At 25.5% G+C, this 115343-nt stretch carries 125 protein-coding genes, 8 tRNA genes, 2 pseudogenes, 1 riboswitch and 1 other annotated feature (2 of these 137 running past the window's edge); of the genes and pseudogenes, 47 read left to right on the top strand and 88 right to left on the bottom strand.

The annotated features are described in order from the left end of the window. The 5 genes from hisS to AAHM98_RS02635 all read right to left on the bottom strand — a co-directional run. Window positions 1-728 carry the 5' portion of a histidine--tRNA ligase gene (hisS, locus tag AAHM98_RS02655; protein WP_342276934.1) on the bottom strand. The gene continues 541 nt to the left of window position 1, outside the view, so the window shows 728 of its 1269 coding nt (coding positions 1-728); it begins with the start codon at window positions 726-728; the stop codon falls past the left edge of the window. A 281-nt stretch (window positions 729-1009) separates the two neighbouring features. Next, on the bottom strand, window positions 1010-3265 hold the full coding sequence (locus AAHM98_RS02650; protein ID WP_342276933.1) for a RelA/SpoT family protein: 2256 nt from the start codon (window positions 3263-3265) through the stop codon (window positions 1010-1012). 10 nt (window positions 3266-3275) lie between these two features. Continuing rightward, on the bottom strand, window positions 3276-3797 hold the full coding sequence (locus tag AAHM98_RS02645) for an adenine phosphoribosyltransferase (RefSeq protein WP_342276932.1): 522 nt from the start codon (window positions 3795-3797) through the stop codon (window positions 3276-3278). A 9-nt stretch (window positions 3798-3806) separates the two neighbouring features. Beyond that, window positions 3807-6761, bottom strand: a complete 2955-nt coding sequence (gene secDF / locus AAHM98_RS02640) for a protein translocase subunit SecDF (RefSeq protein WP_342276931.1) — start codon at window positions 6759-6761, stop codon at window positions 3807-3809. 134 nt (window positions 6762-6895) lie between these two features. Further along, on the bottom strand, window positions 6896-7102 hold the full coding sequence (locus AAHM98_RS02635; protein ID WP_342276930.1) for a Holliday junction DNA helicase RuvB C-terminal domain-containing protein: 207 nt from the start codon (window positions 7100-7102) through the stop codon (window positions 6896-6898). A 434-nt stretch (window positions 7103-7536) separates the two neighbouring features. Here AAHM98_RS02635 and AAHM98_RS02630 point away from each other — a divergent pair, with 434 nt between their 5' ends. The 11 genes from AAHM98_RS02630 to AAHM98_RS02580 all read left to right on the top strand — a co-directional run bounded on the left by AAHM98_RS02630 (window position 7537) and on the right by AAHM98_RS02580 (window position 11839). Continuing rightward, window positions 7537-8025: a hypothetical protein gene (locus tag AAHM98_RS02630; RefSeq protein WP_342275762.1), complete on the top strand. Its 489-nt coding sequence runs from the start codon at window positions 7537-7539 to the stop codon at window positions 8023-8025. A gap of 126 nt (window positions 8026-8151) precedes the next feature. Next, window positions 8152-8325: a hypothetical protein gene (locus tag AAHM98_RS02625; protein WP_342275760.1), complete on the top strand. Its 174-nt coding sequence runs from the start codon at window positions 8152-8154 to the stop codon at window positions 8323-8325. 13 nt (window positions 8326-8338) lie between these two features. Further along, window positions 8339-8545, top strand: coding sequence for a hypothetical protein (locus tag AAHM98_RS02620; protein WP_342276929.1), 207 nt, complete (start codon window positions 8339-8341; stop codon window positions 8543-8545). 14 nt (window positions 8546-8559) lie between these two features. Next, on the top strand, window positions 8560-8745 hold the full coding sequence (locus AAHM98_RS02615; protein ID WP_342275906.1) for a hypothetical protein: 186 nt from the start codon (window positions 8560-8562) through the stop codon (window positions 8743-8745). 2 nt (window positions 8746-8747) lie between these two features. After that, a complete protein-coding gene (locus AAHM98_RS02610) occupies window positions 8748-8906 on the top strand; it encodes a hypothetical protein (RefSeq protein ID WP_342275895.1) in 159 nt (52 codons plus the stop codon). Then, complete coding sequence (locus tag AAHM98_RS02605; RefSeq protein ID WP_342276928.1) at window positions 8893-9555, top strand: PD-(D/E)XK nuclease family protein; 663 nt, start codon at window positions 8893-8895, stop codon at window positions 9553-9555. Before AAHM98_RS02610 ends, AAHM98_RS02605 begins: the two co-directional genes overlap by 14 nt. After that, the gene (locus tag AAHM98_RS02600) at window positions 9533-10330 is read left to right on the top strand and encodes a recombinase RecT (protein WP_342276927.1); all 798 of its coding nucleotides are present in this window, start codon (window positions 9533-9535) and stop codon (window positions 10328-10330) included. Before AAHM98_RS02605 ends, AAHM98_RS02600 begins: the two co-directional genes overlap by 23 nt. Next, window positions 10323-10859, top strand: a complete 537-nt coding sequence (locus AAHM98_RS02595; protein WP_342276926.1) for a hypothetical protein — start codon at window positions 10323-10325, stop codon at window positions 10857-10859. Before AAHM98_RS02600 ends, AAHM98_RS02595 begins: the two co-directional genes overlap by 8 nt. Beyond that, the gene (locus AAHM98_RS02590) at window positions 10859-11065 is read left to right on the top strand and encodes a hypothetical protein (protein WP_342276925.1); all 207 of its coding nucleotides are present in this window, start codon (window positions 10859-10861) and stop codon (window positions 11063-11065) included. The genes AAHM98_RS02595 and AAHM98_RS02590 overlap by 1 nt, the downstream gene beginning before the upstream one ends. A 3-nt stretch (window positions 11066-11068) precedes the next feature. Further along, window positions 11069-11275: a hypothetical protein gene (locus AAHM98_RS02585; protein WP_342276924.1), complete on the top strand. Its 207-nt coding sequence runs from the start codon at window positions 11069-11071 to the stop codon at window positions 11273-11275. Between the two features lie 132 nt (window positions 11276-11407). After that, window positions 11408-11839 carry a hypothetical protein gene (locus AAHM98_RS02580; RefSeq protein ID WP_342276923.1) on the top strand — a complete coding sequence of 144 codons (432 nt, stop codon included), beginning with the start codon at window positions 11408-11410 and terminating at the stop codon, window positions 11837-11839. An 891-nt stretch (window positions 11840-12730) separates the two neighbouring features. Here the strand turns inward: AAHM98_RS02580 and AAHM98_RS02575 are convergent. From AAHM98_RS02575 to AAHM98_RS02520, 12 genes are all read right to left on the bottom strand, one after another. Next, on the bottom strand, window positions 12731-15688 hold the full coding sequence (locus AAHM98_RS02575) for a hypothetical protein (protein WP_342276922.1): 2958 nt from the start codon (window positions 15686-15688) through the stop codon (window positions 12731-12733). Then, entirely contained in the window at window positions 15642-16997 is a 1356-nt protein-coding gene (locus AAHM98_RS02570) for a hypothetical protein (RefSeq protein ID WP_342275751.1), read from the bottom strand. Before AAHM98_RS02570 ends, AAHM98_RS02575 begins: the two co-directional genes overlap by 47 nt. A gap of 1 nt (window position 16998) precedes the next feature. Further along, a complete protein-coding gene (locus tag AAHM98_RS02565) occupies window positions 16999-18471 on the bottom strand; it encodes a hypothetical protein (RefSeq protein WP_342276921.1) in 1473 nt (490 codons plus the stop codon). 4 nt (window positions 18472-18475) lie between these two features. After that, window positions 18476-20131 carry a hypothetical protein gene (locus AAHM98_RS02560; protein ID WP_342276920.1) on the bottom strand — a complete coding sequence of 552 codons (1656 nt, stop codon included), beginning with the start codon at window positions 20129-20131 and terminating at the stop codon, window positions 18476-18478. Between the two features lie 41 nt (window positions 20132-20172). Beyond that, a complete protein-coding gene (locus AAHM98_RS02555; protein WP_342275916.1) occupies window positions 20173-20514 on the bottom strand; it encodes a hypothetical protein in 342 nt (113 codons plus the stop codon). A gap of 6 nt (window positions 20515-20520) precedes the next feature. After that, window positions 20521-21036 carry a hypothetical protein gene (locus tag AAHM98_RS02550; RefSeq protein WP_342276919.1) on the bottom strand — a complete coding sequence of 172 codons (516 nt, stop codon included), beginning with the start codon at window positions 21034-21036 and terminating at the stop codon, window positions 20521-20523. A gap of 8 nt (window positions 21037-21044) precedes the next feature. Further along, the gene (locus AAHM98_RS02545; protein ID WP_342275746.1) at window positions 21045-21962 is read right to left on the bottom strand and encodes a hypothetical protein; all 918 of its coding nucleotides are present in this window, start codon (window positions 21960-21962) and stop codon (window positions 21045-21047) included. After that, window positions 21962-22804 carry a hypothetical protein gene (locus AAHM98_RS02540; protein WP_342275924.1) on the bottom strand — a complete coding sequence of 281 codons (843 nt, stop codon included), beginning with the start codon at window positions 22802-22804 and terminating at the stop codon, window positions 21962-21964. The genes AAHM98_RS02545 and AAHM98_RS02540 overlap by 1 nt, the downstream gene beginning before the upstream one ends. After that, window positions 22770-23060 (bottom strand): hypothetical protein, encoded by a 291-nt coding sequence (locus tag AAHM98_RS02535; protein ID WP_342275923.1) that lies wholly within the window; start codon window positions 23058-23060, stop codon window positions 22770-22772. The genes AAHM98_RS02540 and AAHM98_RS02535 overlap by 35 nt, the downstream gene beginning before the upstream one ends. Window positions 23061-23063: 3 nt before the next feature. Continuing rightward, on the bottom strand, window positions 23064-24383 hold the full coding sequence (locus AAHM98_RS02530) for a hypothetical protein (RefSeq protein ID WP_342276918.1): 1320 nt from the start codon (window positions 24381-24383) through the stop codon (window positions 23064-23066). Window positions 24384-24395: 12 nt separating this feature from the next. Then, on the bottom strand, window positions 24396-24920 hold the full coding sequence (locus AAHM98_RS02525) for a hypothetical protein (protein WP_342275991.1): 525 nt from the start codon (window positions 24918-24920) through the stop codon (window positions 24396-24398). 121 nt (window positions 24921-25041) lie between these two features. After that, window positions 25042-25425: a hypothetical protein gene (locus AAHM98_RS02520; RefSeq protein WP_342275810.1), complete on the bottom strand. Its 384-nt coding sequence runs from the start codon at window positions 25423-25425 to the stop codon at window positions 25042-25044. Window positions 25426-25520: 95 nt separating this feature from the next. On the opposite strand from AAHM98_RS02520, the gene AAHM98_RS02515 reads away from it, so the two are divergent. Then, complete coding sequence (locus tag AAHM98_RS02515; RefSeq protein WP_342275992.1) at window positions 25521-26696, top strand: Mbov_0401 family ICE element transposase-like protein; 1176 nt, start codon at window positions 25521-25523, stop codon at window positions 26694-26696. A 176-nt stretch (window positions 26697-26872) separates the two neighbouring features. On the opposite strand, the gene AAHM98_RS02510 is transcribed toward AAHM98_RS02515, so the two are convergent. The 13 genes and pseudogenes from AAHM98_RS02510 to AAHM98_RS02450 all read right to left on the bottom strand — a co-directional run bounded on the left by AAHM98_RS02510 (window position 26873) and on the right by AAHM98_RS02450 (window position 35860). Beyond that, the gene (locus AAHM98_RS02510) at window positions 26873-27031 is read right to left on the bottom strand and encodes a hypothetical protein (protein ID WP_342276917.1); all 159 of its coding nucleotides are present in this window, start codon (window positions 27029-27031) and stop codon (window positions 26873-26875) included. Window positions 27032-27052: 21 nt separating this feature from the next. Continuing rightward, entirely contained in the window at window positions 27053-27457 is a 405-nt protein-coding gene (locus tag AAHM98_RS02505) for an AAA family ATPase (protein ID WP_342276916.1), read from the bottom strand. Window positions 27458-27528: 71 nt separating this feature from the next. After that, window positions 27529-28014 carry a hypothetical protein gene (locus AAHM98_RS02500; RefSeq protein WP_342276915.1) on the bottom strand — a complete coding sequence of 162 codons (486 nt, stop codon included), beginning with the start codon at window positions 28012-28014 and terminating at the stop codon, window positions 27529-27531. Between the two features lie 63 nt (window positions 28015-28077). After that, window positions 28078-28824, bottom strand: coding sequence for a YebC/PmpR family DNA-binding transcriptional regulator (locus tag AAHM98_RS02495; protein ID WP_342276914.1), 747 nt, complete (start codon window positions 28822-28824; stop codon window positions 28078-28080). Beyond that, window positions 28809-29552, bottom strand: a complete 744-nt coding sequence (gene nadE / locus AAHM98_RS02490; protein WP_342276913.1) for an NAD(+) synthase — start codon at window positions 29550-29552, stop codon at window positions 28809-28811. Before nadE ends, AAHM98_RS02495 begins: the two co-directional genes overlap by 16 nt. A 31-nt stretch (window positions 29553-29583) precedes the next feature. Next, window positions 29584-30864, bottom strand: coding sequence for a GTPase ObgE (gene obgE, locus AAHM98_RS02485; protein WP_342276912.1), 1281 nt, complete (start codon window positions 30862-30864; stop codon window positions 29584-29586). A gap of 107 nt (window positions 30865-30971) precedes the next feature. Beyond that, entirely contained in the window at window positions 30972-32135 is a 1164-nt protein-coding gene (gene coaBC / locus AAHM98_RS02480) for a bifunctional phosphopantothenoylcysteine decarboxylase/phosphopantothenate--cysteine ligase CoaBC (protein ID WP_342276911.1), read from the bottom strand. Window positions 32136-32249: 114 nt separating this feature from the next. Further along, window positions 32250-32537, bottom strand: coding sequence for a 50S ribosomal protein L27 (gene rpmA / locus AAHM98_RS02475; protein ID WP_308149912.1), 288 nt, complete (start codon window positions 32535-32537; stop codon window positions 32250-32252). Window positions 32538-32539: 2 nt separating this feature from the next. Further along, window positions 32540-32851: a ribosomal-processing cysteine protease Prp gene (locus AAHM98_RS02470; protein WP_342276910.1), complete on the bottom strand. Its 312-nt coding sequence runs from the start codon at window positions 32849-32851 to the stop codon at window positions 32540-32542. A gap of 296 nt (window positions 32852-33147) precedes the next feature. Further along, a pseudogene (rplU, locus tag AAHM98_RS09000) lies at window positions 33148-33438 on the bottom strand (50S ribosomal protein L21); the annotation flags it as partial. A 12-nt stretch (window positions 33439-33450) separates the two neighbouring features. Further along, window positions 33451-33524, bottom strand: a sequence feature (ribosomal protein L21 leader region). Window positions 33525-33610: 86 nt separating this feature from the next. Then, complete coding sequence (locus AAHM98_RS02460; protein ID WP_342276908.1) at window positions 33611-33904, bottom strand: hypothetical protein; 294 nt, start codon at window positions 33902-33904, stop codon at window positions 33611-33613. 22 nt (window positions 33905-33926) lie between these two features. Further along, on the bottom strand, window positions 33927-35156 hold the full coding sequence (locus tag AAHM98_RS02455) for an ABC transporter ATP-binding protein (RefSeq protein ID WP_342276907.1): 1230 nt from the start codon (window positions 35154-35156) through the stop codon (window positions 33927-33929). Between the two features lie 245 nt (window positions 35157-35401). Beyond that, entirely contained in the window at window positions 35402-35860 is a 459-nt protein-coding gene (locus AAHM98_RS02450) for a DxFTY motif-containing membrane protein (RefSeq protein WP_342276906.1), read from the bottom strand. A gap of 315 nt (window positions 35861-36175) precedes the next feature. On the opposite strand from AAHM98_RS02450, the gene AAHM98_RS02445 reads away from it, so the two are divergent. Both AAHM98_RS02445 and AAHM98_RS02440 read left to right on the top strand, forming a co-directional pair. Further along, window positions 36176-36403: a hypothetical protein gene (locus AAHM98_RS02445; protein WP_342276905.1), complete on the top strand. Its 228-nt coding sequence runs from the start codon at window positions 36176-36178 to the stop codon at window positions 36401-36403. Next, window positions 36403-36582, top strand: coding sequence for a hypothetical protein (locus tag AAHM98_RS02440; RefSeq protein WP_342276904.1), 180 nt, complete (start codon window positions 36403-36405; stop codon window positions 36580-36582). The genes AAHM98_RS02445 and AAHM98_RS02440 overlap by 1 nt, the downstream gene beginning before the upstream one ends. A gap of 96 nt (window positions 36583-36678) precedes the next feature. Here AAHM98_RS02440 and AAHM98_RS02435 read toward each other — a convergent pair. The 6 genes from AAHM98_RS02435 to AAHM98_RS02410 form a co-directional block, all read right to left on the bottom strand. Beyond that, window positions 36679-36753: transfer RNA gene (locus AAHM98_RS02435), tRNA-Gly, on the bottom strand. An 86-nt stretch (window positions 36754-36839) separates the two neighbouring features. Next, entirely contained in the window at window positions 36840-37304 is a 465-nt protein-coding gene (locus tag AAHM98_RS02430) for a hypothetical protein (protein WP_342276903.1), read from the bottom strand. 166 nt (window positions 37305-37470) lie between these two features. Then, window positions 37471-37926 (bottom strand): hypothetical protein, encoded by a 456-nt coding sequence (locus AAHM98_RS02425; RefSeq protein ID WP_342276902.1) that lies wholly within the window; start codon window positions 37924-37926, stop codon window positions 37471-37473. After that, on the bottom strand, window positions 37863-38543 hold the full coding sequence (locus AAHM98_RS02420; RefSeq protein WP_342276901.1) for a hypothetical protein: 681 nt from the start codon (window positions 38541-38543) through the stop codon (window positions 37863-37865). The genes AAHM98_RS02425 and AAHM98_RS02420 overlap by 64 nt, the downstream gene beginning before the upstream one ends. A gap of 104 nt (window positions 38544-38647) precedes the next feature. Then, window positions 38648-38794 (bottom strand): MetS family NSS transporter small subunit, encoded by a 147-nt coding sequence (locus AAHM98_RS02415; RefSeq protein WP_342276900.1) that lies wholly within the window; start codon window positions 38792-38794, stop codon window positions 38648-38650. 4 nt (window positions 38795-38798) lie between these two features. Next, window positions 38799-40322 (bottom strand): sodium-dependent transporter, encoded by a 1524-nt coding sequence (locus AAHM98_RS02410; RefSeq protein ID WP_342276899.1) that lies wholly within the window; start codon window positions 40320-40322, stop codon window positions 38799-38801. A gap of 178 nt (window positions 40323-40500) precedes the next feature. Between AAHM98_RS02410 and AAHM98_RS02405 the strand changes: the two genes are divergently transcribed. Together AAHM98_RS02405 and AAHM98_RS02400 are read left to right on the top strand one after the other, a co-directional pair. After that, window positions 40501-40791, top strand: coding sequence for a hypothetical protein (locus AAHM98_RS02405; RefSeq protein WP_342276898.1), 291 nt, complete (start codon window positions 40501-40503; stop codon window positions 40789-40791). 59 nt (window positions 40792-40850) lie between these two features. Beyond that, window positions 40851-41231, top strand: coding sequence for a hypothetical protein (locus AAHM98_RS02400; RefSeq protein WP_342276897.1), 381 nt, complete (start codon window positions 40851-40853; stop codon window positions 41229-41231). A gap of 98 nt (window positions 41232-41329) precedes the next feature. Here the strand turns inward: AAHM98_RS02400 and AAHM98_RS02395 are convergent. The 10 genes from AAHM98_RS02395 to AAHM98_RS02350 all read right to left on the bottom strand — a co-directional run bounded on the left by AAHM98_RS02395 (window position 41330) and on the right by AAHM98_RS02350 (window position 47085). Beyond that, a tRNA-Leu gene (locus AAHM98_RS02395) sits at window positions 41330-41411 on the bottom strand. A gap of 62 nt (window positions 41412-41473) precedes the next feature. Beyond that, a tRNA-Leu gene (locus tag AAHM98_RS02390) sits at window positions 41474-41561 on the bottom strand. A gap of 9 nt (window positions 41562-41570) precedes the next feature. Continuing rightward, window positions 41571-41645, bottom strand: a tRNA-Lys gene (locus tag AAHM98_RS02385). A gap of 16 nt (window positions 41646-41661) precedes the next feature. Beyond that, window positions 41662-41735 (bottom strand) — tRNA-Gln (locus AAHM98_RS02380). Window positions 41736-41744: 9 nt separating this feature from the next. Further along, window positions 41745-41829 (bottom strand) — tRNA-Tyr (locus AAHM98_RS02375). Between the two features lie 22 nt (window positions 41830-41851). Then, window positions 41852-41928: transfer RNA gene (locus AAHM98_RS02370), tRNA-Thr, on the bottom strand. Window positions 41929-41935: 7 nt separating this feature from the next. Continuing rightward, a tRNA-Val gene (locus tag AAHM98_RS02365) sits at window positions 41936-42011 on the bottom strand. A 307-nt stretch (window positions 42012-42318) separates the two neighbouring features. Then, complete coding sequence (locus AAHM98_RS02360; protein ID WP_342276896.1) at window positions 42319-43998, bottom strand: hypothetical protein; 1680 nt, start codon at window positions 43996-43998, stop codon at window positions 42319-42321. A 73-nt stretch (window positions 43999-44071) separates the two neighbouring features. Next, window positions 44072-44980 (bottom strand): ABC transporter ATP-binding protein, encoded by a 909-nt coding sequence (locus AAHM98_RS02355; protein WP_342276895.1) that lies wholly within the window; start codon window positions 44978-44980, stop codon window positions 44072-44074. A 458-nt stretch (window positions 44981-45438) separates the two neighbouring features. Next, window positions 45439-47085 carry a hypothetical protein gene (locus tag AAHM98_RS02350; protein WP_342276894.1) on the bottom strand — a complete coding sequence of 549 codons (1647 nt, stop codon included), beginning with the start codon at window positions 47083-47085 and terminating at the stop codon, window positions 45439-45441. 173 nt (window positions 47086-47258) lie between these two features. Here AAHM98_RS02350 and AAHM98_RS02345 point away from each other — a divergent pair, with 173 nt between their 5' ends. Continuing rightward, complete coding sequence (locus AAHM98_RS02345; RefSeq protein ID WP_342276893.1) at window positions 47259-47576, top strand: hypothetical protein; 318 nt, start codon at window positions 47259-47261, stop codon at window positions 47574-47576. Window positions 47577-47622: 46 nt separating this feature from the next. Beyond that, complete coding sequence (locus AAHM98_RS02340; protein WP_342276892.1) at window positions 47623-48240, top strand: isochorismatase family cysteine hydrolase; 618 nt, start codon at window positions 47623-47625, stop codon at window positions 48238-48240. A gap of 52 nt (window positions 48241-48292) precedes the next feature. On the opposite strand, the gene AAHM98_RS02335 is transcribed toward AAHM98_RS02340, so the two are convergent. From AAHM98_RS02335 to AAHM98_RS02315, 5 genes are all read right to left on the bottom strand, one after another. After that, a complete protein-coding gene (locus AAHM98_RS02335; protein ID WP_342276891.1) occupies window positions 48293-49612 on the bottom strand; it encodes a glucose-6-phosphate isomerase in 1320 nt (439 codons plus the stop codon). A 197-nt stretch (window positions 49613-49809) separates the two neighbouring features. After that, on the bottom strand, window positions 49810-50187 hold the full coding sequence (locus AAHM98_RS02330) for a S1 RNA-binding domain-containing protein (protein ID WP_342276890.1): 378 nt from the start codon (window positions 50185-50187) through the stop codon (window positions 49810-49812). 239 nt (window positions 50188-50426) lie between these two features. Further along, window positions 50427-50996 (bottom strand): 5-formyltetrahydrofolate cyclo-ligase, encoded by a 570-nt coding sequence (locus AAHM98_RS02325; RefSeq protein ID WP_342276889.1) that lies wholly within the window; start codon window positions 50994-50996, stop codon window positions 50427-50429. Between the two features lie 20 nt (window positions 50997-51016). Then, complete coding sequence (locus tag AAHM98_RS02320) at window positions 51017-51445, bottom strand: iron-sulfur cluster assembly scaffold protein (protein ID WP_342276888.1); 429 nt, start codon at window positions 51443-51445, stop codon at window positions 51017-51019. Further along, the gene (locus AAHM98_RS02315) at window positions 51432-52712 is read right to left on the bottom strand and encodes an aminotransferase class V-fold PLP-dependent enzyme (protein ID WP_342276887.1); all 1281 of its coding nucleotides are present in this window, start codon (window positions 52710-52712) and stop codon (window positions 51432-51434) included. The genes AAHM98_RS02320 and AAHM98_RS02315 overlap by 14 nt, the downstream gene beginning before the upstream one ends. Before the next feature lie 259 nt (window positions 52713-52971). On the opposite strand from AAHM98_RS02315, the gene AAHM98_RS02310 reads away from it, so the two are divergent. The 7 genes from AAHM98_RS02310 to AAHM98_RS02280 all read left to right on the top strand — a co-directional run bounded on the left by AAHM98_RS02310 (window position 52972) and on the right by AAHM98_RS02280 (window position 60302). Next, window positions 52972-54987 (top strand): hypothetical protein, encoded by a 2016-nt coding sequence (locus AAHM98_RS02310; protein WP_342276886.1) that lies wholly within the window; start codon window positions 52972-52974, stop codon window positions 54985-54987. Window positions 54988-54999: 12 nt separating this feature from the next. Beyond that, window positions 55000-56730, top strand: coding sequence for a hypothetical protein (locus tag AAHM98_RS02305; RefSeq protein WP_342276885.1), 1731 nt, complete (start codon window positions 55000-55002; stop codon window positions 56728-56730). A 105-nt stretch (window positions 56731-56835) separates the two neighbouring features. Beyond that, a complete protein-coding gene (locus AAHM98_RS02300; RefSeq protein ID WP_342276884.1) occupies window positions 56836-57255 on the top strand; it encodes an HIT family protein in 420 nt (139 codons plus the stop codon). A gap of 17 nt (window positions 57256-57272) precedes the next feature. Then, window positions 57273-57635 carry a hypothetical protein gene (locus tag AAHM98_RS02295; protein WP_342276883.1) on the top strand — a complete coding sequence of 121 codons (363 nt, stop codon included), beginning with the start codon at window positions 57273-57275 and terminating at the stop codon, window positions 57633-57635. Between the two features lie 118 nt (window positions 57636-57753). Continuing rightward, complete coding sequence (locus AAHM98_RS02290) at window positions 57754-58794, top strand: hypothetical protein (protein WP_342276882.1); 1041 nt, start codon at window positions 57754-57756, stop codon at window positions 58792-58794. A 576-nt stretch (window positions 58795-59370) separates the two neighbouring features. Beyond that, the gene (locus tag AAHM98_RS02285) at window positions 59371-59667 is read left to right on the top strand and encodes a hypothetical protein (protein ID WP_342276881.1); all 297 of its coding nucleotides are present in this window, start codon (window positions 59371-59373) and stop codon (window positions 59665-59667) included. Then, the gene (locus AAHM98_RS02280) at window positions 59601-60302 is read left to right on the top strand and encodes a rolling circle replication-associated protein (protein WP_425289602.1); all 702 of its coding nucleotides are present in this window, start codon (window positions 59601-59603) and stop codon (window positions 60300-60302) included. The genes AAHM98_RS02285 and AAHM98_RS02280 overlap by 67 nt, the downstream gene beginning before the upstream one ends. A 610-nt stretch (window positions 60303-60912) precedes the next feature. Here the strand turns inward: AAHM98_RS02280 and AAHM98_RS02275 are convergent. After that, the gene (locus tag AAHM98_RS02275) at window positions 60913-61494 is read right to left on the bottom strand and encodes a UPF0236 family transposase-like protein (RefSeq protein WP_342276879.1); all 582 of its coding nucleotides are present in this window, start codon (window positions 61492-61494) and stop codon (window positions 60913-60915) included. Beyond that, window positions 61485-62018, bottom strand: coding sequence for a UPF0236 family transposase-like protein (locus AAHM98_RS02270; protein WP_342276878.1), 534 nt, complete (start codon window positions 62016-62018; stop codon window positions 61485-61487). The genes AAHM98_RS02275 and AAHM98_RS02270 overlap by 10 nt, the downstream gene beginning before the upstream one ends. A gap of 73 nt (window positions 62019-62091) precedes the next feature. On the opposite strand from AAHM98_RS02270, the gene AAHM98_RS02265 reads away from it, so the two are divergent. The 3 genes from AAHM98_RS02265 to AAHM98_RS02255 all read left to right on the top strand — a co-directional run bounded on the left by AAHM98_RS02265 (window position 62092) and on the right by AAHM98_RS02255 (window position 64414). Next, window positions 62092-63798: a hypothetical protein gene (locus AAHM98_RS02265; RefSeq protein ID WP_342276877.1), complete on the top strand. Its 1707-nt coding sequence runs from the start codon at window positions 62092-62094 to the stop codon at window positions 63796-63798. 149 nt (window positions 63799-63947) lie between these two features. Further along, complete coding sequence (locus tag AAHM98_RS02260; protein ID WP_342275825.1) at window positions 63948-64115, top strand: hypothetical protein; 168 nt, start codon at window positions 63948-63950, stop codon at window positions 64113-64115. Window positions 64116-64132: 17 nt separating this feature from the next. Beyond that, on the top strand, window positions 64133-64414 hold the full coding sequence (locus tag AAHM98_RS02255; RefSeq protein ID WP_342275826.1) for a hypothetical protein: 282 nt from the start codon (window positions 64133-64135) through the stop codon (window positions 64412-64414). Here AAHM98_RS02255 and AAHM98_RS02250 read toward each other — a convergent pair whose 3' ends face one another. The 14 genes from AAHM98_RS02250 to AAHM98_RS02185 form a co-directional block, all read right to left on the bottom strand. Next, window positions 64415-66433 (bottom strand): hypothetical protein, encoded by a 2019-nt coding sequence (locus AAHM98_RS02250; RefSeq protein ID WP_342276876.1) that lies wholly within the window; start codon window positions 66431-66433, stop codon window positions 64415-64417. After that, entirely contained in the window at window positions 66381-67616 is a 1236-nt protein-coding gene (locus AAHM98_RS02245; RefSeq protein ID WP_342276875.1) for a hypothetical protein, read from the bottom strand. The genes AAHM98_RS02250 and AAHM98_RS02245 overlap by 53 nt, the downstream gene beginning before the upstream one ends. A gap of 14 nt (window positions 67617-67630) precedes the next feature. Next, entirely contained in the window at window positions 67631-67759 is a 129-nt protein-coding gene (locus AAHM98_RS02240; RefSeq protein ID WP_342276874.1) for a hypothetical protein, read from the bottom strand. Between the two features lie 4 nt (window positions 67760-67763). Further along, entirely contained in the window at window positions 67764-70025 is a 2262-nt protein-coding gene (locus tag AAHM98_RS02235) for a hypothetical protein (protein ID WP_342276873.1), read from the bottom strand. 1 nt (window position 70026) lies between these two features. Beyond that, entirely contained in the window at window positions 70027-71724 is a 1698-nt protein-coding gene (locus tag AAHM98_RS02230; RefSeq protein ID WP_342276872.1) for a hypothetical protein, read from the bottom strand. 14 nt (window positions 71725-71738) lie between these two features. Then, window positions 71739-72926, bottom strand: a complete 1188-nt coding sequence (locus tag AAHM98_RS02225; protein ID WP_342276871.1) for a hypothetical protein — start codon at window positions 72924-72926, stop codon at window positions 71739-71741. A gap of 15 nt (window positions 72927-72941) precedes the next feature. Further along, window positions 72942-73325, bottom strand: coding sequence for a hypothetical protein (locus AAHM98_RS02220; RefSeq protein WP_342275836.1), 384 nt, complete (start codon window positions 73323-73325; stop codon window positions 72942-72944). Beyond that, complete coding sequence (locus AAHM98_RS02215; protein WP_342275837.1) at window positions 73325-73582, bottom strand: hypothetical protein; 258 nt, start codon at window positions 73580-73582, stop codon at window positions 73325-73327. Before AAHM98_RS02215 ends, AAHM98_RS02220 begins: the two co-directional genes overlap by 1 nt. Window positions 73583-73584: 2 nt before the next feature. Next, on the bottom strand, window positions 73585-73797 hold the full coding sequence (locus AAHM98_RS02210) for a hypothetical protein (protein ID WP_342275838.1): 213 nt from the start codon (window positions 73795-73797) through the stop codon (window positions 73585-73587). Between the two features lie 18 nt (window positions 73798-73815). Further along, a complete protein-coding gene (locus AAHM98_RS02205) occupies window positions 73816-74628 on the bottom strand; it encodes a hypothetical protein (RefSeq protein WP_342276870.1) in 813 nt (270 codons plus the stop codon). A gap of 13 nt (window positions 74629-74641) precedes the next feature. Continuing rightward, window positions 74642-74878: a hypothetical protein gene (locus AAHM98_RS02200; RefSeq protein ID WP_342276697.1), complete on the bottom strand. Its 237-nt coding sequence runs from the start codon at window positions 74876-74878 to the stop codon at window positions 74642-74644. Window positions 74879-74880: 2 nt separating this feature from the next. Next, entirely contained in the window at window positions 74881-75174 is a 294-nt protein-coding gene (locus AAHM98_RS02195) for a hypothetical protein (protein WP_342275841.1), read from the bottom strand. 4 nt (window positions 75175-75178) lie between these two features. Further along, entirely contained in the window at window positions 75179-75601 is a 423-nt protein-coding gene (locus AAHM98_RS02190; protein ID WP_342276869.1) for a hypothetical protein, read from the bottom strand. 155 nt (window positions 75602-75756) lie between these two features. After that, window positions 75757-76266, bottom strand: coding sequence for a hypothetical protein (locus tag AAHM98_RS02185; RefSeq protein WP_342275842.1), 510 nt, complete (start codon window positions 76264-76266; stop codon window positions 75757-75759). 721 nt (window positions 76267-76987) lie between these two features. On the opposite strand from AAHM98_RS02185, the gene AAHM98_RS02180 reads away from it, so the two are divergent. From AAHM98_RS02180 to AAHM98_RS02170, 3 genes are all read left to right on the top strand, one after another. Beyond that, window positions 76988-77269: a hypothetical protein gene (locus AAHM98_RS02180; RefSeq protein ID WP_342276868.1), complete on the top strand. Its 282-nt coding sequence runs from the start codon at window positions 76988-76990 to the stop codon at window positions 77267-77269. A gap of 2 nt (window positions 77270-77271) precedes the next feature. Continuing rightward, a complete protein-coding gene (locus tag AAHM98_RS02175; RefSeq protein WP_342276750.1) occupies window positions 77272-77472 on the top strand; it encodes a hypothetical protein in 201 nt (66 codons plus the stop codon). A 103-nt stretch (window positions 77473-77575) separates the two neighbouring features. Beyond that, window positions 77576-77704: a hypothetical protein gene (locus AAHM98_RS02170; RefSeq protein WP_342276867.1), complete on the top strand. Its 129-nt coding sequence runs from the start codon at window positions 77576-77578 to the stop codon at window positions 77702-77704. Window positions 77705-77843: 139 nt separating this feature from the next. On the opposite strand, the gene AAHM98_RS02165 is transcribed toward AAHM98_RS02170, so the two are convergent. Then, on the bottom strand, window positions 77844-77969 hold the full coding sequence (locus AAHM98_RS02165; RefSeq protein WP_342276866.1) for a hypothetical protein: 126 nt from the start codon (window positions 77967-77969) through the stop codon (window positions 77844-77846). Between AAHM98_RS02165 and AAHM98_RS02160 the strand changes: the two genes are divergently transcribed. The 11 genes from AAHM98_RS02160 to AAHM98_RS02110 all read left to right on the top strand — a co-directional run bounded on the left by AAHM98_RS02160 (window position 77950) and on the right by AAHM98_RS02110 (window position 82967). Continuing rightward, window positions 77950-78429 carry a hypothetical protein gene (locus AAHM98_RS02160; protein ID WP_342276865.1) on the top strand — a complete coding sequence of 160 codons (480 nt, stop codon included), beginning with the start codon at window positions 77950-77952 and terminating at the stop codon, window positions 78427-78429. The genes AAHM98_RS02165 and AAHM98_RS02160 overlap by 20 nt on opposite strands. 1 nt (window position 78430) lies before the next feature. Continuing rightward, on the top strand, window positions 78431-78556 hold the full coding sequence (locus AAHM98_RS02155; RefSeq protein WP_342276864.1) for a hypothetical protein: 126 nt from the start codon (window positions 78431-78433) through the stop codon (window positions 78554-78556). Continuing rightward, the gene (locus AAHM98_RS02150) at window positions 78556-78789 is read left to right on the top strand and encodes a hypothetical protein (protein ID WP_342276747.1); all 234 of its coding nucleotides are present in this window, start codon (window positions 78556-78558) and stop codon (window positions 78787-78789) included. The genes AAHM98_RS02155 and AAHM98_RS02150 overlap by 1 nt, the downstream gene beginning before the upstream one ends. A 1-nt stretch (window position 78790) precedes the next feature. After that, window positions 78791-79000: a hypothetical protein gene (locus AAHM98_RS02145; RefSeq protein WP_342276863.1), complete on the top strand. Its 210-nt coding sequence runs from the start codon at window positions 78791-78793 to the stop codon at window positions 78998-79000. 21 nt (window positions 79001-79021) lie between these two features. Beyond that, the gene (locus AAHM98_RS02140; protein WP_342276008.1) at window positions 79022-79276 is read left to right on the top strand and encodes a hypothetical protein; all 255 of its coding nucleotides are present in this window, start codon (window positions 79022-79024) and stop codon (window positions 79274-79276) included. 11 nt (window positions 79277-79287) lie between these two features. Further along, window positions 79288-79575, top strand: a complete 288-nt coding sequence (locus AAHM98_RS02135; protein ID WP_342276744.1) for a hypothetical protein — start codon at window positions 79288-79290, stop codon at window positions 79573-79575. Window positions 79576-79577: 2 nt separating this feature from the next. Further along, a complete protein-coding gene (locus tag AAHM98_RS02130) occupies window positions 79578-79778 on the top strand; it encodes a hypothetical protein (RefSeq protein WP_342276862.1) in 201 nt (66 codons plus the stop codon). Between the two features lie 204 nt (window positions 79779-79982). Next, a complete protein-coding gene (locus AAHM98_RS02125) occupies window positions 79983-81032 on the top strand; it encodes a hypothetical protein (protein WP_342276861.1) in 1050 nt (349 codons plus the stop codon). A 12-nt stretch (window positions 81033-81044) separates the two neighbouring features. Then, entirely contained in the window at window positions 81045-81869 is an 825-nt protein-coding gene (locus tag AAHM98_RS02120) for a hypothetical protein (protein ID WP_342276860.1), read from the top strand. A 310-nt stretch (window positions 81870-82179) separates the two neighbouring features. Then, window positions 82180-82473, top strand: a complete 294-nt coding sequence (locus AAHM98_RS02115) for a hypothetical protein (protein ID WP_342276859.1) — start codon at window positions 82180-82182, stop codon at window positions 82471-82473. Next, window positions 82470-82967 (top strand): retron system putative HNH endonuclease, encoded by a 498-nt coding sequence (locus tag AAHM98_RS02110; protein WP_342277246.1) that lies wholly within the window; start codon window positions 82470-82472, stop codon window positions 82965-82967. The genes AAHM98_RS02115 and AAHM98_RS02110 overlap by 4 nt, the downstream gene beginning before the upstream one ends. Before the next feature lie 208 nt (window positions 82968-83175). Here the strand turns inward: AAHM98_RS02110 and AAHM98_RS02105 are convergent, their stop codons facing one another. The 9 genes from AAHM98_RS02105 to AAHM98_RS02065 all read right to left on the bottom strand — a co-directional run bounded on the left by AAHM98_RS02105 (window position 83176) and on the right by AAHM98_RS02065 (window position 96776). Beyond that, complete coding sequence (locus tag AAHM98_RS02105) at window positions 83176-84141, bottom strand: 3'-5' exoribonuclease YhaM family protein (protein WP_342276858.1); 966 nt, start codon at window positions 84139-84141, stop codon at window positions 83176-83178. A 13-nt stretch (window positions 84142-84154) separates the two neighbouring features. After that, on the bottom strand, window positions 84155-85837 hold the full coding sequence (locus tag AAHM98_RS02100) for a phospho-sugar mutase (protein WP_342276857.1): 1683 nt from the start codon (window positions 85835-85837) through the stop codon (window positions 84155-84157). A gap of 179 nt (window positions 85838-86016) precedes the next feature. Continuing rightward, complete coding sequence (locus AAHM98_RS02095; RefSeq protein WP_342276856.1) at window positions 86017-87519, bottom strand: hypothetical protein; 1503 nt, start codon at window positions 87517-87519, stop codon at window positions 86017-86019. A gap of 873 nt (window positions 87520-88392) precedes the next feature. Continuing rightward, complete coding sequence (locus AAHM98_RS02090) at window positions 88393-89832, bottom strand: NADP-dependent glyceraldehyde-3-phosphate dehydrogenase (protein ID WP_342276855.1); 1440 nt, start codon at window positions 89830-89832, stop codon at window positions 88393-88395. Window positions 89833-89969: 137 nt separating this feature from the next. Continuing rightward, on the bottom strand, window positions 89970-90923 hold the full coding sequence (locus AAHM98_RS02085; RefSeq protein ID WP_342276854.1) for a hypothetical protein: 954 nt from the start codon (window positions 90921-90923) through the stop codon (window positions 89970-89972). Window positions 90924-91008: 85 nt separating this feature from the next. After that, window positions 91009-93492: a DNA topoisomerase IV subunit A gene (parC, locus tag AAHM98_RS02080; RefSeq protein ID WP_425289601.1), complete on the bottom strand. Its 2484-nt coding sequence runs from the start codon at window positions 93490-93492 to the stop codon at window positions 91009-91011. 56 nt (window positions 93493-93548) lie between these two features. Beyond that, the gene (gene parE, locus AAHM98_RS02075; protein ID WP_342276852.1) at window positions 93549-95471 is read right to left on the bottom strand and encodes a DNA topoisomerase IV subunit B; all 1923 of its coding nucleotides are present in this window, start codon (window positions 95469-95471) and stop codon (window positions 93549-93551) included. Between the two features lie 149 nt (window positions 95472-95620). Next, window positions 95621-96205, bottom strand: coding sequence for a guanylate kinase (gene gmk, locus AAHM98_RS02070; protein ID WP_342276851.1), 585 nt, complete (start codon window positions 96203-96205; stop codon window positions 95621-95623). A gap of 7 nt (window positions 96206-96212) precedes the next feature. Then, on the bottom strand, window positions 96213-96776 hold the full coding sequence (locus tag AAHM98_RS02065; protein ID WP_342276850.1) for an RsmD family RNA methyltransferase: 564 nt from the start codon (window positions 96774-96776) through the stop codon (window positions 96213-96215). A 107-nt stretch (window positions 96777-96883) separates the two neighbouring features. Between AAHM98_RS02065 and def the strand changes: the two genes are divergently transcribed. After that, window positions 96884-97474, top strand: coding sequence for a peptide deformylase (gene def, locus AAHM98_RS02060; RefSeq protein WP_342276849.1), 591 nt, complete (start codon window positions 96884-96886; stop codon window positions 97472-97474). A 165-nt stretch (window positions 97475-97639) separates the two neighbouring features. Beyond that, window positions 97640-99355 (top strand): ribonuclease J, encoded by a 1716-nt coding sequence (locus tag AAHM98_RS02055; RefSeq protein WP_342276848.1) that lies wholly within the window; start codon window positions 97640-97642, stop codon window positions 99353-99355. Window positions 99356-99427: 72 nt separating this feature from the next. Here the strand turns inward: AAHM98_RS02055 and AAHM98_RS02050 are convergent, their stop codons facing one another. Continuing rightward, window positions 99428-99613 (bottom strand): hypothetical protein, encoded by a 186-nt coding sequence (locus AAHM98_RS02050; RefSeq protein ID WP_342276847.1) that lies wholly within the window; start codon window positions 99611-99613, stop codon window positions 99428-99430. Window positions 99614-99863: 250 nt separating this feature from the next. Between AAHM98_RS02050 and AAHM98_RS02045 the strand changes: the two are divergent. Next, window positions 99864-100549: pseudogene (locus AAHM98_RS02045) on the top strand (DNA methyltransferase). Between the two features lie 200 nt (window positions 100550-100749). Here the strand turns inward: AAHM98_RS02045 and AAHM98_RS02040 are convergent. From AAHM98_RS02040 to AAHM98_RS01995, 10 genes are all read right to left on the bottom strand, one after another. Continuing rightward, window positions 100750-104286 (bottom strand): ABC transporter permease, encoded by a 3537-nt coding sequence (locus AAHM98_RS02040; protein WP_342276845.1) that lies wholly within the window; start codon window positions 104284-104286, stop codon window positions 100750-100752. 108 nt (window positions 104287-104394) lie between these two features. After that, window positions 104395-105099, bottom strand: coding sequence for a ribonuclease III (gene rnc, locus AAHM98_RS02035; protein ID WP_342276844.1), 705 nt, complete (start codon window positions 105097-105099; stop codon window positions 104395-104397). 20 nt (window positions 105100-105119) lie between these two features. Then, window positions 105120-106151, bottom strand: coding sequence for a phosphate acyltransferase PlsX (gene plsX, locus AAHM98_RS02030; protein ID WP_342276843.1), 1032 nt, complete (start codon window positions 106149-106151; stop codon window positions 105120-105122). A gap of 339 nt (window positions 106152-106490) precedes the next feature. Then, window positions 106491-107540: an energy-coupled thiamine transporter ThiT gene (locus AAHM98_RS02025; RefSeq protein WP_342276842.1), complete on the bottom strand. Its 1050-nt coding sequence runs from the start codon at window positions 107538-107540 to the stop codon at window positions 106491-106493. Window positions 107541-107604: 64 nt separating this feature from the next. Next, window positions 107605-107693, bottom strand: a riboswitch (TPP riboswitch). 263 nt (window positions 107694-107956) lie between these two features. Next, window positions 107957-108415, bottom strand: coding sequence for a hypothetical protein (locus AAHM98_RS02020; RefSeq protein WP_342276841.1), 459 nt, complete (start codon window positions 108413-108415; stop codon window positions 107957-107959). 59 nt (window positions 108416-108474) lie between these two features. Next, complete coding sequence (locus tag AAHM98_RS02015) at window positions 108475-108723, bottom strand: hypothetical protein (RefSeq protein WP_342276840.1); 249 nt, start codon at window positions 108721-108723, stop codon at window positions 108475-108477. A gap of 507 nt (window positions 108724-109230) precedes the next feature. After that, window positions 109231-110295 carry a hypothetical protein gene (locus AAHM98_RS02010; RefSeq protein ID WP_342276839.1) on the bottom strand — a complete coding sequence of 355 codons (1065 nt, stop codon included), beginning with the start codon at window positions 110293-110295 and terminating at the stop codon, window positions 109231-109233. 53 nt (window positions 110296-110348) lie between these two features. Continuing rightward, complete coding sequence (locus AAHM98_RS02005) at window positions 110349-111464, bottom strand: DUF2130 domain-containing protein (protein WP_342276838.1); 1116 nt, start codon at window positions 111462-111464, stop codon at window positions 110349-110351. Between the two features lie 109 nt (window positions 111465-111573). Next, on the bottom strand, window positions 111574-112350 hold the full coding sequence (locus AAHM98_RS02000; RefSeq protein WP_342276837.1) for a hypothetical protein: 777 nt from the start codon (window positions 112348-112350) through the stop codon (window positions 111574-111576). Beyond that, window positions 112301-113107, bottom strand: a complete 807-nt coding sequence (locus tag AAHM98_RS01995) for an ABC transporter ATP-binding protein (RefSeq protein WP_342276836.1) — start codon at window positions 113105-113107, stop codon at window positions 112301-112303. The genes AAHM98_RS02000 and AAHM98_RS01995 overlap by 50 nt, the downstream gene beginning before the upstream one ends. A gap of 146 nt (window positions 113108-113253) precedes the next feature. On the opposite strand from AAHM98_RS01995, the gene alsS reads away from it, so the two are divergent. Then, complete coding sequence (gene alsS / locus AAHM98_RS01990; RefSeq protein WP_425289591.1) at window positions 113254-114939, top strand: acetolactate synthase AlsS; 1686 nt, start codon at window positions 113254-113256, stop codon at window positions 114937-114939. Window positions 114940-114958: 19 nt separating this feature from the next. Next, window positions 114959-115343 carry the 5' portion of an acetolactate decarboxylase gene (gene budA, locus AAHM98_RS01985; RefSeq protein WP_342276834.1) on the top strand. It continues 338 nt past the right edge of the window, so the window shows 385 of its 723 coding nt (coding positions 1-385); it begins with the start codon at window positions 114959-114961; its stop codon lies beyond the right edge, outside the window.

Raw genomic sequence — 115343 nt, 5'->3', positions numbered from 1 at the left:
TGTTTTGTTAAAGTTTCAGTAATTAGGGCAAAATTTACTTGTTCAATTGGTGATAAAATTTCAGTAATTTTAGGAATATCTAATGATAATTTATGACAAGTTTTGCAGTCAAGAACCCGAATTGGATTTGTAAGAGTTCGCATTTGACAGTTTTCACAAAATTGGGATTTTTTACTTATTAAGTGTTCTTTTAAAATAACTTGATATTTATTTTTAGTTTCATCAGAACCAAAATAATTAATGTTTAGACTTAAATTAGAAATTTCTAAATCTTCCATCATATTAATAGCCATCATTATTACTTCAACATCACTTAGGGGGTGATTAGTACCTATAGTTTCAATTCCAAATTGGTTGAATTCACGTTGCCGTCCTTTTTGTGGTCGTTCATAACGAAACATAGAACCATAATAAAAATATTTTAAAGTTTGTTTGGGTTTGTATAGTTTATTTTCAATTACCGCACGTACCAAACCAGCAGTTCCTTCTGGACGTAATGCTAAAGTTCTATCACCTTTATCATTAAATTGATAAATTTCTTTTTGGATAATATCGGTTGTAACACCGACTGCTCGTAAAAATAACTGAGCATCTTCAAAAGTGGGGGTAATGAATTCTTGATAATTATACTTAGCAGCACAAGTTTGTAAAATATTAATAATGTTACGGTATACAATTATGTCTTGTTCATAAAGATCACGTGTACCACGTGGTTTTTGGATTGTCATTGTTTTCCTCTCCCTTTTATTATTTAACTAAATCAATTTTAAAAATAAAAAATTCCTAAAATTATAGGAACGTTTTGTGAACGCGGTGCCATCCTAATTTACTTTTTGTAGAAACAAAAAATACTCTCAATTATCTTAAATCTTTAGTTGTTTGTTAATAATATTAACAAGCAGTTTAATTGTCTTTAGTATTAATAAACCAGTATTTTCACCAACCATACTGTCTCTGAAAGTTTTGTTAATACACTTTTTTAAACGCGTAAAAATATTATACTAAAATATTACATAATTATTCTATTTATTGTAATAATATCAGGAATCTTTTTAATTGATGAAATGATTTGTTGTAATCGTTCAATATTAGAAACTTTAATTAAAATTTTTAATGTTCCTGTACGATTAATTATTAATTTATTATTAGCTTCAATACTTTGAATTTGAGCTTTTAAGTAACCTAAAATATTTAAAATATCAGTCATTAATGCTGGGCGATCTAAGTATTGAATTAGAATACTTGAGTTATAAGTTCTATTATTAGTTACTAGTAAATTTCAAATTGTTTCAATGACACGTTCTTTTCGTTCAGGTAAACTAACATTAGGACAAATAACACGATGTACTTTAATTCCTTGTCCTTTAGTAATATAACCAGCAATTGGTTCATCAGGAATTGGTAAACAACAGTGGGCTAACGATGTTTTAATGTTAGGAGCATTTTCAATTAAAATATCATTATTACTGTTTAAATTCATTTCTGAATATTTTTTAATTTTTAGTTCTTGAAAAGTTAATGAATCAGTATATAAAATATTAGTAACTGCTTGCTCAGTGGTATAAGCACCATTAGCAACATCTAAGCAAAAATCTTCATATGTTTTATATTTTAACGATCTAATTCGTGACATGATAATACTACGTTTGGCAATTTTTCATCGAACATGGTTTTCAATAATATAGTTTTCCATCTTCTCTTTTGCTTTTTTAATTTTTTCTTTATTTTCTAAATCTTTAAGTTTGATTTCTTGATTTAACAATTCTTCTTGTTTATTCAAATATTTTTTGATTTTATGTTGGGCAAAATTAGTTTTAACAATACTTAATCAGTCACGATTAGGGTGGGCAGTTTTTGAAGTTTTGATTTCAACAATATCACCAGATTTTAAAACAGTATTAATTGATGAATAAGTACCATTAATTCGCGCTCCTACTGTTGTATCACCAATTTCAGTATGAACTTTGTAGGCAAAATCTAAAATAGTAGCGCCTAATGGTAATGTTATAACATTACCATTAGGTGTTAAAACATAAATTAAATCGCTAAAAATGTCTTGTTTAATTTCTTTTTCTAAATTACTATATTTTGCATTATCTTCTTCAACGACATTATCATCAACAAACTGATTCATAGCATTTAAGTTTAAAATTTCTTGGAAAATATTTAGTTTTTCATCAATTTCAGCTTGACGTTTTTTGGGGTTTTTTGCTTCACCATCTTTATATCGTCAATGAGAAGCTGCCCCTGCTTCGGCAAAATCTTCCATTTCATCAGTTCGAATTTGTAGTTCATAAATTTCATTATCAAAGACAACTGAAGTATGCAAAGATTGATACATATTATTTTTGGGAGTAGCAATATAGTCTTTAAATCTTCCTGGGACAGGAGTAAAACTTTGATGAATATAACCTAAAATTGCATAACAACTATCAAGCGTATTAGTAATAACTCTAATTGCTAAAATATCATGAATATCATCAAAATCTTTTCCAAAATAATACATTTTACGGTAAATAGAATATAAGTTTTTACTACGACCATAAATTTTAAAAATTAATTTTTTATGCTGTGATAAAGTTTTACTTAATTCTTGAATGATAGCATTGACTAAATTTTCACGTTTTTCACGATCAATATTAATTAAATTATCAATTTTTGTGTATTCTTTAGGATTAAGAACAGCAAATGAACGGTCTTCTAATTCTGATTGTAATTGACGCATTCCTAAACGATGGGCAATAGAAGCATAAACTTCTAGTGTTTCTTTAGCAATGATTTGTTGTTTTTCTTTACTTAAAAAATTAATTGTTCTGATATTATGCAATCTATCTGCCATTTTAATAATAATAACACGAATGTCATGAGCTAAACTTAAATATAATTTACGTAAATAATTAGCTTTAATTTCTTTTCGTTTTTCTTTAGCAAAATGGCTAACTTTTGTTACTGCTAATACTAAATCAGCAACTTCTAGTCCAAAATCAATTGCTAACTCTTCAAATGTCGTTGGTGTATCTTCTAAAATATCATGTAAAAATCCAGCTTCGATTGAAGCAATATCTAAATGTCAAAGAACTAAATTATATGCTGTTGATAATACATGATAAACATAGGGGTCACCGTTTTTACGAAATTGTCCCTTATGTTTTTTAAGTGCATATTCATAAGCAACAGTAATTTTTTCAATTTGTTTTTCATCTTTAATAAATGTTTTAGCTTCCACTAACAGTTGATTAAAGTCTTTACAAGTCAAATTATCCATTAATTTCCTCTTAAAATTTAAGTATTTCTAATAGTGGAACATTATTGAAATGATGTTTATTTTCAAACTCTGATAATGAAATTAAACTAGCAATTCCTACTACTTGGGCTTGCGTTTTTTTAGTTAATTCAATACAAGCGTTAATGGTCCCTGCAGTAGCAATCAGGTCATCAATAACTACTACTCTATCATCTTTAGTAAGTGCATCTTGATGAATCTGTAATATTGTACTACCATATTCTAAATCATACTCTACTTCATAAGTTTTACTAGGTAGTTTTCCTTTTTTTCGTGCCAATACCAATTTGATGCCTAATTTATAGGCAACGCCAGCACCAAAAATAAAACCTCTAGCCTCGGGAGCAACAATAGCAGTTGCTTTTTGTTCACTAATGAACTTGGCAAAAATATCAATTGTGCTTTGAAATGCTGCTGGATTAGTTAATATCGGATTAATATCTTTAAACTGAATGCCCTTAATAGGAAAGTCAGGAATATTTACAATAATATTTTGCAATTGGTCTTTTGTCATTTATTTCACCTATTCATTTATACCTTCAACAACATATTCATCTGGTCCAACAAAATGTTTTTTAATTTTATTCAAACGTTTTTTATAACGAGATACTCTTCATCGTTCGAAATAACTTCACGTTCATGGAGCAATAAAATAAGAAGCAATTAAACTCACTAGTGAGCCTACTAGCATTGATAGTGCCATAATCCAGAAACTAGGAATAATCAGTATTATTACTACTGATGATAATAATATAATTCCATTAATTATTAATGTTCTTGGTAATGATTTTTGCACACTTTCATTAGAAATAGCAATAATCTCTTCTTTTGTTAAAACTTTAGTTTGATTATTATTAAGTTTTATTTCACGAATGTTATCAAAGATAACCATCACGCTCATAACTATTAACATCATAACTCCTAATAATACTCCCACAATTGTTGTTGAAATAGCAATATGAACTAAACTAATTATAGCAAGTGTCATAATTAAACCGAAGATAATAGCTAAAATTAATGGTAGCACATACGTTAATTGGAATCTAATAATAATATAAATCAGGATGATAACAAATGATAAAGAAATAGCAATAATCATATTGATTAATAAGTCAGCACCTGATTTGGATACAACTTGGTCAGGTTTAGACCAACTAACTGATGAGTTACTAGTTCATTTAGAATTAGAAGTAATAGATCCTAAAAATTTAATAAAATCATCTTTTTGTTGGCTATTAATATTTATATTTGTTTCAATATTAACGTTAAATTTATATCTAATTCCACCTGCTAACAATGTATAGTTAATGTTTTTAAAGTATTTATCAAATTGCGTACTTTTTTTAATTTCTGGTCTAATTTCATTAATAGTATCTTCAGCAGTCTTAACAACACTATAATCAATACTTGTTGAAGAACCACTAACAGTAGCTAGACCAATAAAATCAGTTCTGCTATCAAAACCAGAAGCAAAGTTAGCACCAATAACACTATAAGTAACACCAGAAGCAATGACAAGAACAGCAGATCCAGAAAGGATTCATTTACTTGATTTACTAAAAATACTAGAATTAGTTATTTTAAATTTATTAATAAATTTTTTAAATTTTGAATTTATTGGTGCAAAATCTTTATTTTTTGATTTTTTATTAGTATCATTTTTTACCTTATCATCACTAGTAACTTCTTTTTCGCTAATCTTAGCATTTAAGACAATATTATTTTTTCGATAAATATTTGTTCCTAGGATTTTTGATTTATCTTCTAATCAATTTTTACTTATCATTCCTCATAAAAGTAATCGTAATAATAATATACCAAAGACAATAACTCCAAAAGTGGCAATTGAAGTCATAATAACAAAACCTTTAATGGCTCTTGTTCCAAATCAGAAAATAACTAAACTAACAATTAGAATAATAATACTATTATCTAATGATGATGATAATGTTTTTTTATTTACCGCTTTAAAGGCAGTAGTTAGAGTTTTACCTTCACCATGTTCTTTTTTAAAACGTTCTAATAAATTAATAACAGAATCAACTAATAATGCAAATCCAACAATTAAAGCCAATAAACTTTCAGGAGCAAAAATACCACTAATAAAAGTAAAACTGACAATAGTGAATAATAAAAATGAAGCAAGCGTTATTAAAACTATAATCCCTAATAAACGATAATAGAAAATTATTAACACCATTAAAGTAATAATAGTTACTAATAAAACTATTATAATTACTTCTAATGAATCAGCGCCTAAAGAAGGGGCAACTGGTGAATTACCAATTAAAGTAAAACTATTTTCTGATAATCCTGATGATAGAACATTTTGAAACTGTTCAGCACTTTCTAAGTTAAGACCAGTAACTTCATCACCAGCAGCAATCAAGGAATCACTACTTGGTTTAATTGCTCCTACTCAATATGGTGTATAACGATAATCAATAACATCTTGGTTTAAAATATTAGAAATATCATCTAGACGTACTAAATTATAAATATAGGGTAATCATGCATTCATAGGTGATATTTTTTTACTAGCTTCACTAGCTGATGGATCAAAACGATCTTGTGGATCATATGTATTAGTATCAACATTAGTATCAACTGAAAGAATATTAGTACTATCTACGGTATCAGCATATTTTCAAGCAATACCAAAACCGCCATTTTTACTAATATCAAGTAAATGACTATTTTTTTTTGCTAATTGTAAAACACTAGCGCCATTACCAAGTCCGGGTGTATTAGAATCTAATAGAGAAATTAAACCAGTACGTTCTTTAACATCTTTTACTGGGTCAAGTCTATCTATAAATCTAGCAAGTAAATTAATACCTTCAACACTATTACGAACATAGTCTAATAATTGTCCAATATCTGAATAAATATAAAAAGTTGAATCTTTTTGGGCTGTTAAATCGGTTAGAATTTCTTTATCTTTAACAATAAAATGAAGCTCTGGACGATGTGAAGCTTGATTATTTTGAACGATAATCTTACTAAAAACATCGCTTAATTTTAATCTTTTATCGCGAGCTGATCATGTTTTAGCTTTATCATCGTATTTTGTTGCTAATAAATCATTGCCTGCTTTGTCCATAAGATAAAAATAACCACTACGTGCAGCATTATGAACAAATGCTTCAACCGAAACACCAGCATCTTTGCTTAAAGATAATTTATAATTTTTACCGTTACCATTAGTAATGCTTTCAATGTTAACATTACTTGTTCCTAATGGATCAACTCGATTTTTTAATAAATTAACAACATCTTTTTGTGTACCTTTACCATTATATTGAACTTGCGTTTCATAGCCACCAGCAAATTCAATACTTAATTTACTATTATTTTCAATGTAAGTAGTGCTGAAAATAACTGAGATGGTAATTGCTGAAACAAAAATTAGTAAACTGAAAATTCTTAGAAAAAAGGCAAGGTTTTTAGTTTTTCTTGCTTTAGAAGAAGTGTTCATATGTTCCTTCACTCCTAAATTAATTTATTTTTTTGTATAAGATAAAATTTCATTATACATTAATAATCACTATATAATAATACCAATAAAAAGAGCAAAACACAATTGTTTATATATCAATAAAACAAAAATAATTATTTAAATACTTTTTGATTATTGATAATATAGTTTTTACCTATCTTTGTAATTTTACGACCTTGTGTTGTTTTACAAATTAAACCATGCTGAATTAATAATGGTTCATAATGAATTTCAACGTTTTTTACTTCTTCATTTAAAGTGGCCGTATAAAAAATAGGTATAGATTTAATAAAAATATAAATGAGAGATAATACTCTCATTTTTAATTGTTAAATTAAATAAACTCTCGTAGTTAGTTAAATTGTGAGTACTTTATGTAAATACTACTACATGAGTATAAAAGAGTAATTTATTAATTTTTATTGAATTGTTATTGTATGTATTTGTCTATTAATTGAAGTCTCTATATTGAGTTAGTAAAGAATTTTTCAAGATTATGTAATAACCATAAACCCTGTTCTTTAATTATTTTTAAATTATTACACATAAAGGGGGTTATATATTACATACATACCTTATCAATTATATATTAACATAAATTAAATAATTAGTATATATATATTTATTTTTTTTTAGGCTTTATCACCTACAGTGATAAAGAGCCTATTTATAAGATTTTTTTAAAAAAGAAAATAAAAAAACAGCAACTGCTTACTAAAAGTAGCAGTGCTGAATAAAAAGAAAGGTTTTTAAAATGATAATAGAATTTTCACAAGAGCAAATTATTAAAGAAACTGATAATGGTGCAATAATAATTGAATTTGGAGAATATAAAATATCAATTTCTAAATGTTTTATTAAAAAAAATTCTTTTAATATTGATGAAACACGAATATATTGAGTTTTTAAAGATAATATAAAAAAAGAATTAAATGGTGTGCAATTAAAAGAATTATTAAAACAATATATTCAAATTGAAGATTTAAAAGAAAAACCAATAATAAATAATAAAATTATTGAAAAATTAATTACTTTTGAATTTTATAAAAAATATAATGGTTATTATATTGGACAAATAAAAAATGAAGAATGTTTTAAATATAATATTACCTGAGAAAAAGATAGAAAAAGTTTTAAAATAAATAATCCATATAATCATAATGATTTAGTAATAAATTATATAGTAACATCATTAAAAGATTTAGTAACTCATAATAATAAAATATTTTATTTAAAATATTAAGAAAGGAATTAATATAAATGCTTAATTGAAATATTATTACTCATAACTGTGATATTTGTTATAAAAAATCTTCATTTGCTAATAGAACATGTAATAACTGTTTTTATAAATTAATAGGTAAAAATAATGAAATGTAAATTACATAATAAAAAATATATTTGAATTAGTGAAATAGATAATTCTTATTATTGTAATAAATGTATTAATAATATGATTGAAGAAGATATATATTTAACAAGTGATAACTATGATAGTTTATATAACTATTATATTAATGAATTACAATTAGAAAATTTTTAAAGGAGAAAAGATAATGAATCAATTAGAATTACAAAATGCAAGAAAATTAATAGATAAATTTGAAGAATTACAAGAAGAATTTAATAGTAAATATGAAGAATTTGAAATTGAAATTGATAATGATGGTGATTTAAAAATTATGAAAGATTATTTTTCATATGAAAAAATAAATAAATTAGAACAAGTAATTATTCATTATAAAAAAATTATTAAAGGTTAAAGGAGAAAAATAATATGCAATATAATTATTTATTAAAATATAAAGTAAATTATACTAATAAAAGAAAACAAAAAATATTTTCTACAATTGAAAATGCTATTAATTTTCATAAAAATTATAAACATCATATATTAGAAAATGCTTATATTGAACATTATGAAATATTAGTAATGGAATTAGATATTAAAGGAGTTGAATAATAATGCCAGCACATAAGAAAAATCAAGAAGATTTAATTATTAAACAAATTCATATTTGAGTTAATAAAACTGATTATTATAAATTAAAAATAATTTGTGTAGAAAAAGATATTACAATTAATAAATTTGTAAGGAATTTAATTAAAAATGCAATTGAATAATAATTTAATTTTTAAAAAAGATACACATCAATATTTTATTAAAAATAAAGAATTAATTTCAGTTTCTAAAATTATTCAATATTATTTATATGAAGATAAAAATCCTTATGAAAATATACCTTTTGATAGATTAGAAAATGCTAGATTAAGAGGAGAAACTGTTCATAAAGTAGCAGAATTATATTTTAAAAATATAAATATTAATAATATAAAAGATAAATTATTAAATAATATTCAACATTTATTTAATAAAAATTATTTACAATATTGTGAAAATTTATTAAATAATTTACAAGAATTTAAAGTAAATACTAAATATATATGTGAACAAGTATTTACTTATGATATTGTTGCTGGAACACCTGATTTAATTTATGAAGAAAATAATTTATATACAATAATTGATTTTAAAACATTATCAAATATGTATAAAGAAAATAAAGAAAAATCAATATTACAATTAACTGCTTATTATTGAATATTAAAAAATAATGGTTTTAATTTATCAAATATACATTATATTTATTGAATTCAAAAAGATAAAGTAGAAAAAATATTAGTAGAAATAACTAAAGAAAAATTACATGAATGAGAAATGGCAATTGCACTTTGAAAGGAAGATAAACATGGCAAATTTAACTTTACCTAAAAATATAAATAAATCAAAAATACAACAATTTACTAACTATTATGAATTAACAAAATTAAATGATAAAAAATTATCTACTTTAAATCCACAATCAGTGATTAATACTTTAGCAACTATATTTGAATTAGATCTTTCAAATAATCCAATTAAAAAAGAAATTGCTTTAATTCCTTATGGAAATGAATTACAAGTACAAATTCAAGAAGATGGTTTTTTAACTTTATTACAACGTTCAAATTGTGTTATTGATTTTCAACGAGAAATTATTACTGATAAACATATTTTTAATAAAGAAACTCAACGTTGAGAATTAGAACCTAGTAAAATATTTGAAAATAAAATAATAATTGGTTATTATGGTATGATTTTGATTAAAAATTATTTAGATAAACCAATTAGATTTATTAAAGGTATGACTAAACAAGAATGTGAAGAACATAGAAAAAAATATAGTAAAGCAAATGGTAATAGTCCATGAAATACTAGTTTTAATGCTATGGCACTTAAAACAGTTATTAAAGCAATTATTAGAGATATTAATAAAGACCCTAGTATTAAATTAGAAAATCAAAATATTGTTGATAGAGCAATGCAAATTGATCAAGCAATAGTATTAGATAATGAAAATATAATGTATGTTGATAATCCAAATAATGATAATAAAGAAATTAAATTAAAAGAAATTGAAGAATCAAAAGAAGAAATAAATATTAATTATGAACAAATACAAAATAATATTGATAATTTAGATAAGGTAGTATTTAGTAATGAATAATTATTTACTTTCAATAGATCCAAGTATGAAAAATACTGGGTTTACATTATGAGAAAATAAAATACCAATATTAATAACTAGTCTTAATTTTTCTAAAAAAGATTATCATTATTTTACTGATTTTATTAATATGGTTTTTCTACAATGTCAAACTAATAATTTAGGTGTAATTGATGATAAAACAGATTATAGTTTATATTTAGTAATTGAACGTGGTATTTTTAATCCAAAATTTGGTCGTGGTAAAGAAACTTTAGACCATTTACGTGGTTTTATTGCTGGACAATTTAATAAATTATTAACAAAAGATATGTTAATTAGTAGTAGTGAATGAAGAAAATGATATTTAAAAGAATTAAGATATGATGAAGATGATTTATTTAAAGATAAAAAATGAAATAAAGAAAAATCATTATATATAGTTAGAGATTTAATTAGACAACAAAATTGAAATATAACAATATTAAATCATGATGAAGCAGAAAGTTTATTAATTGGTTGATATTATTTGAATAAGGAAGTTAAATAATGCAAAAACCAAAACAAGAAAAAGTATTATTAAAATGTATTGTTAAAGATTGTAATAAAAAAGTATTAATTAAATTACAATCTACAGATTTAGAAAATACTTTTCTTCAATTTTTTAAAATGTGTAAAAAACATCAATTAGATTTTAATAATAAAGTAAAAGAAATAAAAGAATATTATGAAAAGAAAATTAAAAATAAGGAGTAAATAATGACTAAACGTGAATTTTTAATTAAATGAAAAATAGATAAAGGAGTAGATATTAAATTACATTATGTTGGTAAAGCTAATTTAGTTTTAAAACATGAATATGAAGATGAATATGATGAAGAAAAATTTGATTTTGTAAAAAATGATATTGATAATTATATTGAATTATTAAATGATTATAAAAATATTGAATGAGATAATAATTAAATTATCTATATTTAATATAGAAAATATGATATAATTAGTATAAAGATAAGTATTGCTCAATTCTACTTATCTTTTTTGTTTTTATGAGTTATAATTAAATAATAATAAAGTTATTATAGAATTGAGCGCTATATGATTAATAATAGTATAAAAAATAAATTAATAATATATAAATGAAGTATTTATATTGCTAATATTCATTATATTGATAGTAACAAATGAAAACCACGTCCTATTATAGTTTTATATATTATAGGGAATAATGCAATAATAATACCATTGACAACTAAAATCGAAAAAGAACATTGAAGTGATGTTAAATTTTTATTAAATAAAAAAGAAAATCGTGCTAAATTAAATAATATTCAAAGAATACATATAAATAAAATAATAAAGCCTGCACTTGAATATAATGAAAATAGTTATAAATATGCTAGACTTTCAGAAGATTTAAGAAAAGAAATAGAAGAAAAATTTAAAAAATTATTTTTTACTGAAAATAATATAAATTTAATAAATGACAATAATGTTGATAATTACTTAATTGAAAAATATTCTATATAAAAAAACACTTAATTAAAAATAAGTGTTTTTTAATTAAAATATATAGACCATATCTAGATACAAATATGGATATTGCTTTCGCTACGCTAGTTATATAAATATTAGTGATGTTATATATATGAAAGACCATCATTATATAGAGCAACAGTACGTGTATTATGAGGTTCAACATGCTTGTCCACAAAATGAAAAACAAATAATATTTATTCTATGTAATTTTTGAATTAACATAGTATCTAATTAACTAGTATGTTTAAATATTAACATATATAAAAAATATATACCATATCATGCTAAAGATTAAAAAAAAGTTACCAATTAAGGTAACTTTTTAATTAGGTGCCAACCTAATAATATAACAGTGAAATTATATACTTATCTTTCTCTTATAACCCTTGATAAGTATTATAATAAATTATACATTAATATTTAAGATTGTGGGGTTATAACTTTTTAATTTTATTAATCGTGTTAAAAAAGTTATCATAATTTATGGTAATTTTTTTTGTTAATGACGAAAATAAAGGGGTAATATCAAATTTAGGATCTATTTCAAATAATAAATTATTATTTTCTAACTTTATTCTTATTCAATTTTGTTTAATTTTTTTACTTTTAAGAAAAAAATAACCTAAACTTTTATCTGGATTTTTTATTAAATCAAAATTTAATTCATTTATCAATATATTAAATTTTATATGTTTTAATCCTTTTTTGTAAATAATAGAAATTCATTTTTTATTTTTTTTATTAAATTTAATTTTGGTATTATTATCTATTTGATAATAAACTATATTTTTTTTTTAATAAAATATAAAAATTTCTTCATGTATAACTTCCTCCTTTTTTAAAACACTTAGTGTTTATTTTTTATTATAACAAAAAATAAATTTATCTGGGATTTAATACTATTTTAGATATTGTCAATGTATAATTTTCTAATTGTCTTATTATTCACTGTTCTTTATAATCTTCTGGTAGTGGTGCTTGATAATATTCATGAAAAGTAGCATATAAATAAATTGGAAATAATTGCACTTTAAAGTTTAATCTACTATTATCTAAATTTTTAAATCCTAAATATGTAGTCGTATTATCGCTAATACTATATTTATTTAGATTTGGGTTTGGTTCGTTACTAGCAGTTATTGTTGTTATGGAAATATTTTCTAATAAATTATATAATTGATTAGTATTATTAACCTTTTTACTAATAGTTGCTAATCCAAAATATTCTTCATAATTTCCTGCTTGATAAGGATGTATTATATTACTTATTTTAATATCAAATGTTTTATTCTCACTATAATACTGTAATTCTTTTAAACTATATGAAAACATTTCTGTATTATTCTTTAAAATAAATTTTTCTGTTGTATTTAAAAAGTCTGCTTTTTTACTTTTATATTCATTTGTTTTATAATTTCAAGAAATATAAATATCAATACTTTTGTAATATCTTTGTAAGTCTTCAAAATTCTTTATTAATAATGTAGGGTCTAATTTAGATTGAATATCTAAATCAATTTCTAAGGGTTTAATTTTTGGTGCTACATAATCATTTCAATTATAAGGTGAATATTGTAACTTATTATCATTACCTATACTAAATAAACTTTCTAATGGTAAATCCATTTTTATAGTTGGATTACTTGGAATAATAACTATTTGTTTTGCTATATTTTGTGGACTTGGTGGTAAGATATTTGCTGGATAACTAAATGTAGTTTCTTCAGTTTCTTTATATTCATCATGATTTAATTTATATAAAGTAGTTCAATTAAAAGCATTACTAGTTAATGCTCCTTTATTTTTATATCTAAATTGTGCTATTGAAAGTTCATTATAATCACCTTGATAAGTAAATGGATTATCACTATAAAATGTATGTCTTTCTTCACCTTGATGTAATGATTGAGTTACAATTGTATCAATAATGTATGCATAATTAGAACCATCACTAACACCATTACTTGTTGGATTTCATTGCATTTCTGTGTCTAAGTTAGTTAATGGACTTGCTATATCTAAAAATTCAGTATCTTCTGCTAAAATATAAACTTTATTATTTTTCTTTTGTGATAAATCAACTGTACTTATTTGTTCTTTTGTTTTTAATTTATGACCAGTTTTAGGGTCTCATGGATATACTGATATTCTATCAGTTAATTTCATAGTCATAGCAGTTGTAGAAACATTAGCACCTAATAATTTACCAATAGCAAAAGCATTTTCATTAGCAAAAGCATTTAATGGAATTAAACCACCATTACCAATAATATTTTCTAAATTATTTGTAAAAAATGCTGACATGAAACCATTAAAATATAACATTTTTTTATATTGTTGATTATTTTGATTAATAATAAAACCAATTGGAATACCTAAACTTAAAACATTTAATAATTTACCAATTAATGGTATATCACTTAAAGCAAAAGGTAATCATTGTACACTATCATAAGGCATTTGTATTAAACTACTAAATACTACTGAATTAAAATTTAATATAGCACTCATATATTTTTGACTTATTTTTGAATAATCTACAGTTGGTGAACCAATAATTAAATTAGTATCTGGGTCTTTATATTTAAAATTACTAGACATATCTACATTATAATTACCAGAGATATTATTAATATTTCATTCACTATCTCAAAAGAATTTAGCTTCTCCAATTGCTGTACCATTACTATTAGTTGCTTTTGTTTTATCAAATGCTAACATACCTTTAAAATCTTTTGTAACAAATAAATTTGCTTGTAAATTTAAACTAGTTGATAATCATTCTTTTCAATTTTTAAAATTAAGATATCCAGTAGGTTTTACATCCATTAAATTATAAAATGTAGTTTCTGGATGACTATTAGTAGTTATTTTATCATTAATACCTGCTAATAAACCACCATTATTTTTAACTGATGTACTTGAATGGTCATTATTACCAGCAATAAATAATCTTCTTGAAGCAAATACTTTTTGTTCAAATATTTCATTATTATTAATTTGATTAGGTGCTTGACCTTGTATTATAGGTCTACCATAATAATAACAACTAGATAATAATTCTAAACCATAAGATTGTCTATGACTATATCTAACTCCAATATCACGCATTAAAGTACGATTTAACGTTACTAAACTATTTTGAATAGTAGGGAAAGCATAACCACTACCTGGACTTGCATATTGTACATAATCAAGCGTATTTTGACCACTTGCTACTGCTCTATCATTAACTGAACTAAAAGTTAATACCTGCATACTAAATTCACCATTATAAGGACTATAATAATTAGTTACATTTGAAATATATAATAATTGTCTATCTTGATTTTTACCAGTATTACCACCAATATTTTCATTTTTATCATTAAATACACAAAAAAATTGTAAATAATCATCTACTGTAATTTGTTCTTCAAACATAACTAATATATATTGTCTTGTTGTAGAAATTGTTTTAAATAATTGATTATTAGGTAAACCACCAAAATCTACACCACTTGTATCATCAATTAAATAAGCATTTCAATAATCACCAATTTTATATTGTTTAGTATAATATTGGTCTTGTCCAGTAGTTTTATGAGTAGTTGGGTCTGTTATACCTTTATTTTTTTGATAGATTTTAGTACTATTTTTTCAAATACATACAACTGGAGTATTACCAGAAAGTATTAATTCATATTGACCAAAATCACTAATTTTACTATTAATAGGTTTATAACCAGTTTCAGTTAAAGGTATTGCTCCATTATTAATTATAAATGGAAATATTTTTCAATGACTTAAACGTTTAATTATTGCTTGTTGTCTCTTTAGATTTAGATGTGCGTGTTTCATTAATTGAATTCGTTGATGATTGCTCATTTTCACTATCTCCTAATTCTTTATTTAATTTTTTATTTTCTGTAATAATATTTTCAAATTTATTTTCTGCCATAAGTTGGTCAATATTATCATATTCACCAATTGCTTCACTTACTGTCATAGTACCATTATTTAATCTTGAATTAATAATTTGGTCTTGTACTATTTGGTCAGTCATTGCTATAGGTATAAATTTAAATGAATAAGGTCTTTCACCAATACCATTTCATAAATTTTCACTAATAAGAAGTAAATCAAATATACGATAAAAATAAGCACTATAAAATGCTATTTTAATTTCTGTTGTTTCCATATCAAATTTATTATTAAACATACTTTGTGTTTTATTAGTATAAACATCATTACCATGTTCATCATAATCATAACCAGAACCATTAAATATTGCTTTAGCAGTACCATTATAATCTAATCAATATTCACTAAATTTTGGGTCACCTTGTATAATTTGCATACTACCATTACCATTTTTATCATATCCAGCACTACCAACATTAACTATCATATCTTTTTTAGGATTTTCAATAATATTACCATTTTCTTGCATTTCTTTAACTGTTTCATTATCTAATACAGCAAATAAAGTAGTAACATTAAATTCTCTTTCTAATCTTTTTTTCTTAATAACTTGATTTAAATCTCATATTAAATCTCATACTGCTGTACAATCTGGATATGCATTTAAAGTAGTTGTATTACCATATAAATTAATAATTGGTAAATTAGTTATTTCAAAAATAGGAATATAATTAAATGGATTTTTAATTTCATAAGTATTTAATGGTGTTATATTTGGTTTTAATTTAGTTCTTGTAGAACCTAAAATAATATCTTTATTATTATCTTTATATGTTTCATATTTAACTTTTCCATTTTGTATTGTTACTCAAGTTAAAGTAGCACTATCTGCTTGTTCATTAATAAAATAAAATTCTGCTGATTGTTCTTGTTCATTATATTTAGCAACTCTACCACAAAAACTATTAGGTAATATTTTAAGGGATTTACTATTATCTTCATTAACTATAATCATAATAAATACTTTACCCATTAGTGAATTTTGTAAACCAAATTTATAAAATTTTTCTAATCATTTATCTTTTAAATTCATTTCATTAAGATAATCTAATATTTCTTTTTTACTTGAATTAAATAAAAATCCTTTACCTAATCATAATTTAGTTGATTTTTGAGCAATAATCATTGGTATATCAATATATCAATCTTTTTTATCACAACTTAAATATTCCATTGTATTTATCATATTAATCACCACCAAAATTATTTTTATTAATTAATAATTTATTATTAATACCATTAATTAATCATTTCATTTCATGCATTAATGCATACATATCACTATCTCAAGTATCATCATGTAAATCTAACATTTTCGGAGTATTATTATTAGTATCTAATTTCTTTTTATCTAATCATTGCATTAAACTATATTGTCTTTTAGTTTCTGGACATCTTTCTCAATTAAAACTAATAATATTTTTAAGCATACAAATTGTTGTAAAATCAATTCTATCATTTAAATATAAAGTTGATTTATCTACTGCTATAAATTTTAATCATGTTATATTACGTTTTTTAACTCAACTTTTTAAAACATCAATAAATACTAACCCACCATTACCATAATCAACATAACAAGTAAAACCAAATAACATTGCTATATAACGTTTACTTTCATTAATATAATAATTAATAATATCATTTGCTAAAGTATCAGTATCTTTATATTGCATAGTAACATTACTATGATAAAATTCACTTTCTTTATGTGCTCTTCTACCATTATCATTTTCACCAATAAATCATAATGAAGCAGATGTAGGATGACCACTTGGACTTGTTGCCATACCTATATCTAAACCACCAGTTAATCTTTGTACTTGAAAATCTAATTTAGTATTAACTTTATCTAAATATCTAGCAAAAATAGCACCTTGTAAAATACTTGGTACACCATAATATCAACTTTGTGCTTTAATTGGATCTAATACTTTTAATTCTTCTAAATCATTAATCATATCTAATGTAAGATTATGAGCATTTACTTTTCAATTACTATAATGAAATAATTTAAAAATATTATTATCAAATATTGATTTAATTTGTTCATTTTTTTCTTTCATTATTTCTAAATTAAAAGGTACAATTTTATTCATATATTCAATATAATATTGATAAATATTATCTGGATTACAACTTTTTATTTTTATTCTTTTTTTAGCATTACCTAATGCAAATGTTATTGCTTGAAATTCTTGTTGACTAAATTCATTTGCTTCTTCACATCATTCAATTGCTAAATCAAAACCTTTTATTTCACTACGAGAAAGACCTTTTAAAGGTATTCTATCATTTGAATTACTATATACACCCATTACCCTAATAAATGATTTAAAACCTTTAAAACGAAAGTCTGCTTGCTTATTAGGGTATTTTAAAGTAAAGTCTTTATAATCATTCAATCCAATTATTATTAAAGCATTATATATTTCTTTTACTAAATCATTAATATCTTTATTTAATTTTCTAAATGCATAAATAGCAATTGATTTTTGTACTTTAATTGATATAACTATTAATATTGCTAATTCTTCTGCTATACTATATGTTTTACTAGAATATCTACTACCACTAAGATTATATTCACTATGAGTAAAATCACTTTTATTTAATAATCAATAACTAATTTCATTTAAATAAGTAAATTCTTTATTCATAATATTATTCCTGTAATTCTTCTAGTAAATATAAACCAGATGAATTATATAAATCAATTATAGTAACACAAACAATTTTTCTTTCTCGTGTACCAACTGGAATACTATTTAAATAAATTGCACCAGTAATTCCATAATTTCCTTTAACACTTCCAAAAAGATGACATATTTTTGGAGTAAGTGGTACTTGGTCTGGTAATAATTGTGGTGTAAATATAATTTCTAATTTTGGAGCATAACTATAATAAGGTTCAAGATTACTTACATTATTATAAGTTAATTTATATTTTTTATTAGGTTTTAATTCATATTCTATTTGTGTGTTATTTTTTATTAATTTTCCTACTTTTTTTCATTTTGGAATTCTCGGAGTAGGATTTGGATTATTTTTAAATTCAATATCTCAATAATTTTCTTCTATTTCATTAGTTTCTAAACTACTTGATTTAAGTTTTAAAGGTTTAGTTCTTTTATTTAATTCATTAATAGCACCAGTAATAGTTTTATCAGTAGTTTGTAAATTATCATCTTTAATATTTTGTTTTAAAACTATAATATTCATATTATTAGTTACTTCAGTATGAAGTTGACTAATTTTTAATTCTACTGATTTTATATCATTATTATGATTTTCAATACTTTCTTTTTTATCTAATAAATTATTAGTTTCTTCTTTTTTATAATAATCAGTTAAATCTGGTGGTTCACTACCACCAGTAGCACTAATAATATTATCTTTAATAGTTATATTAGTACCTGCAATTAATTTATCTTGTTTTAATAATAATTTATCATCTGCATATTTTTTTGGAATTAAAGTTCCATTTAAATAACTTGAGTAATCTTCTGTAAACGGATTAAAATTTTTATAAGCAACTCATTTATATATAAAATTAGGTACTAAAGTATGTTTTAAAATTTCAATAGCATTTTTTTTATCATCAAGGTCATCAAAATAAATTACTTTATCACTAACATCACTATTAACTATATGAGTTTCTTTATCATATTTAATATTAATAGTTTTTTTTGGACTTTTAAATTCAGGTACTGTAGTACTTGTATTAATACCTCTAGTATCAATATTAACAACTGGTCTTAACATATTTTGTGTATTAGTAATAGTAATTTTAGTTCTAATATCTAATGATTTTATATTAGTATATGGTATATATGCATTTAATGGACTATCTTCTCCACAATTTGAAATAAATTTATTAAAATAATTATTTTTTTGTGGTTCTATTCCTTTTAAATTAAAACCTTTAATATTTGGATATTCTTTAATTTTTCTTAAATAATTAAATACTTCGGGTGGGATAAAATAAGGGTCATCTGGATTAGTTTCACTATAAGTTAATCCACCTTGACTAATTGAACCTTGACCACGTAAATAATCTACATCTTTAGTTAATAAAAATCTAACATAATTAGTAGTTGCTGTTTGAACATTATCTGTAAAATCTGTTGGTGTTATTTCTGGTCATTTTTTACTAATAGTAAAACCACTTAAATAATCAATATTACTACTAGCTACAGATATTGCAAATCAAATTTCATTATCTGGAGTAGTTACTTTATCAAATAATAATTCATTAAAATATTTTGATAATTTAAATTCTTCAACTGTAATAAATAATATTGGGTCTTTAATTGCCATAATTTACTCCTTAATGTAAAAATAAAGGGTATTTAAACCCTTTAAATTTTAATTTTAGTTGCTTTCTTTTTATCTTTTTCTGATAATTCTTTCTTTTTAGATTTTTGTGCTATTACAAAATTATCAATTTGTTCTTGTTCTACATTAAAACTATCAAGTAATTTAGCAGTTGATGTAGTTTCTAATTGTAATTGAGAATTAATTTGTTTAATATTTGCTTTAATAAATTCTAATTCTTTATTATTTTTTAATTCTTTTGCTAAATTTGATTGTTTTGATTTTTTAATAAATTTTGATAATAATAGTAAAACAATAGTCACAATTACTCCACTAGTAACTGCTCCTCCTATAATTCCACTTAATAAATATACTGTTAAATTCATTTTTTATTACACCTTTTCTATTTGAATTTTATTTGAATGATTTTTACATAAAATACATTCTTTTTTATGTTTTTTAATTTGTTGATATTGATAAATTAAATAAGGACTTGTAATAATAATTGGAATTGTTATTAATCCATATTTAATTAATTTTCCATAATTACCTAATTTAGTAATAACATTTACTCCTATATGACTAAACATTGGAAATAAAGTTAATACCAAATGGTCAGGTCAAGTAAAATTATATTGAGTTGTATAACTTCCAATTCCCATTTCTATTGGTATTTTAGGTAGTAATCATGGTGTTATTGTAAAAAATAATGTTATTAATATACCAATAATATGACTAGTTATTTTTAAAATATTAGATATTAATATTTTGATTTTATCTATATGAGTACTATTTTTATTAAATCAAATTTTATTTAATTTTTTATATTCTTTATTATCTTTTGATATTGGATTAATAGTATTTCATATACCAATTGGTTTAATAGGTTTTGTTAAATCTATATCCATATAATCACCTACTTTCATGTTTTATATTTACTTTTATTTTTATAAATAGAAATACCTATATTTTTAGTAGTACTACTTGTTTTATGAAAATTTAAATATTCTTTTCTTTCTACTCTTCATGCTCTACTACCTAATTCAGTTTTTGGTAAAGTTTTAAATTCTTTAAGTTTAAAAAATCCACGTTCTAATCTATTAATAAATGCAGTTGTTTTTAATACATTAATATTAGTTGATTTAAGCACATTATAGCGTTGTTTACCTTTACTAATACCTTTCTCTTCTTTAAGTTGTTTCTTAACATATTTACGTATTTGTGAAGGTAAAAAACCCCTTAAAAAATATCTTCAAAATATTGTTCCAGCACCACTACCATTTTTACCTTTTTGAACTTTCATTAATTCTCAAGTCTCTTCATTTACATTAGGATAAGTATATGGACCATATCAACGTTTATTTTTATATGTATCAGATTGTATTAAAACTTGTAATAATCCTAATTTAAGTGATTTATTAGATTTATAAAATAAACCTTTTTTTAATCATGAACTAGATAATATTACTCAACCTTTATCATCTTTATTATCAGTTTCTTTTACATCTTTATTATTTAAATCTTTAGTATCTTTAGTTTTATTATCTTTAAATAAATTATTAACTTTTTTAATTGGATTAACAAATAATTTATCTAATTCAGTTTTTAAAATAGTTAATTCATTAGGTTTTAAAATAGATAATAATTTTTTAGCAATATTAGGATTAAAAACTGAATAAGGTTGATTTAATTCTTCAATAGAAACATTTTCACTATCTAACACTGATTTTAATCCATTATCTTTACTATAATTTTTTAATAAACTAACAATTAATACTCGAATATCATCACTAGCTAATGCAGAATATATTAATCTAATAATTAAAGGTAACATTATAAAGTAAATAAACTATTACTACGTTGAATATTAGGGTCATAATCATTAATAGTATCTCTTGTTTCATAGTTATCTCAATCAAAATTATTATCATCTGATATTATTGGTTGAGTTTCATTATCAATAAATGAAGTTTCTTGCATTTCTCTATCATGATTTGTTTTCATTGGTAATAAATTATGTATAATTTCACTAGCACCCGCTATTATTGTAGGAATAGCATAAGCATTATTAAAATCATTATTAATACCCATTGCTACACCACTACTAATTAAACACCCACCAGTACCCATATTTGCTATTTTTCTTATTGGTTCAAATCTATTAGGTATTAATTCAGTAATTCCACTAATAAGATTTGAAATACCATAAGCATTTAATGAAATATAAGTATCTCAATCCATTAAATTATTAGAATTATTATTAAATAAATTATCTGGAAATGGATTAACAGTTGTTGATGTTGTACTTGTAGTAGTTATAGGAGATATAGTACTTGTTATTGGATTAATTGTTGTACTAGGTTCTATTGGTGTAATAACAGTATTTAAAAACTTACTATAATTTGCTAAACTAATTGTTCCTAAACCTAATAATATTTTTTTACTACTATTAATAAATTTAGTTTTAGAAGAAGGTCTTTGATTTAAATTTCATATATCTAAACCTAATTTTTTACCAAATAATAAAGAATTAATTGAGCCTAATATTGGATTACCTATTAATTGTCCATAATAAGCACTGGTTCCAATCATTGCTAAAATTGGACTTATACCTGTTCTTATTAATTTTATTAAAGTATAGTTACTCAATGGTATAGTTTCAGCATGTTGTGGCATGTTTATTTTCTCCTTTTAATAATTTAGTAGATTTTTTAATTTGAATTAATACTTTACCTTTTAAATTAACATTATCTCCAACACATACAGCAAAATTATCATGTACATTACTTACTCTTATATAATTTGGATTTAATGTTGGAAATTCATAAAGTAATATTGCTAATATATCTTGTGAACTATTTAAATCTTCTGGTTTTGGGGAATTTATAATAATATGTGATTTATCATTAAAATATTTATATATAAATTCCATAATTTAAGCCTTAGTAAATGTTAATTTAACTGTTCCATAATATTCTTTATTATCACCAGTCATAGTTGCACTTGTATTAGTAATATTAGTATATGTTGCTTTTTTAGGTTCAAATCCAACATTACCTATTTTTACTATTGCTATATCTAATTCATCACTAGTAGGATTATCACTAGCAATAGTAATTTTTCCTAAATCTTTATAATAAATTATATTTTGTAAATCTAAAATATTCATATTATCATAATCTGTTGATTGATAAGTAGCATTAACATTAGTTGGGTCTGTTTTATAATTTTTTGCTCTTGCTGTTTTAATTTCATCAATTGTTGGCATTTTTTCTTGAATAATATACATTAAATCTGGTCTAATTGCACTTGGTAATGCATATAATGCTTTCCCAATAATACGAATATTATCTGTTGCATTATCTAATTTATTTCTTACTTTAGTAAATGAAATAGGCATACCTCACATATATCTGTTATAAACTACACCAAATAAATCTAATAAATTATAATCTTTTTCTAAATGCATACCAGAAACTGTATCATGAATAAAATCTTGTTCTAAATAAAAACTTTCATAAAATTCCATACCCATAATTTGATTTGTATATCTTTTACCAGTTGCTAAAGTATTTGCAGCAATTTGACCATAATTTAATAATGTAAATGCTTTTGCCAAATTAAAACTACTATCAATACCACAAGCACCAGTTAAATCTGCTTTATTAATACCAACCGTAATATCATCTACTTTTTTAATTAATTTATTATTTCTTTCTCCAATTATATAATAAGCATTTAATGCTTGTTCTTTAGTCATATTATTTAAATTTAAAGGTAATACTAATGATTTAGCAATTGCATAATCTTTGGTACCTTGTAAAAATATTAATTCAAAATTTTCTCTTAAATTTCTCATAAATGAACTTGTTCAATTTGAAACAATTTGAGTTGCTACATTTGCTGGTGAAGTCATAAATCTTTCAATATCAAATTCTGGAATATTAAAATCAATTGTTAATTCTTTATCAATAATTAATGTTGTTGTTTTAACTGTTCCTTTTTGTCTTTTAGTACCAGTAAATTCATCTCATGTTGAACCTCATAATACACGAACTGTTGCTCTATATATTGCCATTGCGACACCACTAATATTTGCTATTTGGTCAGCAGTAACAGTATTTCTCATAAATAAAGTACTTATTTCAGCAGTTAATTCACCACGAACTTGTGCTTCAAGTACACTTAAAACAGCATTTTCAGTAGGTGTATTACCACCAATAATAAATGCTTTAGGTATTTGTGGAATTGCCATTTTATCCTCTTTCTATTTAATAGATTTAAGTGCATTTCCTCTTGCTAAATTTACAAGTTTTTCTAATTCGTTAGGGTCAGTAATACCTGTAGTTTTTGCTTTTTCATTTAATTTTCTTTCTAATTCTTCTGGATTAATACTATTTGTATGTAAATCTAAAAGAGTTTTAGGATTAAAATCATTTGTATTAGGTTTATTTTCTTGTTTAAAAGATTCTGATATTTTATCAATAAGAAATTCTTTATAATCTTCATTTATTTTATTAAATGCTTCTTGTTTAGATAAAGATTTATAATTATCAGTACTCATTAAATTTTTAATTAAATTTACTTTTTTAGTATCTTTAATATTAGAAAATAATTGTTGCTCTTCATAACTATTAATTTTAGTTTCATATTCTTTTAATTTAGTTTGTTGTTCTTGTAGTTTTGGATTTAAGATTTTATTTTCCATAAATTCTTCATGTTCTTTAACTAATCTTTGTAAATTTTCTGGTTTAGAATAATCTACTTTATCATCTCATTTAAAATTTTCCATTTTAAACTCCTTATTAATAATAATTCCTATTATTAGGCAAATAGTCACGCCATGTTTCATAATAATTATATCATTTTTACCCTTTAAAATAAAGAAAAAATCTATATTAAATATAGATTTTCTAATTATTATTTTCAATTTTTCTTGGTTCAGTAATATTAATAATTATATTACTATTATTTGTTTCTACATCTTGATTATCTATTAAATCATCAAACATATCTCTATGATTTGTTCTTAAATATAATCATTCATATTGTGCAACTTTAGTTACATTTTTTAATCGTGCAATGCCTATTTTAAGGCATGCTTTATCATATTCGTTAATAAAATCTTTTTGTCATTTTGTCGGTCTTCTTCGGCAATCAAATATGTATTTATTATCAACCTTTAAAATATAATTTAATTCTTGTTTAGTACATTTTTTAAGATTATCTTTATTTGTTCTTAAATATTCTTGTATTTTTTCTTTATAATTACCTAATTCTTTTCTTTGTTTTGGCATATTATTCACCTTTTATCCTTATGTATATTATAACATTTACTATTATTCTTATATATAATCATTTTAGATTAATAATTAAGAAAGGAATTAATATTATGACTTTAATTAATAATGAATATGATTATGATAGTTTAGATATTAAATATACAAATTTAAAAATAAAAGAATATGAACAAGATTTATTAAATTATGATTATAATTATTTTAAAACTTATGATAAAAATAAATATAAATATATACAAAGAAGACAAAAATTAATTATTAATCCTTTTGGAAAATCTTATCTTCCATTAAGAATATATAAAAATTTAGAAACTAATGAAAATATATGTCCAGTAAAAAATTTTATTAAAATTCTAAAATATAAAAATTGTACTAATCGTTTATTAAATTTTATATTAAAACAAATACATAAAGGTAAAAGACAATGTGATATTAAAGATATGTTACCCGATTGTCCTATTTCAAATCAAACTATTAGTAATATAATAAAAAATAGTAAATTTACTATTCAACCTTTAAAAGAAAAAATTAAAGTATTAGATAATCAAAAACTTCATATTGATATTGATGATTGTTATGAATTTTTAAGAAATGATTATGGAATAATAGAAAAACATTGTATTAAAATTTTTAATCTTTATACTCATAAAATTAATATTAGTAAAAATAGAAATAAATTATTAAATAAAACAACAGCATTTTTATTATATAAAAATGATGATAATATGTCACAAGATAAAGTATATAATTTTGTTTTTGAAACTATTAATAATAATTATGATATTAAAATAAATAGTTTAAAAGATTTAGAATCTCAAAATCTTAATTTAATAATTGCAGGTGATGGTGCATTATCAATAAGAGCAATGGCTAAATTATTAGGTGGTTATTATATATTAGATAAATTTCATGCTTTTAGTTATCTTTGAAAATCATTTGTTGGTAAAAGGGGAAAGAAAAAAGAATCTACTGATTGAACTAAGTATATAGATTCATCTGCTTCTTTTAAAAACGGTAATTATAATCAATTTATTAATATTTTAGAAAATAATGTTGATGAAAAAACATTTAATTATTTTAAAAATAATACTCAAGGTATTATTAATCAAGGAGCAGATTGAAATATTGGTTGTTATGCTGAAAGTACTGTTTTTCATTTAGTAAAGTCATTAAAAGGAAATGGTGCAAAAGCATATAATTCTAAAACATTTATTAATATGTTAAATGCAAGAGTAGCATATCTTAATAAACAAAATATTAGTTTTTAGTTAATATAAAATTAAATAAATATTTACCTAAATAGTTAGGAATTTTTAGATTAAAATAGTAAAATTAAAGTGATATTATTGTTTACAAGAATGATAATATATGGTATAATTACACTAACAATTAAAGATATATTTCTCTCATTGAAAGTATCTATACGTATATTTTATTCGCCCCTTTAAGGTTGACTTATAGTTTCAATGCTTAAACTTTTATTGATATTAGTTTTATTAAGGAGTAACAAATAAGTTAATTGGGTAATATTTAAGCCTAATGGATAAATTTGTAAAAAATATAAGATATTTAAAATATTATTTTCATTTAATTCCAAATTCATAGCTAAACAATAACTATATATTTACTTAATATTATTAATAATAATGCGGGGAATATTACGAAAATGATGAGCAATAATAGTAATAACTTCATTTGTTATTTTTCAATCTAAATGGTTTATATTTTCAGTAATAATAGTTTTAATATCTTCAAAATCATAACTTGTTAATTGTAAAACATTGGGAATGCGACTAATTAAAGCTTTTGTTAACATAGCAACTTTATTAGTCGCACCAATAAAGGTAAAAGGTGGTAAATTAATTTTAACAATCTTATTGTTATAATCTTTACCAATCATAATATTAATAAAATTGCCTTCTAATGCTGAGTAAAGAACTTCTAGTATTTCATAGTTAACAACGTGAATTTCATCAATAAAAACAATGTCATACGGTTTAATATTAGCTAAAATACTAAAAGTAACCATTATTTAAATCTCTAATGGCAATCGTAATAATTTCTTCAATTGATAATTCTCAATTAATGTTTTGTAAAATATTAATTATTAATGCTAGTTTTTTCAAAACCTAATTTTAAAAGTGTATCAAAAACAAGAACTGATTTTTGATAATGAATGTCATCATTACTAACCACTGCTAACTGACTACTAAAATAAGTAATAACATTAGTGGCAATTTTGGTGATTATGCCTTTGCATTGCTGCAATACTTTGTTATTTTGATTAGTAATAGCTAATTTAATAGTAGCAATTGGTAGTTGATTTAATAATTTAAGTGCAGTTTTAGTTCCGACACTTCGGACATTAAACAAATCAATGAAAAATATTTTTATCTCTCTTGACAAAAAAGCAAAATGTTGTTCAAACATTGGTTTTTGATAAAAATAAACATAAATTTTAATTTTAGTGTTAACTGGTAATGTCTGTAAATTAACCCCTGTTAAAAGATAACCACGATTATTACATTCAAAAACAATATTATTTGTTAAAATCTCTTTAACAACACCAATCATATATTCATCCATTAGTTTTTACCTCCTTAGTGTTCTTCTCTAATAATTACAACTAAGAATAATAAAAACCTTTTTTTATTTTTGAAAATTATGCTCAATATCCAAAACATCATCGTCATCTTCAATGGCATCAAATAAATTCATTAACACTTTCTCTTGTTGCTTATCATCAATAGTAACAAAATCACTAGGAATATTTCTAATATCATTAGTAATAAATTCATTAATACCATTTTTTTCTAAAGCACTAGTTGATACTGCTAATTGTTGTGGTTTTAAAGTAATAAGAATAACATTATCATTTTTTTCAATATTAAAAATTTCAAGGTCAATTACCATCTCTAAAATTTCATCGGTAGTTAAGACACTATTGAATTCAATAACTCCTGTCGTTTGAAATAAATATTGAACAGCATTGAACTGACCACCCGCTTTATTAAAATAACTACGAATGTTACTTGCCGTACGATTTTTATTATCAGTTAAACAGTGAACAATAATTGCTACATTACTAGGACCAAATCCTTCATAAGTAATAGCATCATAATGGGTTGTTTCATTTTTGTTAGTGGCTTTATTAATAGCACGATTAATATTATCTTTGGGCATATTAATTCTTCGTGCTTTTTCTAATAATAATTTTAAACGCGGATTACTTTCAACTTTTTCTCCACTTAGTTTAACAGCAACATAAATTTCACGCGATAATTTTTGAAATACTTTACCACGTTTATTATCTTGAGCATCTTTACGATGTTTAATATTGGCATATTGTGAATGTCCGGCCATAATTTCATTCCTTCGTATTATTTTCGATTTCATTTAGGAGCTTGTGGTAATGGTACACGTTTGTGCTCGCTGTTTTTGTGCATTGTTTCAATTCTAGTAATAACATCATTGGGAATTCCTGTTTTATTACCAAGTAAATATTGATCTAGTTGCTGATATTTAAATTGCATTTCTGATTCATCAGTTTGTCCTGGAAAAAGACTTGCTGTGGGTTTTCGGGCAATAATCTCTGGTATAACACCTAATAATTTAGCACTATTAATAACATCTTGTTTTAGGAGATGAATAATTGGCAGTAAATCAACACCACCATCACCATATTTAGTAAAGTAACCAATATGTCGTTCATCAGCATTATCAGTTCCCACAACTAAGTAGTTTTCATTTTGTCCTAGTGCATACAATGTTGTCATTCGTAATCTAGCTTTAATATTACCTAATACTAATTGTGATTTTTCAGAATTTAATGAACTGTTGATGGTTGTTTTAAAAGTATTAAAGGTTGATGTTAAATCAACAATTTGACTTCTTAAATCGTGAGTACTAACTAATTTCTGCGCATATTCAACATCAATTGGGTCTGATTGGCATGGTAAAATCACACACAAGTGGTTGTTTGGGAATGCTTCTTTCATTAATAATGCCACAACAGCAGAATCAATACCCCCACTTAGGCCAACAATGAGTCCTTTAGAATTAGTTTTTGTTACTTGGGTTTGTAAAAATTTAACAATTACTTTTAAATATTCTGTTAATACCATTTTTTTCACCTCTCTGTTTAATATTATAATCCTATTCTCAAATAAATTCATAACCATAAATTACAACGTGATGGTCTTTTTCAATCCCTTGTTTTCGTAATTCATCATAGACACCAAGGTCTTGGAGTTTAATTTTAAATAATAAAATGTTTTGATAAGTGTTTAAAGGATTTTTTTGATAAATAGTTTCAATAGTTTTACCAGTAATATTTCAACGGTTAGTTGCACTACGATTAATAATTATTTCTGGTGTTTCTGCTTTATTAATATATTCGTAAACAATGTGTTCATCATTAATATCTTCACGGTTAGCTTGGTAATGCTGTTCTTTTTTAACAGCGTCAAAAATAGTTTGAATTAATGGTTCTAGATTAGTTCTTTTCATAGCAGAAATAGCAAAAATTGGTAACTTAATTTGGATTTGTAATTTTTCTAAGTTTGCTTGCGAATTTGGTAAATCAATTTTATTTGCAATAATAATTTGTGGTTTTTTTTCTAAATTTTTATTATATGTAGCAAGTTCATTCATAATCAATTCATAGTTTAAAAAGTGGTCTTGGGTTTCATCGCTAATATCAATCATATGAACTAATACTTGACAACGTTCAATGTGACGAAGAAACTGTAAACCTAAACCCTTCCCTAAACTAGCACCAGCAATTAATCCTGGTAAGTCAGCCATGACAAAGTTTTCGTTTTTATCAACTTTAACAACACCGAGATGAGGATTAAGAGTAGTAAAGGGATAATCAGCAACAGTAGGTTTTGAAGCAGAAATCGCTCCTAACAGCGTTGACTTACCAGCGTTAGGTAATCCAACTAATCCCGCATTAGCTAAAAGTTTTAGTTCACAAATAATTTCAAATTGTTGGCCAGGTGTTCCCTTTTCTGAAATTTTGGGAACACGGTTAGTTGCAGAAGCAAAACGAGCATTACCACGACCACCAACACCACCAGCAGCAATAATAATTTCTTGCTTGTCTTCAATAATATCACCAAGGATATTCTGAGTTTTAATATCCCTGACAAGTGTTCCTAATGGTACTTTGACATAAGTATTATGTCCTCTTCGACCATGCATATCTTTGGGAGCACCATTAACACCTGCTTCGGCAGTAATTTCTTGACTTTTTCGTAAGTCTAGTAAGGTATTCATACCTGAGTCACCAACAAAGATAATGTTACCACCACGACCACCATCGCCTCCTGATGGACCACCTTTGGAAACATAAAGTTCACGACGGAAGGCAACGACACCATCACCGCCCTTACCTGCTTTTATTTTTAATTTGGTTACATCAATAAAACGCATTTGTTTACTCCTTTTAAATATTTATCTAAGTTTTATTATAGGCATGTTTTGAATATTTTTAAACTATTTATTGTAATTGAATAATTATTTTTAATATAATAGGAGATTTATTTTCCTTGACCAATAATATTCACTATTTTACTAGCAACATCAATTTTACTACCTTGTAATTTATGATTTTGATTTTTAAACATAAAGTTAACTTCTGTTTCATCATTACCCATAACTTTAATGTTATTAATAACCATTCCGTCACATTTTTTAGTTTTCATTTTTGTTAATCCTGAGGCCATATCATTATCATCTTGAACAGCAAAACCAACTAAAGTTTGTGTTGTTTTTATACTACCTAAATGTTTTAAAACATCAATATTAGGTACTAATGATAATGTTATATTTTTATCTTTGGTTTTGTTAATTTTATTTGATATATATGCAGCACTTTGATAATCATTAAGTGCTGCAACACAAAGTATAATATGAGCATCATGAAAGTGAATTGTCATTGCTTGTAACATTTTTTCATTAGTATTAGCATTAATAACTGTTAAATTAGGGTGACTTTCAATCTTAACATCAAGGTCACCAACGATTGCTACTACTTTAGCATTACTTTTTAAATAAGCAGTAACTAAAGCATTACCCATTTTTCCAGACGAATTATTAGTAAGATACCGAATAGGATCAAGATAAGCTCTGGTACGGCCATAATTAATTAAAATAGTTTTATTAGTTAAATCAAGAGCAATTTTAAAATGATTATTAATTATCTCAAAAGCTTCGACAGGTTCTTTTAGTCTACCATCACCAGTAATTTTACAAGCTAACATTCCCATATCAGGATTAATAATAGTAATACCTTTCATTAGAGATAAGGATTGATAATTGTTTTGAAACCCTTGATTGTGATACATATAATGATTCATAGCAGGGAAAATAATTTTAGCTGCTGGACTTGCTAAAAAAGTTGCTAAAGCTAAACTATCAGCAATGGCCAATGTTGCCTTACTAATAAAACTCATGGTTGCTGGATAAACAACAATTAAGTCAGTCTTTAACGCTAAATTTGTATGATTGATAATATCTGCTTTCTCATAAAGTATTTTTTCGAACATTTCACTATGATAAATAAAATCTATTTTTGGTAAAAACAATAAACTACTTTTTGTACAAATTACATCAACAAAAAAATTTGCTTGTAATTTATGTAATAATTGGACAGCCTTAGGGGCAGCAATACTGCCGGTAATAATTAATGTAATATGTTTCACATCAGTTAGCTCCTATCATTATTATGTTTTAATTTAATTAATTTCCTTTTATAAAAAATAAAACCTATCTTCAAACATGAATATTGAAAATAGGCTTAACATTGGATAATGAATTTAGATTTTATTAACTATAACAGAAACACGAGTTTTGTTTTTTTTGAATGTTGTGTACTTAACTATTCCTGGTTTTAAAGCAAATAATGTATCATCACCACCACGACCAACATTTTCGCCAGGGTGAATTTTAGTTCCACGTTGACGATAAATGATTGTTCCTTCTTTTAGACTTTGACCATCACTAATTTTAGCGCCTAAACGTTTAGAATGAGAATCACGTCCATTACGAGTTGATCCTACTCCCTTTTTTGAAGCAAATAATTGTAAATTTAATTGATAACGCATACTTACACCTCCTTAATTTTTAGATATTGCGTATACTGAGCACTAATGGTTTTTAATTGTCATAACATAGTTTTTAACATTACTTGGTTATCATTAGTACTAATGATAACTTTAATTTTTACGAAACCTGATTTATTGTTAATAACTTTGATTGTTTTCTTTTCCATTTGATCTAGAGCATTTAATGTTCCAATCACAATTGCTGAGACAGCTGCACAAACAATATCAGTCCCTAATTGTAAAAAGTTAGCATGACCAGTAATAGTAACTTCATCAATGTTATTATTTTGATAATTACAAGTAACTTTAACCATAATTAATTATTACCACCTAATAATTATTTTTTAGTTGATTTTTCATCATCTTCGCTAATAACTTTAACAGTCATATTTTTATGATCAAAAATAGTTTTTACATTACCTTCACTAATAACAGTTTTTGTATTGTCATCTTCAGGAACTAATTCTACTTTAGTGGCTTTTTTAACAGCAGGTTTTTTAACTGGTGGTTTTGGTTCTTTAGTGATACTAACAGTTGTTTTTACTTCTTCTTCATCTTTAATTGTAGGAGTTGTTGTTGGTGGTTCAACTACACTTTTACCATTAATTAAAATATCAGTAATTAATACTTTTGTATATGGTTGACGGTGCCCATACATTGTTTTAGAATTTTTCTTTGGTTTATATTTGAAAACTCTAATTTTTTTTTCTTTATCTTGCTTTAAGATTTCGCCATGAACTTCAGCACCTTCTAAAAAAGGTTGACCAAAGTTTTGACCAATCATTAATACTTTATCAAAAATAACTTTATCTTTTGTTTTGCCAATAATTTTTTCAACAAAAATTTCTTGACCTGAGGTAACATTAATTTGTTTTCCTCCTGTTTGAATAACTACAAACATTTCTTTCTTACACCTCCAGTTTAGACTCGCCTTATAGGTGGAGCTTATCACTTAATTTACCTAAAGCAGAGCGGTTGAAACTGCATAAACAGTCTTAAATATTATAAATTATTTATTTTGAAAAACAATATAAATTTCATATTTGTTATTATTTTTAATAAAAAAGTTCAAACTATACTTGTCATTTTAAATTACGAGAAGCAATAGTCATATAAAAGCCAATTAAAACAAAACTAACACCTAAATCAATTCCAACTTCAGTGGTAAAGCTGAATTTGCCAACTCATGCATCCATAAACGGATTAACACAATAATGAAATGGAGAAATGTAAACAATATATTTTAAAACATCACTATTTTCAATTAACGTCATTGAAACAATTCCACCAGTTAAAAATGCAATTGGAAAATAAATAATATTAGCAATCGAGATATAAGCAGCTTGTGTTCTTAATAAAGCTGCCATCATCATTCCTAAACCAATAGCATTAACAAATATTAATAATAATTCATGGTAATGATGTTCATAATTGAACTGGGGTTGAAGTAATAACTCAACCAAACTTACTGCCAAAAAAGATTCCTGTTCATAATAAAGTTCATAAAAATGCTAATACTGAGAAAATAATTCCCAAAGTAATAATTACTCCTACAAACAAACTAGGATGGATATTGGTTGCACCTATTCGTTTCATCAACACCGAACTTTTGAATTCAATAATAGTTTGTGGAACAAAGAAAATACCAATGGAAATAATTTGCATAACTGAAATTCCAACAACTAATTTTTGTAATGCTTCTTGACCAACACCTTCAAAGGCAAAACCTTGCAAGAATAAAGTTAAGATTGGATATATGAAAATAAAGAATGGAACAAAGAATCCACGAATAAAATACTTAGCAATTAATTCTAATAATGATGTATGTTTGTTCATAGTGGTTTTTGTAACTAAGGATTGTGCATTTTTAATAGTTGCTTTTTTACTATCAATCTCAACTTGTTGTTGTTTTTTATATTTTCATAATTGATCATGCATATATTTTTCAACGCAACCATGAATTTTAATAATATCTTGTACTGTAGTCTCTTCAATGATTTCACCTTCATTCATGAAAATAACACGTGTACAAAACCGTTCAATTTCGCTCATGTTATGTGAAACTAGAAGCATAGCAACATTTTTTTCAACAATATTAGTTTGGAGAAATTCAAAGATTTCTTCTCGAACTTCAATATCCAATCCTGTTGATACTTCATCAAGAATCACAAGATCTGGTTGATGGATAACACTTAATAAAATGTTAAGTCGTTGTTGTTGGCCACCTGATAAACTTTGTACCATCTTGTTAGTAAGGTGCAAAATTTGATAATTACTTAACATTTTGTTTAATTGTTCTTTAGTAATTTCAATATTAAAAGTTTGTAAATAATATTTAATCATATCCATAACTGTTATACCGTGAGGATAACGTGAATCTTGGAATTGGATTCCAATGACAACTTTATTTTTTTTGATAACACTACCAGAAGTCGGTTTTCTTATCCCACCAATGATTTCACTAATCGTTGATTTACCACTACCATTAGCACCAATTAAGGCGATTCTTTCACCAGGGTAAATATCTAAACTAAAGTTTTTAACAGTAGTCTTACTGCCATACTTTTTACTAACATTACTAATTGTCACTAATTTTTCATTTTTTATTGATTGCGACATGTTTTCTCCTTTTCTTGGATCAAAATGGTTAATTTTAATATTTTAAAAATAGATTGATTACTACTATAAATCCAGGTTATAATGCTAATTAATTGTTGCTTTATTATTTTCATTTTATTTACTCTTTCATTGTAATTATTGCAACTAACGGATTATTATTAAAATAAGTTATTAATTGTTATCATAATACATTTCCAAGTTTACAAGATAAAAGTTGATTTAGACATGAATTAGGTAAGTTTAATTTAGATTTTAGGATATTTTTTAATTTGTGTTTTTCTAATAACTAGCACTAAAACAATACTAGTTAATAAAATACCAATGACAGCTCCAGCAATGGAAATAATAAAACGGATTAACAACTGGTCAGGCGTTAAAAAATAACCTGATATATACAACATTCCTAAGACAAAGGCGAAAGGAATAGCATAAGTAAATTGATCAATTTGATGTAACTTCATTTTATATGCAATTAAAGTAGTGATAAAAGTAAATACAATTAAACTGATAGTTAAAACAATCATCAATCACAGTGGTTCTTTAAACGTAAAAGTAAAATCAGTACCTGTTAAAAAGAATAAAGCTAAAGCTGGTAGTAATACTTGGATTACTAAATATCCAACGCTTACTAAAAATTTAGTACGAAGAAAGTCATTTTCATTATTATTAAACTCCACTTCATTATTACTAATAATATTTTCCATTACTACCTCATTTTAATTTTTACATTATCATAATAAGTATTTTAGCATTTTTAATATCAATTTCAAAGTAAAATTTTTCTAACCAAATAAAAAAGATATACTACTAGCAAAGACGATATAATTTAATTAATTTAAATTAAAAATTTACTTGATTTTACTTGGAATTTATAATAAATAAGCTACAATTATAGTATAAGAAGTTTTAGTAAACTTTTTTTCAGAAAAAATTCAATATGGTGTTTAATCTCTATTTAAATTTTTACATTTAAAATAGGGGTTTTTTGTTCTAATAAACCATTTCAAGGAGTGAAAAATATGCAATCATGCTTCTATAAAGATGAAATTATCTACTTTGCAACAAAATTAGAAAAATGAGCAAATGTAGAAAATAAAACATATTTTATTAAATTTCAAGATACAATATTAAGACTAACAGACATTATCAATACTTATGACTTAAAAAATATTGCTGAAATAAAGATTTACAAATTCTTAGCAAATGCTTTTAATAGCAGAATTTTAAAAGAGGTAGGTGTAAAATAATGAAAATGAATTTAGATAATTCATCAGAAGAATTAAAATTATATTTAAGTGCTATTGGCAATGATAATAGTTTCCAGTTACAAACTATTAATTTATTCCCTAACATTAAAGACATTAATGACTTAGACAATTCATACCCAGAAGCAACAAACCAACCTATTGCTCAAATGGTTAAATAATTTTTTACTTTTTTAGTTATATTATAATATAACTAAAAAAGTCATATAAAAACAAAAAAAGCGTATTAATTTACGACTTTGTTTTTTTATATAAAATGGAGCGGGTGATGGGAATCGAACCCACTTTTTCTGCTTGGAAGGCAGAAGTAATAGCCAGTATACGACACCCGCGGTTATTAACCAAGATCATTTATATCATAGACTTTCAATTAAAGTCAATAACTTTTAATAAAAAAATTAATAAATTTATAAAAATTTTATTTTTTACTACTATCAATAATAATATCTTTTACTTGTTTATTTTCTAAAAATAACAAACCACTATTGAAAAAATAAACAGAAATAACAAAAATCATAGAACCAATGACAAACAAATGAGCAACTAATCAAATCACTCAAAATTTATTAATATTTAAACCAAAAACGAACAATAAACAAATAACAGCAATGACTAATGCTACACCTAAGAAAACTAATAAAATCTTTTTTTTATTAGTTACCCACACTGGCATAATAAAAATAAATAAAATGATACTAGTAATTGGTCAAATCATGACTTTAATTGAAGTATTCATAATTTTACTTATAATAGAATCATTTGATTTAGGGTAAAAATTATTAGTCATAAACATTAATCATACTAAAAATAAAAATAATGATGCTACTGTTAATGTAATTTTACTAATCAACAATGTTCTTTTTAATTTAATTTGTTTTTCCATATTTTACACCACTATATTCTTAATTATACTAATTATACTAAATATTTGAACCTTTACAGCAAAAATATAATTGAAAAAAGAGTAAGGACAAATCTAAACTTTGCTTACTCTTTTAACTTCTTAATCAAATAAACTATACACTATCTAGACATCAAGATTTTTATAATTAATTCTTTTTATAAACACTACCTGTAAATTCTGTTGCACTAGTACCTACATATAAAGCACCCTTTAAAGTAGCATTGCTACTTATGTTATCTGTTATTCCTGATATTTCAGTAAAAGTATTAGGTAGTGTTAGTTTATAAACTTTGCTAATTGTTGTAAGATAAATAGTATTCTTAAAAACAACAACACTATTAATTTTTTGATTATTTAATGACTTATTAGACATAATAGTAAAAACTGCCGTTCCATTGGACATATAGACACCTTTATTAGTTCCTACATAAACTGTCCCATCATCTGCAACATCAATACTAAATAATCTCTCAGATATTCCTGCCATTTTAGTAAAAACTGCCGTTCCATTGGACATATAGACACCTTTATTAGTTCCTACATAAACTGTCCCATCATCTGCAACATCAATACTAAATAATCTCTCAGATATTCCTGCCATTTTAGTAAAAACTGCCGTTCCATCCGTTGAAACATACACTGTATTGCTACTAATAGCATAAACTTTACCATTGGTATTGTTTGTAGCCATTTTGATAATAGTTTCATTAATGCCATCCATATAGCAACAAAAGCAGAAGTACCATTACTCTTATAAACCTTCCCAACATCAACTGCAGGCTTAGCAGCAGTATAGACAGTATTATTAGAACTGTCCGTTGTCATGGTAGTAATAGCACCAACTGTTCCTACTATGTTACTAAAATTAGCAGCATCAACATTAACGCTTAAGTGAGGAGTAGTACCCTGTCAATTTTTATCTGCAACATCAGCTGTAATCTCAACCCACACTTTGCCAACAGTTTGTTTAGTACTAGCAATATCAATACCACCCCTGCCAACAACAAAATACTTAATTTTATAATTAACTAACGGTTTACTGAACTCAGCAGCCATAACAATTTGTGAATCTAAAGCGCTAAAGTCATTTGTACTATTAAAATTTAATTTTAAACCTGTTAATGCTGTTAGTTTTGAAAAATCATTTTTAGCAACACGATTACTAGGATTACTGCCCCCACCACAAGCAACAACACTAGTTAATGGAACAATTGTCAATGCTAAAACACCTTATACTTTTAATAATTTTTTCATTTTTTACCCTCCATAAATAACATTATCAGTTCATTATTAATTATATAATTTTCACTAATAAAATGTTATTAAAAACAAATAAGGGATAGACAAACTAATCTTTTAATTTTATTTGCTTTATCATGATTTTTAAAATCCATAATAATAAAGAAAATAAAACCACCAATGGTGATAATTAAACTAATGACCATTAAGATAATAGCACCAATATCCATATTACTAACCTCTTTCACTTTTAGTTTTACGAGCAACTATTTTTTTAAATGTTTCATGAATAGCTTTATGATATGTTAAAGCAAATGTTAACGCTAAAGTTAAACCAATACCTAATGTTACACCAATTACCCCATAAAAAAATGGACTACTAATAGTGTTAATAATAAAATCATAAATTCCCGTACCAATATTCACTAATATTAAAATTGGTGCAACAATTAAAATTACTATTGTATACCCTTTATTTCATTTAATTCAGGAATTTTCATTATTTTCTTGTTTTAAACTATCATATAAATTTCAACCCCAAGGACTAATACCAACTAATAAGATAAAACCAATAATTAATAACCAAATTTGCGCAACTCAAATTCCTAAACCGTCAAATAGAAATGGTGATTTATTAAAAGTAAACAATACTGATATTAGCATTGCACCTAATAACGACAATAATGCTAAGGCTTTTTTGCGCTGTAAATGGATTTCATATTCTAAACCATTAACCATTGATTCTACTTGACCAATGAGCGATGACATACCAACAAAAAAGAGGGTAACAAAAAAGAGAATGGCTAAGACATTACCCAACACTGCGACTTGACTATTAATAATACCAAATAGTTGTGGTATTACTTGAAAAATTAAGGCTGGTCCAGCATGAAAAATATTATCAAGATTAGTTTCACCTTTATTATAAGCAATAGCACCCATGGCATTAAAAACAATCATTGCTGTTAAAATTCCAATAACAGTTGTCCCGAATGCCACAACAAAAGCCTGATTAGTACTATCTTGTTTTTGGGGAGCATGGGCAGCATAAATATAAATCGTTCCAGTACAAGTTGATAACATAAAGAATGCTTGACCAAACGCATCTTTCCAAACACTAGGAGTTAATAAATCTTTACCGTCCAAATTGAACATTACATTTAAACCTAATTTAGCACCTGATAAGGTACTAGTGTAAATAACTAATACAATAATCATTAAAAAGAGGAAAGGAATAAAAACTTTATTAGCTTTCTCAATCTCTTTTTCGACACCACCTAGTAAAATAATTCATACCCCTAATGTAGCTAATAATACCATTCAGTTTAATGAACCAAGAGCAGCGAAACTAGTAGGACTGCTGCTACTGGTAACTTGTAAAATATCATGATAAAAATATGAATCATGATTTAAGTTATTAGTAAAACTAATACCAATATTGATTAAGGTTCAACTAACTAAAACACTATAATAAGTACTTAGTAAAATTACTGTTGCTGAATGTAATCAAGCAAAAAAAGCACCTTTTTTGTTAAAGAATTCAATATGATTTTTGCGATATTTATTACCAATCGTTATTTCAATAAATAAAACAGGAATGGCACAAATAACCATACAAATTATAAAGGGAATAAGAAAAGCACCATGGTGGTTATACATTTGGGTTGGAAAACCTCAAATTCCACCTAAACCGACAGCAGAACCCATTACTGATAGTAAAAATCCTAATTTAGAAATATTTAAACGTTGCTTTTTCATCTAATCACCACACCTTACTTATAGTTACTAACTATAACGAAAATGATTTCTAAATGCTAGATTTATCTTTATTGACATTCTACCAATGAATATATAGTTTCAAATAAGTGTAAAATTTAATAATAAATTCAAAAATGATTATAATATTATTTATATTAGAGGAAGAGAGGGTTTTTCTATGAAGTTATTAACATGTTTAGCAGTAGCAACAACATTAAGTTTAAATGTTGTTGCTTGTGATAGTGATAGTTCAACAGAACCACCAAACCAAGAATATAAACTCACTAATTTGAATAAACAAATTTCTTTATCAGTTCGCTTGTCAGACACAATAAGTTTAGTTGCTGATAATGATAACAATGGTTTTATTTTTGATAGTACTAAACCAGCTGATTCACAATTTGTTAATACTCAGTTAAAAACTGAAAACATTTTATCGTTTATCAGATACAACAGGAATCTTTGTTAATACAAATAATTTAAGTTATTATTTTGATATTAATGGAGGTTTTACTCAATTTCAACAAATTGGAGATATGCTATTTTTTTGATACTACTAAAACAGGAAGTGAACAATTAGTTGATTTAAAAATTACTTCTTTTCATGCTTTACGATTATCAAATACGACAGCAATTATTTATGGTAAGGACGGATCTTATTTTTTTAATAATCAAAAAATTAATAAAATAAATTTATCAGTTAATGGTACTTATGATATGTCATCTGAAACTGCTTGTTTACTATCAGATAATAATAGCAAATGCATATTTACTTGATGTATAACTAATACTTCTGATTTAAAGTTAATTAGTTTAAATAAAAAAAGTAGAGGATTTTATAGTCTTTCTAGTACAACCGGAGTTTTTATTGATTTTAGTAATAATGGTTATTTATTTAAATATAAATAGTAATTTAATCTATAATAATAAAAAAAGTACTCATAATGAATACTTTTTTTATTATATATAAATGTACATTCTTGTCAGAAAAATATTTTAATACCTAATGGTGCCCGGAGCGGGACTCGAACCCGCATGATTTCTCGGTAGATTTTGAGTCTACTGCGTCTGCCATTTCGCCATCTGGGCAAAATTATTTAATAGCTTATAAAAAATGAGGAATAGTTCCTCGTCATTAATTAATATATAAATGGTGCCCAGAGCGAGACTCGAACTCGCACAACCGTTAAAAGTTATCAGATCTTAAGCCTGACGTGTCTGCCATTTCACCACCTGGGCTTTTGTTTATGGTGTCCCCGGCGAGGATCGAACTTGCGACACCTCGGTTAAAAGCCGAGTGCTCTACCGCTGAGCTACGAGGACAAATGTTTAGTTATAATGGCTGAGGCGGCTGGATTTGAACCAACGATGACGGCGTCAAAGGCCGTTGCCTTACCGCTTGGCTACGCCCCAAGGTAAATATGGTGAAGGGGGAGGGAGTCGAACCCCCGAACTCGAAGAGATCTGGTTTACAGCCAGGTGCAGTTGGCCACTTTGCTACCCCTCCATATTAATGGGTTTTTATAAAATGGTGCTGATGACAGGAATCGAACCTGCAACCTACGGTTTACAAAACCGTTGCTCTGCCGGATTGAGCCACATCAGCAGGTAAATGGTGGAGTATGACGGGCTCGAACCGCCGACCTATTGCTTGTAAGGCAATTGCTCTCCCAACTGAGCTAATACTCCATTTAATTTAGTGTTATTTAGAATGTTCTATTCTTAAAAACCTTAATTATTATAATAGATATTTTTCAGATTTACAATTAAATTTGCAACATATTCTAAAATAATTTAATATTTTTTAAATATAAAGAAAAAAAACAGAAAAAACATAGTTTTAGAGTTAATTTTAATTGTAACAGTTAATATTAAACTAGGAACTGATAGTAAAAATGGTTTATTTCTTATAAAAGATAGCAATGGCTGAATACTTTGTGCTTTATAATTTTGAATATTAATAATATTTGATAATTAATATTCATTTTTTTAACTCCTAACTAATATTTTTTTTCAAAAACATTAAATAAGATGAGAAAAATAAAATAGTTGAAATCACAATATAAACATAAATAGTTACTGAAATATTTTGAAAATATTCAATTTCATTAGTATTTATTTTATTATTAAGTAAAGTTAGTTTAAAATCATGATAACTAAACAAATTATTTTTTTGACTATCAAAGTCAATACTAGAAGAAGGATAAATTTCAAATCAAAAATCCCCATAATAACCCATAAAATAAGATCATAATTGATTTCAGTGTTCAATTATATTAATTTTATTTAACATTTGATATGTATTAACAGAAGCAATGTATTGTTTATAATTCTTATTAAAAATAAGATCATTATTAGTAATATTATTGTAAGTTTGAACTTGATTATAAATATAATCTTCAACTGTTCTAATTACATAATATACAGGATTATAAAACATTTTATCAAATTCATCTCGAAAATCAAAATTATAGTCATGATCTGAAAAAAATATATCTTTAATTTTATTACTATCCAATTTTTCTTTAGCTTGGCCCTTGATATGAATAAAAGTTTTACTAATATCAACATCATAAGTTAATAATGTTGATGCTTTACTTTTTTGAACTAGCATAAATGTATTAATACCATTACATTCATTACCATAGTCATTTATTATACTTAATAAATCTTGAAAAATTTTATTATTATTTAAATTTGATTTTAAAAAATTTAAATCCTTAAAATAACTATTAAAAGTAATTTGTATTATTATAGTTTGATTTTGATATTTTACTGGCCTTCATAGTGTTGCATTACCTTCAAATGTTTTAACGACAGGACTTTTATCAATAAGTCCTAAATCTTTAAAAAAATCAATTCTTTTTTCAATAACTGCTGTTGAATTAACATTATTTAATTCAAAAGAATCTAATTTAGAATAAAAATTAAAAATGGAACTAGTTAAATCAGGATATTTAATTAAATTTTTTTTTAAATTTTCCCTAAATAAAATTGAATTTTTAATTTGTCTGACACTACCTGATGCATTATTTTTAAAACTAAGGATAATATTATCAGTTTTTACCTTAGTTAATGAATAAGGTAAACCACCCAATAAAAATAGACTACAAAAAATAATAAAAATTAAAAAAACACTTTGTGAACGTATAAACGCTAATAACGTAACCACACCAACAGTTACTAAAATACTAAATAAAAAAGAAAAAACAAATAATTTCAAAACAGTAGTAACATAAAAATTTAAATAATGAATATTATCAAAAGTAAAACTACTAATACCTCCTACTACTACTAACATTAGGACATTAAGTAAAATAAAGAGAAAATTCATAAAAAAGAGAGAAATATATTGTGTTAGAATAATAGTTTTTCGTGAATATGGTTTGGTAAGTAATAGTAAAAAAGAACTATCTTCAATTTGAATTCCAAATATCTTTATAGCATTCATTAAAACAAAAATAAATAAAATAATACTATAGAAAATCATAATATAATATTGGAAAATAACTATAAAACTTTCTAGTGACAACTTTAAAGAAAATAAAACTAAAGGAATTAATAAAGAAAGTAATAATGAAAATGAAAATAAAAATATTGTAACAAAAGAATGATTAATTTTAAATAAAATTAATTGAAAAAATTTAATTCAACTGCATTTAGCTTTACTATTCATTAACTTCACCTTTGTATTCCATGAATTTTTAATTTTTTGATTGCTAAATATTCATTACCTCATGCCAACCTTCCTAAGTTAAAAATGATTTTAAATGTGCCAAATCAAAGTCTTTTTTATAAAGAGTTTGTATAAAAATTTTATTTTTAAACAATATAAAATTAAGATTATTAATACTTGCTTCACTTTCTAAAAGCACTAAAAGTTCACTATTATTTTCATCAAATTTAAATTTATAATTATATTTTTTTAATATTTCTATAGTCATAGCAACATTACTGGTTACTAGAATTCAAATTTTATCAATAAGAAAATTCGTTACTGAACCATCATAAAGTAATTTTCCCAATTGCATAATAGTACAACTATCAACAATATCTTTAATTTCATTAATCATATGAGTAGTTAAAAGTATAGTTTTTCCTTCTGATTTTAATGTTTCTAAAATATCATTGAAATATTTTCGTGATTCAGAATCTAAGTTAGCACCTGGTTCATCTAAAATTATTAAATCTGGATTATGAATTAATGCTTGAATTATCATAATCCGATTTTTCATTCCTGAAGAAAAAGAATTTAATTTTTTATTACGATGTTCTCATAAATTAAACATTGTTAAATATTTTTTTATATTATGTTCTAAACTTTCATATTTAATACTTGTTGCTTGCCCTAATTTTTTTAAAAAAATATAGGCTGTTAAATCTTGAGGAAAATTTTCTAAGTTTAAAGAAAAACCTAAACTGGATTTTGATTTTGCTGACCCTGCTTTATAATTATTAATTGTAATAATACCACTATAGTTACTACTAGGTATGGCGCCAATAATTGATTTTAATAACACAGATTTACCACTTCCTGATTGACCGACTAAAGCGTGAATTGTTCCTCTGTAAACTTTAAAGTTAATGTCGATAATATTAAAGTTTTTAAACTTAATATTATATTTTTGAACATTAATAACAATATTGTTATTATCCATTTTTTCCAACTCCTAACTAATATTTTTCCAAAAACATTAAATAAGATAAATGAATTTACAATCATAATCTGAAAAAAATATATCTTTAATAAGGACATCGGTTAACTAAGGTGAATATTTTGTTTGTTAATCTCTAACAAACAATGATTCAACAACATTTTCAATCGTGCTATTATTCTGATTGAAAGATTTAAACACTCACTTATAACTGATTACTTTTAAAACTTAATAAAGTATTTAAATGAATTAACTTAATACTATTTTTAAAATTATTTTTGATAATACCACTAACATTAGCCTATCATAAATCATTTTAAATAAGAGTAAAGGAAAAATTGCCAAATTTACTACTTTCTAATTCAACTTATTAAACTACATCTAATACTACAGTTGCATCTTCACTAATATCTCCTTTGTACTTTAAAATAATAAAATACATTGTAAATACAATAAAACTTTTAGTTTCAAATAGTGCTATCTGCTTTCTTTATTATTCAATTGTTAAATGTTATATAATTTCCTTTATCTTTTTTACCACCGAAAATGAAACGAAATCCATCAATACTAATATTTATATAACTATATCATTCTGAAGGGTTTTTATTTACTTTAAATGTAGCATCATCTATTTTAGTAACAAATTCACTATTTGTAAGAGTTGCAACAGGATTGTAACAACCATTTAAATAAATTCTAAATGGCGTATTATTAATAATTGCTGTTTCTGATATTGCTTTTGCTTTTATTTTCGCATTAAAATATTCACTAACATCGTATAAATTTTTATTTTGTTGTACATAAGTTTCAAAATCTTTTTTATCCATATACATAACTAAATTTTGGTTATTATTAATAATATTAAATGGTGTTTTAAGTCAACTATCTATAGAAAAAGTATTTCCTAAAGCATTAGACATAAATTTTACTCATTGTGTTTTTGTTTCATCTGCACGAATATTAATAAAATTTAATTTAATACTTTTTAAAGTTAAACCAGAAATGTTTCAATCATTTAATTCAATTTTCCCAAAAGCATTAATGTTTTCTTTATTAGTTCTGATACTTTTTTTTGATGCTTCATTTAAATCTGGGCTATTAATTCAATCGTCTAATTTTTTATCAAAATTTTTCATTATTCGTTTTCCAAAATAATCTTCTAAATATTTTACTGATTCATTTTTTGACAATTTAAACGCATTATAAAATTTATTAGCTTCATGATAAATACGATAATTAGGAATGATTGAATCGGAAGTTATTTTTGTAGTAACATTATCTACAAAAATAGCATTTTGAAGATTTAAATGGTTATTTGGTAAATATCCTAGAATTTTTTCTTTTGCATTTTTAATTCTTTCTTCATTGCTAATATCTTTATTTTTGGTTAAATTAATTTCAATTAATTTAGTTTGTAATTTTTCTTTAATTTTCAATGAAGACACCTCAATTACTCCACTTATATTTGCATCTGTGTTTGCAAAATATGAAATATAATTTTGATTGAAATCTTTTTTTTGTTCTTTATTTTCTGCATCTTTATATGATACTTCTAAACTTAAATCCATTCTAATTTTATATCAATAAGTTATATCGTATTTACCCGGACTATAATCACTAATACCAAAATCAACATCTTCTTTTGCTCATTTAAAAGGAACTTTAAAAAATTTTGTATTGTTATTAACAATCTTTAAAATATTATTGGTTGATATTCCATTAAATAATAATCTTAAATCACTATCTGCTAATAATTTAGGCAAAACATTATTAGTAACCAAACTCTGTATTCTTTCGGTAAAAGAACTAACAAAATCAGTATCCTTAATTACTGTTTCTTTATCAGAAGGCATGTTTTTTAGTATTTTATAATACTCAGTGCCTTGTGCAAATTGACCTTCAAAAAATAAATTTTTTCCATCATTTATTAAATTTCCAAATTCTTCATTAATTTTATTTTGTACTTTAATTAATAAATCTTTTATATCAACTCCATCATCATCTGGTGGATTTACAGGTCCACTTGCACCCCCACCACAAGCAACAACACTAGTTACTGGAACAATTGTCAATGTTAAAACACTTAATATTTTTAATAACCTTTTCATCTTAAAACCCCCTATTTTCGCTGTATTCTCTACTTTTTTAAGTTTAACTAAAAATAAGTAAAAAACAAAGAATATACTATAATGCATTCTATGAGAGTAAGATTTTTTAACTTATATTATCCTTAATGATGATATAATTAAACAGTATTAAAAAATAAATTAGGTGATAAAAAATGAAAACTAAAACATGATGACATAAACTACCAACTGATGAAAAAATAATTATGATTTTATTTGGTGCTGGATTTACCTTTTTAGTTTTAGGCTTAATTATGTTATTAAGTATTAGAATTAATCTTATTGAGAATGGTTTTAATTTCATTTATTTAAATGGCGTTATTAATACTCTTATTTATAATCGTGTTGGAGGGTTAACAACTAATATCTTTTTTTTAAAAGTTGGAACTATATTTACAATTTTCCTAATGCCAATTTGTACTTCTTGTAGTATAATTTGATTTATGATTAAAAGATTAATTTTAAAAAAATAAATTTTAATATCTAACATTAAACTAAACAATTGAGGTGTATATAATAATGAGTAATATCGAAAAAAAATTTGCTGACATCATTGATAAAACAAAAAATCTAAAATTAAAAGATTTACAAGGTCATAATATTATTTTTGTTGTTGATATGGTTAACGGTTTTGCCAAAACAGGAGCCTTGTCTTCACCCAATATTAATAGCATTATTAAACCCATTAAACAATTATTAGAAAAAGCACTAATTAATAAAACTAAAGTCATTGCTTTTAATGATTCACATAATGAACACAGTCCTGAGTTTAATACTTTTCCTAACCATTGCTTAGAAGACACAGAAGAATCACAATTAGTAGACGAATTGCAATTTCCTGACATTAAAATTATTAAAAAGAATAGTACCAACGGTTTCTTTGCTTTTGATTTTAAACCTAACTTACAATGGGATAATATTATTATTGTTGGTTGTTGCACTGATATTTGTGTCTATCAACTAGCTATTAGTTGTAAAACATGATTTAATCAACACAATAAAGCAGTTAATATTATTGTTCCGATGACTATGTCTCATACTTTTGAACGTGATGAGCACCCAGCACATATCTTAAATCAATACTCATGATATTCAATGATTAAAAACGGAATTAATGTTGTAAAAGATATTATTTAAAATTTAACAAAATAAAAACCACCATGGTTCATATTGGTGGCTTTTTATTATATTATTTACCTAGTAAACTGAACATTTTCTTTTTGTATACTTCAACCCCTGGTTGATTAAAAGGGTCAATTACTAATAACATGGCACTAACAGCACATGCTTTCATAAAAAAGAAACTAGCATATCCGAACATCTCAGCATCCATTTTCTCCCATTCTAATAGAATGTTTGGTGTTTTACCAAGGCTTTGATCACTATGCGCTTCAATCGTTCCTTGCAAAGCAATATTATTAATTTCATGAAGACTATATTTAGTTAAATAATTTAATTGGTCTTGGTCTTCTTTATCCATAGCAATTTTTAAATTTTGATTGGGTTTCTTAATTTTAATTACTGTTTCAAAAAACATTTTTGAACCTTCTTGAATAAATTGTCCCATTGAATGTAAATCAGTAGAAAAAATGACACTAGCAGGGAATAGACCTTTACCTTCTTTACCTTCTGATTCACCAAATAATTGTTTTCATCATTCACAAAACATTTGCATTTGTGCTTCATAACTAACAAGAATTTCAACAGCTTTATTATTAGTCTTGTAAAGATGATAACGTACTGCAGCATATAAGTAAGCAGCATTAACATCAATCTTATCATTTTTACATTCTCGGTTAGCTAATTTAGCACCATTAATAATTGCTTGACAGTCAATACCTGCTGCTACCATCATAGGAAACATTCCTACGGGTGTTAATACAGAATAGCGACCACCAATATTATCAGGAATAACGAACGTTTGATAACCTTCTTCTTGGGCTAAATCATGTAATACACCTCTGGATTTATCAGTAGTTGCGACAATTCTGCTAGCAATTTCTGCTTTAGTTTTCTTTTGCTTAATTAATAACTCCTTTAATAAACGAAAAGCAATCGCTGGTTCAGTTGTTGTTCCTGATTTAGAAATAACATTAATAGCAAATTCTTTATCTTTTAAGTACTCAATAACTTGTTGGACATAAGTTGAACTCATAGTATTACCCAGGTAAATGATTTTTACACCTTTTACTTTATCAATTTTGGGAAATAATCCTTGAATCATATCAAGTCCAGCCCGTGTTCCTAAATATGAACCACCAATTCCAATTACAACAAGGATTTGTACTTCTTCTTGTAATTTTGTTGCTAATGCTTTCATACGTTTTCATGATTCTTTAAATACTAAATCAGTATCATATTGAAAAGGCATATTGATTCATCCTAATCAACCATCCTCATTTTTAGCGTTTGCTTCTAAGTTATTATGAATCGTTGATATTCGTTCTTGATAATTTTTCATCAAATTATTAATATTTAAATTAGTATAATCTAAAATAGTTTTTATCATTATGTCGATTTCTCCTTTTTATGTTTTTAAAATTTAATAAAAATATTATTATTCGCCCCTCCTTTGATAATAATTATTTATTCAATACTTTTAATTACTATCATTATAATATCCTTATACTAAAAATATAATCCTAAAAATGATAGATTGCAATAAATTATTTAATTTTAACTATAAAAAGCAAAAACAGCAACTATTTAGTTGCTGTCATCTTTTCTGAATCAGTTGTCGACATTGTCTCTTACTGGTGCAAAACCTGAACCGTTTTCATCAATTGCTGATGTTGATTTCTTTTCTACTAAATTTAATTTCATAGTGCTTAAACTAAATTGTTTTTTATTGTGATCAATTTCTGTAATTTCAGCTTGTACTGGCGTCTTAAGTGTGAAATAATCAGTAACATTTTTAACAAATTTAGGTGTAATACGACTAATGTGGATTAATCCTGAGTATCCACTTGGACATGTACAGAATACACCATAAGGTCTAAACCCACTTGGAATTACAGTAATAATATCTCCAACTTTTAATTCTTGGATTTTTACTTCAGCGTCGTTTTTAATAATTGTACTCATAATAAGTTAATTCCTCTTTCTTTGTATAAATTAATAATACTAAGAATATTATATCATTATATTTTATCTTAAAGTTAAAAATAAACATTTTACACTAAATTAATTATCATTTTTAAAACAGCTTATTGCTAACTTAATTTTTATTATTACAGTAAAATTATCAAAAATCATTGATTTTACTCGTTTTTAGTTAATATAATAAACTTAAAAATGTTTTTATATGACATTTTACTGTAATTTTAATTAGTAAAAATAAAATCTAAGGGAATATCTCAACTATCATATTCAATGGCAAAAGGAATTTTTTGCATAGCAAATGCCATACCTATTTTTTGGCATTTAATATTTTTTTTAGTTAAAAAACTATCATAATATCCTTTGCCATGACCAATACGATAGTAGTTAACATCAAAAGCAATCATTGGAATTAACATACAATCAATATTAGTCGGTTTAACTTTAAGGCAAGTTGGTAATGGTTGGGCAATATTAAAACTATTATCAATAGTAACTTCATCTCAATTATTTATTAAATAAAATTCTAATTCATTATCATTCATTCTTGGTAAACAAACTTGTTTAGCATGCCTTCATAGTAACTCAATCAGTTCTTTGGTAGCCACTTCATAAGGTAAAGCATTATAAAGAGCAAACATATGATTTTGTTTAAAGTAGTGTGACTGTTCAAAATTTTTACAAATAATTTTACTTCAATTTTGAATATTATTTTTACTATTATTCTGTAATAATTGATAATAATATTTTCTTAAAACTGATTTGTTTGTAACTTCAGGGACATTCATTTTCATTATTAACAACTCCTTCCTTATTACTGTAATAATTTACTAATACCCTCAATACCTAGTAATGCACATTTAATGCGATTACGTTGTCTTGGAACATTAGTGAAAGCAACTAAATCTTTAATAACATTAGCATCAAATGGTTGTGAATTTAACATTGCTTGATAATTACTAATAATATTTCTAATATCACTAATGGGTTTATTAGCAATTAAATTGCAAAAAATATCAACTGCTGCTGTAGAAATTGCACAACCAACACCAACAAAACGAGCAATAACTACTATTTTATTTTCAATCAAAACTTGAACATAAAAATCGTCAACACAAGATTTACTTGCTTGATGATAGGTTAAACAATTAGCATTATCAATTAAACCTTTATTTGTCGGTTTACTATAATGACTTACTATTAATTTACGAAAATAATCTTGATTATCATTAAAAGAATTCATTTAAAAAATCGCCACCTTCATTAATACCTTTTTTTAAGGCTAATATTAAAGCATCAACATCTGCTTTAGTATTATAAATATAAAAACTAACACGAACTGTTGCTTCCACATTAACTGTTTCTGGTAATAACTTAGCACAAAAAGTACCACTTCGCACACAAATATTTTGTGTTCCCAAATAATTGGAAACATCTTGAGCAAATACCTTTTTAATATTAAAAATCAAATTCCCACTTTTAATATCTTTATTATAAATTTCAATCTTATTACCAATATGTTTTCTTAATTGTTTCACAGCATAGTTTTTTAAATTTATCTCATGGTTATAAATATTCTTAATACCGATATTTAATATGTATGTAATAGCAGAACGTAATCCAAACACACCAGCAAGATTTTGAGTACCACCTTCAAATCGATAAGGACTGTCTAATAAATTATAAGTACCATCTTTATAAATTCGACCATTCATACCACCACCTAATAACAATGGTTGTAGCATATTTAATCATTGTTTTTTCCCCCATCAAACACCAATCCCAGTTGGTCCAAAAATTTTATGTCCAGAAAAAGCAAAAAAATCAATACTTCAACTTTTAACATCTGTTTCAATATGACCAACAGCTTGGGCACCATCTACTACTACTAAAATATTTTTAAATACTCATTTATCATCTTTAAGGTTAGTAATACCATAATCTTTAATAGACTTTGTTAATTGTTGAGTGTTATTAACTGCTGCTAATGAATTATTAACATTAGCAAATGCTACAACTCTAGTCTTAGGTGTTAATATTTTTTTTAAATTTTCAACAGTAATAATGCCATCACTAGTAGTTTCAATAAACTTAATTTTGATATTTTTACTTTCTACTAAACGATAAAATGGCAACAACAGTGAACTATGTTCTAAACTAGAAAGTACAACCTCATCTCCTTTCTGTAAATAAGGTTCTAAACCAAAAACTATTTGATTATAAGCAAAAGTAGCAGAAGGACAAAATACTACTTCATCACTATCACTATTAATAAATTGGGCAACTATTTTTCTCGTATCCTCAAATATTTCATTACCTTCTTCTGCTAATGGGTAATCTTGGCTATGTGTATTAATACAATATTTTTCATAATACTCTTGGATAGCATCTATCACAACTTGTGGTTTTAAAGATGTTGCTGAAGTATCTAAATACGTTAAATTAGGATTTTTTTTAAAAAAGGGAAAATCCAATTTAATATTATTAAAATCATTGTTTTTATTTGACATTGTTTTTTCTCCTATAAATTATAACTACTATTAAATTATACACTTAATTAACTGCTAATTAAATGAAAAATAAACTTCAAGATATTATTTTAAACTTATTATTTTTTAAAAATGATATTAAAATATTTCGATGGTTGAATTAGAAATCATAATAAATAAAATGCAAAAAACTATTCGAAATTTAAAATTTTATGTTAAGATATCTTAGTAAAATAAAAATAAATTCATATTTTTTCTATGAATAAAAGGAGTGAATATAGTGCGCAATATTCTTGCTTTAGTTGCAGCTTTCACATTATCTACGACATCAACTATGTCGGTATTAGCTTGTAATCCAACGTCTGACCGTGGAACAACCAATGTTTTTGACTGAAATCAAGCACTTAAGGCTGCTGGTAGTGCTGGAGAAACTACTAATGATTTTTTTAACTTTCTTAACAGTCAAGGAGGACAATCTTGAGGTAAGGATTTATATAGTACAATTAATCAACATATTAACCTTTCAATTTTGAAAAATAATAATAAATATAAATCTGATTATGATGCTGCTTTAATTACAGTTAACTCACAAATAGACAATAAAATTGCTTCCTTAAAAGCAAAATTTGGTCGTGGTTGAGAAAAACAATGAAAGAAAATTTTATCAGGTTATAACAATAGCGTTGAACAATACAAAGATGATCAACTAAAAGCTATTGCTACTAAAATTATTAATAATAGTTATGTTAGCCAAAACTATGGAGATTATGAATACTATACAACAAGTCAAATATATCCTATGTTAAGAGATATTTTTGAGGACATTAAAACGGGTAAATTTAACACTGTTCAAGCATATATTGATGGTAAAGGAACTTATTCAAACACTGTTTGAATTGTTATCAATGCAAATAATCCTGTTGGAACTGCTGATACCCTAACAGCAACAATAAAAGATGCAATAACATTAAACTACGATTGAAATGCAGTTACTGTTAGCAATGCCGTTGCTAAAACAGTTGGTGACGCTAAAAATGGCGAACATATATCAAGTACATATAATACTGTTAATGGATTACTGAGTGACAACCAAGCAAAAATCGCTCAAATAATAATGACAGCTCAAGAACCAATTTGAGCTCGTCAAATTGTTGTTCCTTTTAATGCCACTGCCAAAGATAATGCATTAAAAGTAGCTATTAAACCAGAACAATTTTCTGACAATAATCCCAAAATTAATGCAATAGTAAATGATATTAAAAATTTAGGTTTTGACCAAACCTTTACTAATCAAGGTACCACAGCTGCAGGAACAACTGATACAACTGGTGACTTGGGATTAGTGAATATTAACAGTGCAACTAAGGACAATGCTCCTTTTTACTATTACCTATATCGTTATGTCACTAGTGCACAAGGCATTGGCAAGAATGTTACTGGTAATATTCAACAAGATAATCTATATAAATACGATGGTAGTGGTGGCTTAACTACCCTGTTACCATTTATTGATCATACTAACAATGATAAAAAAAATGTAACTAGTCAATACAATGACTTAATTTATATGGACGATACAAAAAGTTCTACTAGTATACTACCTGAACCTACAAAGAATAATGGACCTGGTGTTGGTATCTTTATTGATACTGCTGGTATTCACTTTATTCAAACACCTGGTATTACTTACCAACAGGCAGCTTCTACTAAATCAACATATGATATTATTCAAGAGTTTAATAAGAAAAAACAAAATCCACAAGATTTAAAATGAGATGATGTTTCTCCACTTGCTGACCGTCCAGGTGGCTTAAGCAATAGTCCTTATCTTGACTATTTACAAACAGCATTTTTATTACAAAAAAATAAAGGTCTTGACACAACAATTGATTTAAACAAAGCTTTAGGTGACTTTACTGCAACCAGCACTGACCTTGGAAGTCCTAATTGATGAGATTACAATTTATTCTTTGATAATAACGCTAGTTTAATTCATTGAAATATTAGTGACCTAACAGGTTCAACTCCATCACTTGATAATACAACAATTGATGCATTTGCTAAGAGTTTACAAACATGATTTACTAATGTGAAAAATAGCCGTTGAGATAATAAACAAGCACTATACGTTAACGGTCACTTCCAAAATGATGTTAAAACACTTAATACATCTTGGGATGCATTTGGTATTAATGCACCAACTGCTCGTCTAAATGAAAATATTTCTGATTATCTAACTAAAGTTGGAAAACAAACTTTATGATGATATGATCCAAATATTATTACAAATAATTAGGGAGGTAAAAAAATGAAAAACAAGAAAAAAATCATTCCATTAATAGCTTCCGTTACACTTCTCGCAGGACCTGTATTACTAGTAACTGCTTGTGATAATGAACGTGATATGAATAGCCTACCAAATGGTAAAATTCCTGATAATTACAAAAATCGGATTTTATTTAATTTCTTAGGAGTAAACTTTACTAAAACCGTTGGTGAACAATTTAAAGATGCCTACGCGTCAGGAATTGACTTAATTTTAAATGATGTCGAAGGAATAATTGCTCAACAAAAATTCTATGATTTTTTTCATAATACCCTAAGTCCTACAGTTTATACAGAAGATGAACTTGGTGCTGATGGCAAGGTAATAAAAGAAGGTACTGCTAATCAAGCTTTTGATAAAATCAAAGATGAACTTGGTTTAAGTCTTTTAACTCAAGCATATTTACAAGGTATAAAAAGTGGTACATCATTAGATGAAACTACGAACTTTACAAATAATCTTGCATTATTCCAAACTGACTCTTGACATCGTGGAGGTACTGGCAGTTTAGATTATAGTCAAGACGAATTTTATAAAAAAGATAATACTGAAACTGGGTTAAAAAATGATCCTAATGAAGTATTTGCTAATGCTAATCTTTATAAAGATTATGGAACTGATAAAAATGAAGCATTTATGAAACAACTTGCTGACATTGTTAAACATCCAGATGATAATACCACTAATGTTCTGCTTCCATTACAACAAAATACACAAAACTATATTGGCGATGCCGGAGTTAATCCTGATACACTACCAAAAGCTTTAGATACAACAGTTGCAGATTACCAAACAAATTTAAAACGTTTCCAATGATCATTACGCTTCCGTTATGAACAATATTATAAATACATGATTTTACCTAAACTAAATGAAAAATTATTTACTATGTCCTATCTTTTAAATAATCTTTTCATACCTAATCAAAAAGATGATAGTAAAAATCCAATTATTGAAACAACTACTAATAATACATATATTGACCAACTACAAAATATTAATGATTATAAAACTTCTAACTATCGTTTAATTTGAAACTTTCAAACCAACAAGGCAAATGCAATTACTATAGAAAATGATTGAAATAAGCCTATTAATACATGAAAAAGTATTGCTACAACTAATGGAGCAGAATTAAACCGTGATTTTTTTAATAGACTAAAAAGTGGTACTTCTGATTCTATCAACCAAATTGATAATATTTTTGGTGCTAATGGTTATACAACAACAGCTGCTGGTCAAGCTGCCAAACCTGTAGCAGATGCTGCAAAAGCAGGATGAGTAACAATTAAAGATGGTACCCACTATGAATTAACTAATGATACTATTGCCAACTTTACTTATACAGCACCAATCTATTTTTTAAATGTACTACAAAAATTAGACTTTAGTTGTATTTTAAATGATAAAAATAAAAAAAAATGAATTCCTAAAACTAGTGGTTTAATTCAAGATTGAAATAACCATAAGAATCCAAGTAAAGACACAGATTTTTCAAAATATATTTATGGTGGAACTGGTAGCAACATCACTCAAGACCAAAAATTTGGCATTTTCTGACAAATGTTATATTTCCTTGCTGATGGGGATGCAAATAAAGACAATGCAACAAACAACTTTAAATTATCAGCACAAAATTTATTTCCTACATATATCCCTAAAGGTAATATTTATGAAAAAGGATTCTGAGACAAAGTTAAACAGTATTACTAATAATTAACCACACACATAATTAAAAAACATATACTAGGTATGTGTTTTTTAATTATAAAATAAATTTTAAGTTATAATGTATAAAGTAGGAAGAGATGATAATATATGCCAAATTCACAATGTATTTTTTGTACAATTAGTAAAAATTCAGAAAACTTAGTTTATGAAGACAAACATACCATAGCATTCATGGATATCAAACCCGTCACCCTAGGTCATACCTTAGTCATTCCTAAGCAACATTTTGCAACCTTCCTTGACGCAACTCCGGAAATTGTTGGTTTTGTTAATAGTACTACCCATAAAATAGCAATGCAACTACAAACACTAATTCCTGAAATTAAAGGTTTTAATATCTTAACTAACAACGGCAGTGAAGCATATCAAGAAGTCTTCCACTACCATGTACATATAATACCGAAATACAATAAAGAAAAAGGTTTAATATTAACTCACACTACAGAAGATGTTAAGATAGAAAATATTAAGACTATTAAACAATCATTAAAAACAAAATTCATGTAATTAAGGAGGAAAATGAAATGAAAAATATAAAGCTATTAACTTTACCAAAAATCTTAATGCTAATTGGTTCAATATGAATCATTATCTTTAGTTTACTATACGCAACTAAAGTCACAACTTATAATTTTTATGGATGAAAAGAAAATGGTGCCACATTAATTCTCCTTGGTATTATGTACATTATTATCCCTTTCTCAGTTAAACCAGGTTTATGATCAAAACTATGAGCATTAGTAATTGCCTTCATTTCTATATTAATTGTGATTGGATTATTTGTTGGAACTGGTGTTGATTACAAAGCAGTTTGAACTTATATTAATGCCTTACCACACATTATCATGGCACTAGGTGCTATCTTATGAATCTTCAATAGCAAATAACAAATTAATAGTAAAATCTTTATAATTTTATTTTAAAGCAACAAATTCAGAAAACAAAATAGGAAAATTTTTGAGTGAAAGGTATTTGATATTACTTATGAAAAAAATATTGAAATTTTTGTTATCGTTAACTAGCATTACTATTGTTAGTGCTAATAGTCTAATTACTGTTGCCTGTGGTGGTGGAACATCTTGAACGATATATGACATATACAAAGATTACTTCTATAAGTATCCAAGGATATATAAAAGTAATCCCTACTATGCTTTTATTACTGACTACGCTAATAAAACTAAACTTCCTGCTAGTGTTGCTTCAATGCAGGAATTTGATGACCTGCAGACTAACCCAACGTGAAATACATTCTCACAATTAGAAACGGATTTAACAACTACCAAGCTAAGCAATACAGTTACGATTAATGTTAACTGGAATAACTTATATAGTAAGGCAGGGCTTGACTCACTATCAATTGGTAAAGCTGATAACTTACAATTAAAATTTTACAATACCATTGCTAAAGTATATCAAAAAACTAATATCCTCCGTTTACTACAAAAAGTTAGACTTGCTCCCACTGGTGATGAGAATGTTATTGCTTATAATGCTTATGATGCATATAATCTAGAACAAACACAAACTTATGATAAAGATTTTGCTAATCAAAATAAAATCAATAAACAATATAATGGCAACTATTGAAACTCTAATCATTTAAATTGTGTCAGTATTCATGAGTATGGGCATGCTTTAAGTAACTATATTACTGTTTCTCCTGAATATCGTCATCTTTTCAATACCACTCCTGAACCAACAACAACATCTAACCAAAACATGCTAAGCAAACCACGTGCCTATTCTGATCTTACACAAGTCTTAATGAATTATTTGGACACTAAAATAACCATTACTGCAACTAGTGATTTTGATAAATGTGTTAAGAACTTTCTCTTTCCATTAATTGTTGTCAACAGTGGTTATAGCAGGGTTAGTTTCTCTACTCGTAACCTTAACAAACGTAATGAATTCTTTGCCGAAGCCTTTAATTTATGATTAGGAACTGATAGTGATAAACGTACTTGAAAGTGAGAATTATTAAACGACTTCTTTATGAACTATCTGCCGATATTTGCTAGATTAAAAAACCCTGTCCAATAAACTGTGTAAATTTCTAAAACAATATATCTGAGAGGGTCACTCCTAGGTTAAATAAAACTTAGTGAGGAGACCTCTTTTTATGAGACAATATAGTAAAGAAGAAAAATTAAAAATAATAAATAAATATAAGAGTGGAGAGTTGGAGTATCAGCCACTAAATTAAGTAGAAAAAATAAAGTTAGTGGAAAAATCATTTATATATGGCTAAATAAATGAAAACAAACTCTAGCAGAGAATATTATGTTATTATTAAACTTAACTAGCCGATGCCTTTATACCAAAACCAGAACTAAAAAAAATCTAAAATCAGAAGAAAATCAAAACATTAAAATTAAACCCTCTTATTCTAAACCTTATCTTTATCAGTGTTATCAAATTATTAAAACAAAAGGTATTTGAAACACCAGAAATTAGGGTATAATTAGTTCAATTAAGTATCATTTTTCACCGCGAAGTTTATTTTAAGGTTAAATTTGATATTTTTTTTATTTTTTTATGATATGATTATTAAAGATTTGTATTAGTTTATAAATCATTTAATTTTATTAAAAAATTCTTGTCCGGGATGTTTTATAAATGAATATTTCATATAATTTTTATGTTAAAAAGATTTTTTATGCTTGTTATGTTAAGAATGTTGTTTTGCCAATTGATGTTTTGAATAATAAACGTAATGAGAATGGTATTAAGAATGTGGGTAATGATAGTAAGTTAAGACATAATAATGTTCGTACTAAGTCTAAATTAATTCAAAAAGCATTACATAATTTTTATGATGCTAAGGTTTTAAGTTTTTTAACTTTGACTTATCAGCGAATGAAACTGATATTAGAAAAGCAAAACATGATATTTCTATATTCTTTAAACGTTTAAAGCGTTGATGAAATGACCCTAAGCGTGCTAAATATATGGGTGAATTGAAGTATTTTTATGTTTATGAGTATCAAAAGCGTGGAGCAGTACATTTTCATATAGTTTTTAATCGTAAAATACCTTATAGTATGATATTTCAGTGATGACAATATGCTCAAAAATCGGGTATTAAATTAATTGTTGTTAAAAAAGGTACTAATGAATTTGTTGTTAAGTATTTAAGTAAGTATGTAACAAAAGTGCAAGAGAATATTAAGTCTTTAAATCAAAAAGATGTTGGTGTTCAGGCGTATTCTTTTAGTCGTAATTGTAAAAATCCGATTATAGTTCGTGGTGTTAAAAATTTACTTTTACAAGATTTAGTTAAAGCGTGTGAAAAGGCAAAAGAGTTTTATTTGTTTAAAACTAAGAAAAGTGAACAAGGTGTTACTTATTTAATTGGTGGAAGTTATGATTATAATGTTACTGATGATTATTTTAGAGATTTTCAGCAATATGTAAGTTTAGAAAGTTTACGGTTTAGGTATTGATTGAAAAATAAATTTAATAGAAATGAAATTTTAGATTTTCTATATAAAGTTTTTGATAAAAGTAAAATTGTAAAAGTATTTTTTGCAAAAATACTTTTACATTAATTAAAATTTAATTTTGTTGTTTTTAATATTTTCATTTTTGATTATTTAATTTTTATTATTTGTATTTTTTTGTATTTTTGTTATACTTTAATTGTGCAGATACTGTTGTTGTTCGGACAAGGAATAATGGTGTCTGCTATTTTATTATTAATTTGTTGAAATTTTTATTTATTATGTTATTATAATATTGTAAGTAAATATTTTTTAAAACTAGTTTTTAAATAGTATTTAGCTTATTTGAATTGGTAATACAATTCCTTGTCCGGGATAGTTAAATACTTCATTTAAAAACTTTTTTTATTAGATTATTTTTTATTTATAGTTTAATTACTTATTGTTTGCCAATTCTTTTATTAATTTTTTATTAAAATTTTTGGGAGTGTAACAAAAATCCGGAATTAATTATTCAATATTGTCTGATTATCATTTGAGACGAGAAATAATTAAGAATTTTTATGCAATTGTAATTTAATAATACTCTTAATTATAAATAATTACAACTAAAATACATATTCTAATTATTTTCAATAGTTTAGTATATTCAAAGACACAAAAAATACTTACTAAACAGACATTTAATAAGTTTTCAAGATTTAATTTAAAAATTAGATTATGGTTTTAAATTTATTTCTTGACATTTAAAGATAATCATTTGCTTATATGTTTCAATATTATAAGTGCGATTACCAAGCATTGACTTTAAAATATGTCAAACATTACTTTCAGCAAAACAACCAATATTTTCTTTACAAGATTGATTAGTAATGCCTTGTTTATTATTAAGAAAGTATTTTTTCTTTAGTTTTTTATGTTTTAAGGTTTTAAGATAATCCAGTAATTTATCATATTCACCATTTTCAATAAAATTTCTACAAGTATTATATTCTTGATAATACTTGCCTTTATTACCGGCAATAATGCCAAGATATAGTACTTTAATTAAATGAAATTTATCTAAAATAAATTTAGCATTAAGATATTCAGCAGTTTTTTTAATTCAACCAGCACTATCACCACAAATGATTACTTGTGCTTGGTCAAAATTTTCAAAAAATTGTTTTCCTTGTTCTAAAATAAAGTCAGCGGTTTTCTCAGCACCAAGCACGGTTTTATTAGGTCTTATAATGACACTTGCTCTTTTATTAACTAATGTATGATTAATATTATCTGTATAAAATACTACTAATCGCATGGAATATTTATTAATTTTACGCTTGTATTCTCAAAATTTTCGATGACCATCATCAAAATACTAATATAAATAGGTTGGTTTGGTTCTAGTTTAATTTTACTAATATTTTGTATGACAATTACATATTTCTTAAATATACGACAAATAGTCATACGATTAACATTTGCTTGTAACATGGTATGACAAATATCTTTGTATCTTTTTCCATCAGCAAAATATGCAATAGCATTTTGTTCGATATCTTCTCCAATTCTCTTATATTTAGGTAATTCTAGTTTTTCATCAACTAGACAAACATATACTAATTGGTTTGATTCTGTGTTATAATATTTGTAAATACGTCGTTTATAAATTACTACACCATATATTGTGTTTCTTTTTCTTTTTTCAAAATCAACAACCATATATTTGCTTTTATCTCGTGTTTTAAATAATTTTAGGTCTATTTTTTCTCATCTTTTTTTGATATATTCTAAATTTAATTGATTAATTTTTTGGTATTGTTCTCGATAATTTCAAGACATTGTATGTCTCCATTCTATTTAATGTTTGATACATTAAAATTTTAATTTATAAGTAAAGGTTTGTGAATAAAATATGACACTTATTAGTAGTTATGCACAATTAAATAAAAAATATGACCTTAATTTTAGTGATAATAATTATGGTTTTAATTGAGATATTTTTAAAGAATTTGTTGGTGAACAATGAGCAGAATTTTTTACTACCAATTGTTTTTATCGTTTTGTACCAACTGCACGTTTAACAAGAAAAACATGAAATTGTTTAGCGTTTGACTTATTTGTGTGCTGTAATTTTAGTGATAGTTCTGTACAAGAAGTAAGACGTTATGAAAATACTCATAATGAAACAACCATTGGTTCTTTAATGGATGTTTGTCAATATTTAGAAGATAAGTATGATATTCACTTAGGAGTTAATAATCCACATGGTATTAAATGAAAAATCACTAAGGATGGTGGTTGTATTATCTTTCCTAATAATCAACAAATAGATTTTATTGGTTATTCTAATGGTAATAAAATTTTTGGTAAAGCCGTTGGTGGTTCTAGTTATTTATGTTCAAGAACAGATGAAATTATTATGGCAGAAGAAAAAGAAACTTTAAGTGAAAAACAATTAACTCAACGTTATGAACGTTTAAAATTATCAATGTTTCGTAGTAATCGTATTAAAGTATCTAATGAACCAATTCAAGACTGAAGTTGAACATTTACTGATAGAAATATATTTAGTCCAACTTATGGTAAAAAAATTACTCGTTATTTTTATAAAAATCACTTTATTGCTTTTACTTGTAATCCCTATGATAAATACCACCCCTTTTATTTGCTCTATTGCACACCCTATTTGCCATTAAATGATAAAGTTATAGATACCCTTAAAAAAATTGGTAAGGTCTACTATGAAGATACGGAAGCGTTTAGTGGGCTTGGATTATTTATTTTAAGATTTACTTTATTTCCATTTTGAAATAAATTAGAACCAGTAACACAAAAATTAATTTTAGAATTAAAAAAGAAAAATCCTGATGAATTTAATACTGTTTATTATGGATTTGAATATTTAGATAGTGATGCAACTGTTTTTCCATTTCTAAAAGCAATAAAATATTGACAACCATATAATTTACAAGAATTCTATAACAAAGAAAAAGATACTTATAAATTTGATTTTTATAGTGTTGGTGTTGATTGAGCAACAGGTTCCAAAGACCATACTGTACTTATGGTAACTGGTTTTAAAGAATATAATAATAGTGGTTATTATGACCCTTATATTATTTGTGAATTAGTAGTTACTCCAAATGATTTTATCAATGAAAATGAAAAGATTAATGCTTATGTTGATGAAATTTGCGGATTACTTGATAATTTTGAAAATTTTGACCAAGCAATTTACTATTATGATGATAAAGCAAAAACCGCTATTGATTGAATAAGTCAAAAATTAGCAGATGAACATAATATCTTAATTATGAGTCAAGTTGCAATTAAACATGCTTCCAGTCTTAATCAAGAAGCAGGATTAACTGACCGTTGTGTATGAATGCGTAATATTATGAGTTATGGTAATTTTTATGCTAATCAAAATGATTTATTAAAAACTACACAATGTTTAGAAGAATTACGCTATGACCAAATCAAAACTAACATTCCTGATAAAACTATGTACCAAGACCCTTATGATGCTTTGTTTTATGCGCTATATCCATACAAAAACATAATTAGGGGTAAAAATAATGGTTCTACTAAAATAAGTGTTTTTTCTTATGCCATATAACCAACGAAAACAATAATAGTAATAGTAAAGTTCACAAAAAATTAACGCCTTGTATTTGGCGTTAATTTAACGTTTAAAGCATATTTGCAAAAAATACAAAAATTAAGTACAATCTAGTAGTAAAATTAAGAAAAAAGGAATAATTTATTATGAAAAAAATTATGACAATGATTTTGTACTTTGCATCTATACCATCTTTTTCCATAAGTACTTATCGATGTGCGTTAACAGGACATACTATTCAATGCAATGATGGTACTTGAACTAATAGTCATGGTAAAGGTGCATGTTCATGTCATGGTGGAATAAAACATTAAATAAGGAGAAGTAAAGAATGAAAACATGAATAAAAACAAATTTAAGTAAAATAACATTAGCATTAGCACTAACTGGTGCAACAACTGGAACAATTGGATTAATCATGGGGTGTGTGTTTACCCATAATATGGAAAATTCCTATTTAGAACCAAATGGAGAAATTGTATTAGGAACAACAACTATTTGATGAAATAAATGGGATAGTCCGAATGAAACTGAATTATATTTTGCTAAAGTTAAATATCATGATGAAGATGTAAAATGAGATGGTACTTATACAGATAATTATTTTAAATAATTATATTTCTAAATTTATATAAGAAATGTTTTCGTTGTATTTATCAAATAAATTAATACTACTTAAACTTATTTCTTGTTTATCTGTTATTAAAATTAAATCATAATTTCCCGCACCAAATATACCACTAATTTCAATCCTATTTAAGTTAGTAATCGAATTTTCAATTTGTAATTCAAATTCACTATTATTATCAATTTTTAAAATTTCTTTATAGAATTCTAATTTAGAAAATAATTGAGATTTATTTGAACCATATAAATTTAAAGCATTTTTGATTTTATTTTTATCAATAATTGCTTTTGTAAAGTATTTTCCATATTCACCATTTGCTAATGTTCAATCAGCAGGAATTAATGAAGGTATATTATTGCTTTCTAATTCATTTGTAATTGATAATCAATTAAATTGGTTATCATCTAGTTTAAATAATTCATTTTGACTAATATCATTATTTTTTAGTTTAATATTATTTATATCTGTAAAATCAAAATATTTAGATTTTAATATAACTTTTATATCTTTATACTCTCAAATTTTATTTTTATTTTGATGTATTGGTTTTGATTTTAATTCGAAATAATAGGGTAATAAAATTTTATTATCATCGTTTAAACCCTTATTAATTGCTAATGACGAATAAATATATTTTGATAACATGATAAATACTTGTTTAAATATTTGCATTTGTGGTAAATTTATATAATTTGGATAATCTAATTCTCATTGTTTAAATAAATTACTAATTACTTCATCAGGTTTTTGTCCTTCAAATTTTGCACGTAATTTTGCAATATCATTTTTAGGTTTACCAGTTTTATCATTATATGTTGCACCTTCAAAATTTCTATTATAGTTATATGTATAACTTAACATATCTAATAATAGTTGTTGTAAACTATCAATAGTTGGTGCATCTTTTATTTCTAGTTCAACATCTCTAAATATAGCATTAGTAGAAATATGTTCGCTTTCATTATCTGTTATACGTCAACTTCATATTTCTTTATCGTTTAATTGTTTTTCACCATTTAATGGTCAAATACCGGGACTATTAGTAAAATCATGACCTAATCAAACGTTAGTTACTCTTGCATTATTAATAACTTCTTTTCTTGTTTCTTTGCCACTCCCAATAGCAATTAAATCTAAAACTGACTTTTCTTGTCCAATAAATTGTTTTGCTCAATTTCATGGTAATATTTGTTCACTAAATCATTGTTCTAATATTCTAACTTTTGGTTGAGTTTCAATAGGCATTGATAATAGCGGAAATGCTATCTTATCTTTAACAAATAACTTAGGGTATACTTCCATATTATCAACTTCACCAAGTACCTTTATATTGCCAAAGAGCATGCTTCTAGGTGCTTTAATTTTTAAACCAATAACTTTTGTATCTTTATCTAATGGTTTATGTAATTTAATAATGATTGGATAACCATCTCTTGTTTTAAAATCTTTAATTTTTATTATAGTAATACTTTTCGTACTTCTTAATTTTGGATTTTGATAAGGTTGTGAATAACTATTAATAATATATAAATTATCAATATTATTTTCAGTTAAAGTTTCATTTATACTAACAGCATATAACTTAAATTTATTTAATAAATCTATTTCTTGAAAGATTAAATTTTTAATATCAGTCATACTATATTCAATGGCATTATCATTAATATTAGTACTTGCTCTTTGGTTTAATTGCATATTAAAGTCTGATGTTTCAACAGCATTAGTAGTTAATACTTTTTCAATATCAATAAAACCAATCTTAATAGTATTAGGTGAAAATTTTAAAGTATTGTTTGTACTATCTTTAAATAAACGTTCAATTTCATAAATATAGATTGTTCTTTTTTTAAATTTATCGTATATTCTATTAATATCAGGGTCACTAGTATTACCCATAAGATTTGAAAAATCATTTGGTATATTATCTATTAAATAATCATTTTCTGCTTGATTAATTTTCGTTTGTTTTTGTGGAAACTTGGTTTGTGGTTTGTTGTTGTCCATTGTCATTTTCTCCTACTAATTGGTTATTTACTGGATTAAATAAATTTAATTTAACAGTTAAATTTTCAATTGCTTGTTCATCATTAATTTCAAATATTTTACTATCTAATAAATCTTTATCAATACGTACTAATAATTGAATAAATTTAAGAGTATCAATATTAAATTGTCATAGTTTTTGCTCAATATAATTAACTGTTGAAATATTTACTGCTGTACTTTCAGGAACTGATTGTTGTGCTGACTTCTTTTGACTTGGTATATGTAAACCACAACGCTTAGATATTTCATTAATTAATCAATCATAAACATCACTTAATGTTTTACCTTTAAAATTACCTTGAATAATAGTTACTAAACCATTAGGAGCATCATTAGGACTTTTATCAGTAAATAAATAGTTTTTAGCAATTAATTTTTTTATAGCATCATCAATTAATTGTTGATTATTACCATAAATATTATTAAAAACAAATTTAGGTGAGTTTAAAATGACATCTAAAATGATTTGTTCAAAGAAAATATCTAATGCTTTAATTTTATCCATTACTTTATTACAATCAGGTTCTTCATTAGCACGATTACGCATAATTGCTATTGGTATATAATTAATGTTTAATACTTGTTCTTGTTCTAAGTTAGGGTTGTTATTATATGTTTTAAAATCTAATATAAATTGTTTTTTATTATCACTAATACTATAAATTTCACGATTAATTGTTACTTGTTCATTATTAAGAGTATAAATTTCAAATAATCTTACTGTTTGAGCATTTTTTTGATAATTCTCATAAAAAATAGTACATTGAATTAATTTACCAGTAATATCATAATTTCTTTGTTGTATATCTACTAATTGAAAATATAGATTATCATTAGCAATATAAATTAAATATCCACTGATTCCCAATTTACTTAATTTAAAAATAGAATTTCAATTTTTACGATAGTATTCTTGATTAATTAAATATTGTTTAATTTTGTCATTATTAATTTCTAATGGTGCATTATATAAATTAGCATTATTTTCTGCTACAAAATCAGTAAAATGAGTTTCATGATTAAAACTATTAAATCCAAAAAAATCTAGTATGGAAGCATGTATTGTTTTTTCTTTACTTAAACTAAATAACTTTATATTATCATTTTCAGTTAGTTTTTCTTTTCTTTTAAATATTTTCATAATGATTTACCTTTCTAAAATATTTGATTAATTTTTAATATGATTTTTACAATAATAAATATAACTAGACCTGCTGTTGCTGTTGCTGATGATAATACTATTCCAATTAAACCTAAAATAATTTTTATAATTTTAAAAAACATAATATTATTCTTGTAATTCTTCTAATTTTAAAATATTTCCATAAATAATACCACCAGCGTTGTTAATTCTAATAAAATTATTACTAACTTCTAATTTAAACAACTCAATTCTATTTTTAACTAAACTTCAATTTCGTACATAACTATCTATTGTATATATACAATCATTCTTGTTTGATACTAGTTTATCAAATTCTTTAGTTATAGAATAAGAAATAGGTTGCGTATCTCCGTATCACATATAAGTAACTCTATATTTTTTACCCACAATAAAATCATATAAAATTCTATCTTTAGTTTGTCTTGTTCCTACTTCTTTTCATTTTGGACATGGACAAGGTGTTGGTGGTATTGGTGGAGTTATTGGTAATATTTGTTCACTATAATTTTTAGTATTTGTATTTTCTGCTTCTTCTAATGAAAGCAAAAAACCAGTTTGATAATTATATTTTTTTAAATAAATCATTGCTGATGTAACACCTAAATCAACATAATTAGTTACTACCTTTTGATTATTTTCTGCTTGAAATGTACTATCTAATATAGCAGGTGCGCCTCTTCACATAAAAATTAAATATTTACTACTTCCATTACTTTTAAGATATGCTCATGAATAAGCAACTCTATATAAAGTATTTAATTTAAAATTATATTCAATATTTTCATTACTAATAGTACCAACTGATTTTCATTTAATAAAATTTAATTTATTAATTTTTTCATCAATAAATTTTTTAACAAATTTAGTAGGTGGAATATCTAATTCTCCGGTAAATTGTCCATTTCCTAATTCATTATATTGTAAAACTTTATAAGTAGTATCTTCTTTAATTAAAGTTAATTTATCTTGTTTTTTATCTATATTAGATTTATTTTCATTAATACCACCACTAATTGTTTTATTAGTAGTTTGTAAATTTTCGTCATTAATATTTTGTTTTTTATCTAATAAATTATTTGTTTCTTGTTTAGTATAATAATTATCATTATTATTAGTTTCTGTTATAAGTTCAGTTGGAGTACCAGAACCTTGATATTGATATATTTTTTCAATCATTGCACCAGTATTAGGTGTATATTGTGGGTGATTATAACCAAATGAAGTAAACTGTTTATTATTTGTATCAAAAGCTATTGTTACGCCTTTTTCCAATCTTTTTGTACCTAATTCATCTACATAAAAAATGGAATCTAAAGTAAATATACCCTTAGCAATATCTTCATCTAGAACAGATAAAAATACTTTAGTAGTTCTTCTAAAATTAACTAAATTACCAATATCATAATTGTAATTAATTACTCAACTTATTACATATCATTTTTTTAATTCTATATTTTCATTTTTTACTTTTTTTCATAACGGACTTGTTTCAATATTAAATCAATTATTTTTAATACTTTCAATTTCTTTATTTGCTAACTTAATATTATTTTCATTACTAGTAATACGTTTTTGTTGTTTAGCAGAAAAATCAGCAGTTGCAGCATGGGTAAAATCATTCTCCTGTGGATTATTTTGTAATGCTTCTGGTGGTAATGTACCAATTTCACTTGGTCAATTTAAAACCATTGTTTCAGTTTCGGAGTCATATTCAGTTGCTACATAACTTTTATTAACAAGTTTAGTAACTGCTCCACGAAATACTTCATGTTCATTTTTGCTTATAACATCATCATATAATTTCATTTGTTTAGTTAATATAAAATCATGATTATCTTTGTCACCACTAATTCTTTTTTTGTTTTCATTATCAATTAATTCATCTACTTGATTTCTGGTATAAAATGCTTCTAAATCAATTTTATCAACAGCAATTTCTTGTTCATCATAACTCATTAGTATTTCTTTTAATTGCGTTAATTGAGATAGAATTTTCATTCTACTTGGTGCTAAATCTCACACATTAATTGTTGGAATACTACTAGCACTAAATTGTGTACCATTATTAAATTGAATATTAGCATAAACATTAAATTCAATTGGAGTACGATTAAATACTCAATGTTCCACCATTACATAAACCATATCTCTTAATGTTTCTTGAATTAATTTATCTTTAAAACTATCAAAAGGAAATTTATATAAAATAAAATTAAGATAAGCATTAATATCATTTTGTGCGCGAATAGCAAATGTAGTAAATCATTCATTAGCGTTTGGTCATGTATTTACATATTGTTGTGGAGTGTCATCAATTGTTCCAGTTAATGGATATCACTTATTATAATTTTCTAAACTAATACCAGTTCAAAGTTCTTTTATCATGTTATCATTCCTTAAAAAATGCTTTTTTATAATGTTTAGTACGTTTTTTAGTTTTTCTATGTGCTATATGTATAATTTCTTTTTGTAATTTTTTCTTACCTTTTTCAACCACTTGACTATAAGCAAATTTTTCTAAATGATGTAATAAACCAGTACCAAACAACGTATAAACTCCAAATTTTAAACTAACACTTTTAAAAGATTTAGTAACATTTTCCATCGGATTATTAATAAAATTAATAACTTTATGATAAGTTCTTACTATTCTTAATATTTCGCGATGTACCTTAAAAGCATCTCTTATAATCTGTTGAACAACTGGTGGAGCAAATGCAATTGTTTTTAATCATTTATTAGTATTAACTCCATAACCAATATATCAACCACTATTTCAGCGATATCAATGAAAAGGATGTACTTGTGTAACGAAAGTTTCTGCTTTAATAAAAGTATCAATAACAACAAATGGTTTATATTTAGGATTACGATGATAAATAGTAATAGCACATTTATCTAGAGATAATGGTTGAATTTTACATCCCATAAATACTGGTGAATTTAATGGAATTAATTGTGCATGTTTAATTGCTTTTTTCTCAGCACTAGTAAATAAATCACTTGCTTTTTCTTTTAATTTATTAATTTTTGCTATTGCTTTTTCTTCTAATTGTTCAAATTTTTCTTGTAATTTATATATATTTTCACGTAATTTTTCAAAATATGGTGTATCTTTTCAAAATTTATTTAAACTTTTTTTAAAATAAAATCTAATATCAAAATATTTAAAAGTTTGATTTGTTTTTAAAACAACTTTATGAATAACACTATTTTTAAAATTGAACTTAATAGCATTAGCACGAATTTTTTGTAAATCTAAAATTAATGTTTTTCCATATCTATTTTCTGTATGTATTGTGTAAACTAAATTTAATCAATCATGTTGGTTCATTTTTAATACTTCTTTTAAATCAGTATTATATTTTTTAAAAAAATTATTTGCTTTTTCAATATCTTTAATTTTAAATTTAGGAATTAATTGTGGACTTAACTTTATTAATGTATTTTGTAACAATAAGTAATCTTTTAACTCTTGTTCTTCTAATTTTTTAAAATTATTATGAAATTGTCTTTCTGCAACATAACCTAAGTTTTGCAATATTGTTTCACGATTAGGTGCAACTGAATAGTTAAATAAATATCGTTGTTTACCAATAATTTTATCTGTTAAAATTTCTTTACCTGTTACTTGATTAATAACATCTTGTAAATTTTTTGCTTCTTTAATCCCAATTTTTTCTAATGTTTTAGTTTTTTGTGCTAGTTTAATAAATTTAGTAGTACGAATACCACGAGTAATTTTATTAAGTCCGGCAAACGCTGGTAATACATTAAAAAAAGTATTTAATTTTGTTACATTTCCTTTTAAATAATCATAAACTTGATTAATAGTAAAATCAGTTGTTGCTTCAATACCAACAGCAATACTACTACCAATAAAATCACTTGCACCTAATCCAAGTGCTAGTTCTTCACTTAAACTACCAGTAAAAGGAGCAAGTGCAACTGCTATTACTTGTACACCAATCATTTCTAAAATTTCTAATCATAAACTTTTATTTTCTTGTTGTTTACTTATTCTAGTATGTTTTGGTTTATTTATGTTTAAGATTATAGCAGTGCTAGTAGTACCAATTGGCATAGTATTAATTTTCCTTATCTAAGATTAATTTTAATAGGATTTGTTGAACCTTTATAATTTGGGTCATTTATATTTGTTCTAATAATTACATATAAATCACCAGTTTTTTGTTTATTATTACTTATAATATTTTTACCTTGGTCATCACTAAAATATTTAATTGTAGGAGTTTCTAAACTTGGATTTAAACCATTAATTTCTTTTGTATATAAAATATTTGTATCTAAATCTCTATTATTTTTATCTGTTCTTGCCGTAGTATCTAATGTTAAATTTGTAATTTTAGATTTTAAGTCAGTTTTTACTTCACTTTTAATTACACCACACATCATTCAACGAGATGTTGTTTCTTTTTTTGACATATAAGGAATTGATTGACCCAATACTTCACCACCAACTTTATATGCTCTACCAACTTTACCGTCAGTAATCTCTTGCACATAAACAACCGTATTTTCTAGCATATATCTTTTCATTGCTTTTGGTGTTGCTAAAATAAAGGACATAATTTCATTTTCATTTTTATCATTAGCAAATGTCATATAATCATCAAGTACAATTTGACATAATACTCCTTTTACATATAAATCATTACCGTTTAATCTTAATTGCTGTGCTAATTGATTATCAGTAATTATTCCTTTATTATCTGCTAAATAAACTAAACTATCATAAAGATTATTAGTAATAAAGAAACGAGAATTAGCACCATTTCTTAATTGAAATAAAGTATTTCATGCCGATAACATTGCTTTTAAATAACCAATTGGAGTTGTATCATTAATTAATACCTTAGTAGCAAATTGTGAAATTACATTAGTGTCATCACTTGCTAATTTATCTGTTAAATCATTTGCAACTTCATATTGCATAGTATATAATAAATTTTGACCATTTTCTGCTAATAAATCAACAGCTGCAATAGTTTCACCTGCAACGTATAATTTTTCAATAATTTTGTCAATTTTATCAGTTTGAGCATAACTAATATCAAGTCTTGTACTTTTATCATTTCACTCAAGTACTTTAATTTTTGGGTCTTTTGGTAATTTAATAATGAATTCAATTTTAGTAGAATTAACCATTTCAATAGGAAAAAAACTTGCTCAGGGACTATTTGATTGTTTAAAAAATTCAATAAATTCAGGAGCTTCTACTAATTTTTCTGTATTATTTAAGTTTGTTTGGATATTTACTGCCATTTTAATTTTCCTTTTCTATAAATAATTTTTCTTTTTATAATCCAATAATGGATTAATTTTTGTTGGTATTTGGTTATTAATAATTGTTTGTTGATTACCACCAGTATTCAGTGGTGTTCTTAACACTGGCTGTTCTTTAATTAATTGTTTTATAGTATTTTCTATTTCTTCACTTTTAGTATCTTTTGTTTTAAACTTTAAATAATCATGAAATTCTTGTTTAATTTGATATTTATTAAAAATATTAACCATTTGTTGTTCTTTAATTTCTTGATTAATTTTATTTAATTTATTTTCTGCTTCACTAATTTTTTGATTAATTTCATTTTCTTGTTGTTCTTGTTCAACATTATTTTCAGCTAAGTTTTGATTTACTATAGTAGTTTCATTTTCTAACATTATGACACTTCCTTACTTACATTTAATATTTTACTTTCATCTAAATTAAATGGAATTGCCAAAATTTGATAATGAATAATTTCACGATTAGAATAGCCAATTTTAGCAACTACTTCTTTAAATCTTAAATGAAATAATGTTGCTAATTCTAATGTTTCAAATGATTTATATTTCATATCATCACTTTGATTAGTTTTATACATTAACAAATAAATTTGTTTCATGTTAGTAGTCATTCCAATTTTATTATTTTCCATAGTTATTTCACCTCCTTACTTTTTCCTTTTTCCATAAGTTTTTCTAATTTTATTTGTTGCTTATTTAACTTATTTTCTTGTTTTGTCATTTTATTATAAGAACGTATATGTTTTGGAGTTGTAATATATTTTTTTAAAATTACAATAATTTCTCTACAAATTAATGTTCCTACAGATGTTCCAATAATAATTAATTCATGTATAAATTCTTTCATTTTATATTTCCCTTCCTTTTATAAATGATAATAATTTTCATCAAAAGTTAATTGTGCATTAATATTAACTTCACTCATATCACTACCATAACTATTAATACTTGCATTATCATTAATAAGATTTGCTATTTCATTTGTAAATGAAGTTTCTTGCATTTCAGTATTATGATGTGTAATTTCCATAGGTAATAAATTATGTATAATTTCACTAGCACCCGCTATTATTGTAGGAATAGCATAAGCATTATTAAAATCATTATTAATACCCATTGCTACACCAGTTGAAATTAAACAACCACCAGTTGCCATATTACAAATCTTTCTTATACTCTCAAAACGATTAGGTATTAATTCAGTAATTCCACTAATAAGATTTGAAATACCATAAGCATTTAATGAAATATAAGTATCTCAATCTATTAAATTATTAAGATTGTTATTTTCATTCACCATTAATGGTCATGGTGGTGTTTCTGTGGTAGTAGTTGGAATTGGAGTTGTCGTAATTGGTAATGGACTAGGATTTGGATTAATAGTAGTATTAAAAAACTTAGTATAATTTGCTAATCCAATTGTTCCTAAACCTAATAATATTTTTTTAGAACTATTAATAACTTTATTTCTAGTAGTTGGTCTTTGATTTAAATTTCATATATCTAAACCTAATTTTTTACCAAATAATAAACTATTAATTGAACCTAATATTGGATTACCTATTAATTGACCATAATAAGCACTGGTTCCAATCATTGCTAAAATTGGACTTATACCTGTTCTTATTAATTTTAATAATGTATAGTTATTTGTTTGTGGTGTTTCTGTATTTGGCATATTTTTCTCCTTTTTAATTTCCTTGTTTTTTAATTCAAACTTTAACTCATCCTTTATAGACTTCATTATCGCCAACTATTAAAGCTTCATTATCTTCAGGGTCAGAAATAACTATATGTTTTGATTTAACATTAGGATATTTCATTAGAATAATTGCTCTAATATCATTATGTGTATGAAGTGCCTGCGGAGATGGTGATAATATTTCAATTTCATCTTTATTTCCAAATAAAGTAGGTAGTATAATCATATTTATTCCTTTCATTTTTTAAATCATTTAACATTAATGGAACAAAATGCACGATTTTTTGGAATATTTAAAGTATTAAAGATTTGTCCAGTTACCATAATTTCATCATTTTTGTTTAATAAAATACATCGTTTATAAAGTTTTGGATTATTAAAAATTAAGGTAACATAGTTTAATCCATTTCATTGACCACGAACAGTATAATATAAATCTTTATTACCTTTCTCATGATATTTTGCTTCTATACTGTTACTAAGTTTTACTGTTAATTTAATGTAATTCGCTTTATCTTTCATTTTTTTAGTTCCTTAAATAATATTGAATATGCTTATAAGCATCTTGTTCATGTTTTGTTAAAATAATATTTCCTTGATAATTTTCTATTTTACTTTTATTTTTTGGTTCACTTTCTTGATAATCTCAATTCATAACATCTTGTACTAGTACCATTAAAGCACCAATAACTTTTGGAGTTGCTAATGGATTGGTTAATAGTTGTTTTGAAGTTAAAAAGAAATTTTCTACAATAACTAAGATTTTTTCATTTTCAAAATGTTGTTTAATTATTAAAAAGTATTCTTTAAATAGATTTTTACTTTCTAGAACAGTTTTTGTTTTAAATGTTTCATTAAAAATAATATTATTAGTTTCATTTGAATATATAACAATTCCACTTGTACCAATACCCGCGGGGTCAATACCAATAATTAGTTCATATTTCATGTTTTTTCTCATAATGTAAAACCAGAATTGTTTATACTTGGGTCTACTGATAATAAGTAGTTATTCATTATTCAAATTCTCCTTGTTCTAATTCTATACACATACAACCATAATCACGTTGACAATAAAATTTATTCATTATTCAAATGATTTTTTTAATTAACATAAAATGTATTTTTACTATGAGTATTAATATCTTTATATGGAGTAATTAAATAATTAGTGGGTAAATCATTATGATTGTATTCAATAATCTTGTATGCTTTATTATTTTCAACTCATTTAACATTGTATTTAAAACATGAATTAATAATGTTTGTTTTTGGGTCTTTTATTTCTCCAATAAATCACCCATTATGTTCTTCATAAAATGTAAGTTCTTCTAATTTAATTTTATTAATATAATATTCTTTTTTAGCAGGGGGTTGATTAATAGTTATTTTTTGACTATTAATATATGGTTTTAATAATTCTTTTAATTCCATACCAATTAATTCTTTTTTAATATTTTCTAAATTAAAAACTCAATATGTATATTTATCATCAACAATAAAACTATTATTTTTAATCATTCAATTTGGAACAGATAATTTATATTCGCCATAATTAATCATAATAGAATTTGATTTTTCAGTAATTTGTTCTTTTTGAAATTCTATTTGCATTCTAACAATCCTTTCTTTTTTTTATATATCCTGTCGCTATAAGCGTAAAGGATATATATGTTATTTATTTTGTTAACACTAATATAATTAATATTTTCTAGAAAAACTGGGCTCGTAAATAAATTGTAAAATTTTGAAAAAAACTTAAAGCATTTGATTCAATTTTTAATAACTTGCATTTAGCAAGTTATATTTATATTGAACCAGCCCCGTTTAATTTTTTTTTACAAGTTTTAAAATTTATGTTACTCGCCCAAAAAAATGAAAAAAATAAAACAGCATCTGCTCACTGAAAGTGGCAGTGCTGTTAAATAAAGAACTAATTATAATACGTCCCCCAAACGGGTCTATATACACTAGTTGCCAATCCGCTCCCACCCCAAGGATTACCATTATTCATGGTTAGTATATTTTGTTAGGTATCACTCCACTTTTTATTTCAACATGCAAGTCCACATGCTAGCCACTATTTTTAACAACTGTGTTATGGTTCACTATTTTATGTCCCTAGCACGTGTTGATAATAGTGATAAAGACTGTTATAAAATTTGCAAATTTTACAATTACAAAAAAAGACGATACTTATTTCTCGTCTTTTTGAAAAGGGTATTTTATGAGTTTAAAAAGTAATGAGTCTTTTAAAGATAAATTATTGATAATAGAATAATTACTACGTAAGTTTGTTACGCCTCCAAATTTTTAGAAAGGATTGGCAATTTTTATGTTTAAAACTCAGTTAGTTAATATTGAAAAAGATAAGATTATACCTGATAAAAATAATCATGGTAAGTTTTTAAATTTTGATGTTTTGACTTTTTTAGAAATTAATAAACAAACAAATATTTCTACTGGTAAAGTAAGAGATAAGTGGTATAACCCATTAGTAGTTAATGATTTTTCAAAATATTTACATAAATTAACTTTAAAAGTTGGTAATTATTATAATTTAGTTTTGGATTTATCCGGTATTATTGTTGATATTATTGAATGAAAAGATAAGTAATTATGTCAAAGATTAATAATTGTGCTTGTGAACAGTTATTTCATTTGTCAATGTATATGTGTAAACTTTGTGACCAAGTTATTTGTCCTAAGAAAGTTTTACAAAATTTATATACTAAACAATATTATTGTCCAAATTGTATATTAGATATTGCGTTAAATAAAACAATGAGAAAAGAACAATTACAACAAAAAGAAAATTAAAAAAACTAAATAGGGAGTATATTTATACTTTTTTGTGTACTTTACTCCCAATTATACAAATTGGTATAAATATGCTCCTTATTAATAGTAAGGAGTTTTATTTATGCCTAATGAAATAGAGCAAATTAGTAATTATACTTTAACAAAGATAGTAAGAATAGGATTAAGTCCATTAAGTGCTATGATTGGAGTTGGTGTTTATTATGGTCAATATTTAAAAGATCCAATTTAGGAAGTATTAATTCTTTATTATTTAGTAAGAAATTAGGAATTGATATATGGAATATTAATCAAAGACCTTCTTCTAAAACTAAATTTATTAATAGTAGTAAAAAAATATTATTAGGTTTAGGAACAATTAGTTTAGCAAATTATACTAAGTTTTTTAATACTACTATTAATCCAAATCCTAGTCCATTACCAATTACGACAACTCCAATTCCAACTACTACCACAGAAACACCACCATGACCATTAATGGTGAATGAAAATAACAATCTTAATAATTTAATAGATTGAGATACTTATATTTCATTAAATGCTTATGGTATTTCAAATCTTATTAGTGGAATTACTGAATTAATACCTAATCGTTTTGAGAGTATAAGAAAGATTTGTAATATGGCAACTGGTGGTTGTTTAATTTCAACTGGTGTAGCAATGGGTATTAATAATGATTTTAATAATGCTTATGCAGTTCCTACGATTATTGCCGGAGCAAGTGAGATTATTAATACTTTATTATTACCATTGGGAAATACACATAATAATACAGAATTACAAGAAGTATTTACTGATGAAAGAGCAAGATTAATTAATGCTAGTATTAATGATTATCAAAGTACAGATGACGGTATGGTTGATGTTGATTTAAACGATAGTATGTCTGAAATTAATTTAGATAGAGCAAGTTTAAATTGGGATTATTCTTATGCTTATACGTTAGGTGGTGTTTAAAATGAAAAAGATAAAGTGAAAAAATATGTCAAGAGAGAAATTGCATAAGAAAAAAGCAAAAATAAATTTTGAACAAAGATTAAATGAAAATATGAATTATGATGATTTTTTAGTGGATAGAAAATAATGGATATGAAAGAGATAGTTAAATATTTAGCATATATGGGTGGTTTTGGTCTTATTCTTTGATTTTCTCGTAATTGAATACATGAAGGTATTCAAAAATGAAAACATAAAAAACATGTAAAGGAAAATGATAGTGACCCTGATTGTTTATATTGTCGTAAAGATTTTGAAAAGAAAAAACGTAGATTGGAAATGGAAAAACAACAAAAAGAATTAGAGAAAGGGGGTGATTAATATGCCAACAGGATTAAGTGCCTTATTAACCATGATAGGTGGTGGTGTTGGACAACAATTATTAAATGGTTTTACTTATATTTTTGGTTGAGTATTTACAACTGGTGATGGTGGAACACTTACAAATTGACCAGTGCTAATTTCAATTGTATTTATGGTATTAGTGTTTATTAAACAATTTGTGGGCCATATTATTCATGGAACTCATTAGTAATTAGAAAGGAATAAGCAAATGGTAAAGTTATTTTTTAGTTTAGTTTTTGTTTTGCCTTTGTTAGGTAAACTTTTACCAACTGTTAATACATTAGTTCAAACTATTTATATGCAGTATTTAAGTTCATTTACTGGATTGCATACTGTTACACTTTTTATTAAGTCGTTCTTTTATGATAGTTTGTATACTTTGCCTTTGCCAATCCTTGCTTTAATAAATGTTAGTTTTGTTTTTTATTTAATTTTAGGATTATTTAGATTTACAAGACATTAGGAAGTGCAATTATGTTTATACCTTTTATTACAACAGTAATGAAATTATTTAGTCAAATATTTATGAAGTTTTTTAGTTTTCCTATTGGTGACTTAGGTTTTAATTTAGGTACGTTAATGGTATTTTTAATTTTGCTTAGATTTGCATTTAGAGTGATTTTACCCGAATTAATGTTACCAACATTAGGATTAGGTTATGGTGTTAAGAAAATTGGTAAGGCTTCTGTTTCAGTTGGTAAGTCTGTTGCTAACGGTTATAAACAAACACAAGATGTTAGTGGAATTAATGTAGGTGATTAATTATGTCTGATTTTGTTGTTAGTATTTTGCATTTTATTTTTATATTTTCTAATAATGATATTTCTATGTTTTTAAATCAAACGGTTGATGTTACTAATGAAGTTTATATTTTGTTTAATTTAACTTTTTGACTTGTATTAGGAGTATTTTTTAATTTTATTTATCGTAGTATTAAATTTGTTTTTAGGTCATTGTTTGGGTAGGTGTTTTTTATGAGTGTTTGAGATATTTATAATCAAATACATCAATGTATAGTTGATTATTGAACTATGTTTATAGGTAGTCCGGTTGATGCTTTTACTATTTATTTTATGAAATTTAGTAGTTTATGGAACTCAGTTTTTTATTGGATTTGTTTTATTTTATGGTTCATGGTGAATTTTAAAGTGTTTATTTGGTAAATAATTATGTGATTTAAGTTTGCTAAATTATTTTTAATTATAAATAATTCTGTACAAGCACCTACTTCTTTGATTGTTTCTAATGACCCTAATGTTGTTAATTATGATATTACAGATGATATGGTTAAGCATGTTAAATATCATAGTTTTGATGATTGAGCAACAATTCCATGAAATTCTGCTTATTTTGATATTGACCAACCTGATTTAAAATTAGTAAGTGGTTATTTTTATGATTATTTTCATCCTGATTATCAATATTTTTTAAATTATGTTAGTGATGTTACAGGTGTTTTACAAAAACATGTTGATTTTACTAGTCATTTGATTTTTGATGATGAACAGTTAAATGCTTTTTCAAGGATTATTTTTAATCATAATTTAGTACAAACTAAGCAAGATAATTATATTGAATTTGGTGGTGTTGTTGGTCAACAAAAATTTAATGTTCAGTTAGAATTTGAAATTTCTAAACCTTTAAGTTTTTATATACAAGGGTTTATGTTTTATTTTAATTTTCATTATATTGGTTCTAGTTTTAATTTTTCATTTTTAGATTATGAAGGTAATACAAAATATGTTTTTAAAGGATTGGTTGATAGTCATTCTTATTTACAAGATATGTATAATTTTATTACTATGCCTGTTCGTGTTCCTAATTTGAAGTATTTAACTATAACTTTTTCTATTAATTCTATTATTGAAAATCCACAACAGTCGGTATCAGTTAGATTTGGTCAAATTAATATTTTTTCAAGTGAAAATATAACACCAGTACCCCCAAATAGTCCTTTTAATCCTGAATATGAACGAGTTAGTTGATATGATGTTTTTGGTCATTTACGTAATGCTTTTAGATGAGTGTTATTTGGTGTAGTTGGTAAACTTTTACCAGTAGAACCATTAAGAGAGTTTTTTGCTAAGATTGATGGTTTATTAAGACATATTTTTGATGATACTATTAGTTCTGTTTTAAATGTTGATTTTACTAGTGGTTTAGAACAAGTATTAACTTTATGAGTATTTTTAAAAGCAGTAGGGTTTTTAATTGGTTAGGAGTGAAAGATAATGCCTTGATATGGATATTTAATTTTAGGAATTTTGTTAGTTATAATTTTTTATCCGTTTTTAATAACTAGAAAAAATATAAAGATATTGCAACGTGTAGGTAGTTATATTATTTCAGTGCCACCACGTACTGGTAAGTCAGCGCTTGCTTGTTGTTTGGCACAAAGACATAAAGGTAGAGTAGTTAGTCCTATTCCTATTAAAGTGCGTAATGAGTTTAGTTATCGTTGTTCTTATGATGATGTTTTTAAATTTAATCAATTAAATAGTAATTATGCTTTTAATGAGAATGATATGGTTGTTTTAGATGAATTAGGTTTAAAGATTAATAGTAATGATTTATCACCGGAATTTAAAAAAACACAAGAAAGTTTGGGAATGTTTTGTAAATTAATAGGTCATAATTTTAATGGAATTATGTATATGATTGAACAACACCCCGATAGAATACCAAAACAAGCACGTGAAAAAGTAGAGTATATAGTTCAATTTAAAAGAATGCGTATTTTATTATTTTTAGTTAAGTTTAAATTAAATATTTATACTAATGTTGATGATTATAATAAAATTGTTTTATCGAAAAGACAAACTAAGAAAATAATTAAAAAGGGTGGTTTTCCACCAAGTTATAGTGGTGAGACTATGACTTTTAGTTTGTGATTTCCTAGGTCTTATTTACAAAAATATAATAGTCGTGCTTTGCATTATATTCATGATTTAAAAAGTGAGTTGAGTAGTGTTAAGGATTATGAACAGTCACAAGGTTTAGAGTTTACTGTTGATGATATTAAAGCAGTTGGTTTAGATAAGTTAGATAATATCTAACAACATGATAAAGCAAAAGATGTTGTTAAGGTTCGTGGTAAGCGTAGTTATGATAAAAATAAAAAGTTTGTTAAGAAGTAAAATGTATTTAAGGTCTGTGCCAACCAGAACCTTGGTTGGTTGGCTAGGGCGTTTACGCCATTTGTCCAACTTTTTAAAAGTTGGTTGGGGTGTGCTACGAAGTAGCAAGGGGCAAAGCCCCTATAACTTGACTTAGGGGCGACCCTCTCATTAAGTAAAAAACAAAAAAGCATTATTTAATTAAAGGAGAAACAAATGAAAATTAATGAGTTAATTATTACTAATTATATTGAAAAAAAGACCAAATAAAATTGAATTAGTAAACATAAATAGTTTAAATGAAACAAAAGGTATGGAAGTAAATGATATTTTAACAGAAATTATGGGTATAGAAAATACAAGAGATATTGAAACACAAGAAAAAATAGTAAAAATAAAAAATATGATAGCAAATGATAAATTTAATTCTATAGATTTTAAAAATTTATATAATTTTCTTGCTGAACAATTAGGAGATTTAGATAAAGAAATAATTTTAATAAAAAATATAACAATTGATTTTATTTTTCACAAGAAAATTTAAAAATTAAACAGAAATTAAAAGAATATATTTTAGAAAAAGAACAAAAATTTATTAAACACTATTTTTGTTGTTATTGTAATAGGTTTATCTCTTTAATAAATACCCACCTAGAACATTTTTTACCACGTGACTTTTTTAAAAATCAGCAATTTAGTTATAGTAATATTTTTGTTAGTTGTAACGATAAAAAAACTTGCGGGCATTTTAAGGAAAATAAAGAAACATCAATTTTGAATCCTTCAAAAGATATTTTTGCAGATTATTTAGAATATAAAATTAGTGATAACGGTATTGAAATTGTTAGTAAAAATAATTTAGGTTTAAAATATAAAAAAATTTGTGAAGATACCATTAAGATTTTAAATTTAAATGAAAGAAGATTAGTCAATTATAGAATGAATTTATATATTCAACATGTTAGAAAAAAAGTGCCATTTGATTATGCAGAAATTCATCCAATTTTAATGAATTTTTTGAAAAAATTACAGGAATAATTGTTGAAGAATAATAAGACCCTTATGAAATAAACACTATTACAACCGTGTCTAGGAGAATTAACATGACTAATGATAACCAATGATCCAATATAGAGGTGACCCTCTCATTATACTAAGTGTAAAATAATTTACACAGTTAACTAGAAAGCCTCAATTCAATTAAAATAGTTAGTTAATCCATTTTAGGTAAACTAACTATTTTATTTTATTTCTTAGTTTTTAAATTTTGATGTTTATAAAATATTCGATTTTCAATACCTGGCACACGCGAAGTTGATTCACCAACATTAGTATTAACTAATGCTTCATCAATTGCATATATCTTTGCATCAAGATTATCAAGATGATGCAAAATTTCTGCTTCCATGGTTTTAGGTAAAACTGGTGAACCATATTCGTATTTACCATGACTTGCTAAAATTAAATGTTGCAATAATATTACCATTTCCTCTTGTAAATTAATGTTCAACTCTTGACATGCTAGTGTTACTTGCATGGCACCTAATGAAATATGACCAATCATTTTTCCTGCCAAAGTAAAAGCACTAATGGCATTATTATCTAATTCCACCATTTTTCCATAGTCATGCATAATGATACCAGCATACAATAAATCACTATTAATATTACGGTCATCATAAATACCAACTACTTGTTTAGCCATTCTTAACATAGTAACTGAGTGTCATAATAAACCACTTTGCACAGCATGATGCATTTTTACGGCTGCTGGTCATCGTTTATAATCTTCAATTACTTTTTTGCTAAAACATTGAATTAAAATCTTTTTTAAAATGGGATTTTTAAAATCTTTAATTGTTTGACTAATTTCAATTCATGCTTGAGCAATATCAATTGGTGCTTGCGTTAACAATAACTCATAATATTCACTGGGATTAGCAACAACTTCTCATTCATTAATTTTTAACTGTACCTCATTATTGTAATTAATACTATTAGCTTCGACTTTAACAACAACACCTGAAGTTAATTGAACAATAGCTTCTTTATTAGCATCCCAAATCCGAGCTGAAATACTACCAGTTTTATCTTGTAATTGTAAATTTAAATAATTGGTATTATTAGACGCAACACCTTGAATGACACGACCAATGATTACTATTAAATTTAAAGTATTATTAGGTTTAATGTCTTTAATTACAGCTGTCATTAACATTTTCCTCCTATCATTTTATATTAGCAATTTTTAAATATTTTTTTGCTAGTTCTTCATACATTGCTTGCATTTTTTGTTTTGCTGCATTAGTGTTTTTATCGATACAAACAAAGTAGAATTTAATTTTAGGTTCTGTTCCACTAGGTCTTGCAGCAAATCATGAACCATCGATAAAGTAAAATTTTAATAAATTTTGACCTGGCATGCCATAAAGTCCTTGTTCATAGTCTTCAATTTTTTCAACTTTAATATTATGTAATGAAGGAATTTCACTAGTTCGTAAAGTTTCCAACATGCCATTGATTTCAGTTTGTCCCTTTTGACCTTTTAATACTAAGTTAACAGTATAACAATAATAGTAACCAAATTTTTGATAAATATCTTCCAAAACATCAATTAATGTTTTTTGTGATTGTAAATAATATCAAGCAGCTTCGGCCACAACCATAGCAGATTGAATACCATCTTTATCACGAGTAATATCTTTAATAACATAACCATATGCTTCTTCAAAGCCAAAGACAAAATTAACCTTACGAGCTTGCTCTTTTAACATTTCAGCACCAATTCATTTGAAACCAGTTAATGTTTTAATGACTTGACACCCATATGATTTAGCCACAACATCAGATAGGTTAGAAGTAACGAAAGTATTATACATAACAGGATTTTCAGGCATTGTTTTAGTTTTTTGATAATGACCCAATAAATATTCTAATAAGATTGGTGCTGTTTCATTACCTGTGAGTAACACATATTCTCCTTGGTGTTGAACGGCAATGCCAATTCTGTCAGCATCTGGATCATTTAAAATCACTAATTGAGCATCATGTTGCTTAGCATATTTAATGGCTAAATCAAAAGTCGGTTGCACTTCAGGATTAGGTGAGATTACACCTTTAAAATCAGGGTCATAGCTTGCTTGTTCTTTAACGATAATTACTTCATAACCGCATTGTTCTAAAATAGGTGGAACTCACTCACGACTGGTACCATGAAGGTTAGAAAAGACAATTTTCATATTACGATTTTTAATATCAGGATAAAACTGTAAATTTTTAATATCATTACGATAATTAGTTTCTACTGTCAATGGGACTTCTTTAATCAAGTCTTTGTTATAAGGAAACTCTAATTGAAAATCATCAGATAATTGTTCCATATTGTGACCAATAACATTAGTGACTTCTGGTAAAAATTGGCAACCATATTGATCATAAATTTTATAACCGTTGTATTCTGGTGGATTATGACTAGCAGTAATGACAATTCCAACAATGGCATTAACCTTTCGAATACTATAAGATAAAACTGGCGTTGGACGTAAATCATTATCTTGAAATAAAAAGACAGGAATATTATGTTTAGCTAATGTTTTAGCTGTTAGCATAGTAAATTCAACAGAAAAATGACGGTTATCATGTGCAATAACAATACCACGATTTAAATCTTTTTGTGAAAAAGCAGATGTTAAATATTGAATAAAAGCTACAGTAGCTTTCATAATAATAATTTCATTAATTCTTCCTGTCCCAACACCAGTAACTCCACGCATACCAGCAGTACCGAATTCTAAAGTAGTAGTAAAAGCTTCTTCAATTTCAGCTTTTGACATTTTATCTAATTGGGTTTGTAAATGTTTTGGTAAAGTTTGTTGTTTTCAAATATCATATGTTTTTGATAAATCCATTATTAACTCCTTCATTAAATAAAAATTAATTTTATAAATAAATAATACTATAAAAAAAGAATAATTAAAATTCTTATTTATAATTTGATTAAATGTTATTTTTAGTGTGTAAAGAGTAATTAAGAATTAGAAGCAATTAATCTGCGAGTTTACTAACGAAATATGCTCCTTATCCCAAGTTAAACTGTCCTAATTAATGGTGAATGAGTATGTGAACCACTTTGGTCATTATGTACCGATTCATTTATAATAAATATATCACCACTAGATAATAATAGTTCACTATTATCATAGTTACCATTATTAGAGATTGGAATTTCTTGATGTTCATTAGTTTGTACTAAATTAATTATTGTTTTTAATTCATCCTCAACACTAGTAGTGGGGTTATTTTTAATGAATTCTTCTAACAATTTATTTTCTGCTTCTCAATCATGTGAATCATTTGCTACATTTTCATTATTTTCTATTATATCACTGTTTGTAAAACATGATGTAATATTGTTTCAACATCATTTAGCACCATTAGTTAGTGGCGTTACTATGGAATTTTTAATTCTTGGTAAAAATAAGTCAAAATAAGAAAAATAAGCACTATAGATACTATTTTCAATAAGAGTCACTAATAATGCCAAAGGTAAAGGCTTTATTACGTTTTCTAAATTTACTTCTTTTTGTTCTCCAAAAAGCCCACTTATTACACTTTCTAAAGAAGAAAGAAAAAGTAGTGAACATATAATGGTGCCGAAACCAGTAGCTTTTAAAATATTTTTGTTTTTCAAATTTTCTCATATTTTTTTAATCAAAGGTTGAGCGATTTTATCAAAAATTAATTCTTCGAATATACATATAACCAGATTAAAAGCAATAGCTTCAGCAAAAGTGGTTAAATCAAAATCTTTTTCACTAACATATAAATTTAAATAATTTCTTCAGGTACTTATTACAGTGCTTACCCCAAGAAATGATAAATATTTTCATTTTGAAGTTAAATTAATAATTTTATAATTTAAATATGATAAATTACTCATTGTCAATCCAGTTGTTATACTTATTATTACATCTTCTCAATTTTTAAAAAGATCTAATAATGGATTTTCTTCATGCAAATTATTTTTAGCGTCAAATAAATAAAATGAACCTAGACTTAAAGTTAAAGTTGTCGTAAAAGATGAAAAACTATATTTTGAGTTGATGATTTTATTTAATAAATTAATTTCATTTTCAATAACTACTCAATCAAAATTCTCTTGTAAAGATTGTGTTGTTGGGCATAACCACTCACTACTAAATGCTTGTTCATTTTGATACACTTTAAAAGTTTCTTGTAATTGTTTGGTATCATTTAAATTTATTAATTTTAAAATTATTTTACCATCGTTTAATTTAATGACTTTTTGTCATAGTAATTTATTATCAATAATTATAAATTTTTCATTAATAACCTGAATAATAATATTAGAAGAATTGAATTCTGTTTTATATTCTAATTTACCACTTTCATCAACTCTCTTTAGTGTTTCTCATTCTACATAACGGCTATCAACAGGAACTCATTCATTTTCTTCTAAATCAATAATACTATCACCATTTATTGATGAATTTTCATTTCTTCCTAATAAAGGGGTTGTTTCAGTTAAATTACTCTCTGACATGTCTCTCTTGTTTTCTTCTAATAACATTTCTTCTATCTCCTTTAAGTACAAAAATCTCCTGTTTTACTTACAAACAGTAAAGCAGGACTTAAACATATATTTCTTTTTTTGAATTTTATTATTACTTTTGGTACTAGTTGTTATTGTCTAATTTATAACAAAGTTAGTGATAATGATAAAGAGTGAAATGCATCATTAATAATTTGAAAATAAAAATTTTAATTTACCAACAAAAGTTAGTTTAAATTCACTCTTTAAATGTGGATTTATGAAAAAAATAGCCAATCAATATTTTTCTGCAAAATTAAAAGTATCCCTACTAATAACAAAATCTATTATAACTTTTATTTTAAAAAATAACAGTTATTTGCTTCTCATTTTTAACTCAGGAATTCAGAAATAAAAAACAAGAAATAATTTTTAATTTTATTTTGATTCTTTTTCGTTTTTTAAGTAATACTTTTTAACTAAATCAAAAATTTCGTTATTTAAATTACCATCTTTATATCTCTTTTTAAATTTATAAAAATATTTATAACGTTTATCTAAAACTATTGATTTAATTCCGTCAAAAAGGGAAAAGTAATTTCTATCTGAAAATTTATAATTATTTTTATCTATTTTTAATATATTTTCATTTATAATCTTATTGATTTTATTAATAAATTTTTTTCTTTTATAAACATAAATAAATATAATAAAAAACAAAATTAGTATTACTATCGTTATACTTAACCCTATTATTGTTCAGTCTTTTACGGCTAACTAGACTAAGTATTCCAAAATTTACACCTCTCATAATTTCTTTTTGAGCTTAATAATAATATTTTACACTATTTCTACAATAATTTCTTTAAATAACTATTTTAGGTGTTTATTTAGGATTTTTTTATTTAATAATTAAATTTTAGTTTTTCAATTAACTACAATTCCTTTGGGACGAGTAAATGATATTAATGAAGCATGAATACCTTGAACACCAAGTCCCGAATCTTTAACTCCAGTAAATGGAAAATGATCAGGTCCACGTTGTGATTGATCATTAATATTAACACTACCAACATCTAATTGTTTAGCAATACTCATAGCACTATTAATATTAGTCGTGAATACTGAAGCTTGTAATCCATATTTTGAATCATTAGCAATTTTAATAGCATCCTTTATATCATCAAAAGCAATAATAGGCAGTAATGGGGCAAATGGTTCTTCTCATGCTAAATCCATATTAATGGTGACATTAGTAAGAATAGTTGGTGACATTAAATTACCTTTAAATTGATTACCTGTTAAACAAGAAGCACCTTTGTCTAAAGCATCTTTAATTAATTTTTTAGAATTTTCAACAGTTGGCATATCAATAACTGGGGTAATATCACAATTGTCATTTGGGATTCCTACTGTCAATTTTTCCGTTTTAGTTTTTAATAAAGTAATTAATTTGTCACTAATTCCACGAGCTACTAACACTCTTTTAATAGCAGTACAACGTTGACCTGAATAACTAAAAGCACCTTTAACAATTTTAGTAGCAGCATCTTCAAGATCAGCATCATCTAAAACAATGGCTGGGTCCTTACCACCTAATTCTAAAATCAAATCTGTTTTTAATGATTTTTTAGAAATACGATTGCCAACATCGGCACTACCAGTAAAAGAAATAACATTAATTATCGGATTTTCAATTAGAATATCACCAATTTCACTACCTTTACCACTAACAGCATTGAAAACACCAGGTGGTATTTTTGCTTCATTGGCTAACTTTGCTAAATACAATCCTACTAAAGAGCCTTGCGTTGCTGGTTTAAAAACAACACTATTTCCAGTAACTAAAGCGGGAAATATTTTTGAAACTGACAAATTAACTGGATAATTAAAAGGCGAAATAGCTAAAATAACACCTTTCGGAACATGTTCAAACACTCCTAATTTATTTATTACCCCCCAACTATCACCAGTATATGATTGGGGATGTAAACGTAATGCTTCTTGTAACGTATACTCAATATATTCGACAGAACGATCTATTTCACTAACTGCTGCTTTGACACCTTTAGCAATTTCAGAACTCATTATGTCTGCCATATTTTTTTTATCACGAATTATTAATTGTTTTCAATTATTTAATAGTTCAATTCTTTTTAAAATCGGCATTTGACCTCAAACAATTTGAGCTGTTTTTGCTGCTTGATATGTTTTATCAATGTCTGTTTTGGTTAGTGCTGGAACTTGTCCTGCTGGTTGATTAGTTGTGGGATTCATTACTGTTACTCATTGTTTATTTTCATATAATTCACCATTAATTAATGCTTGATATTGATTTTTATTCTTTTCCATGTCAATCCTCCTTGTTTTCCATAGTTTTATTATAACATTTGTTAGTAAGGTAATGTTGATACGATTTAGTTAAAATTAAAAAAGCAACAATGACATTACTTAAATTAACAATAAATATTTTAATAAAAATTCTAGATCTAAACTGTCAAGTTATGATTAACTTTTTGGTTTGATTCTCCTAGTGGCAATAATTTATTTTCACATTCATTAATTGTTTTAAATGACAGCACACTAGAATCTTCATCGATTACATGATTTGCACCTGCCATTTTTTCAATTTCATTAATTTCATTTATTGCACCATAACTAAAAGATGGAATTATCATACTATCATTGTTCTTATCATTAAATAGTAAATCTATTTGATAATAAAGCAAACTACTTGATATTACTCTAAAAATAGGCAGGAAAGTTTTAATAAAATCTTCTAATAAAAAATTATTAGTTCCTATTCCTAACGTGTAGATTGTTTCTAAAGCATTAAATAAAAAATAACCAATCGTAGATAAAATTGGAATTGCTATACTATGAAAATCAAATCCTTTAATTTTTTTCTTTCATAGTTCAAATATTTTCCATATTATAACTATCGATATTTCTTTACCAAAATTTAAGGCTACTGTTGACAATAAATCAGCAAAATTATCAGTATTAATAGGAACTGAGGTAGTTACCTTTTCATTCATTTTTTTAACAATTTCATTAGTTGTAATTAATCCTATACCAAAGATTAGATTTTTAATTACACTTTTAAATTTATCGGTTTTACTAATATTTTTATTCACAAAATTAGCAAGTAAATTTTCAATTGCTATATAAGCACCCGTTGTTAAAAATAACGTGCTAACTTCGGGAACTATTAATAATGGTGGATTTTGCATTAAATCATTTATCCCATTTTTAAAACTAAATATTTTAATTTTTTTTCAATTATTGATGATTGCAACTGGGAATGCTGTTGCTAAAGAAACAGCAATTGCTCCTACTCCTAACGTTCAAATCTTTAAACTTTTAATTCATCTACTTTGTTGAGAATTTGAAACTAACGGAGTAGTCTCGCTAACTTCTGCACTTCTTGAAAGTTCTTCCATATCTTACCTTTCCTTTTATTGCATGACTGTTTGATAGAAAAAGTCTATTTCAACCAAATTATTGAAATAGACCTTAGTCATTCATTTAAATATTTTCATCAATATCATTAAAATCATCAGATGATTCTTCAATGAGACCCTCAGTGGAAATAATATCCTTAACTACTAGATTCATAATTAAGTTATTGCTTCCAACAATAATATTTTCGCTTTCTGCTTTTCCCATTCCTTCATTAACTTTGGTAATAGGAATGTCACTTGCTTTAATAACTGCTCATTTTTCTTTTTTACCTAAAATATTAATAAAAATCTCATCAGATGCTAAAAAGGTTTTAATAATAGTTACCGTTTTCGATTTTGGAATTTTTAAAATTTTATTACCTTTTGCTGTTCTTGATGTGAGTTCAATGGTATTAAATAATATTCTTTTAATAGTTCCTACTGATGTAATCATTCCATATATATCATTACTATTACCACAAGCCATTCCAATGACTTCGTCATCATTATAATTAAGTTTTAAGGCTTTAACCCCAACTGCAGTTTTGCTTAAGAGCGGTACTTTCGACTCTAAATATTTTAAAGTAAAACCTTTTTTTGTTGATAAGATAATAAAATCATGTTCTGTCGTGATACTAACACTAACAACATTATCATTATCTTTTAATTTAACATATTTAGCAATTTTATTAAATCTTAGTATTGATAACTCTAGCAGTGACATTCTCTTAATAAAACCATTTTTAGTAACAACCACAACATTAATATTTTTTTGTTCAAAAGTATTAATTTTTGCTACTTTAATAATTTTTTCATCACCATCAATTTTACATAATGTATTAACGTGAATACCATTATCTTTTCATTTATTTTCTTCTAACTTAAAGGTTGGAACTAAAATATAATTACCTTTATTAGTAAACAATAATAAGTTATCAAAGTTGTTCATGACACTAGTGCCAATAATAATATCATCTGGTTTGCGACCAAATTCTTGATAATCATCAAGATTTTGTGCTAAGACTTTAGTACTAATAACCTTGATTCATCCATCATAACTAACACTAACAAAAACTGCTTCTTGATGTAATGTTGCTTTTTCATCAATTGTGATTTCGGTAATTTCACCTTGAATAAGTGATCTTCTAGGTAATGGATAATTATCTCTAATTAATGTTAATTCATTAATAATTACTTGTTGTAATGATTTTTCATTACCAAGAATTTCTTTTAACAACATAATTTTATTTTCAATATCAGCTTTTTCTAAAATTAAAGTTTCAATATCAGTAGCAGTTAACCGATACAATCGTAATTGGACAATAGCTTCGGCTTGAATTTCAGTAAACTCAAAAGCAACTATTAAGTTTTGTTTAGCACGAGCGCGATCGGTGGAATTTCTAATAATCTTAATTACTTTATCAACTTGACTTAACGCAATAACTAAACCATTAACAATATCTAATCTGCGTTCTAATTGTGCTAAATCAAATTTAGAACGCTTAGTAACAATAATAACTTGATGGTTAATATAAAAATCTAAAATCTTAACTAAATTCATTTGGACAGGCTTTTTATTAGCAATCGCTACTAAGTTAAAATTATAATAAATTTGTAAACTAGTATTTTTAAATAAGTAATTTAAAATATCATTAATTTTGGCATCATGGGTTAACTCAACAACAATTCGTAACCCAGTACGGTCAGTTTCATCACGAACTTCTTTAATTCCTTGAATTTTTTGTAAAGAACGAATATCTTCAATTTTTTTAACCAAATCCTGTTTAATTACTTCAAAGGGAATTTCAGTAATAACAATTTGTGGAAATTCATTCTCCATATTAATAGCAGTTGTAGCACGAATCGCAATTCGGCCTTTACCAGTATGGTATGCTTCTTTAATTCCTTTTATGCCTTGGACAATACCACCTGTGGGAAAGTCAGGACCTTTAATAGTATGTTCCATTAAATCATTAATTGTACATTGTGGATTTTCAATTCGCATAATAACAGCATTAATTACTTCTTGCAAGTTGTGAGGTGGAATATTAGTTGCCATTCCCACAGCAATTCCTGAAGCACCATTAACTAATAAATTAGGGAAGTAACCAGGCAAAATTGCTGGTTCAGTTTCTGATTCATCAAAGTTTTTATTAAAATGAACAGTATCTTTTTTAATATCATTTAATAGTAGTTGGGAAATAGCACTTAGTCTTGCTTCTGTATAACGCATAGCAGCAGGATTATCACCATCAATTGAACCTTTATTACCATGCATTTGCACTAATGGCCAAGCTAATTTTCATTCTTGCGCCATGCGACACATAGCAGCATAAACAGCAGTATCACCATGGGGATGATATTTACCAATTACTTCACCCACAACCCGTGCTGCTTTTTTGTACGCTTTATCATTAGTTAGTCCTAAATCATTCATGGCATATAAAATTCGTCTTTGTACTGGTTTTAAACCATCACGAACATCAGGTAAGGCACGCTCTAAAATAATATACTTAGCATAGCGTCCAAAGCGTTCTGCAACAATATTATCAATTGGGTAAACTAACATTTGTTCTTCAAATGGTTGAAATTCATTGACTTCATTACTACTCATAATACAACTCCCTAATAGTCACTATCATCAAAAGAAATATTTTCTTCGATTCATTGACGTCTTTTTTCTGGTTTATCGCCCATTAATGTTTGAATTTCATTTTCAGCAACTAATGCATCATCTATGGTGATTTTAATAAGTTGACGAACATGGGGATCCATAGTGGTTTCTCATAGTTGTTCGGCATTCATTTCGCCTAAACCTTTGTAACGTTGTAAATCATATTTACCATGGATGGTTTCTAATTTATCTTTTAATTCTAACTCATTTCATACGTATGCTGATTGCTCTTGTTCTTGAACTTTATAACTAATTTTAAATAATGGTGGTAAAGCAATATAAACATTACCAGATGTAATTAAGTCTTTCATAAACCGATAAAAAAATGTCAATAGTAAAATTTGAATGTGCGCACCATCAGTATCGGCATCGGTCATGATGATAACTTTACTGTAATTACAGTTTTCAATATCAAATTCAGTACCAACACCACCACCGATGGCATTAATAATCATACTAATTTCCTCGTTATTAAATAAATCAACAGTTTTAGTTTTTTCAGCATTAATTACTTTTCCTTTTAATGGTAAGATAGCTTGGAAAGTACGGTCTCTTCCTGATTTGGCACTACCGCCAGCAGAATCACCTTCTACTAAAAATAGTTCATTAATTTTTGGATTTTTAGTTTGGGCAGGTACCAGTTTACCAACAAGAAATTTTTGCGTATCTTTGTTTTTGTTGCGTAGCGATTCACGTTCTTTACGAATCGCATTACGGATATCACGTGCTTTAATCGTTTTATCAATAATTTTTTTAGCGTTATCGCTATTTTCATGTAATCAGAATGAAAATCTTTCATTAACAATATTATCAACAGCAACTCGTGCTTCTGGTGTTCCTAATTTACCTTTGGTTTGACCTTCATATTGAATTAAATTTTCCGGAATCCGTAACGAAACAATGGCCACTAATCCTTCTCTTAAATCATTACCCTCTAAATTCTTGTCTTTGGATTTTAATAAATCTTGCTTGCGTGCATAGTCATTAATAGCTTTTGTCATACCACTTTTAAACCCAACTAAGTGTGTTCCACCATCATTAGTTTTAACATTATTGGCAAAACCAATTAGGGTTTCAGTATAATCTTCGGTATATTGTAAAACAATTTCAGCATCAATATTATTTTGTTTACCTTTTATTGAAACAACAGGGGAAATGGTTTTTTTACCAGCATTTAAATATTCCATAAAGGCTACTAATCCATTTTCATATTGAAATGTTTCAGTAGTATTGTTACGTTTATCAATTAACTCAATACTTAAATTACTAATTAAAAAGGCGCTTTCACGTAAGTGTTGTTCAAATAGATGAATATTTCAGTCACAACCTGCAAAGACACGAATAAAGTCAGGTAAAAATTGAACTTTAGTTCCCGTTTTATAAGTATTACCGATTTGCTTTAATGGTTGGTCAATCTTACCACCATTTTTAAATTTAATTTCATGAGTTTTTTTATCACGATTAATAGTTACACTCATTCAAGCACTTAAAGCATTAACAACTGAGGCACCAACACCGTGTAATCCACCTGATGTTTTGTAACTATTAGTATCAAACTTGCCACCAGCATGTAGGACAGTAAAAATAACTTCTGGTGTACTTTTTTTAGAAGCATGCATTCCTGTGGGAACACCACGACCATTATCTTCAACAGTAATCGATCTATCAACATTAATAGTGACAGTAATATGAGTGCAAAAACCAGCTAAGGCTTCATCAATGCCATTATCAACAATTTCTCATACTAAATGATGCAAACCACGATTATCAGTAGAACCAATATACATTCCAGGGCGTTTTCGAACAGCTTCTAGTCCCTCTAGGATTTGAATGGAAGATTCATTATACACATTATTATTCGGTTTACTAGCCATGAAAAAAACTCCTTACTAAGTTTTACTTTAACGTTTCCATTTTATCACATATCTTGACATTTAAAGACAAAGAGAATAAAAGAAAATTAAATATTTATTATTTTGTAATAATTTTATTATTTATAACTAACACTTAAAAGAATTCAATATTATTCTAAATTAAATATTTTTTTGATAATATCAGTTATTTCTCATACTGCCACTTCTAAATCGTCATTAACAACAATATAATCATATTGATGTTGTACTTTAAATTCTTCTTTAGCTTTATTCAAGCGTTTTTCAATAATTTCGTCAGTTTCACTAGCACGCATTCTAATTCTTTGTTCTAATGCTTGATATGAAGGAGGCATAATAAAAATACTCATGATATCGTTACGATGTTCATAATTTTTTAAAACTTGACTTGCTCCATCAACTTCAATTTCTAAAATCACATTATATCCTTGATTTTGCAAATTTAAAACATAACTTTTGCTAGTACCATAATAATTACCAATAAAATTAGTGTACTCTAAAAAATCATTTTTTTCAATATTCTTCATAAATGTTGTTTTATCAACGAAGAAATAATTAATACCATCTCGTTCTTTATTACGTGGTTTTCTTGTTGTCATGGAAACTGAATAGGCTAAATTTAATTTTTTATTTTCAAAGAGTTTAGTAATTATTGCTCCTTTTCCCACACCACTTGGACCAGACAGAATAATTAATTTTCCTTTTTTATGCAACATGAATTATCTACTTTCTATTTTCACAAAATTGAATTATTTTAATATATATTTTACCGTATTTTTTATTAGATAATACTTTAAATTGGAAATTTAATTGTAAATTATCAAGTGGGACATTAGTTTCTAACATAATAATAGCATTATCATTTAATAAATCATTATTGACAAAATAATTAAGAATTCACTGTTGACAACTAGTATTGGCAAATGGAGGATCAATCAATAAAATATCACACTTACTATTTAATGTTTTACTAAATGTTTGGTAATCTAAATTAGTTAATTTACTATCATTTTGTAAATTACAAGCTAATAAATTTTGTTTAATAATTTTACAAGCAGCAATATTAATATCATTGGCATATGCAAATTTGGCACCCCGGGATAAGCTTTCAATAACTAAATTACCACTTCCTGTAAATAAATCAACCACAATTTTATTATCAAAGTCACAATAATTGGCCATAATATTAAAAATATTTTCTTTAATTCTATTAAGCGTTGGTCTGGTATCTAATCCATCTAAGGTTGCTAATTTTTTACCCTTTAATTTTCCAACAATAATTTTCATATTTTCTCCTAATTTTCGTTTATAATAACTTTATCATTAAATTTGATAAAATCAAATTTAGTTTATAATTTGAGAATAAAAATGGAATGATAATGAAAGGAAATGAAATGTTAAAACTATTACAAAATGAAAATCCAGATAGTTCATGAATAACACAAGATACTACTAAAACATTGTTAGATACTTGTAGTGAAGTTGTTTTACCGTTAATTAACAACGATGAAAATATTATGAAAAAAATGATTGATTGAGTAAAAGCATCACAAGATAGTGAATTTAATGCCAACAATGTTATAACAGAAGCCATTGGGATTGCTGCACCACAAATTGGTAAAAATGTTAATATGTACTATATATTATTGCCAATTTTAAATAAAGATGAAACTATTACTTATTATGAACATGCTTTAATTAATCCTAAAATTATTGGCCGTAGTGAACAAATTGCTGCTTTAAAAAAAGGTGAAGGATGCCTAAGTGTTACTACTAAACATCATGAAGGATTAGTACCCCGCAGTTATAAAATCAAGGTTACTGGTTTTGATTACTTAAAAAATAAAAAAGTTAGTTTAACAATACGAGGGTATGAAGCTATTGTTTTTCAACATGAACAAGACCATTTAGAGGGTAAATTGTTTTATCACCATATTAATAAGGAAAATCCTTGACATAGTAACGAAGAATGGATTATTATATAAGGTAGGACAATAATTTAACTTTATTAAAATTTTACTTTAATTATAATTTAACTTAATGAACATAAATACTAAGCTCATTACTATTTTTGTTTTTGTTTATTATTTGCTTATATACTAATAAATATTTAAAGAGAAAGAACTCTATACAAAAGAGGAGGAACAAAAATGACTGAAGCACTTATTAAACCTATTTCAACATCACTCAAAAAAGAAATAACTAAAATCTATGCACTTGGTGGTTTAGAAGAAGTTGGAAAAAACACTTATGTTATTGAACAAGGTGAAGAAATAATTATTATTGATGCTGGAGTAAAATTTGCCGATGCTACCATGCCAGGAATTGAAGCTGTTATTCCTGATTATAGTTATTTAAAAGAAAACAAACATAAAATTAAAGGAATTTTTATTACTCATGGTCATGAAGATCACATTGGTGGGATTCCCTATTTATTAAAAGAAATTAATGACATTCCAGTGATTTATGCTCCCAATTTAGCTGCTGCTTTAATTCGTTATAAACTTAAAGATAAAGGTGCTAAATCAAAAGTAAGAATCGAAGTAGTCGATGGAACAAGTAAAATTAAAACTAACCGTTTTATTATTAGTTTTTTTGCTGTTAACCATTCTATTCCTGATGCTTATGGAATTTGTGTAGAAAACTCTAACGGTACTGTTGTAACTACTGGTGACTATAAATTTGATTGAACACCATTAGGCCATAAAGCCGATATTGATAAAATGGCACAGATGGGGCAAAAAGGAGTAACTTTATTTTTAGCTGATTCTACTAATGCTGAAATTCCCGGCTATACTATGACAGAAATGTTAGTAGTAAAAAGAATTAGTGAACTATTTGTCAAAGCCAAAGGTCGTATCTTAATCTCTACTTTTGCTTCTAATGTTCACCGTTTACAACAAATTATTGAAGTTGCTACTAAACACAATCGTAAAGTTGTGGTGGTGGGCAGAAGTTTAGAACGAATTGTTACTGTCATTCGACAGATGGGACATTTAAAAGTTCGTGATAATTCTTTTATTAAACCTGAAGAAATGAAAAAATATGATAATAACCAAATTGTCATTATTTGTACTGGTTCGCAAGGAGAACCAATGGCAGTTCTTTCAAGAATTGCTAATCGTGAACATCGTCAAATTAAAGTTGTGCCTGGTGATACTGTTATTTTCTCTTCATCTGCTATTCCTGGCAACCGTGCTGATGTAGAACGAGTAGTAAATAAACTAACAAGACTTAGTGCTATTGTTGAAGAAAACTCACCATTAAACTGACTGCATACTTCAGGACATGCTTCACAAGAAGAACAAAAATTAATGTTAAACTTAATTAAACCTGCTTACTTTATGCCTATGCATGGTGACTATCGTATGTTAAAGGTTCATAAAGAAACTGCAGTTTCTGTTGGTATGCCTGAAGAAAATGTCTTTATTTGTGCTAATGGTGACCCTATTATTATGGATATGGGTAAATGTCATTTAAGTGATAAACGAATCCCTGCTGATCCCATTTATGTTGATGGCGGTAAAGATATGTCAGGAGTAACTACTGCAGCTGTCATTCGTGACCGTCAAATCTTATCTAAAGATGGATTAATTGCCATTGTCATATCAATAGATTCACAAAATAATAAATTATTAGCACCCCCTACTTTTATTTCTCGTGGTTCATTCTATGTTCGGGATGCTGCACCATTAGTATCTGAAGCTATTTCATTAGTAACGAAAGCTATTAATGAAGTATTAAAAAGTGAACGCCCAACTTTTGGTACTATTAAAAATGCTGTTAAATCTACTTTAGCACCTTTTATCTTTAAGAAAAAAAGAAGGAATCCACTAATTATTCCTGTTATTTTAAATAAAAAATAAATCATATTAAAAACTAGTATTTGATAGGAGAAATACTAGTTTTTATATTTTTAGATTAAGGATTAAGTTTTTTTAAATTCCAACTTTTACTAAAGTTGCATCTAGGGCTTTTAACTCTGCTTCTGTTGCAGCTAGTGATAGTTGTTGCGTTACTTCATTTGTAAAATAAAACGTAACATTATCAGAAATCATTTCAACATAAAGTATATGAACTTTATTTATTCAGTGACCTTTAAACTTAAACATTATTTTTGGCATTCTAACTACCACCTTTCTAAATAAAATATAAACCAAAAATTAACATTTACTATGAAGTTATAACGCAGTTGGATAATTTCATAAAATCTAAAAAAAATATATCTTGAATGACAGGTAGTTTTTCAATATTAGTTGTTTCACTCTGGTATAATTTTATAGTTATAAGATTTTTAAGTCTTAAATTTAAGAAGGTTTATCAATAATGATTGTTAACGATAAGTAAGTTTTTACTAAAATACGAACGAAACAAATGCTTTTTGACAATGATATTTTTATTGACAAAAAATATAATTTTAATGAGAAACATATTATGAATGGCTTACAACTTTTAGATAATATAAAACCTAATTCCATTCCAGTAGTATTCTTTGACCCACAATATCGTGGCATATTAGATAAATTATCTTATGGTAATGAAGGCAAACGACAAATTAAACGTGCTAAATTAGAACAAATGGATGATAAAACTATTATTAGTTTCATCAAGAAAATTGATAATGTATTAATGGAAACAGGGCATTTATTCTTATGAATTGATAAATTTCATTTATGCCAAGGTATCCAACCATGAATTAACGAAACAGGTTTAGTAATTGTTGATATGATTGTTTGAGATAAAGTACGAATGGGAATGGGATATAGAACTAGAAAACAAACTGAATACTTGTCAATATTACAAAAACCACCCATTAGAGCCAAAGATATATGAAAAACTAGAAATATTAGAGATTTTTGATCTGAAAAAATTAATGATAAAACCCATCCTCATCAAAAACCACAAGAACTAAAAGTTGAACTTATTGCTACTGTTACTAATGCGATATTATTTTAGACCCAGCAGCTGGGAGTTTTTCAACTATGCAATCTGCTATAACTAAAAATAGAATATTTCTTGGATGTGATATAAAGGATACTGAAACTAATGGCATTAATTAAAGATAGAAAAGAAAAACCAACTAGTAGTGGTGCATATGATAGAATATTTAATATCAAAAAAATATCTAAAATCAACTATATGTATGTAGTGTGATGAAAAAATTAGTCCACCAATACTTTTCTACAAAATTAAAAGTAAGTGCTTATTAAAAATTAAAACACTTACTAAGGATTTAATATTTACTGTTTTAAAACATTATTTAGTTAAAGTCATTAACTGTTTTATTTTTAATATTTAGTTTTCAGGTAATGACGTAGGAAACAAAATAAATAATAATGTTAGTAAAAATCATAATAGCAAAGTATCACCAACGAAAGACAACCGGAAACACAACATTAGCAAAATTAGTTAGTAATACTGCTAAAGTATTAGCTAAAATTGGAACAATAAAAACTGAAAACAAACTGCTGATAACTAATACTGGGATTATAATGAAAAAGAAATTATATGATACTTCAGGTGCAGTATATCCTAAACTACGTAAAATGTTAATTAAAATTAAATTATCACGGACAATAATATTAGTAATAATGATAATAATCATAAACGCTAATATCACACTAAATACACCAAAAAATAAAATAACTGTTTGTAAACTATATTGGTTAGTATTCATTACACTACGTAAATTATTAATGTCATAAACTGATGATAATGATGAACTTATGCCTTTACTTGCTAAATAACCCTTATTAGCTACTTGCAATAAATCAATTTTATAATCATTTTTAGTGCTAATAATCGGCAAGTAATGTTTTAATTCATTATTAGGGAATTTACTTAATTTGCTATTAGCAAAAGTGCTACTCAAGCCAGTATTATCTTTAGTACCTAAAATAATACTATTTAGTCATTTTTGTGGTAATAAAGCAATATTAGGCTGCAATTTAGAAAAATTATCATAACTAATACCAATAATATATTTAGTTTGGTTATCCAAACCGTGAACAGTATAAATAATGGTTTTACCTAATTTTTCACCACCATCATATAAACCATAAACTGATGATAATGATGAAGTTGCCATAGGAATAAATTGTACAGAACTACTATTAGGATTTTTAATGTCCAAAGCAGTAATTAATTGGTTACGAATTTTAATAAATTCTTTATCTTGTCAATGAACTGATGTTGTCATTTTTGATAACGTTAAATTACTGAAAGTATCAAAATCAGTAATATCGAAATTAGGGTTTAAAAATTGTTTTAAACTATCATTAATTCCATATGCAGTTCGCAATGTTCCAGATACTCTAAATGCATCATCTGATAATTTTTGTGTATTATTATCATAATAAATATCAGGGAATTTATTTAAATCTAATATATTAGCTTTATCAAATTTAAATTGTGTATATGGTACTTCTTGATTCTTTTCGTAAGGAATCACACCAAAACTAACCATTAAATCAGTATTATTTTGACCATTTTCATTAGTTAAATAATTAATTAAAACAATATTATTAATTCAAAACTGTTGGAAAGCAACAGGAAATTTAGTAATTTGAGGCTCTATTATTTCTCTTCTAATCTTTAACAATTCACTTCCCATAATATAACCCCCACGAAAATCAATGTTTGCTGGAGTTTTAGGATCTTTTATCATTTCTTCTAAAGCACTTTTAAATTGTGGATAAAGAGAAGATTTATTTTTAATTTCATTAACACTATCAAATTTATACATTAGTTTATTATCACTAGTAAAAAAATTATCTTTAACATCATTAGTAAATTGATATGTATTTTGATAATTAAAGTTAACACCTGAAAACTGAGAACCTAGCATATCAGTAACTAATCCACTTGCTACTAAAGCAAAAAAAACTAATGTAGCAGCAAATATACTAGTAAAACTCATAATTAATGTTTTACCCAAACTACGTATAGAAACAGTAATTGCTAATTTATTACGATACGTAAATCTTCTAATCAAAAAATGCGATATAAAACTAAAAATAATACCAATATTTAAACTATATTTTTTAGTCGAAACATTATTAGCAATTAAATCTAATGGTTTTACTCGTAATAAAAATAGAACTAATAAAAAACTAATAATGGTAATACTAACAATAGGAATAACAATTACTAAAATAGAAATACCAATATTAAAATACCAGCCATAACTAATTAATGCAACGAAACTATCATGGGTAGTGATAATAAAATGAGCAATAGGAATAGAAATCATAGCACCAATAATGGCAAAAATAATTAAAGGGATCACAATTGATACCACCAAGGTCAAACTTAATTGTCAACTTTTATATCCCGTCGCTTTTAAAACACCTATCAACTTTTTATTTCGATCAATCATCTTAAAAGTAATAATAAAAATAATAATAACAGTTACTACAAAAATTAAAAATAGAAAGATACTAGAAATTTGATTCATTAATGAAATTCTGTTGTTAATAATATTCAAACCTGATCATTCAACTTCACCAGAATACGAAAGATAAGAATTTGTTGAAGAAGTTAAACTTTGAATATCAATGCCATTATTAAATGGATAAGTTTTTTTCCCAATCTTTTGATTATATTGTTCATGTAAATAATCATACAACCAACTATTATTAATAGTGCTGTCAATATTAGAAACTCCTAAATCAGGTTTAGAAGATAAAAAATGGTTTTCTTTAATGGAACTAAATGGGACTAAAGTTTTTTTAACACTAAGCACAGTATTACTATTAGCAAAAGCAATGGTATTATTTTTAAAATCAATAGTAGGAAAATAATAATTAGGATTAGTTGTTAAAGAACTAGTAGCATACCCTCTAATAACAAATGTTTTGCCGGCAATAACATATGTTTGTCCAATATGAAGATGATTAAATTTAGCAAATTGCTCATAAATTAAGATTTCATTATCTTGGAGCGGTTTGACATTTAAACTTTTACCACCATTTTCAGTAATAATAGGTCGATTAACAATGTCAGAAGGTTCACTTTGAATAAAAGCAAAATTCTTACCAGTTATTAATAAATCATTAACAACTATTGTTTGCACATATTGAATATTTTTAAATAACATACCCATTGTCATAATACTATATAATTTTGCTTCATCATTAATATCAGCAACAGTATATGGTTTATTAGCATATGGATATGATCGTTTATGATATATTTTATCAGTATAAACTTTTAAAGCTTCATCACTAGTAATCATAAAATTAGTTTTATTTTCTACATTATTTTTATCATAAACATATTTATCTAATAATTTAACTTCATCATCTACTTCTTGATCATGACTGGCAATAGTAGGATAATTAAGAGGGATATTAACTTTAAAATCAATATAGGGTTTAGGAGAAATTGTGGTTAAATTTTGACCAATTGCAAAATATTCATCACTAGTAACATCACCACCAGCAAAGAAAAAACGATAAATATGTTTAGTACTATCTAAACATTGTAACTGAAAAGTAGCATTTTCCAGTTTAGATTGAATAATGGCGTTATTTTTATCATAATATTTCATATTTTCTAAATAAGCATCTTGGCTGTGATTTCTACGAAACTCTGTGTCATCTAGAGTTCTAAAATAAGAATTTTGATTAAAATCATTATGGACAATATTATTAGTGTACTGTTTATAAAGATAATCATTAGAAAAATTAATAGACAGAAATGCCACAACCATAATTATTACTAAAAAAACTAAACCTAATACTTGTAACAAGTTATTTTTCTGTTCACGAATATAATTACGTAATAACTTAAACATTATTAACTCCTCTTTAAAACACTTATTAAGTATAAATGACATTTTACCACAAAAAGAATGGTTAAAGTTGGTAGTCTATTAATATACTAACACGATATTAGATGTTTTTTATAATTCACTACTGTTAACTTTTGATAACTTATTTAAAGCAGCTTTAGCAGCTTCTTGCTCAGCTTTCTTTTTGTTAGTCCCTTGCCCTTGACCCATTAAAATTTTATTATCCAGATAAACATTGACAACAAAATAAGTAACATTATCTTTTTTAACTTGATCAATAGTTTTGTAGTTAATCGGGTCACGCTTTTCGGCTTGAATTAACTCTTGTAATTTAGTTTTATAATCAACAATGGTTTCTAACTGATTATCTTCAATTAAATGAAATAATGTTAAATCAAGGATAGCTTTAACGGCTTTATCTCCTAAATCTAAATAAACAGCTGCTAAAAAAGATTCAAAAATATCTGATAAAATACTTTCACGTTGTTGACCGCCAGTATTTTTCTCACCATTTCCTAAAAATAAAAAGTGTTGTAAACCAAGAGCAATGGCTGCTGCAGCAAGTGTTTCTTGACGTACAGCTTTACTGCGAAGACTAGTTAATTGTCCTTCATCTTTTTCGGGAAATAAATGTCAAATATACATTGAAATATTTTTTCCTAAAATAGAATCACCCAAAAATTCTAATCGTTCATACGAATAATTTAAATTATGTTCATTAGAAAATGAACGATGTGTAAAAGCTTCGCGATAATTTTTATTATTTTTAATTTTATCTAATAAAGTTGATTTTAAAATATGTTCAATATTAATCATACTTTTTTCTCCTCTAATATTTATGATAATGCTTCAATTTGTTTAGTGATCTTATTAGTAACATCTTGTTCAATAGCACGAATTAATAACTTTAATGTACTATAATAAGATTTTTTGTCACTTGAACCATGTGCTTTAAAAGCAATACCATTAATACCAATTAATTGTGCTCCTCCTGTATTTTTATAATCAAAAGTGGTTTTAATATTTTTAAAAATGCCAAGTGATAATAATCCTACGAATTTAGTAAAAATATTTTTTTTGTATCCATTTTTAATTAAAGTAAAAAGTAAAGATGCCATACCTTCTACTGACTTTAAAACAATATTACCTGAATATCCATCACAAATAATAATATCTACTTCACCACTTAAAACATTACGTGGTTCAATATTACCATGAAAATTTAAAAAACTAAGTTTACCATTTGATTGTGTTAATGCTTTTAATTTAGCATATGTGGCTTTAGTAACTTCTGGTCCTTTATTTTCTTCAGTTCCAATATTTAATAAACCAATTTTGGGTCGAAAAATACTTTGAATAGTTTGACAGTAAATGTGTGCCATTAAGGCAAAACTTATTAAATCATCAACAGTATTTTCAATATTAGCACCAACGTCTAGTAATACTACTTGCTGATCTTTTATTAACGTAGGCATAATTGGCATAAAAGCAGGGCGCTTAATTCCTTTTATTTCCCCTAATAAAAAATGACAAGTACCAAGGTAAGCAGCTGTGGAACCAGAAGTTAAAATACCATCAACTTCATTTTTTTTAACTAGTTGAATGGCCTGACTCATAGATGAATTAGTCATTCTAATTCCAGCTAATGGACCATCATTCATAGTAATAACTTGTGTTGTTCCTTTAATAGTTAATGATGAGGGCATTGGTTTATTTTTTAATAACGTTTGTAAATTCCCTTTAATTTGTGCTTCATCGCCCACTAAAACAATATTTACATTTTTAAATTCATTTACTACTTGTAATGCAGCAGCAATAGCAGGAAGGCTACCGTAATCTGAGCCCATTACATCAAAAGCAACTTTCATAATTCCTCCTATAAAATATATTTTAAACAATCGAAACCTAATATAATGACAGTTTAATTATACGTTAATTTTAAAAAAAACTTTAAAAAAGACTGATTATATAAAAGTAATAATAATATTATTAACATTTTTAAAAGTAAATTTTAAGAATATTTTTAAACGTTATACCCTAAACTTTAAAAATCTATTCATGCTAGCTACTTATGAAAATAAAATCCTTACAGAGATAAACAAACTCTATAAGGAATAAACTAGTATGAATATAAATTTTATTTTATCATATTTGGCATAATAAACAAAACGAAAGTTATTTTTTCTTCTCATTTTTAGCTCAGGAATTTAACGATAGCGTTCAACATAATGACTTACTAAACCACGATAAATAAATGGTACCGTTAATTGCATAACTGGATAAGTAAATAAAAAAATATGAATAAAATTGTAAACAAGTGAATAAAAAATTGGGTTAAAACCATTTCATGGTTTATTACCAAACAACTTTATTCAAACAAAATATCCTGACATTGTTTGTCACATATAAATAATTAAGCAAACAATAAAACAATGAAATCAATAATTAATATATGTAAATAAAGATTTATCAGCTTTTAAATTAAAGCGTAATAATGCAATAATGGCTAGCGTTGTCATCGGCAAGAAGTAATCTAATAAATAACTTCATGGACTAATAATATTACCTGCAGGAATAAATAGTAAACACATTAAAGCACTAATCATTCCTGTTAATCATCCTGCTGCAAATGATACACTAAAACTAATAACCATTAATGGAATATACTTAATAGCGATACCCCCACCATATGGTAAGTGGGGTAGTAAATTTTCTTCAATAAAAGCACAAGCAATAGTTAAAGCAGTAAACATTGCAATCATAACATAATCAACAGTAACTCATTTTTTAATACCAAGTGCTGCTTTAAATTTTTTTCTTCATTGTGCTCTTAATAATGCAAATCCTTGCGTTTTTTGTCATTGATAATGTTTAATAAGGTTTAGTATTAGAACAATAACATTAAGACTACAAACTGCTAAGAATGAAAATACAAAAATATTTTCATGAATTTTATCAATATTAACAGTTCAACAAATAATTACTACTAACACGGCACTAATTAGTAACAAAACTGATACTATAATTAAACAAAGTTTGCTACTATAAAACTTATATCCGACATCTGGATTAATATGAAAAAAGTTGTTAATACGAGATGCTGATAAAACACTGACTAAAATTAGAATACTTAGTAAAACTACTAAATTAATTAATGTAGATATTTTAAATAACATATTAACCCTCATATTCTTTTTAATTTTATCACGGTTAATTTTTAATAGTTCTGGTTCTTTTTTGATTTGGGTTAATAACATAAAATGATAACTCCTTTATTTTTTTGAACACAGAAGGGCTATCATTTTTTAATATTATAAAAACAAATTAAAAAATAAAGTCTCCCTCCGCTAGTATTACCTAGATCAGGTTATAGGGTATTTCTCAGACAAATGCCACCCCTGCTTTATATGGATGTTGTTAAATATCAAATTAATTTGATATTTAACAACATTATAACATTGTTAATTAGTAAATGAGATAAAAAAATTATTTTAATTATATTAGTAGATTAAATTATTCATTAGACCTCTTGCAGAACCTATTAAAAATACCCTTTAAAATTAAGAAAAATGGTTTAAAAAACTATGTTAGATATAATTTTTAATAAAGGTTAGTATTTACAATTCAGGATTCTTCCCCTACTTTTTTACAAAATTAAAAAACATTATCTTATTTAAAGTGAAAATCCTTGTTTTGTAGAAACATTATCTTGTTTGCGATGATAATTTAAATCTTCTTGTATTTCATCTATATTTTGTATTTTTAAAAGCGTTTCTTGCATTGAATCTTCTTTTTTTAAATCAAAAACATTTTTAATAATTTCTGAAATTTCTTTAACAAGTTGTTCTTGTTCTTTTGGTTTGTTTATAACAACATAATTACAAACGTTTTCGATTAGGTTTGCTTTTCTTGATTTTTCATTAGAATTATTTTTTCTAATTATTCCTACTTCATTTCCTCTACCACGAGTTTTAATTTGTTTTAATATTTGTTCTTTATTAGTAGAATTAATATAAACTATTAAAATATGCTTTTGATTTAAAAGATTATTCATTTGTAAAAATTCTAAAGAATTTTTATTATCACCAATTTCTAAAATTGGTATCTTTCCATTATTAATAATTTTTAGCATTTCAGAAATTCTAAATCCTGTTAATCTTTTTAATTCATTTGGTTCTTTGCAACTATTTTTTAAAAAAAAATAATATTATTTTCTTTTTCTTGATTAAATTGTTCGTTTGAAGTTTTTAATATACCTTTTTTATCTGATCCATTTATTTTATTAGTAACTTTATGACATAATTCTAATTTTAAATCTTTATATTTTTCTTCTAGTAACTTTTCTATTGTTGTTCCTTTACCAACACCATGCAGTCCTGTAATAATTAATATTTTATTTTCTTGAAATATTTTACGAATAATTTCACTTTTTTGAGGCATTATTTTTTCTTCTTTCTAAAATAATTTTTTAATTTTGTAGAAAAGTAGTGGTGACCTAATTTTTACCATCACACTACATATATAGTTTAAATTTTAATTAAATCGTTGCATTTGTATTAACAATCTGCCTTTTATTGATAAATTAAACTTTATAATGTATCACTACTTTTGTTATAAATTAATATTTTCTTCCTTTTTCTTTAATTTTAAAATAAAAAACAATAAAAAATCGCTGTTAACTAAAATTAATTAACCACGATTTTAAATCAAATCTTTATTTTATGAATAATTATATAATTAAAAAAATGGATTAACAACCCTTTTTTAGGACTATTTTCTTTTAAAGTCCTCAGTAGAATGTGAGACATGCATTATCTCTGATGTCTAGAGAAAAGATAATTGAACCCTTACAAAATTACGATTTTCGGGTCGCACAAACTTATCTAACTCATATCTTTTACAAAAACAAAATGATACATAAGGTATCATTTTAATAGTAAATTCTTGTTAAAAAATACTAGGTAAATAATCCATGAAGAAATCATTTAACAACTCTCAATTACAATTCCTTTGTGTTTCTGGAGTTAATATTCATTCGCTAAATGCTTCAGCAAATAACTCATCTGGGGGAATCTTCATATCTAGATTAATTCAATAACCACGACCAAAATTACTACGTACCACCACTAATGGAAATAATTTTTTTTCTACTTCATTAGTAATCACAACATTATCTTTTATATTTAAATATTGCATAAAGTTGTCTACACACTCAGGAATTAGATGTTGCGATTGTACAGATAAACTATTATTTTTAGTAACAGATGGTCCTAAATTACAATTCTCATTATTACTTTTTACGTTTCAATTATTATTAAAAGTATCACGTTTGGTATCATCTAAACTTAAATAAATACTTAGTGCATGACCAAATTCATGAGCAACAATACTAATAATATCATCAGATGCCCATCATCCTTCACGATATTCTTGATCGATAAAACTAGTGTTAAAAGATTCACTATCAAAGCCCATTCTTAAATTATTATAACTAGGATCATAAATTGTTCATGCTACAATGTTATTATTTAATGGTACTTCAGTAATATTTTGAATTAGTTTTGTTACCACATCTTTACCATATAATTGACCAATGATGTTGTAAAGACGGAGAATATTATTTTCTCCTACGGTCTTTTCATCATTAGTAACTTTTTCTTCATTAAGCAATTGATCCCAATTAGTTTCACTATAACCGATTCCCATTTTAGTATTCAATAGGTCAGATTGAAGACTAGCATAATTTTGCCATAATACATTTTTTTTACTAGTAGTATTATCATACAAATTATTAAACTCATTAATGCTAGTATCGCTGGCTTTGTTAGCGATTTCAGTTTCATATTTCAAAATAAAATCATGTTCACCAGGAATGTCATATTGTAACATACTAACTTTGTCATTACGGTTAAAATTATGAGCAAATAATGAGCATCCTGTTACTAGTAAACTGTTAATAGTAACTATCGATAAGCTACTAAGAAACGTGAAAAATCTAAGAATCTTTTTCATTTTCTTTACCCCCACCAGTGATCTGTTAAATAATTATAACATATCACAAAATTTTAGAAGGTTTTTAGTTTATTCTCAATTTTTTCAGTTAGAATTGTTTTTAAATTATCTTTAATTTTTGTTAAATTAGCAGTTGTTTTTCCTAAATCCGAGATACTTTTATCAAATTTATCAAATTCACCCATAACTTTTCCGATTAGTTTGTTAAAGTCATTTTCCATTCATGATTTAAATTTTTCCATCATTTTTTCATCTTGGTCTTTAATTTGTTGTTGGTTTTCTAAGGTAAATCTCTTGTTGATTAACATTTTTAAAACATTAACTATTAATACTAAAATCTCAAAATCAGTATTAACAATGAAAATATTATTGTGGGTTTTAGAATGCGTAAATGGGGCATGAGCATATGCTCAAATGATTAGTCCAAAGTCACCATTTCATTCTTTTAATTCTTTGACTAACTTGTCTTCAACATCACTAAGTATTAATTTTTCTTGATTCTTTAATTCAAATAAGATTTTTCCCATTTCTTTTTTTTCATTGCGTGGATTAGTAATGCCTAACATGAAATCGGGTTTGCGACCATTAATAGCTTTTGTTGTTTTTTCAAAGTTATCGCTTAAGTAAAAAGTGTTCATTGTTCGTTCGAAATCGTTTTCTAAATTAGAACCTAAAATACCACTTTTAATATTACGTCCTTGTTCTAGTTTTAGTGTTAGTTCAGCAATTTTTAAATTTAATTCACTTTCTTTTTTAATATTTTGGTCTTTAATAGTATCAATTATTGTTTGTTTCTCTTTTAAAACAGATAATTCTTTTGCGGTTAGTTGGGTTTTTAGTTCGGCTTCAAAGTTTTTATTTTCAATAACTAATTCTTGGATTTTATTATTAAGGTTATTTAATTCCTTTTGTTTTTCGGTATGTAATTGTTGAACAACTTTTTGTTGGTCTTTTGTTAATTGTGCTTCTTGGGTTTTTAGTTGTGCTTCTAAAATCGCTTTTTGTTGTGTTAATCACTGACTTTGCAATTTATCTGTTAATTCTTGTTTATATTTTGTTTCTTGACTATTAAAAAATTCTTGTAAATGAGCAATTGCTTGTTCATTTTCTTGAAAATCTTTTTCTGTAATTGGTTTGTGACAATGGGGACACATAATTTTAAATGCCATAAATTGGTTATTTTCCTTTCTAAATTGAACGTAATAATTATAAGTGTACAGTATATAAAGGAGAAATTAAGGAAAATTTTAAATAAAGTATTGTTATTGCATTAATAATTTAATCAAATCATTTAAATAGTTTTCATGTTAAGAAATAAATAACACAACTTATTACATTAATAACAAGAAAGGCACCAACAAAAATACCAATAACGCCACCGACACCAATCGTATCAACAAAATTAGAACTAACAATGCCACTTAAAAAATAAGTTAAAACAATTAAAGGGGCAACAATTAATAAACTAGTAAATAAACTAGCAATAGCTTGTCCAGTACGACTTTTAATAAGCACTGACATTAACAAGGCAACAATAGTAATAGTAATTGATAATACTAACGTAAATAATATAATGATTAATAATTGTCAACTAAAGATTGATGATAACATTGGTGATAATGGAACAGCATACCCCACAATGATTACTCCAATAAAAATAATAATATCAGAAATTAAAATTAATGCTAAGTTAAATAATGAAGACATAATAATAAATTTATTTTTACTAATACGTGTTAATCCAATTCGACGATAAACAACACTCTGTTTTAAATCTAATAAAATTGCTAAAAAAGTTTGAATTGACAATGAAGCAGTTTGTGTTAATCAAATAATCATTAACACAATTCGCCCAATACTCTTTCCACTAGGTGATGCTAACATCAAATTATTACCTCAAATTGAAGCGGCAATAAAAATTAATGGTGAAATTAAAACGGAAAATAAAATAATAGAACGATTACTTTTTAAATAACTAATAAATAAATTAATAACTGCTCAGTCATTAATTTTGCTTTTTAAGATGTTTTTTTCATGATTTAGCTCATTTTTCATTACTACCACCTCCTAATCGTTTTGCTAATTCTTCAGTATCATACATACCAATTTTATATTCTTTAAATTTAGTTTTAACATATTCTTCAACACTACCATATTCTTTAACAATAGTTTTGACATCATTAATACTAATAATTGCACCTTCAAACATAAAAATAACTTGTTGACAGAAACGCTCAATTTCTTGCATATTGTGCGAAACAATTAAAACTGATAAATCAGAATCAATAAAAACTTCTTTTTCTAGTAATTCATAAATCCGTTCGCGAACTTCCAAATCCAAACCAGTGGCCAATTCATCTAATATTAATAATTCTGGTTCAACAATTAATGCTAATAAAATATTAATCTTTTGCTGCTGTCCTCCTGATAACGTAATAATCGGTTTATTAATAAATTCTTCGGCATCTAAATAATATAATAATTTTTGAATATCTTGAATTGATTTGTTTAAACGATAAGCACGCAAATAAAATTGAGCCATGTCTCAACCAGTAACACCACGGGGATATTTAGTTTCTTGTAACTGCATTCCAAGTTTTAAATCATCTTTAATATTAATAATACCACTAGTAGGTGCTCGTAATTGCGAAATAATTTCACAAAGCGTAGTTTTTCCTGTTCCATTTGGACCAACAATCCCAATTCGTGAACCAATGGGAATGTCCAAACTAATGTTTTTAATTACAACATTTTTGTTATAACTTTTAGAAACATTAATGATTTCGACATTATTTTTTTCATTTTTAGTCATAAATAAATGTTCCTTTCTAAATGGATAAATCTTTATAATCTTATCATAATTATTAGCTAAATTCTTAATTCTTTTACAATCAGTTTTTGATATTTTTTCATAAGAATGATTTATTTAGTGTTAAGATTTTATTAGTAAAAGATATAATGTATAAGGAGAAACAACATATGAAAAAAGATATCATAAAAACTGGTGCTGATTTAGTAGTTGACACGTTAATTAATCAAGGAGTTAAATATATTTTTGGCATTCCTGGTGCTAAACTTGATAAAGTGTTTGATGTTTTAAATGACCGTGGTCCACAATTAATTGTGGCCAGACATGAACAAAATGCTGCCTTTATGGCAACAGCCATGGGTAGAATTACCGGTAAGGCAGGAGTTGTATTAGTAACCTCAGGACCTGGTGCTTCTAACTTAGCTACAGGGTTAGTAACAGCTAATGCTGAAGGTGACCCCATTGTTGCCATTGCTGGGAATGTACAACGACAAGACCGTTTAAAACGGACACATCAATCAATGGACAATGCTGCTTTGTTTGCACCAATTACTAAGTTTTCTAAAGAGGTTATTCATCAAGATAATATTTCAGAAACTATTACTAATGCTTTTCGTAGTGCTGAAAATGGGATACCTGGTGCTAGTTTTGTTTCATTACCTGCTGATATTATTACCTCACCAGTAGCAGTACAGGCAATTGCTGCAATTACTAGCAAACCCAAATTAGGAATTCCGACAAATGAAACAATTAAAGAATTAATTAACAAAATAAACGCTGCTCGCTTACCTGTCTTTTTGTTAGGAATGCGTGCTTCTAGTACTAGTGTCACAACAGAAATTGGTAACATTTTACGTAACCATAGTTTTCCAGTAGTAGAAACATTTCAAGCAGCAGGAATCATCACGCGTAAATTAGAAAGCAATTTCTATGGACGGTTAGGTTTATTTAAAAATCAACCAGGTGATGAGTTATTAAATAATGCTGACTTAATCATAACCATTGGTTATGATCCTATTGAATACTATCCACGTATTTGAAATAAAAATTTAACACCAGTAATTAACATTGATGAAGTAATTAGTGATATTGATAATTTTTATCAACCAGTATTAGAAATTATTGGTAATATTAGTTTAACATTAAAAACTTTTAAGGAACAATTTAAAGGTTTAAAACTAAGCAAAGAAAAACTATTATTTTTAAGCAAATTACAAACTAAGTTAAATGATAATCAACAAATAATAGAGAAAAAAGATGCTAAGGTTCATCCCTTATTTTTAATTAATACTTTACGTAGTATGATTGATGATAGTGTTACTGTTACTTGTGATGTTGGTTCGCATTATATTTGAATGGCTCGCTACTTTCGTAGTTATAAACCACGAACATTATTATTTTCTAATGGTATGCAAACATTAGGAGTAGCATTACCATGAGCCATTGGTGCTGCATTAGTACGACCAAATCAACAAGTGGTATCAATGTCAGGTGATGGGGGATTTTTATTTTCAGCCATGGAATTAGAAACAGCAGTGCGATTAAAGTTACCGATTGTCCATTTAATTTGAAATGATGGGAAATATGATATGGTGGCATTTCAACAAATTATGAAATATAAACGAACATCAGGTGTTGATTTAGGTCCTGTTGATTTTGTCAAATATGCGCAGAGTTTTGGTGCTATTGGTTTACGTGTTGAGAAACAAGAACAATTAGCAGATGTTTTAAAGCAAGCATTAAGTTATCAAACCCCAGTCATTGTTGATATTGTTATTGATTATAGTGATAATATTGGTTTAGGACAAACCATGTTAGAAAATCAAATTTATTAGCATGAAAGAGTTGTTAGTTATGGAAAAAAAATATCATAGTTTTTATCAATATTCCACTATTTCTGCGCTCATGGGTAAGGATTTTTATGGATCAATTAGTTTTAAAGCATTATTAGCAAAGGGTGATTTTGGCATTGGTACTTTTGATCGTGTTGATGGTGAATTAATTATCTTAGATGGTAAAGCTTATCAAATGTTAAATTCAGGACAAGTGAAAACAGTAACTGATGATATGACATCTCCATTTGCATCATTAACGTGATTCAAAAGTAATATCAAAATTGCTTGTGATAATCTTACATATGAACAATTAGAAACTAAAATCATGCAATCATTACCATCACCTAATCTTTTTTATGCTTATAAAATTACTGGTAGTTTTCAACAAGTTATGGTCAGAACAG

The sequence above is a fragment of the Spiroplasma endosymbiont of Nebria brevicollis genome (assembly GCF_964030895.1).
Taxonomy (GTDB): Bacteria; Bacillota_I; Bacilli_A; order Mycoplasmatales; family VBWQ01; genus Spiroplasma_E.
The sequence above is the reverse complement of the archived record's forward strand: the minus strand, read 5'-3'. Positions and strand labels throughout refer to the sequence as shown.